Annotated in this window: 106 protein-coding genes and 1 pseudogene (2 of these 107 cut by a window edge); 59 read left to right on the top strand and 48 right to left on the bottom strand. The window is 63.8% G+C overall.

Annotated elements, in window-relative coordinates:
• The 33 genes and pseudogenes from NKH52_RS17290 to derI form a co-directional block, all read left to right on the top strand.
• On the top strand, nucleotides 1-263 hold the 3' end of the coding sequence (locus tag NKH52_RS17290; RefSeq protein ID WP_023808935.1) for a VOC family protein. It extends 697 nt beyond the left edge of the window; 263 of the gene's 960 nt are visible here — the last part of the coding sequence; its start codon lies off the left edge, out of view; its stop codon occupies nucleotides 261-263.
• The gene (locus NKH52_RS17285) at nucleotides 260-919 is read left to right on the top strand and encodes an alpha/beta hydrolase (RefSeq protein WP_352731607.1); all 660 of its coding nucleotides are present in this window, start codon (nucleotides 260-262) and stop codon (nucleotides 917-919) included. The genes NKH52_RS17290 and NKH52_RS17285 overlap by 4 nt, the downstream gene beginning before the upstream one ends.
• On the top strand, nucleotides 916-1,980 hold the full coding sequence (locus tag NKH52_RS17280) for a maleylacetate reductase (protein WP_502908047.1): 1,065 nt from the start codon (nucleotides 916-918) through the stop codon (nucleotides 1,978-1,980). The genes NKH52_RS17285 and NKH52_RS17280 overlap by 4 nt, the downstream gene beginning before the upstream one ends.
• 27 nt (nucleotides 1,981-2,007) lie before the next feature.
• Nucleotides 2,008-3,282: an ABC transporter substrate-binding protein gene (locus tag NKH52_RS17275; protein ID WP_352731604.1), complete on the top strand. Its 1,275-nt coding sequence runs from the start codon at nucleotides 2,008-2,010 to the stop codon at nucleotides 3,280-3,282.
• Nucleotides 3,283-3,341: 59 nt separating this feature from the next.
• Entirely contained in the window at nucleotides 3,342-4,058 is a 717-nt protein-coding gene (locus NKH52_RS17270) for an ABC transporter ATP-binding protein (RefSeq protein ID WP_352731602.1), read from the top strand.
• Nucleotides 4,058-4,759 (top strand): ABC transporter ATP-binding protein, encoded by a 702-nt coding sequence (locus NKH52_RS17265; protein ID WP_352967452.1) that lies wholly within the window; start codon nucleotides 4,058-4,060, stop codon nucleotides 4,757-4,759. The genes NKH52_RS17270 and NKH52_RS17265 overlap by 1 nt, the downstream gene beginning before the upstream one ends.
• 67 nt (nucleotides 4,760-4,826) lie before the next feature.
• Nucleotides 4,827-5,690, top strand: coding sequence for a branched-chain amino acid ABC transporter permease (locus NKH52_RS17260; RefSeq protein WP_352556025.1), 864 nt, complete (start codon nucleotides 4,827-4,829; stop codon nucleotides 5,688-5,690).
• Between the two features lie 7 nt (nucleotides 5,691-5,697).
• Entirely contained in the window at nucleotides 5,698-6,747 is a 1,050-nt protein-coding gene (locus tag NKH52_RS17255) for a branched-chain amino acid ABC transporter permease (RefSeq protein WP_023808928.1), read from the top strand.
• Nucleotides 6,747-8,501 carry an FAD-dependent oxidoreductase gene (locus tag NKH52_RS17250; RefSeq protein WP_352731597.1) on the top strand — a complete coding sequence of 585 codons (1,755 nt, stop codon included), beginning with the start codon at nucleotides 6,747-6,749 and terminating at the stop codon, nucleotides 8,499-8,501. Before NKH52_RS17255 ends, NKH52_RS17250 begins: the two co-directional genes overlap by 1 nt.
• Before the next feature lie 10 nt (nucleotides 8,502-8,511).
• Nucleotides 8,512-9,402 (top strand): intradiol ring-cleavage dioxygenase, encoded by an 891-nt coding sequence (locus NKH52_RS17245; RefSeq protein ID WP_352731595.1) that lies wholly within the window; start codon nucleotides 8,512-8,514, stop codon nucleotides 9,400-9,402.
• Nucleotides 9,402-10,220, top strand: a complete 819-nt coding sequence (locus tag NKH52_RS17240) for an SDR family NAD(P)-dependent oxidoreductase (RefSeq protein WP_352731592.1) — start codon at nucleotides 9,402-9,404, stop codon at nucleotides 10,218-10,220. The genes NKH52_RS17245 and NKH52_RS17240 overlap by 1 nt, the downstream gene beginning before the upstream one ends.
• A gap of 67 nt (nucleotides 10,221-10,287) precedes the next feature.
• A complete protein-coding gene (locus tag NKH52_RS17235; protein WP_352731589.1) occupies nucleotides 10,288-11,592 on the top strand; it encodes an ABC transporter substrate-binding protein in 1,305 nt (434 codons plus the stop codon).
• A 25-nt stretch (nucleotides 11,593-11,617) separates the two neighbouring features.
• Nucleotides 11,618-12,346: pseudogene (locus NKH52_RS17230) on the top strand (ABC transporter ATP-binding protein).
• Complete coding sequence (locus tag NKH52_RS17225) at nucleotides 12,343-13,071, top strand: ABC transporter ATP-binding protein (RefSeq protein WP_352731583.1); 729 nt, start codon at nucleotides 12,343-12,345, stop codon at nucleotides 13,069-13,071. The pseudogene NKH52_RS17230 and the gene NKH52_RS17225 overlap by 4 nt, the downstream one beginning before the upstream one ends.
• A complete protein-coding gene (locus NKH52_RS17220; protein WP_127266427.1) occupies nucleotides 13,058-13,921 on the top strand; it encodes a branched-chain amino acid ABC transporter permease in 864 nt (287 codons plus the stop codon). The genes NKH52_RS17225 and NKH52_RS17220 overlap by 14 nt, the downstream gene beginning before the upstream one ends.
• A complete protein-coding gene (locus NKH52_RS17215; RefSeq protein WP_352731579.1) occupies nucleotides 13,918-14,943 on the top strand; it encodes a branched-chain amino acid ABC transporter permease in 1,026 nt (341 codons plus the stop codon). The genes NKH52_RS17220 and NKH52_RS17215 overlap by 4 nt, the downstream gene beginning before the upstream one ends.
• Nucleotides 14,944-14,955: 12 nt before the next feature.
• A complete protein-coding gene (locus NKH52_RS17210) occupies nucleotides 14,956-15,972 on the top strand; it encodes a zinc-dependent alcohol dehydrogenase (protein ID WP_352731576.1) in 1,017 nt (338 codons plus the stop codon).
• Nucleotides 15,973-15,983: 11 nt separating this feature from the next.
• A complete protein-coding gene (locus tag NKH52_RS17205; RefSeq protein ID WP_352731573.1) occupies nucleotides 15,984-16,772 on the top strand; it encodes an alpha/beta fold hydrolase in 789 nt (262 codons plus the stop codon).
• Between the two features lie 26 nt (nucleotides 16,773-16,798).
• Nucleotides 16,799-18,019, top strand: a complete 1,221-nt coding sequence (locus NKH52_RS17200; protein ID WP_352731570.1) for an acyl-CoA dehydrogenase family protein — start codon at nucleotides 16,799-16,801, stop codon at nucleotides 18,017-18,019.
• A gap of 63 nt (nucleotides 18,020-18,082) precedes the next feature.
• The gene (locus tag NKH52_RS17195) at nucleotides 18,083-18,631 is read left to right on the top strand and encodes a flavin reductase family protein (protein ID WP_352731567.1); all 549 of its coding nucleotides are present in this window, start codon (nucleotides 18,083-18,085) and stop codon (nucleotides 18,629-18,631) included.
• 383 nt (nucleotides 18,632-19,014) lie between these two features.
• The gene (locus NKH52_RS17190) at nucleotides 19,015-20,550 is read left to right on the top strand and encodes an FGGY-family carbohydrate kinase (protein WP_352731564.1); all 1,536 of its coding nucleotides are present in this window, start codon (nucleotides 19,015-19,017) and stop codon (nucleotides 20,548-20,550) included.
• A complete protein-coding gene (locus tag NKH52_RS17185) occupies nucleotides 20,547-21,323 on the top strand; it encodes a DeoR/GlpR family DNA-binding transcription regulator (RefSeq protein ID WP_352731561.1) in 777 nt (258 codons plus the stop codon). Before NKH52_RS17190 ends, NKH52_RS17185 begins: the two co-directional genes overlap by 4 nt.
• A gap of 50 nt (nucleotides 21,324-21,373) precedes the next feature.
• Nucleotides 21,374-23,032: a glycerol-3-phosphate dehydrogenase/oxidase gene (locus NKH52_RS17180; RefSeq protein WP_352731558.1), complete on the top strand. Its 1,659-nt coding sequence runs from the start codon at nucleotides 21,374-21,376 to the stop codon at nucleotides 23,030-23,032.
• 419 nt (nucleotides 23,033-23,451) lie between these two features.
• Nucleotides 23,452-24,462 (top strand): sugar-binding transcriptional regulator, encoded by a 1,011-nt coding sequence (locus tag NKH52_RS17175; RefSeq protein WP_352731556.1) that lies wholly within the window; start codon nucleotides 23,452-23,454, stop codon nucleotides 24,460-24,462.
• 18 nt (nucleotides 24,463-24,480) lie between these two features.
• Complete coding sequence (locus tag NKH52_RS17170) at nucleotides 24,481-25,137, top strand: DUF2291 family protein (protein WP_352731554.1); 657 nt, start codon at nucleotides 24,481-24,483, stop codon at nucleotides 25,135-25,137.
• Entirely contained in the window at nucleotides 25,134-26,675 is a 1,542-nt protein-coding gene (locus tag NKH52_RS17165) for a sugar ABC transporter ATP-binding protein (RefSeq protein ID WP_352731552.1), read from the top strand. The genes NKH52_RS17170 and NKH52_RS17165 overlap by 4 nt, the downstream gene beginning before the upstream one ends.
• A gap of 26 nt (nucleotides 26,676-26,701) precedes the next feature.
• Nucleotides 26,702-27,835, top strand: coding sequence for an ABC transporter permease (locus NKH52_RS17160; RefSeq protein ID WP_352731550.1), 1,134 nt, complete (start codon nucleotides 26,702-26,704; stop codon nucleotides 27,833-27,835).
• A gap of 38 nt (nucleotides 27,836-27,873) precedes the next feature.
• On the top strand, nucleotides 27,874-28,815 hold the full coding sequence (locus NKH52_RS17155; protein WP_013533072.1) for a D-ribose ABC transporter substrate-binding protein: 942 nt from the start codon (nucleotides 27,874-27,876) through the stop codon (nucleotides 28,813-28,815).
• A 95-nt stretch (nucleotides 28,816-28,910) separates the two neighbouring features.
• Nucleotides 28,911-30,470: an FGGY-family carbohydrate kinase gene (locus tag NKH52_RS17150; protein WP_352731548.1), complete on the top strand. Its 1,560-nt coding sequence runs from the start codon at nucleotides 28,911-28,913 to the stop codon at nucleotides 30,468-30,470.
• A complete protein-coding gene (locus NKH52_RS17145) occupies nucleotides 30,467-31,984 on the top strand; it encodes a glycerol-3-phosphate dehydrogenase (RefSeq protein WP_352731546.1) in 1,518 nt (505 codons plus the stop codon). The genes NKH52_RS17150 and NKH52_RS17145 overlap by 4 nt, the downstream gene beginning before the upstream one ends.
• Nucleotides 31,984-32,922, top strand: a complete 939-nt coding sequence (locus tag NKH52_RS17140) for a sugar phosphate isomerase/epimerase family protein (protein ID WP_352731544.1) — start codon at nucleotides 31,984-31,986, stop codon at nucleotides 32,920-32,922. Before NKH52_RS17145 ends, NKH52_RS17140 begins: the two co-directional genes overlap by 1 nt.
• A gap of 66 nt (nucleotides 32,923-32,988) precedes the next feature.
• On the top strand, nucleotides 32,989-33,756 hold the full coding sequence (locus tag NKH52_RS17135; protein WP_352731542.1) for a triose-phosphate isomerase: 768 nt from the start codon (nucleotides 32,989-32,991) through the stop codon (nucleotides 33,754-33,756).
• A 33-nt stretch (nucleotides 33,757-33,789) separates the two neighbouring features.
• Entirely contained in the window at nucleotides 33,790-34,227 is a 438-nt protein-coding gene (gene derI, locus NKH52_RS17130; protein WP_013533067.1) for a D-erythrulose-4-phosphate isomerase, read from the top strand.
• Nucleotides 34,228-34,247: 20 nt separating this feature from the next.
• Here derI and dhaL read toward each other — a convergent pair whose 3' ends face one another.
• From dhaL to oiaX, 4 genes are all read right to left on the bottom strand, one after another.
• On the bottom strand, nucleotides 34,248-34,889 hold the full coding sequence (gene dhaL / locus NKH52_RS17125) for a dihydroxyacetone kinase subunit DhaL (protein WP_352731541.1): 642 nt from the start codon (nucleotides 34,887-34,889) through the stop codon (nucleotides 34,248-34,250).
• Nucleotides 34,890-34,916: 27 nt separating this feature from the next.
• Nucleotides 34,917-35,924: a dihydroxyacetone kinase subunit DhaK gene (locus NKH52_RS17120; RefSeq protein WP_023808902.1), complete on the bottom strand. Its 1,008-nt coding sequence runs from the start codon at nucleotides 35,922-35,924 to the stop codon at nucleotides 34,917-34,919.
• 131 nt (nucleotides 35,925-36,055) lie between these two features.
• A complete protein-coding gene (locus NKH52_RS17115; RefSeq protein WP_352731539.1) occupies nucleotides 36,056-37,390 on the bottom strand; it encodes a four-carbon acid sugar kinase family protein in 1,335 nt (444 codons plus the stop codon).
• A 4-nt stretch (nucleotides 37,391-37,394) separates the two neighbouring features.
• Nucleotides 37,395-38,645: a 3-oxo-isoapionate-4-phosphate decarboxylase OiaX gene (oiaX, locus tag NKH52_RS17110; RefSeq protein WP_352731537.1), complete on the bottom strand. Its 1,251-nt coding sequence runs from the start codon at nucleotides 38,643-38,645 to the stop codon at nucleotides 37,395-37,397.
• A 178-nt stretch (nucleotides 38,646-38,823) separates the two neighbouring features.
• Here oiaX and NKH52_RS17105 point away from each other — a divergent pair, with 178 nt between their 5' ends.
• Nucleotides 38,824-39,537, top strand: coding sequence for a transcriptional regulator NanR (locus NKH52_RS17105; protein WP_352731535.1), 714 nt, complete (start codon nucleotides 38,824-38,826; stop codon nucleotides 39,535-39,537).
• 2 nt (nucleotides 39,538-39,539) lie between these two features.
• On the opposite strand, the gene apnL is transcribed toward NKH52_RS17105, so the two are convergent.
• The 8 genes from apnL to NKH52_RS17065 form a co-directional block, all read right to left on the bottom strand.
• Nucleotides 39,540-41,378 (bottom strand): D-apionate lactonase, encoded by a 1,839-nt coding sequence (apnL, locus tag NKH52_RS17100; RefSeq protein WP_352731533.1) that lies wholly within the window; start codon nucleotides 41,376-41,378, stop codon nucleotides 39,540-39,542.
• Complete coding sequence (locus NKH52_RS17095; RefSeq protein WP_352731530.1) at nucleotides 41,375-42,409, bottom strand: Gfo/Idh/MocA family protein; 1,035 nt, start codon at nucleotides 42,407-42,409, stop codon at nucleotides 41,375-41,377. The genes apnL and NKH52_RS17095 overlap by 4 nt, the downstream gene beginning before the upstream one ends.
• Nucleotides 42,410-42,411: 2 nt before the next feature.
• Entirely contained in the window at nucleotides 42,412-43,476 is a 1,065-nt protein-coding gene (locus NKH52_RS17090) for an ABC transporter permease (protein ID WP_127412150.1), read from the bottom strand.
• Nucleotides 43,469-45,025: a sugar ABC transporter ATP-binding protein gene (locus tag NKH52_RS17085; protein WP_352731528.1), complete on the bottom strand. Its 1,557-nt coding sequence runs from the start codon at nucleotides 45,023-45,025 to the stop codon at nucleotides 43,469-43,471. The genes NKH52_RS17090 and NKH52_RS17085 overlap by 8 nt, the downstream gene beginning before the upstream one ends.
• Nucleotides 45,022-45,666, bottom strand: a complete 645-nt coding sequence (locus tag NKH52_RS17080; protein WP_352731526.1) for a DUF2291 family protein — start codon at nucleotides 45,664-45,666, stop codon at nucleotides 45,022-45,024. The genes NKH52_RS17085 and NKH52_RS17080 overlap by 4 nt, the downstream gene beginning before the upstream one ends.
• Before the next feature lie 93 nt (nucleotides 45,667-45,759).
• Nucleotides 45,760-46,701 (bottom strand): D-ribose ABC transporter substrate-binding protein, encoded by a 942-nt coding sequence (locus NKH52_RS17075; protein ID WP_024502459.1) that lies wholly within the window; start codon nucleotides 46,699-46,701, stop codon nucleotides 45,760-45,762.
• Nucleotides 46,702-47,030: 329 nt separating this feature from the next.
• Nucleotides 47,031-47,858 carry a phosphogluconate dehydrogenase C-terminal domain-containing protein gene (locus tag NKH52_RS17070; RefSeq protein WP_352440093.1) on the bottom strand — a complete coding sequence of 276 codons (828 nt, stop codon included), beginning with the start codon at nucleotides 47,856-47,858 and terminating at the stop codon, nucleotides 47,031-47,033.
• A 291-nt stretch (nucleotides 47,859-48,149) separates the two neighbouring features.
• A complete protein-coding gene (locus tag NKH52_RS17065; RefSeq protein WP_352731524.1) occupies nucleotides 48,150-48,824 on the bottom strand; it encodes a GntR family transcriptional regulator in 675 nt (224 codons plus the stop codon).
• 217 nt (nucleotides 48,825-49,041) lie between these two features.
• On the opposite strand from NKH52_RS17065, the gene NKH52_RS17060 reads away from it, so the two are divergent.
• From NKH52_RS17060 to NKH52_RS17030, 7 genes are all read left to right on the top strand, one after another.
• The gene (locus NKH52_RS17060; protein WP_352731522.1) at nucleotides 49,042-50,169 is read left to right on the top strand and encodes a sugar ABC transporter substrate-binding protein; all 1,128 of its coding nucleotides are present in this window, start codon (nucleotides 49,042-49,044) and stop codon (nucleotides 50,167-50,169) included.
• 80 nt (nucleotides 50,170-50,249) lie between these two features.
• Complete coding sequence (locus NKH52_RS17055; protein WP_352731520.1) at nucleotides 50,250-51,782, top strand: sugar ABC transporter ATP-binding protein; 1,533 nt, start codon at nucleotides 50,250-50,252, stop codon at nucleotides 51,780-51,782.
• Nucleotides 51,779-53,863, top strand: coding sequence for an ABC transporter permease subunit (locus tag NKH52_RS17050; protein ID WP_352731517.1), 2,085 nt, complete (start codon nucleotides 51,779-51,781; stop codon nucleotides 53,861-53,863). Before NKH52_RS17055 ends, NKH52_RS17050 begins: the two co-directional genes overlap by 4 nt.
• A 13-nt stretch (nucleotides 53,864-53,876) precedes the next feature.
• A complete protein-coding gene (locus NKH52_RS17045) occupies nucleotides 53,877-54,683 on the top strand; it encodes an SDR family oxidoreductase (protein ID WP_352731515.1) in 807 nt (268 codons plus the stop codon).
• 12 nt (nucleotides 54,684-54,695) lie between these two features.
• Nucleotides 54,696-55,643: a 3-hydroxyacyl-CoA dehydrogenase gene (locus NKH52_RS17040; RefSeq protein WP_352731512.1), complete on the top strand. Its 948-nt coding sequence runs from the start codon at nucleotides 54,696-54,698 to the stop codon at nucleotides 55,641-55,643.
• Nucleotides 55,640-56,602 carry a 3,5-dioxohexanoate:acetyl-CoA acetone transferase gene (gene kce, locus NKH52_RS17035; protein WP_352731510.1) on the top strand — a complete coding sequence of 321 codons (963 nt, stop codon included), beginning with the start codon at nucleotides 55,640-55,642 and terminating at the stop codon, nucleotides 56,600-56,602. The genes NKH52_RS17040 and kce overlap by 4 nt, the downstream gene beginning before the upstream one ends.
• Nucleotides 56,603-56,648: 46 nt before the next feature.
• Nucleotides 56,649-57,527: an SMP-30/gluconolactonase/LRE family protein gene (locus NKH52_RS17030; RefSeq protein ID WP_352731508.1), complete on the top strand. Its 879-nt coding sequence runs from the start codon at nucleotides 56,649-56,651 to the stop codon at nucleotides 57,525-57,527.
• A 75-nt stretch (nucleotides 57,528-57,602) separates the two neighbouring features.
• Here NKH52_RS17030 and NKH52_RS17025 read toward each other — a convergent pair whose 3' ends face one another.
• Nucleotides 57,603-58,364 carry a GntR family transcriptional regulator gene (locus NKH52_RS17025; protein ID WP_128302340.1) on the bottom strand — a complete coding sequence of 254 codons (762 nt, stop codon included), beginning with the start codon at nucleotides 58,362-58,364 and terminating at the stop codon, nucleotides 57,603-57,605.
• A 150-nt stretch (nucleotides 58,365-58,514) separates the two neighbouring features.
• Here NKH52_RS17025 and NKH52_RS17020 point away from each other — a divergent pair, with 150 nt between their 5' ends.
• The 6 genes from NKH52_RS17020 (at nucleotide 58,515) to NKH52_RS16995 (ending at nucleotide 65,032) form a co-directional block, all read left to right on the top strand.
• The gene (locus NKH52_RS17020) at nucleotides 58,515-59,762 is read left to right on the top strand and encodes an enolase C-terminal domain-like protein (RefSeq protein WP_352731506.1); all 1,248 of its coding nucleotides are present in this window, start codon (nucleotides 58,515-58,517) and stop codon (nucleotides 59,760-59,762) included.
• Between the two features lie 62 nt (nucleotides 59,763-59,824).
• On the top strand, nucleotides 59,825-60,901 hold the full coding sequence (locus NKH52_RS17015; RefSeq protein ID WP_352731503.1) for an ABC transporter substrate-binding protein: 1,077 nt from the start codon (nucleotides 59,825-59,827) through the stop codon (nucleotides 60,899-60,901).
• A gap of 13 nt (nucleotides 60,902-60,914) precedes the next feature.
• Complete coding sequence (locus NKH52_RS17010; protein ID WP_352731500.1) at nucleotides 60,915-62,405, top strand: sugar ABC transporter ATP-binding protein; 1,491 nt, start codon at nucleotides 60,915-60,917, stop codon at nucleotides 62,403-62,405.
• A 61-nt stretch (nucleotides 62,406-62,466) separates the two neighbouring features.
• Nucleotides 62,467-63,372 (top strand): ABC transporter permease, encoded by a 906-nt coding sequence (locus tag NKH52_RS17005; RefSeq protein ID WP_352731621.1) that lies wholly within the window; start codon nucleotides 62,467-62,469, stop codon nucleotides 63,370-63,372.
• Nucleotides 63,369-64,307, top strand: coding sequence for an ABC transporter permease (locus NKH52_RS17000; protein ID WP_352731497.1), 939 nt, complete (start codon nucleotides 63,369-63,371; stop codon nucleotides 64,305-64,307). Before NKH52_RS17005 ends, NKH52_RS17000 begins: the two co-directional genes overlap by 4 nt.
• Nucleotides 64,304-65,032: a cyclase family protein gene (locus NKH52_RS16995; RefSeq protein ID WP_352731495.1), complete on the top strand. Its 729-nt coding sequence runs from the start codon at nucleotides 64,304-64,306 to the stop codon at nucleotides 65,030-65,032. The genes NKH52_RS17000 and NKH52_RS16995 overlap by 4 nt, the downstream gene beginning before the upstream one ends.
• On the opposite strand, the gene NKH52_RS16990 is transcribed toward NKH52_RS16995, so the two are convergent.
• Entirely contained in the window at nucleotides 65,014-66,030 is a 1,017-nt protein-coding gene (locus tag NKH52_RS16990; RefSeq protein ID WP_352731493.1) for a Zn-dependent oxidoreductase, read from the bottom strand. The two genes, NKH52_RS16995 and NKH52_RS16990, sit on opposite strands and share 19 nt — an antisense overlap.
• Before the next feature lie 391 nt (nucleotides 66,031-66,421).
• On the opposite strand from NKH52_RS16990, the gene NKH52_RS16985 reads away from it, so the two are divergent.
• The 5 genes from NKH52_RS16985 (at nucleotide 66,422) to NKH52_RS16965 (ending at nucleotide 71,521) form a co-directional block, all read left to right on the top strand.
• On the top strand, nucleotides 66,422-67,852 hold the full coding sequence (locus tag NKH52_RS16985; protein WP_352731491.1) for a DHA2 family efflux MFS transporter permease subunit: 1,431 nt from the start codon (nucleotides 66,422-66,424) through the stop codon (nucleotides 67,850-67,852).
• A 119-nt stretch (nucleotides 67,853-67,971) separates the two neighbouring features.
• Nucleotides 67,972-68,376: a DUF3024 domain-containing protein gene (locus NKH52_RS16980; RefSeq protein WP_245490483.1), complete on the top strand. Its 405-nt coding sequence runs from the start codon at nucleotides 67,972-67,974 to the stop codon at nucleotides 68,374-68,376.
• On the top strand, nucleotides 68,373-70,055 hold the full coding sequence (locus NKH52_RS16975; RefSeq protein WP_352731489.1) for an SWIM zinc finger family protein: 1,683 nt from the start codon (nucleotides 68,373-68,375) through the stop codon (nucleotides 70,053-70,055). The genes NKH52_RS16980 and NKH52_RS16975 overlap by 4 nt, the downstream gene beginning before the upstream one ends.
• Before the next feature lies 1 nt (nucleotide 70,056).
• On the top strand, nucleotides 70,057-70,638 hold the full coding sequence (locus NKH52_RS16970; protein ID WP_352731486.1) for a hypothetical protein: 582 nt from the start codon (nucleotides 70,057-70,059) through the stop codon (nucleotides 70,636-70,638).
• 244 nt (nucleotides 70,639-70,882) lie between these two features.
• Nucleotides 70,883-71,521, top strand: a complete 639-nt coding sequence (locus NKH52_RS16965) for a GntR family transcriptional regulator (RefSeq protein ID WP_502908046.1) — start codon at nucleotides 70,883-70,885, stop codon at nucleotides 71,519-71,521.
• 29 nt (nucleotides 71,522-71,550) lie between these two features.
• Here the strand turns inward: NKH52_RS16965 and NKH52_RS16960 are convergent, their stop codons facing one another.
• The 8 genes from NKH52_RS16960 to NKH52_RS16925 all read right to left on the bottom strand — a co-directional run bounded on the left by NKH52_RS16960 (nucleotide 71,551) and on the right by NKH52_RS16925 (nucleotide 78,849).
• Nucleotides 71,551-72,006, bottom strand: coding sequence for a MaoC/PaaZ C-terminal domain-containing protein (locus tag NKH52_RS16960; protein ID WP_352731615.1), 456 nt, complete (start codon nucleotides 72,004-72,006; stop codon nucleotides 71,551-71,553).
• Entirely contained in the window at nucleotides 72,003-73,079 is a 1,077-nt protein-coding gene (locus NKH52_RS16955) for a Gfo/Idh/MocA family protein (protein ID WP_352731484.1), read from the bottom strand. The genes NKH52_RS16960 and NKH52_RS16955 overlap by 4 nt, the downstream gene beginning before the upstream one ends.
• Nucleotides 73,072-73,401: an L-rhamnose mutarotase gene (locus tag NKH52_RS16950; RefSeq protein ID WP_352731482.1), complete on the bottom strand. Its 330-nt coding sequence runs from the start codon at nucleotides 73,399-73,401 to the stop codon at nucleotides 73,072-73,074. Before NKH52_RS16950 ends, NKH52_RS16955 begins: the two co-directional genes overlap by 8 nt.
• Before the next feature lie 9 nt (nucleotides 73,402-73,410).
• The gene (locus NKH52_RS16945; protein WP_352731480.1) at nucleotides 73,411-74,523 is read right to left on the bottom strand and encodes a mandelate racemase/muconate lactonizing enzyme family protein; all 1,113 of its coding nucleotides are present in this window, start codon (nucleotides 74,521-74,523) and stop codon (nucleotides 73,411-73,413) included.
• Between the two features lie 5 nt (nucleotides 74,524-74,528).
• On the bottom strand, nucleotides 74,529-75,626 hold the full coding sequence (locus NKH52_RS16940) for an ABC transporter ATP-binding protein (RefSeq protein ID WP_352731478.1): 1,098 nt from the start codon (nucleotides 75,624-75,626) through the stop codon (nucleotides 74,529-74,531).
• Between the two features lie 4 nt (nucleotides 75,627-75,630).
• Nucleotides 75,631-76,497: a carbohydrate ABC transporter permease gene (locus NKH52_RS16935; RefSeq protein WP_352554903.1), complete on the bottom strand. Its 867-nt coding sequence runs from the start codon at nucleotides 76,495-76,497 to the stop codon at nucleotides 75,631-75,633.
• A gap of 2 nt (nucleotides 76,498-76,499) precedes the next feature.
• A complete protein-coding gene (locus NKH52_RS16930; protein ID WP_352554902.1) occupies nucleotides 76,500-77,396 on the bottom strand; it encodes a carbohydrate ABC transporter permease in 897 nt (298 codons plus the stop codon).
• 133 nt (nucleotides 77,397-77,529) lie between these two features.
• Complete coding sequence (locus NKH52_RS16925) at nucleotides 77,530-78,849, bottom strand: ABC transporter substrate-binding protein (RefSeq protein ID WP_352731476.1); 1,320 nt, start codon at nucleotides 78,847-78,849, stop codon at nucleotides 77,530-77,532.
• A gap of 169 nt (nucleotides 78,850-79,018) precedes the next feature.
• On the opposite strand from NKH52_RS16925, the gene NKH52_RS16920 reads away from it, so the two are divergent.
• The gene (locus tag NKH52_RS16920; protein WP_352731474.1) at nucleotides 79,019-79,804 is read left to right on the top strand and encodes an IclR family transcriptional regulator; all 786 of its coding nucleotides are present in this window, start codon (nucleotides 79,019-79,021) and stop codon (nucleotides 79,802-79,804) included.
• Between the two features lie 65 nt (nucleotides 79,805-79,869).
• Nucleotides 79,870-80,709, top strand: coding sequence for an amidohydrolase family protein (locus tag NKH52_RS16915; RefSeq protein ID WP_352731472.1), 840 nt, complete (start codon nucleotides 79,870-79,872; stop codon nucleotides 80,707-80,709).
• A gap of 9 nt (nucleotides 80,710-80,718) precedes the next feature.
• Here NKH52_RS16915 and NKH52_RS16910 read toward each other — a convergent pair whose 3' ends face one another.
• From NKH52_RS16910 to NKH52_RS16875, 8 genes are all read right to left on the bottom strand, one after another.
• The gene (locus NKH52_RS16910) at nucleotides 80,719-81,690 is read right to left on the bottom strand and encodes an ABC transporter permease (protein ID WP_352731470.1); all 972 of its coding nucleotides are present in this window, start codon (nucleotides 81,688-81,690) and stop codon (nucleotides 80,719-80,721) included.
• Nucleotide 81,691: 1 nt separating this feature from the next.
• Complete coding sequence (locus NKH52_RS16905) at nucleotides 81,692-82,642, bottom strand: ABC transporter permease (RefSeq protein ID WP_352731468.1); 951 nt, start codon at nucleotides 82,640-82,642, stop codon at nucleotides 81,692-81,694.
• Nucleotides 82,639-83,397: an ATP-binding cassette domain-containing protein gene (locus tag NKH52_RS16900; protein ID WP_352731467.1), complete on the bottom strand. Its 759-nt coding sequence runs from the start codon at nucleotides 83,395-83,397 to the stop codon at nucleotides 82,639-82,641. Before NKH52_RS16900 ends, NKH52_RS16905 begins: the two co-directional genes overlap by 4 nt.
• Nucleotides 83,390-84,127: an ATP-binding cassette domain-containing protein gene (locus tag NKH52_RS16895; RefSeq protein ID WP_127291252.1), complete on the bottom strand. Its 738-nt coding sequence runs from the start codon at nucleotides 84,125-84,127 to the stop codon at nucleotides 83,390-83,392. Before NKH52_RS16895 ends, NKH52_RS16900 begins: the two co-directional genes overlap by 8 nt.
• Nucleotides 84,128-84,208: 81 nt before the next feature.
• Nucleotides 84,209-85,396 (bottom strand): ABC transporter substrate-binding protein, encoded by a 1,188-nt coding sequence (locus NKH52_RS16890; protein ID WP_352731464.1) that lies wholly within the window; start codon nucleotides 85,394-85,396, stop codon nucleotides 84,209-84,211.
• 25 nt (nucleotides 85,397-85,421) lie between these two features.
• Entirely contained in the window at nucleotides 85,422-86,567 is a 1,146-nt protein-coding gene (locus NKH52_RS16885) for an extracellular solute-binding protein (RefSeq protein WP_502908048.1), read from the bottom strand.
• A gap of 20 nt (nucleotides 86,568-86,587) precedes the next feature.
• Complete coding sequence (locus NKH52_RS16880) at nucleotides 86,588-87,748, bottom strand: CaiB/BaiF CoA transferase family protein (protein ID WP_352731459.1); 1,161 nt, start codon at nucleotides 87,746-87,748, stop codon at nucleotides 86,588-86,590.
• Nucleotide 87,749: 1 nt separating this feature from the next.
• Nucleotides 87,750-88,301: a MaoC family dehydratase gene (locus NKH52_RS16875; RefSeq protein WP_352731456.1), complete on the bottom strand. Its 552-nt coding sequence runs from the start codon at nucleotides 88,299-88,301 to the stop codon at nucleotides 87,750-87,752.
• A 196-nt stretch (nucleotides 88,302-88,497) separates the two neighbouring features.
• Here NKH52_RS16875 and NKH52_RS16870 point away from each other — a divergent pair, with 196 nt between their 5' ends.
• Complete coding sequence (locus NKH52_RS16870) at nucleotides 88,498-89,595, top strand: lactonase family protein (protein ID WP_352731454.1); 1,098 nt, start codon at nucleotides 88,498-88,500, stop codon at nucleotides 89,593-89,595.
• A gap of 44 nt (nucleotides 89,596-89,639) precedes the next feature.
• Here NKH52_RS16870 and NKH52_RS16865 read toward each other — a convergent pair whose 3' ends face one another.
• From NKH52_RS16865 to NKH52_RS16855, 3 genes are all read right to left on the bottom strand, one after another.
• Complete coding sequence (locus NKH52_RS16865; protein ID WP_352731451.1) at nucleotides 89,640-90,623, bottom strand: Tim44 domain-containing protein; 984 nt, start codon at nucleotides 90,621-90,623, stop codon at nucleotides 89,640-89,642.
• Between the two features lie 67 nt (nucleotides 90,624-90,690).
• On the bottom strand, nucleotides 90,691-90,993 hold the full coding sequence (locus NKH52_RS16860; RefSeq protein WP_352731449.1) for a TFIIB-type zinc ribbon-containing protein: 303 nt from the start codon (nucleotides 90,991-90,993) through the stop codon (nucleotides 90,691-90,693).
• Nucleotides 90,994-91,226: 233 nt separating this feature from the next.
• Nucleotides 91,227-92,216, bottom strand: a complete 990-nt coding sequence (locus tag NKH52_RS16855; protein WP_352731447.1) for a zinc-dependent alcohol dehydrogenase family protein — start codon at nucleotides 92,214-92,216, stop codon at nucleotides 91,227-91,229.
• 102 nt (nucleotides 92,217-92,318) lie between these two features.
• Between NKH52_RS16855 and NKH52_RS16850 the strand changes: the two genes are divergently transcribed.
• The gene (locus tag NKH52_RS16850) at nucleotides 92,319-93,221 is read left to right on the top strand and encodes a LysR family transcriptional regulator (protein ID WP_352731444.1); all 903 of its coding nucleotides are present in this window, start codon (nucleotides 92,319-92,321) and stop codon (nucleotides 93,219-93,221) included.
• A 19-nt stretch (nucleotides 93,222-93,240) separates the two neighbouring features.
• Here the strand turns inward: NKH52_RS16850 and NKH52_RS16845 are convergent, their stop codons facing one another.
• The 7 genes from NKH52_RS16845 to NKH52_RS16815 form a co-directional block, all read right to left on the bottom strand.
• Nucleotides 93,241-95,268, bottom strand: coding sequence for a CocE/NonD family hydrolase (locus tag NKH52_RS16845; protein WP_352731442.1), 2,028 nt, complete (start codon nucleotides 95,266-95,268; stop codon nucleotides 93,241-93,243).
• Between the two features lie 48 nt (nucleotides 95,269-95,316).
• Entirely contained in the window at nucleotides 95,317-96,294 is a 978-nt protein-coding gene (locus NKH52_RS16840; RefSeq protein ID WP_352731439.1) for an ABC transporter ATP-binding protein, read from the bottom strand.
• On the bottom strand, nucleotides 96,291-97,274 hold the full coding sequence (locus tag NKH52_RS16835) for an ABC transporter ATP-binding protein (RefSeq protein WP_352731437.1): 984 nt from the start codon (nucleotides 97,272-97,274) through the stop codon (nucleotides 96,291-96,293). The genes NKH52_RS16840 and NKH52_RS16835 overlap by 4 nt, the downstream gene beginning before the upstream one ends.
• Nucleotides 97,271-98,110, bottom strand: a complete 840-nt coding sequence (locus tag NKH52_RS16830) for an ABC transporter permease (RefSeq protein WP_352731435.1) — start codon at nucleotides 98,108-98,110, stop codon at nucleotides 97,271-97,273. The genes NKH52_RS16835 and NKH52_RS16830 overlap by 4 nt, the downstream gene beginning before the upstream one ends.
• 28 nt (nucleotides 98,111-98,138) lie before the next feature.
• Nucleotides 98,139-99,086, bottom strand: coding sequence for an ABC transporter permease (locus tag NKH52_RS16825; RefSeq protein WP_023808846.1), 948 nt, complete (start codon nucleotides 99,084-99,086; stop codon nucleotides 98,139-98,141).
• Nucleotides 99,087-99,138: 52 nt separating this feature from the next.
• The gene (locus tag NKH52_RS16820) at nucleotides 99,139-100,698 is read right to left on the bottom strand and encodes an ABC transporter substrate-binding protein (protein ID WP_352731433.1); all 1,560 of its coding nucleotides are present in this window, start codon (nucleotides 100,696-100,698) and stop codon (nucleotides 99,139-99,141) included.
• 310 nt (nucleotides 100,699-101,008) lie between these two features.
• Complete coding sequence (locus NKH52_RS16815; protein WP_352731430.1) at nucleotides 101,009-102,001, bottom strand: dipeptidase; 993 nt, start codon at nucleotides 101,999-102,001, stop codon at nucleotides 101,009-101,011.
• A 195-nt stretch (nucleotides 102,002-102,196) separates the two neighbouring features.
• Between NKH52_RS16815 and NKH52_RS16810 the strand changes: the two genes are divergently transcribed.
• On the top strand, nucleotides 102,197-103,468 hold the full coding sequence (locus tag NKH52_RS16810) for an NAD(P)/FAD-dependent oxidoreductase (RefSeq protein ID WP_352731428.1): 1,272 nt from the start codon (nucleotides 102,197-102,199) through the stop codon (nucleotides 103,466-103,468).
• Between the two features lie 3 nt (nucleotides 103,469-103,471).
• Here NKH52_RS16810 and NKH52_RS16805 read toward each other — a convergent pair whose 3' ends face one another.
• Nucleotides 103,472-104,413, bottom strand: a complete 942-nt coding sequence (locus NKH52_RS16805) for a LysR family transcriptional regulator (RefSeq protein WP_352731425.1) — start codon at nucleotides 104,411-104,413, stop codon at nucleotides 103,472-103,474.
• Between the two features lie 128 nt (nucleotides 104,414-104,541).
• Between NKH52_RS16805 and NKH52_RS16800 the strand changes: the two genes are divergently transcribed.
• Both NKH52_RS16800 and NKH52_RS16795 read left to right on the top strand, forming a co-directional pair.
• Nucleotides 104,542-105,879 carry an aromatic ring-hydroxylating oxygenase subunit alpha gene (locus NKH52_RS16800; RefSeq protein ID WP_352731422.1) on the top strand — a complete coding sequence of 446 codons (1,338 nt, stop codon included), beginning with the start codon at nucleotides 104,542-104,544 and terminating at the stop codon, nucleotides 105,877-105,879.
• A gap of 83 nt (nucleotides 105,880-105,962) precedes the next feature.
• Nucleotides 105,963-107,609 (top strand): acetolactate synthase large subunit, encoded by a 1,647-nt coding sequence (locus NKH52_RS16795; protein WP_352731419.1) that lies wholly within the window; start codon nucleotides 105,963-105,965, stop codon nucleotides 107,607-107,609.
• A 44-nt stretch (nucleotides 107,610-107,653) separates the two neighbouring features.
• Here NKH52_RS16795 and NKH52_RS16790 read toward each other — a convergent pair whose 3' ends face one another.
• The 7 genes from NKH52_RS16790 to NKH52_RS16760 form a co-directional block, all read right to left on the bottom strand.
• A complete protein-coding gene (locus tag NKH52_RS16790) occupies nucleotides 107,654-108,823 on the bottom strand; it encodes a substrate-binding protein (protein WP_023808839.1) in 1,170 nt (389 codons plus the stop codon).
• 42 nt (nucleotides 108,824-108,865) lie between these two features.
• On the bottom strand, nucleotides 108,866-109,567 hold the full coding sequence (locus NKH52_RS16785; RefSeq protein ID WP_352731416.1) for an ABC transporter ATP-binding protein: 702 nt from the start codon (nucleotides 109,565-109,567) through the stop codon (nucleotides 108,866-108,868).
• 2 nt (nucleotides 109,568-109,569) lie between these two features.
• Nucleotides 109,570-110,274 (bottom strand): ATP-binding cassette domain-containing protein, encoded by a 705-nt coding sequence (locus NKH52_RS16780; RefSeq protein WP_352731413.1) that lies wholly within the window; start codon nucleotides 110,272-110,274, stop codon nucleotides 109,570-109,572.
• Nucleotides 110,271-111,257 (bottom strand): branched-chain amino acid ABC transporter permease, encoded by a 987-nt coding sequence (locus NKH52_RS16775; RefSeq protein ID WP_352731410.1) that lies wholly within the window; start codon nucleotides 111,255-111,257, stop codon nucleotides 110,271-110,273. The genes NKH52_RS16780 and NKH52_RS16775 overlap by 4 nt, the downstream gene beginning before the upstream one ends.
• Complete coding sequence (urtB, locus tag NKH52_RS16770; RefSeq protein ID WP_352731408.1) at nucleotides 111,254-112,171, bottom strand: urea ABC transporter permease subunit UrtB; 918 nt, start codon at nucleotides 112,169-112,171, stop codon at nucleotides 111,254-111,256. Before urtB ends, NKH52_RS16775 begins: the two co-directional genes overlap by 4 nt.
• Complete coding sequence (locus NKH52_RS16765) at nucleotides 112,116-113,237, bottom strand: histone deacetylase-like amidohydrolase (RefSeq protein ID WP_352731405.1); 1,122 nt, start codon at nucleotides 113,235-113,237, stop codon at nucleotides 112,116-112,118. The genes urtB and NKH52_RS16765 overlap by 56 nt, the downstream gene beginning before the upstream one ends.
• An 83-nt stretch (nucleotides 113,238-113,320) precedes the next feature.
• Nucleotides 113,321-113,797, bottom strand: partial view of a winged helix-turn-helix domain-containing protein gene (locus NKH52_RS16760; RefSeq protein ID WP_352731403.1) — the final stretch only. The gene runs 2,250 nt beyond the window's last position; the window shows 477 of its 2,727 coding nt (coding positions 2,251-2,727); the start codon falls outside the window, past its right edge — the gene reads right to left on this strand; the stop codon is at nucleotides 113,321-113,323.

Raw genomic sequence — 113,797 nt, 5'->3', positions numbered from 1 at the left:
AAGAGAACCAGCTGAAACTGCGCGCTCATATCGAGGGTCTCGGCTTCACGGATATATCGGAGCAGAAGGACCGCAACTACTTCAAGTCCTGCTATGTCCGCTCGCCCGGCGGCGCGCTGTTCGAAATTGCCTGGACTACGCCCGAAGGCTGGGCCAAGGACGAGCCCCCGGGCCAGATCGGCAAGACGCTGGTCTTCCCGCCATGGTTCAAGGACCGTGAGAGCGAATTGCAGGTCGGCCTGGAAGAGGCGGATTTCACGTGAGTTCAGGCAGCGGTCCGCTCCGGCTTGGGCCAAGTGGCCCGGAAGCGAAGGCGATCTGCGTCTTCGTCCACGGCCGTGGCCAATCGCCCGAAGAGATGCAGTCCCATGTGCTGTCGCGGCTTTCCGCGACCGCCGTGGCCTTTATCCTGCCGCGTGCACCACACGGCATCTGGTGGGAGGCGCGTGCCGTCGACCCGTTGACGCCGGTCGCCCGGGCGCAGCTTTCCGACGCGCTCGACCACCTTGCGGCCGCAATGGTCGCGGCGCGGGCCGAACTGCCCGGACTGCCGCTTCTTCTCGCGGGCTTCTCGCAAGGGGCGTGTCTGTCGATCGAATACCTCTGCGCGGGGCTGCCGCCGCCGGATGCTTTGGCGGCCTTCACGGGCTGCCGTGTCGGCGTTCCGGCGGACGAAAGATCCGAGGCGGCGCCGGCCGGAATGCCGATCTATCTTTCCGGCGGCGATGCCGATCCCTGGATACCAGTCTCGGCGTTTGCCGATGCCGCGCAGTCGCTGGGCCGCGTTGGCGCGAGCCTGCGGGCCGATCTGTTCCCGGGCCGCGGTCATGAGGTCTCGGACGCCGAGATTGCCATGCTGGGCACGATGCTCGACGACCTCGCCGCCGGGCGTGGCCCGCGCATGGAGGCGGCGCGATGATGGACAGCTTCACCTTTCCGGGCCTGACGACACGGGTGGTCTTCGGTGCCGGCACCATGGCTCGCGTCGAGGAGGAAGTCCGGCGGCTCGGCCATGACAAGGTGATGGTGCTGTCCACGCCGCATCAGAAGGACGATGCCGAAAGACTGGCCGCAAGCCTTGGCGGCCTCGCCGCCGGGATCTTTGCCGGCGCGGTCATGCATACCCCCGTCGAGGTCACGGAAAAGGCCGTCGATGCCTTCCGCGGCAGCGGTGCTTCGGCGGTCGTCAGCCTCGGCGGCGGCTCGACCATCGGGCTCGGCAAGGCCATTGCCGTGCGCACCGGCGCCGACCAGGTGGTCATTCCCACGACCTATGCCGGCTCGGAAATGACCGACATCCTCGGCGAGACGGCGGCCGGTGAGAAGACCACCCGCCGCTCGCCGGACATTCGCCCGGAGACGGTGATCTACGACGTCGATCTGACGCTGAGCCTGCCGGTAAGTCTCACCGTCACCTCGGCGATGAACGCGATCGCTCATGCGATGGAGGCCTTGTATGCCCCCGATCGCAACCCGGTGATCGTGCTGATGTGCAGGGATGCCATGGTTGCCTTCCGGGACGGCATCCCGAGGCTGATCGGCGATCCGCAGGATCGCGCGTCGCGGACGCAGGCGCTCTATGCGGCGTGGTGCTGCTCGACTGCGCTCGGCTATGTCTCGATGGCGCTGCACCACAAGCTGGCGCATGTCTTCGGCGGCTCGTTCGACACGCCGCATGCCGAGACCCACGCCATCCTGCTGCCGTACACGACCGCCTTCAACGAAACGGCGGTGCCCGATCTGCTGCGCCCGATCACTGAGGCATTCGGTGGTGGCTCGGCGGGCGGCGGGCTCTGGGATTTCGCACAGTCGGTCGGCTCCCCGCTGAGCCTGAAGGCGATCGGCATCGAGGAGGCCGATCTCGACCGCGCGGCGGCGATCGCGGTCAAGAATGCCTATGCGAATCCGAGGCCAATCGATCCAGGATCGATAAGGGAACTCCTTCAGGCGGCGTGGGAGGGACGCCGTCCGGGGGCTTGAGAATAAAACAAGAGGGAGGAACTACACATGATCACAAGACGCAGCCTACTGAAAGCCTCGGCGGCGACCGGCCTGGCGCTGGCCGGTTCGCGCCTGGCGACGCCGGCCATCGCGCAAGGCGCCAAGATCCGCCTGGGCTATGTTTCGCCGCAGACCGGGCCGCTTGCCGGCTTCGCGGAGAGCGATGCCTACAACATCAAGGCCTTCCTCGCTTCCGAGGCAGGCAAGAACTTCGATGTCATCGTCAAGGACAGCCAGTCGAACCCCAATCGCGCGGCCGAGGTGGCGAAGAGCCTGATCGTCGATGACGAGATCAACCTGATGCTCGTCGGCTCGACGCCCGAGAACACCAACCCTGTGGCCACCACCTGCGAGGCGGAGGGCGTGCCGGTCATCTCGACGATGGCGCCGTGGCAGCCCTGGTTCATCGGCCAGCAGGGCAATCCGGCCGATCCGGCCTCGTGGAAGCCTTTCAACTTCGCCTATCATTATTTCTGGGGTCTCGAAGACATCATCGCCGTCTACACCGGCATGTGGAAACAGCTTTCCACCAACGGCAAGGTGGGCGGGCTGTTCCCCAACGATGCCGACGGCAATGCCTGGGGCGACCCGAAGAATGGGTTGAAGCCCGGCCTCGACGTTGCCGGCTTCAGCCTTGCCGATCCTGGCCGCTATCAGAACCTTTCGGACGATTTCACCGCGCAGGTCAACGCCTTCAAGGCGGCCAATGCCGAGATCGTCACCGGTGTGGTCATTCCGCCCGACTTCACCACCTTCTGGAACCAGGCCCGCCAGCAGGGCTTCAAGCCCAAGGCGGTGACGGTGGCCAAGGCGATCCTTTTCCCGCAATCGGTCGAGACGCTCGGCGATGCCGGCCACAACCTCTCGTCCGAGGTCTGGTGGTCGGCCTCGCATCCGTTCAAATCGTCGCTGACGGGCGAGAGTTCGGCCGAACTCGCTGCGGATTTCACCGCCAAGACCGGCCGTCCCTGGACCCAGCCGATCGGTTTTGTCCATTCGCTGTTCGAGGTGGCGGCCAATGTCATGGGCCGCGTGTCGGATCCAACCAATGCCGAGGCGATAGCGGCGGCGATAGCGGCCACCGACATGACGACGGTGGTGGGCAAGGTGGCCTGGAGCGGTGCGGGATTGCCACCTTTCGCCGCGAAGAACGTCTGCAAGACGCCGCTCGTCGGCGGGCAGTGGCGCAAGAAGGCCGGTGGCGGCTTCGATCTGGTGATCGTCGAAAACGCCGGCGCCTCCGAGATACCCACCGCCGGCAAGATGGAAGCCCTGGCCTGACGCTGCCGAGGGCGGCTGATACCGCCGCCCTCGTTCGGCGCGACCCAAGGATGACAGTGATGATACTCAGGCTGGAAAGCGTTTCGAAGTCCTTCGGCGCCTTGAAGGTTGCGGATTCCGTGACCGTCAGCGTGCCGCGCGGCGAAGCGCTGGGCATTATCGGCCCGAACGGCGCCGGAAAATCGACGCTCTTCAACCTGATCACCGGCAATCTGTTTGCAAATGAGGGTCGCATCGAATTGCTCGGCCGCGACGTGACCCGTGCTCCGGCGATGGAGCGGGTGCGCATGGGTGTTGGCCGCAGCTTCCAGATTCCGCAGCCTTTCGAGGGGCTGACCGTGTTCGAAAATCTCTTGACCGCTGCCGCCTTCGGCCGCGGCGGACGCGAGGCCGAGATGGTCGACGATTGCGCTGGTATCCTCGAGGAGACGGGGCTTCTCAGGAAGGCCAATTTCGTGGCCGGCTCGCTGAGCCTTCTCGACCGCAAGCGCCTCGAACTCGCCCGCGCCCTGGCGACAGGCCCTGAGCTTCTGCTCCTGGACGAGATCGCCGGCGGTCTGACGGAGGGCGAATGCAAGGCCCTGGTCGCGACGATCAAGGCGATCCACGCCAGGGGCACGACAATCATCTGGATCGAGCATGTGCTGCACGCCTTGAATTCGGTGGTCGAGCGGCTTCTCGTGCTGGATTTTGGGCGTGTGATCGGGATCGGTGCGCCCGATGAGATCATGGCCTCGAAGGCGGTTCGCGAAATCTATCTGGGGCTCGAGGTCTGATGCTGGAAACGCGCGGCCTCACCGCGAATTACGGCCAGTTCCGTGCGCTGTTCGGCGTCGATATCACTGTCGCGGTGGGAGAATGCGTAGCGATCATCGGCGCCAATGGCGCCGGCAAATCCACGCTGATGCGCTCGATCACGGGCGTGATCGGCAACGCGCCCGGCATGGTGCTGCACCGGGGCGAGCCGATCGGCGCGCTGTCTTCGGCCGAGATCATGAAGCGCGGCATCGCCATGGTGCCGGAAGGACGCCGGCTGTTCCCCTCGCTGACCGTCGAGGAAAATCTGCTGGTCGGCGGGCAGGCGCGCAAGGTGCCGGGGCCGTGGAGCCTCGACGCCGTCTATGACCTTTTTCCGATCCTGCGCGAGCGGCGCAAGAGCCCCGGCACAGCGCTCTCGGGCGGCCAGCAGCAGATGGTGGCGATCGGCCGGGCGCTGATGTCGAACCCCGAATTACTGCTCTGCGACGAGATCAGCCTCGGCGTTGGGGCTGTCGTCATCCGCGATATCTACGCAGCCCTTCCCAAGATCCGCGAAGGCGGCGCCGCGATCGTGCTGGTGGAGCAGGATATCGGCAAGGCGCTGGCGGTCGCCGATCGCGTCTACTGCATGATGGAGGGCCGCGTCACGCTGGCCGCCAGGGCGGCCGAGGTCACGCGCGAAAACATCCATTCCGCCTATTTCGGAGTGGCGGCATGACGCGGCAACCGAGGCTCCGTCATCTGCTCGCGCAGTGCTCTTGTGGCGTGATCGAGGTGGCGCGGCGATGATCTGGCTGGACACCCTCGTGCAGGGGATTCTGCTGGGCGGGCTCTATGCCTTGTTCGCAGCGGGGTTGAGCCTCGTCTTCGGCATCATGCGGCTGGTGAACCTCGCCCATGGCGACCTCATCATTCTTGCCGCCTATCTGGTGTTGATGGGCGTCACGCTGCTCGGCCTGTCGCCATGGATCGCTGCCCTGATCGCCATGCCGGTGATGTTCGCGCTCGGCTGGCTGCTACAGACAGTCATACTGAACCGCGTGCTGGGCAAGGACATCCTGCCGCCGCTTCTCGTCACGTTCGGCCTCTCGGTTGCCCTGCAGAACGGGCTGCTCGAGCTCTTTTCCGCCGACAGCCGCCGCATCCCGGTGGGCGCGTTGGAGGGGGCATCGCTCGATCTCGGGCTGGTCACGGTGGGGATCATGCCATTGATGACCTTTGCGTCGGCGATCGTGATGATCATTGCCCTGAACGGGCTCTTCTACCACACCGCCCTCGGCCGTGCCTTCCGCGCCACCTCGGACGACGCCGTGACGGCGGGGCTGATGGGGATAGAGCCGAAGCGGATTTTCGCGATCGCCACCGGGATCGCAATGGTCGTGGTGACGCTGGCGGCGCTCTATCTCGGCATGCGCGCGAACTTCGACCCCTCGATCGGGCCGGCGCGGCTGATCTATGCCTTCGAGGCGGTGATCATCGGCGGCCTCGGCAGCCTGTGGGGAACGCTTGCCGGCGGGATCATCATCGGCGTGGCGCAGACGTTTGGCGCCGCGCTGAATCCGGAATGGCAGATCCTGGCCGGCCACATCGCCTTCCTGGCCGTGATGCTGCTCAAGCCGCGCGGGCTTTTTCCGCGCGCAGTGGATTGAGGGCGGCATGTATCGACTGACAACCCGCACCCGCGCCGGAACCGTGACCGCGATCATCGTGCCGATCTTCATCGTCGCCGCGCTCGCGCTGCCTGCCGTGGCCTCGCGTGGCGTCATACAGGATCTCTTCTTCATCCTCACCATGCTGACGCTGGCGCAGATATGGAACCTGCTGGCGGGCTATGGCGGCCTGGTGTCGGTGGGCCAGCAGGCTTTCGTTGGCATCGGCGCCTATGCGATGTTCGCCGGCGTGATCCTGCTCGGCTGGAATCCGGTCCTGGCGATCCCGCTGGGCGGCCTTGCCGCTCTGGTGCTGGCGGTTCCGACGGCCTTCTTCGCGTTCCGTTTGCAGGGCGCCTATTTCGCCATCGGCACCTGGGTGATCGCCGAAGTGACGCGACTGCTGGTCGCGCAGTGGAAGGCGCTCGGTGGCGGCACCGGCACCTCGCTGCCGCGCGAGGCGACGAGCAGTATCCTGGGCACCGATGCGGTCCGGGCGCTGTTCGGGGTCCGCGAGGCCGCGGCACGCGATGTTATGGCCTACTGGCTGGCTTTGGCGCTGCTCGTGGCCGTGACGGGAGGCATTTATTGGCTGCTGCGCAGTCGCCTCGGGCTGGCGCTGGCGGCCGTGCGCGACAATGTCGACGCGGCGCAATCGGTGGGCGTCGATACCGGCCGGCTCAGATGGGCGGTCTTTCTGATCGCCGCGGCCGCCACCGGGCTGACCGGCGCGCTGATCTTCCTGCAGACGGCCCGCATCTCGCCGAGCGCGGCCTTTGCCGTCACCGACTGGACCGCCAACGTCATCTTCATTGTCGTCATCGGCGGCATCGGCACCATCGAGGGGCCGATCCTCGGTGTGCTGGTCTTCTTCGCGCTGCGCTCGGCGCTGGCCGATTACGGCAGCTGGTACTTGATGACGCTCGGCCTCATCGCCGTCGTCGTGATGCTTTTTGCGCCAAAGGGGCTGTGGGGGCTGATTGCGTCCCGCAAGGGCCTGCACCTGTTTCCGGTCCGCCGCAGGCTGACCGGTCCGAAGATCAAGGGAGGAATTTGATGGCGGATATCGAAACCGACGTGCTGATCGTCGGCACTGGCCCAGCCGGCTCGGCCACCGCCGCGCTGCTGTCCAGCTACGGCGTCGCCAACATGATCGTCAATCGCTATCGCTGGTTGTCGAACACGCCGCGTGCCCACATCACCAACCAGCGCACGATGGAAGTGCTGCGCGACCTTGGGCCGGAGGTAGAGGCCGAGGCCATGATGCACGCCTCCCCGCAGGAGCTGATGGGCGAGAACGTGTTCTGCGAAAGCCTGGCCGGCGAGGAGATCGGCCGCATGAAGAGCTGGGGCATCCACCCGCTCTCGAAGGCCGAACATCTCCTGTCGTCTCCCTGCTTCATGAACGATCTGCCGCAGACCTTCATGGAGCCGATCCTGTTCAAGTCGGCCTGCGCCCGCGGGACGCAGGCACGCATGAGCACGGAATATGTCAGCCATGTCCAGGATGCGGACGGCGTGACCACCACCTGCCGCGATCGGCTGTCGAGCAAGGATTTCACCGTGCGGTCGAAGTTCCTCGTCGGCGCCGACGGCGGCAACTCGCTGGTGGCCGAGCATCTGGGCCTGCCGCTCGAGGGCAAGATGGGCGTCGGCGGGTCGATGAACATCCTGTTCCGGGCCGATCTCTCGAAGTATGTCGCCCACCGGCCGAGCGTCCTCTACTGGGTCATGCAGCCCGGCGCCGACGTCGGCGGCATCGGCATGGGCCTGGTTCGCATGGTGCGGCCGTGGACCGAGTGGCTGATCGTCTGGGGCTACGACATCAACCAGCCGCCGCCGGAGGTGACGCCGGAACTGGCCACCGAGGTCGCGCGTCAGCTGGTCGGCGATCCCGGGCTCGAGATCGAGCTTCTGGGCGCCAACACCTGGACCGTGAACAATTGCTTCGCCACGCAAATGCAGAAGGGGCGGGTGTTCATCATGGGCGACGCCGCGCACCGGCATCCGCCCTCGAACGGGCTCGGCTCGAACACCTCGATCCAGGACGGGTTCAATCTCGCCTGGAAGCTTGCCAAGGTCATCAAGGGGCAGGCGGGGTTCGGGCTTCTGGACAGCTTCTCGGCCGAGCGCGCGCCGATCGCGCGCCAGATAGTGACACGCGCGAACCAGTCCATCGCCGAATTCGGACCGATCTTCGAGGCGCTCGGCATGGATGGCGGCGTCGATCACGACAAGATCCAGAGGAACATGGAGGCTCGCGCCGACGCCACCCCTGCGGCCGAGGCGCAGCGCGAGGCGCTCCGCAAGGCCATCGCCTTCAAGAAATACGAGTTCGACGCCCATGGCGTCGAGATGAACCAGCGCTACGCGTCGGGCGCGGTGGTGACCGACGGCCAGCGCGAGCCGGCGTTCGAGAAGGATCGCGAGCTGCACTATGCGCCAACGACCTGGCCGGGCGCGCGCTTGCCGCATGTTTGGGTCTTCGAGCGCTCGGGCAGGAAGGTCTCGACGCTCGACCTTTGCGGGCATGGCGAGTTCACGCTGTTGACCGGCATTGGCGGCGAGGCGTGGGTCGCCGCGGCGGAGACTGTGGGCGCGGAGCTCGGTCTGCCGATCCGCAGCCATGTGATCGGCCCGCGCCGCGCGATCGAGGATCATACCGGCGACTGGGCCTGCGCGCGGGAGATCCGCGACACCGGCTGCCTGATCGTCCGTCCCGACCACCACGTTGCCTGGCGCAGCGAAACGCTGGCGGCCGACCCCGCGGCCGAACTGCGCCGGGTCTTCAAATCCGTTCTGGCGCGCTGAGGAGGATCGCATGATCGACGAACACGAATCCGGCTATTTCACCGAAGCGAACTCGGCCGAAATCGTCGTGGCGCGGAACAGGAACGCTGGGGATGAGCGGCTCAAAGAGGTGATGGAGGTCATCACCCGCAAGCTGCACGAGGCGGTGAAGGAGATCGAGCCGACACAGGAGGAATGGTTCGGCGCGATCATGTTCCTGACGCAGACGGGCCAGATCTGCAACGAGTGGCGGCAGGAGTACATCCTGTTGTCGGATGTTCTCGGCGTCTCGATGCTGGTCGATGCGATCAACAACCGCAAGCCGTCGGGCGCCTCGGAATCCACGGTGCTGGGACCCTTTCACGTCGCCGATGCGCCCGAACTGCCGATGGGCTCGAACATCTGCCTCGACCAGAAGGGCGAGCCGATGTTCGTGCATGGCCGCATCCTCGACACCTCAGGCAACCCGATCGCAGGCGCCAAGATCGACGTCTGGCAGGCCAATGACGAGGGCTTCTACGACGTGCAGCAGAAGGGCATCCAGCCCGACTTCAACCTGCGCGGCGTGTTCCGCACTGGCGCCGACGGACGCTACTGGTTCCGTGGCGTGAAGCCCAAATACTACCCGATTCCGGATGACGGCCCGGTCGGCAAGCTGCTGGGCGCGCTAGGCCGCCACCCCAATCGTCCGGCGCATCTCCACTACATCGTCGAGGCCGAAGGCTTCGATGCGCTGACCACGCACATCTTCGATCCGGACGATCCATACATCGATTCAGATGCCGTCTTCGGCGTGAAGAAGAGCCTGCTCGCCGAGTTCCGCAAGGTCGAGGACGCTGAAGCCGCCGCCAGGGTCGAGGTCGCGGCCCCGTTCTACGACGTGGAGTTCGATTTCGTGCTGTCGCGCAAGGGAGGAAACTGATGGCCGCACTTGAGAAGATGTTCGATGTCAGAGGCAAGTCGGTGATCGTCACCGGCGGCGCCAGCGGCATCGGGCAGGCCTATGCCGAGATCATGGCCGAGCACGGGGCGAAGGTCTGCATCTTCGATCTGAACCCTGCCGGGCTGGAGCAGACCGTGACGGCGATCAGGGCGGCGGGTGGCGATGTCTGGGGTCAAATCGTCGACGTCGGCGACCGTGCGGCCATGGCCGCAGCCTTCGACAAGGTGGCCGAGAAGGCGGGCTCGATCGATGTCGTGTTCGCCAATGCCGGGATCGATGCCGGGCCGGGCTTCAACACCCCGACGGGCGAAAGGAACCCCGAGGGCGCCATCGAGAACCTGCCCGATGCGCACTGGGACAAGGTGATCGAGATCAACCTGACCTCGGTCTACACCACGATCAAGCATGCCGTGCGGCACATGAAGCCGAATGGCGGCGGCCAGATCATCGTCACGTCGTCCATCGCCTCGCTGATCAACGAGAGCATCGTGGGTACGCCCTACATGCCCGCCAAAGCTGCGGTGAACCATCTCGTTCGCCACATGGCGATGGAACTCGGCGCCTACAACATCCGCATCAACGCCATCCTGCCCGGACCCTTCATCACCAATATCGCCGACGGCCGGTTGCGCAATCCGGCGGACCGCAAGGCCTTCGAGGCCCAGTCGCTCATCGGCCGGATCGGCGACCCGGAAGAGATCAAGGGCCTGGCGCTTTATCTGGCGTCGCCGGCCGCGTCCTACGTCACGGGCTCGCTGATCGTCATCGATGGCGGCTCGCTGCTGAGGATGACCTGAACAAGCTTTGAACTGACACCGGTCCCGTCGAGGGGACGGGCCGGCTTAACCAAGGGAGGAAATGACCATGACCTACTACAACAGACTCGTGAAATCGGGCTTGCCCAGCCGCCGAAGCGTGCTGAAGGGGATTGGAGCCGGCCTTGCCGCCAGCACGCTGGGCATGCCGGCCTATCTGCGCGCAGCGACGGCGGGGAAGATCAAGATCGGCTATCTCAGCCCCACGACCGGGCCGCTCGCCCTCTTTGGCGAAACGGATGGCTATACCTTGCAGAAGATCCGCGCCCTGCTCGGCGGCCAGCTGCAATGCGCCAACGGCAATACCTACGAGATCGAGATCCTCGATCGCGACAGCCAGTCCAATCCGAACAAGGCATCGGAAATCGCCGGCAACCTCATCCTGAATGACGAGGTGCATCTGCTCGTTCCGGCCTCGACCACCGACACGATCCTGCCCGCGGCCGAGCAGTCCGAACTCTACGAGACGCCCTGCATTTCCTCCGGTGCACCCTGGCAGGCGGTGATCATGCCGCGCGGCGGCGGCAAGCAGACCTTCGACTGGACCTATCATTTCTTCTGGGGCCTCGACGAGGCGTTGAACACCTTCGTCGGGCTCTGGAACCATCTTGAGACCAACAAGAAAGTCGGCATGCTGTTTCCGCAGAACATCGATGGCGAGACCTGGGGCAACGACGAATACGGCCTTCCGGCGCCGACCCGCAAGGCCGGCTACGAGGTCGTGGTGCCCGGCTATTTCCAGCCGCGAACCAACGATTTCTCCGCACAGATCGCCGAGTTCAAGAAGCAGGGCTGCGAGATCATCGGCGGCATCACCTATCCGGACGATCTGAAGACCTTCGTCACCCAGTGCAACCAGCAGGGCTTCAAGCCGAAGGCGGTCACGGTGGCGGCAGCGCTGCTGTTTCCAGGCGGTGTCGAAGCGATGGGGCCGCTTGGCAATGGCATGTCCTCGGAGGTCTGGTGGACGCCGGCCTTCCCGTTCAAGTCGTCGCTGACCGGGCAGGTCAGCAGCGACATCGCCAGCCAATGGGAGGCCGATTCGAAGCGCCAGTGGACGCAGCCGCTGGGCTATTCGCATGCCTTGCTCGAGGTCGCGCTCGACATCCTGAAGCGCTCTTCCAATCCGCTCGACCGTACGGCCAACCGTGACGCTTTGGTCGCTACCGATCTGCAGACGCTGGTTGGTCATATCAAGTTCGACGGCTCGCCCCACAAGAACATCTGCAAGACGCCGATCTTCGGCGGCCAGTGGGTGAAGGGCGAGAAATGGCCCTATGACCTGAAGATCGTCGACAACACGGTCAATCAGCTCTTCGCGCCGCAGCAGGCTATTCAGCCGATCGCCTGGTGACATGAGCGGGGACGCGGGCAGAGTTATGGGTAGGGAAATCCTGCTGAAGGCGCACGGCGTGTCGAAGTCCTTCGGCGCTGTCCGCGTCCTGCATGAGGTGAGTTTCGACGTGCATCGGGGCGAGGTGTTGGGCATCCTCGGCCCGAACGGGGCGGGCAAGACGACGCTGTTCAACATGATCAGCGGCGATTTGAAGGCGTCAGGCGGCGAGATACAGCTCGGCGACACCGCGCTTCGCGGCGAGCCGCCCTTCCGGCGCTGCCAGATGGGGATCGGGCGGACCTATCAGATCCCGCGTCCATATTCCGCCATGACCACCTTCTAAACCCTGCTGGTCGCGGCCGCTTTCGCGGGCGGCCGGTCCGAGAAGAAAAGCTATGCTTTCTGCGCCCAGGTCCTGCGCGACTGCGAGCTCTCCGACAAAGCCAATGTCTCGGCCGGCGCTCTGACGCTGCTCGACCGCAAACGGCTGGAGCTGGCGCGCGCGCTGGCGTCGGATCCGAAGCTGCTGCTTCTGGACGAGATCGCGGGCGGGCTGACCGATGATGAATCGAGGGCGCTGGTCGCGCTGGTGCGCCGCATCCGCGACCGCGGCATCACCATCGTGTGGATCGAGCATGTGCTGCACGCGCTGCTGGCGGTGGCCGACCGGCTGTTGGTGCTGAACTTCGGCGAAAAGATTGCCGAAGGCGTGCCCGCCGAAGTGATCGCGCTGCCCGAGGTCCAACGCGTCTACATGGGGATCGAGGCATGACGGCCGTTCTTTCCACCCACGGGCTGTTGGCCCGCTATGGCGATTTCCAGGCGCTCTACGGCGTCGACATCGAGCTGCACCAGGGTGAGGCCGTGGCCTTGATCGGCGCCAACGGGGCAGGAAAATCCACACTCCTGCGTTCGATCATGGGCCTGCTCCCGGTCCGGCGCGAGATGGTGCTGCTGCACGGCGAGGCCGTTGGCGGCACCACCACCGACCGCATGGTGCAGAAGGGTGTCGCCATCGTGCCGGAGGGCCGCCGGCTCTTCACCGGCATGTCGGTCGAGGACAATCTGCGCGTCGCCATCGACCAGGCCGCGCGCATGGGCGCCAAGGGCGGATGGACGCTGCCGCGGTTGCATCAGCTGTTCCCGATCCTAAAGGAGAAGGCCCGCACGCAGGTCCAGAGCCTCTCGGGCGGGCAGCAACAGATGGTGGCCATCGGCCGCGCGCTGCTCTGCCAGCCGCGCGTGCTGCTCTGCGACGAGATAAGCCTTGGTCTTGCGCCGAAGGTGATCCGCGAGATCTATGCCGCCTTGCCCGAAATCCGCGCCACCGGAACGGCGATGATCGTGGTCGAACAGGATGTCGGCCTCGCCCGAACCGCCACGGACCGCCTCTACTGCATGCTGGAGGGGCGCGTGACCCTGACCGGCAGGTCCGCCGAGATCACGCGCGAGCAGATCGGCAAAGCCTATTTTGGAGCAGGCCATGGAGTGGTTTGACGCCTTGGTGCAGGGGGTCCTGCTGGGCGGCATGTATGCCCAGTATGCGCTCGGCATGGCGCTGATGTTCGGCGTCATGCGGATCGTCAACATCAGCCATGGCGATCTGGTGATCCTTTTGTCGCTGATAGGCATTTCCATAGCCACGGCCTGGGGTCTGGGACCGCTACCTGTGCTGATCTTACTGGTGCCGCTCGCGGTGCTGATGGGCTGGGTGCTGCAGAAGGCCGTGCTGAACCGCGTGGTGGGCAGCGATCCGCTGCCCTCGCTGATCGCCACCTTCGGACTGTCGATCGCACTGCAAAACCTGATGCTCCAGATATGGTCCGCGAACAGCCGGTCGCTGCCCGGCCATGGAATAGAGAGTCAATCCATCGAGATCGGCGGTATCTATGTCGGCCTCCTGCCGCTGATCGTGCTGGCCGTCGCCACGGGGTTGACAGGAGGCCTCGACCTGACGCTGAAGCGCACGCGCTTCGGCCGGGCGCTCCGCGCTGCGTCGGCGGATGTCGAGGCAGCGGCAATGACCGGCATCAATCCGCGCGCTGTCTATGCGATGGCGACGGCTGCGGCGGTCGGCATCCTCGGTTTTGCAGCCGTCTTCCAGGCGTTGCGGTCGACCGTCGCGCCGGCCGACGGACCTGCCCAGCTGATCTACGCCTTCGAAGCGGTGATCATCGGCGGCATGGGAACGGTATGGGGCGCCTTCGCCGGCTCGATGGTCCTCGGCATCTCGCAGGCCATCGGCTTCCGCATCGATCCGGGCTTTGGCGTGCTCGCCGGACACATCGTCTTCCTGATCGTGCTGGCGACCCGCCCGCAGGGCCTGTTCGGAAAGGCATTGTCATGAGTGCGATCCCCTATGTGGCAACCGAGGTGCCTGAGGTCCTGGTCCAGCGCCAGACCCGGTCCGGTCGCATCGCGATGACGCTGGCTGTGCTGGCGCTGATCGGTGTCGCCGCCATGCCGTGGTGGGCCTCGACCGGCACGATCCGGTCGATTCTGGTGCTGTGCTGCTACATCGCCGTCGCGCAGATGTGGAACCTGCTAGCCGGCTATGCCGGCCTCGTCTCGGTGGGCCAGCACGCCTTCATGGGTGCTGCCGGCTATGCGCTTTTCGTGCTGGCGCAGACTTACGGCATCAATCCGTTTGTGGCGGTCTTCCTTTCGCTGCTGGTGCCGGCCGCGCTGGCCATGCCGATCTACCTGCTGCTGCATCGCCTGGATGGCCCCTATTTTTCGATCGGCACATGGGTGGTGGCCGAGGTCTTCCAGCTGACCGCCTCGAACCTGCCGCTCGTCAATTCCGGCGCGGGCATGTCGCTTCGCGTGATGAAGGACTATTCGGCCTTCGAGCGGAATGTCGCCATGTCGCTGCTCTGCGCGGGGATGCTGCTCGTCACGCTGGGCGGCAGCTATTGGCTGCTTCGCTCGCGCTTCGGCCTTGCGCTGATCGCCATGCGCGACAATCCGGTCGCGGCCGCGAGCCAGGGCGTGAATGTCGTCAAGCTGCGCTTCCTGATCTACGTCGCGTCGGCGGTCGGCTGCGGTCTTGCCGGGGCGATCTATTTCATGGCGCAGCTGCGCATCACCCCGGGTTCGGCCTTTGATCCGATGTGGGCGAACGTCGCGATCTTCATCGTCATGGTGGGCGGAATCGGCTCCATCGAGGGCGTTCTGATCGGATCGCTGATCTTCTTTATCGCGGACCGCTGGTTCGGCGAATACGGCGCGACCTATTTCGTCGTCCTCGGCCTGATGACGCTTCTGGTTGCGCTCTACGCCCGGACGGGCATCTGGGGCCTGATCTCGAAACGGTGGGATGCACCATGGTTCCCGATCCGACGCAAGCTTGTCGACCCGAACCGCTGACGAGGAGGATTCATGAAAGCCGCCATCTTCGATAGGGTCGGCGTCCCGCTGCGGATCGGCATGGTGCCGGACCCTACGCCGGCACCGGACGAGGTCGTCTTGCGTGTCGCCGCCTGCGGCATCTGCGGCAGCGATCTGCATATCACCGAGGATCCCGTGCCTTTCGGCATCGAGGCAGGCTTCGTGCTCGGCCATGAATTCTCTGGGGACATCGTCGCGGTCGGATCGGAGGCAACAGGCGTTCGGATCGGTGACCGTGTCGCCGTCGCGCCGATGCGCGGTTGTGGACTCTGCGAGGCCTGTGAACGAGGCGATCCGGCGCGCTGCCGCGAGATGGAGCTGATCGGCGGCGGCTATGCGCAATACGCGACTGTGGCCGCACGCCAGTGTCATATCCTGCCCGGCGATGTGGCGCTCGAGGATGGTGCGTTGGCAGAGCCACTGTCCGTCGCTCTGCATTGCATCGTCCGCTCGGGCATGAAGCCGGGGGATCGGGTTGCCATCCTGGGCGCTGGGCCGATCGGGCTGCTCGTCGCCTTCTGGGCGCGGCGGATGGGCGCGTCGCGTGTCGTGGTGGCCGACATCCACGGCCATCAGCGCGAGCGTGCGCTTGCTCTCGGCGCGACCGGCTTCGCGCTTTCCGGCGAAAAGCTGACCGAGAACCTCGCCGATCTCTGCGGCGGAGCGCCAGACATCGTCTTCGAATGCGTCGGCAAGCGCGGCCTCATCGGCGCGGCGGTCGAAGCGGTACGGCCGCAGGGCACGGTGGTCGGCGTCGGCCTCTGCATTGGCGGAGACCAGTGGGACCCGTTCATTGCGCTGACCAAGGAGGTGAACCTGCTGTTCTCGGTCTTCTTCCATAAGCGAAACGAATTCGGCGTCGCCCTCGATGCGCTGCGCGGCGGACCTTTCGCACCGCAGGCACTGGTCACCGACCGGATCGATCTCTCGCCGGTTCCGCAGATATTCGAGAGCCTTCGCCGTCGCACCACGCAATGCAAAGTGCTGATCCAGCCGGACCTTGTTTGAGGAGGAATAAAATGGCCGTTCAATTCGAAACGCTCAAATGCGATGTCGCTGGCACCAAAACGGTGGTGAAGGCCATCGGTAGAGGCAAGCCCGTGCTGTTCCTGCACGGTGCCTCGACGCTTGAAGGTTTCGGCTTCGCGGAGGGCCTCGCCGACCGCTTCCGCGTGCTCTGCCCGAGCCATCCGGGCTTCGGCTTTTCTGGCCCGGCGCCGCATGTCGCTGCGATGTCCGACATGGTTCTGCACTACCTGAACCTGCTCGATGTTCTGAACCTGCCGGAGAAGCCTCATCTCATCGGCTTTTCCATGGGCGGCTGGATGGCGACGGAGCTCGCCGGCCTTGCGCGCGAGCGTTTCGACAAGGTGGTGCTGATCGCGCCGGCAGGGCTCAACGACCCCGCGCATCCGGCCACCGATCTCGGCGCGGTCGCGCCGCAGGAGCTGCCGGCCTATCTGGCACACGATGTCTCGGTGGCGCTGCGCTATTTCCCGGACGGCTCGGACCCCGCCTTTGCCGAGGCCTTCGGCGCCGATCGCGTCCGCGAAGGCGAGACGCTCGGCCGGCTGCTGGCGCCGTTCGGCATGGGCCATCCGAACCTGCGGCGCTTTCTGGCGCGCATCGCCAATCCGACGCTGGTCGTCTGGGGCACCAGGGACCGTCTGCTGCCGGCTGGCCAGGCGCCGCTCTTCGTCGACGCGCTGCCCGATGCACGCCTGATCCTGGTCGAGGATGCCGGCCATTTCGTCATGCAGGAGAAACCCGAAACACTCAGGAAGATCGGCGATTTCCTCGCCGGCTGACCGCATTTGAAAAGGAGGAGAAGACAATGAACAAACCCATCAAGCACGGCTCGTGGGGGACGACCACCGACTATCGCGACTTGCTCAGCAAGATCGCGGAGATCGGGCCGGCCCTGGAAGCCAACGCCACCACCGATGAGGAGAATGGCGAACTGACTGCGGCCACGTTCGAGCTGCTGAAGCCGCTGCGCATGTCGCATATCTTCGCCGCGGAGAGCCTCGGCGGTGCGCAGCTGCGACCCACCCAGGGTCTCGAACTGCTGGCGGCGATCACCTGGCACTCTGGGGCGGCTGGTTGGGTTTCCATGGTGCATTGCTGCATCGGTGCGATGTCGGCTGCCTTTCTGCCGGACAGCGCAGTCGAGCGGCTTTTCGCGCCGGGCACCGAAAACCGGTTCTCAGGGCAGGGCGCGCCGCTCGGTATGCTGAAGAAAGTCGATGGCGGCTACCGGCTGAATGGCAAGTGGAGCTATGGCAGCGGCTTCAGCCACGCCACCTACAGCCACAGTGCCGCCTTTGTCGATGACGGCACCGGCAAGCCCGCCAAGGACGAGAAGGGCAACTTGATCATCATGTGCGCCCATGCCCCGATCTCTCAGCACAAGCAGCTCGGCAATTGGGACGTTCTGGGCCTCGGTGGCACCGGCAGCATCGACTATGCGGCCGAGGACGTCTTCATCGCCGACGATCTCGTTTTCCCGATCCTGACCGCACCGCCGCTGCGCCAGAAGGAGTTCTTCAGTCTCGGTGTCGTCGGCCTCGCCGCCATCGGGCATACCGGTTGGGCTCTCGGCACCGGGCGGCGGATGCTGGACGAGATCGCCAAATTCGCCCGCAGCAAATCGGGTCGCGCCGGCCTGATCGGCGAGAGCGAGAAGTTCTGGCACGACTATGGCCGCGCCGAAGCCCGCTATCGCGCTGCCCGCGCCTTTGTCTTCGAAGTCTGGCGCGACATCGAGGCGACGGTCGAAGCTGGCAACAGCGTATCGACGCGACAGATCAGCCTTGTCCATCTGGCTAAATCCGAGATTCACGAGGTTGGCGTGGATATCTGCAATTTCGCCTACCGCGCCGGCGGCGGCGCGTCGCTGCGCGCCGGCGTGATCCAGCGCACCTTCCGCGAGATGATGGTTGCGGCCAACCATTTCACGATCGCGCCGTCGATCGTCACCTCGGCCGGTCGCGACATCGGCGGCCTGTGGAGCGATCGCACCTGGCAGTTCTACGACCTGATCGAGAAGAAGTAGTCCGCAAGGGCCGGACGACGGACGCCGTCCGGCCCTTATTCACGCTGCAGAAGAGAGACGTCGATGAGCTTCCCGCATCCGATGACCAACGCCTTCCGCGAGGCCTTTCGCCACCATCCGGCCGGTGTTGCCGTGATCACGGCCGATCCCGGCGACAGGCCGGTGGCGATGACCGTATCCTCGCTGATCTCGGTAAGTGCCGCGCCGCCGGTCGTCGCTTTCTCGCTGTCCATGAAATCGACTTCGTCCGAGCCCATGCTGCGGGCCGAGACCATGGTGATCCACCTGCTGCGCTTCACTGATATCGACCTGGCGCAGCTCTGCGCCTCGAGCGGCGCGGAACGCTTCCCGCCGGGAGGCGCCTGGGCGCGGCTGCCCACGGGCGAACCGCGCTATACCGGCGTTTCGACCTGGTTCCGCGCCCGTCGGCTCGGCGTTCTGCCGATCGAGGGCGCGACGCTGGTCGCGGCCGAACTCCTTGACGGCGAGGTGCAGCCGGACGAGGTCCCCCCGGAGGCGCATTCGCTGGTCTATCTCGACCGTCGCTGGCATCGCCTGCACAAGGAACTGGACGGGGTGGCTGAGCTTCTTGAGTCGTCGCGTTTTCTCTGAACGGCGCCGAAGCGCGGGTTGTCCGGTCGTTGCGCACGGAACTCTCAAAGCCAGTCGAAGCGCGTTCGGCGTCAGTCGTCCGTGCTATCTGGCTCCCAGCGCGGGGTTGAGGGCTATCCGGAGTTGGGCACTAGCCGGAACTTCGTCCGCATCGGATACGGTACGAGGGGGCAATCTTTGTCGCAGATGACGTCAGATATTTCCGCAAAATATCTCACGTATTGACGTTAACTTAACATGCTATTATGGTCTTTTTACCGCGTCGGATGCGTCGCTTTTGTATCACCGTTGCTCGTTGATTGTCGTCATGTCTGTCATCCCTATCCCAACCTGCAGGTTTGCCTTGCAGCGCCCTTCACCAGTTGCTGAAAGCGGCGGCGCCCATGCCCAGTTTGCTCGGAATCGATAACGGTCTCACGGTCACCAAGGCGGTGATCTTTGATGCCGATGGCACGCAGTTGTCGGTGGCGCGTCGGCGGGTTCCGCAATCGATGCCCCATGCGCGCTGGGTGGAGCGCGACATGACCGGCCTCTGGCAAGCCACCGCCGATGCAATCAAGGAGGCGATCGCGCTGTGTGGCCGGCCCGCCAACGATATCAAGGCGGTGGCGGCGACCGCACACGGCGATGGTCTCTATTTGCTCGACAAGGATCGCCGGCCGCTAGGCCCCGGTATCCTGTCGCTTGACAGCCGCGCCGGCGAGATTGTCGAACAATGGTCGGCGGACGGGGTCTTCCAAAATGCGTTGGCGCGCACCGGACAGGCGCCGCACGTTTCGGCTCCGTCGGCGCTGCTGGCCTGGATCAAGAAGAACCAACCCGACCGCTATGGGCGCATCCGGCATATACTGGCCTGCAAGGACTGGCTGCGCTTTTGCCTGTCGGGCACGATCGGCACCGACCGTACCGAGGCCAGCACCTCATTCACGGATTTCCGCACGCAAACCTTCGCGCCGGAAGCGATGCGCATCTTCGGACTGGACGATCTGTTTGACGCGCTGCCGCCGGTGGCGCATTCGGCTGAAATCGTCGGTCACGTTACCGCCGAGGCGGCGGAAATGACCGGCCTGGCCAAGGGAACTCCAGTCGCGTGCGGACTGCATGACGTGACCGCCTCCGCACTTGGCATGGGCGGCCATGAGGAGGGCGTGCTTGCCATTGTCGCCGGGACCTATTCCATCAACGAAGTGGTCTCTTCGCAACCGCGCGTCGATCCGCGTTGGCTCTGTCGCAACGCCATCGACGCCGGCCGCTGGAACAACATGGCGATCTCGCCGGCCTCGACCGCGAACTACGATTGGTTTCTCGACACATTCTGCCGCTCGGAACAGGAGAGGGCATCGGTCGGTGGTGGCTCGATCCACGAGTTTCTGGCAGGCGAGATCGACGCGGCGCTGAAGAACAGGTCGACCATCCTGTTTCATCCCTATCTGTTCGGCTCCCCCTTTGGCGATGTCGCCAGCGGCAGCTTTGTCGGCCTTCATGGCTGGCACAATCGCGGCGATATGCTCAAGGCGGTTCTGGAGGGCATTGCTTTCAATCATCGTACCCATGTCGAAGCCTTGCGCGACGGCTTTGCCATAAGCGAAATCCGCCTGACGGGCGGCGGCTCGCGCAATCCGGCCTTCGTCCAGATGTTTGCCGATGTGCTGAACGCCCCGGTCATCGTTACCTCGACCGACGAGGCTGCGGCGTTTGGCGCTGCGCTTTGCGCGGGTGCCGCGGTTGGCATCTTCGCGGCGCCGCAAGAAGGCGCCAGGCAAGTCGGCATGACCGCGCGCCAATACGAGCCGGTGCCGGCCTCGAGTGCTGTGTTCAACGAGCGCTTTTCCCTCTATGGCCGCATAGCCGCTGCGCTCGAACCGCATTGGCCTGACATCGAGAAGCTGGCGCGGCCAGACACTGGGGGAAGCGCATGATCAAGGCCGACGAACGACGCGAAGAGATCGCCGATTATGTGATCAAGCTCGGCCAGGTGCGCATCGACGATCTCGTCGAGCATTTCGGCGTGTCGCGCATGACCATCCACCGGCACATCGACCGGCTGGCGCAGCAGGGCGTGTTGCGCAAGCTGCACGGTGCGGTGACGGTTCAGCCTTCCGGCCTCTACGAAAGCGCCTTCCGCTACCGGGTGACGGTCAACCGGGCCGAAAAGGATGCGCTGGCGCGGGCAGCCCTCGACTATGTCGAAGCCGGCCAGGTGGTGATGCTGGACGATTCCTCGACGGCAAACGCCGTCGCTACACTGCTGCTCGACGTCAAGCCGCTGACCGTCATCACAAATTCCGTGGCGACGGCTTCCATGCTGACCCATGTCGACGAACTCGACTTCATCTGTCTCGGCGGCCGGTACCACAACACCTACAACGCCTATATCGGCATCGTCTGCGAGAACGCCGTGGCGCAGCTGCGCGCCAATGTGCTGATCTGTTCGGCTTCGGCCATCACCGGAACCACGGCCTTCATCCAGGATCCCAATGTCGTGCGGGTCAAGCAGGCGATGATGGCGGCATCGGTGAAACGCATCCTCCTCGTCGATCACGCCAAGTTCGATCGGATCGCGTTGCACCTCTTCGACGATCTGACCAGCTTCGACGTCGTACTGGCGACCGAAGGCCTGGGCGATGCGCGAGCGCAGGCCCTCGAACGGGCCGGCGTGAATCTGCGCATCGTCAAGACGAAAGCGTCATGAACTCAAACGAACGATCACCTACGGCAATCCCTATCGGGCGCTTAGCCGCCATGTCCCGGACAGGCGAGGTCGACGTCGTCATTCTCGGCGCGGGGATCAATGGGGCAGGGCTGTTTCGCGAGCTGTGCGCGCAAGGCGTCAGCTGCCTGATCGTTGACAAGAGCGATTTCGGCTCCGGCACGAGTGCTGCGCCATCGCGGCTCATTCATGGCGGTCTGAAATATCTCGAAACCGGCGAGTTCAGGCTGGTGGCGCAGTCGACGCTCGAACGCAATTTGCTTTTGAAAAACGCGCCGCACTATGTCAGCCCGCTGCCGACGGTCATCCCGATCTTCTCCTGGAGCAAGGGCATGCTGGCGGCGCTGCGGACGCTGTTCGGCTCGACCAGCGCGCCGCGCAGCCGTGGCGCCGTCCTGATCAAGATCGGCCTGATGATCTATGATTTCTATGGCTCGCGAAACCAGGTCATGCCGCGTCACCGCATGGTCGGGCGGCGCCAGGCGCTCAGTGAGATGCCGGCGCTCACCCCCTCGATCGTCGCTACCGGCACCTACTACGACGCCAAGATAAGCCACCCCGAAAGGCTGGTGCTCGAATTGATCCTCGATGGGCTGCAGGCAAATACGGCCTCGGCCAGCGCGAACTACACGGCGCTGGCGAAGTCCGCCGATGGCGTGCTGACCTTCCAGCCGAAAAACGGCGCGGCCTTTTCGGTGCGGCCGAAGCTGGTGGTCAATGCCGCCGGTCCATGGATCGACGATGTCAACGATTTGCTAGGCGCGCCGTCGAAGATGATCGGCGGTACCAAGGGCTCGCACATCCTGCTGAAGCATGACGAGCTGGTCAAAAGCCTTGCCGGGCGCATGCTCTATTTCGAGGCCGATGACGGCCGCATCTGCCTTGTCTACGACTATCTCGGCCTGGCGCTGGTCGGCTCTACCGACATCAAGGCCGACAATCCCGACGCGGTACGCTGCGAGCCTGACGAAGTGGAGTACCTGCTCGACAGCGTACGCACGCTGCTGCCGGGGATGGCGTTCGAACGCGACCAGATCGTCTATGCCTATAGCGGCATCCGGCCGCTGCCGGCCTCGGATGCATCGGTGCCCGGCTTGATCAGCCGTGACCACTCGGCGCCAGTCGCCGAGCCGGATGGGAACAGACCTTTCGCAGTCATCTCGCTGATCGGCGGCAAGTGGACGACCTTTCGCGGCTTCGCCGAGGAAGTCGCCGACACCGTGCTCGGCCGCCTGCAGCGCAGCCGCAAGGTGACAACGCAGGCCATGCCGATCGGCGGCGGCAGGGATTTCCCGGTCGATGCCGCAGCGCGAGCCAGTTGGCTGGCTCTGGCTCACTCGGAAACGGGCGCTGGAGAGCGGCGTCTCGAGGCGCTGCTGTCGCGATATGGCACCAGAGCCACGCAGATCGCCACGCATAGGTCGGGTGATGAGGGTCGGCTGCCGGATTCAGAAAGCTACAGTCGATCGGAAATCGACTACATCGTCCGCAACGAGTTCGTCGAACATCTGGCCGATATCGTCATGCGCCGCAGCACCCTGGCGATATCAGGGTCGCTGACGGGCCGGGATCTGCAGGAGATTGCGAGGATTGCCGGACGGGCGCTGGGCTGGAGCGCCGGGCGCCTCGCAGAGGAAGTTGAGGCCGCCGCCCTGGAACTCGAGGACCGGAACCTGATGCGGCTGGACTGATCACTCCGTCGCCGGTGTTCCCAAGGCAATCCGATCGGTTTGCCATGGATGCGCCGCATTCCGAAAATGGTCCAACTCACAGGCTGATTGGGATTTTCTCATGGGCGAATATTATTCGTTTAAACAAATAGTTGATTGCTAAATGGATGGCGACGAGCTGCGCAGTTCTGCTGGGGTCGGCAGGATATAACACAGATTGACGTTAAATTAACATCGCAGTATGATCGGGTGACATGCGGACCTCCTAATAGGGCCGACGTTGCCTGCCGAAACGTTGGCAGACCGGCGTTCGGGAAGGGCGAGACCTGTGAATTCCCCGTATGTGCACGCGCCAAATCCGGCGAGGGATTGACAGCGATGCAGGGATGTGAAAATTTTTGCACACAAAGATAATAATATCATCTCAGGGAGGAGATGGCTTGAAATCCGGCGGAGCCGCTAACCGCGATCATGAGTCCAGCCTCGCCACCCGCGCGGCCTGGCTTCACTATGCCGGGGGTCTGACGCAGGCCCAGGTGGCCAAGCGGCTCGGCCTGACCAGCCTCAAGGCGCATCGGCTCATCACCCGGGCCACCCAGGATGGCCTTGTCAGGGTCATCATCGACGGCGATGTCGGCGAATGCATCGACCTCGAGCAGCAGCTGATCAATGCTTACGGGCTGGATTACTGCGAGGTCGTTCCTGATCTCGATCAGGACGAGCTGCCGCTGAAGGCCCTTGGCATCGCCGGCGCTCAGTTTCTGAAGCGGGAGATCGATCGCGGCGAGGACATGCTGATCGGCGTCGGCCATGGCCGTACCCTTGCCGCAAGCGTCGAGTATCTGACGCGCACCGCCGCTGCCCATATCCGTTTCGTCTCGCTGCTTGGCGGCGTGACGCGCAAATTCGCGGCCAACCCGCACGATGTCATGCATCGGCTGGCCGAGCGGACCGGCGCGCAGGCCTATGTGATGCCGGTGCCTTTCGTCGCCAACACCGCCGAGGACCGTGACGTGCTGCTTGGCCAACGCGGCATCAGCGATGTCTTCGACCTCGCAAGCCGGTCCGACCTGATGTTCGTCGGCATAGGGACTGCCGAGCGGGAAGCTTCGCTAGTCGCTACCGGCATGATCGAACATTCCGAAATCGATGAGGTCAAACGCGATGGCGGCGTCGGCGAGCTGCTCGCCCACTTCTTCGACGACAAGGGACGCCCGGTGGAAACGGCGCTGTCGGACAGAATCCTGGCGCTTCCGCGGGACCAGTTGAAGGGCCGTCGGATCGTCGCCGTCGCCGGAGGCAAGGTAAAGGTGCGGGCGATCAGGGCTGCACTCGAAAGCCGTTATCTGAGCGGCCTGATCACCGACGAAAGCACCGCCCGTGCGCTTGTCGGACAGAACCAATCCAATGGTCCGAAGCGCCATGTGAACGGAGGATCCTCAAATGCGTGACAACGGAGCGGTTGCGTCATGAGCGCGAAGGCTGCCACCGCATCGACCAGGCCGGTTTCGACCAACCTGCGCCGGGCACTTGCCGGCGCCGCGATTGTCGTCCTGCTCGGCGCCATGGCGCTTGACACCAAGGTGGTCAGGATTGGATCCGCCGGCGATGTCCGCAGCGCCGTCTTCTCCGCCGCCGACTACGGCAAATCGGAATTCCCCAAGGTGCAAGCCGATGTCGAGGCGCGTGCCGCCGACGCGGTGACGGTGGCGACGGCGATCGCCAAGGACAGGGCGACGGCCGAAAAGGAATACGGCGTGCCCGCGGGTGTCGGGCCGGTCATCTCGGTCAAGTTCACCGGCGTCGTCGGCGAGGGAAAATCGGGCATCTACAAGGTCGCCGTCGAAGGTTTGCCCGACACGCTGATGATCCGCGTCCAGACCGGGCCGGCGATCAACGGCACGGAGCTGCGCGACGCCACCGGCAAGATCACATTCGGCCAGTTCACCAACCAGATCGAATACCAGGACGCCGGCTCGGCGCTGAACAACGAGATGAAGAAGGAAGTCCTGGCCAAGGTCGATGCGAGCACCTTGACCGGCAAGACCATATCGGTGGTCGGCGCATTCAAGCTGGTCAACCCGAAGAGCTGGCTGGTCACTCCCGTGAGGCTCGACGTCAAATGAACCCGGCTGCCGACATCGGACCCGCGAATGGCGACGCCGTGCTTTCGGCGCGCAACATCGTCATGTCGTATGGCGGGGTTCATGCGCTCAAGGGCGTCAATTTCGACATCCATCGTGGCAAGGTCACGACGCTGTTCGGCGAGAACGGCGCCGGCAAGTCGACGCTGATGAAGATCCTCTCCGGCGTGGTCACGCCGACATCCGGCGACATCGTGCTCGACGGCAATCTCGTCAGTTTTTCCTCATCCTCGGACGCACGCGATCGCGGCATCTCGATCATCCACCAGGAACTCAGCCTGGCGCCGAACCTCAGCGTTCGCGACAACATCTTCATGGGGCGCGAACTGCGCACCAGGACCGGCCTCGACTTCGCCGAGGAGTCGCGCCAGGCGCGCGCTCTGATGGCTGATCTCGAAGAGGACATCGATCCGATGATCCTGGTCGAGGATTTGCGCCTTGGGCAACAGCAGATCGTCGAGATCGCGCGGGCGCTGTCGGTCGATTCCCGGATACTGATCATGGACGAACCGACCTCGGCGCTCAGCGCGACAGAGGTGGAGGTGCTGTTCAAGGTGATCCGCGACCTGACCAGCCGCGGTGTCTCCATCGTCTACATTTCACATCACCTCGAAGAGGCGCTGCAGATCACCGACTACGCGGTTGTCCTGCGCGACGGGGCGATAACGGCGACGGCTGAAGCCAGAAACATCGACCTCGAGTGGATCGTCCGCAACATGGTCGGCGAGAACTTCGATCTCGGCTCGCCGCCGACCGGCCATGCGTTCGGTGAGGTCGCCCTGTCGATCGAGGATGTCGGCGTCGTCGACACTTCGGGCTCGGGCTATTCCGTCGTCGACCACCTGTCGCTGGATGTCCGGGCAGGCGAGATCGTCTGCATCTATGGGCTGATGGGCGCCGGGCGCACGGAATTGCTGGAAGCCGTCGCCGGACGGGCGCCGATGGCGGGCGGCCGCGCGCTTCTGGAAGGCGAGGACGTTTCGGGACTGAGCATTGCCCAGCGCATCTCCAGAGGTCTTGTGCTGGTCCCCGAGGACCGCCAGCGCGACGGGCTGGTGCAGACGATGACCGTCGGCCGCAATCTCTCGCTGGCCAGCATCGAGGCGTTCGCCAAGGGGCTGTTTCTGTCCCGTTCCAAGGAGCGTGGGCTGGTCGAGGATTCGATCCGCAAGGTGACCATAAAGACCGCAGGCGGCAATGCCATGATCGGATCGCTGTCGGGCGGCAATCAGCAAAAGGTCGTCATCGGCAAGATGCTGACGACCAACCCAAAAGTCATCCTTCTCGACGAACCGAGCCGTGGCATCGATGTCGGCGCCAAGGCCGAGGTCTTCCGCTTGCTGAGCGAACGCGCCGCGCAAGGGCTTGCGGTCGTCTTCTCGACCTCTGAGGTCAACGAATGCCTCAGCATTGCCCACCGCATCGTCGTCATGCGGCGTGGCAGGATTTCAGCTGAATTCGGCGCCAACGCCACCAAAGAGCAGATCATGGCCGCCTCTGGCGAAGCCGTGGTCGCCTGATCACCAGAATTTCGGAGCCCAGACCAATGACCGACGTCAGCCAGGCCAGAAAACAGTCCAGTCCAAGCGCGGGCGGCGAAGGCTTCGATCTCGCCAAGCTGCTGCTCGAGGGTCGCGCTTTCTTTGCCCTGATCGTCATCATCGTCGTGTTCTCGATCCTGTCGCCCTACTACCTCTCGGTGGCGAACTTCCTGACCATGGCTTCGCATGTCGCCATCTTCGGAATCCTCGCGATCGGCATGCTGCTCGTCATCCTCAATGGCGGCATCGATCTGTCTGTTGGGTCGACGCTGGGTTTGGCCGGCGTCGTTGCCGGTTTCCTGATGCAAGGGGTGACGCTGACCTGGCTTGGTGTCGTTCTCTATCCGCCGGTCTGGGTGGTCGCGGTGCTGGCTTGCATGCTCGGCGCCGTCGTCGGGCTGATCAACGGCGTGCTCATCGCGCGCTTCAAGGTTCCAGCCTTCGTGGCGACGCTCGGCGTCATGTACATGGCGCGCGGCCTTGCGCTGCTGATGACCAGCGGCCTGACCTACAACAATCTCGGCGGCAAGCCGGAGCTGGGAAACACCGGCTTCGATGCGCTTGGCTTCAACCGCCTGTTCGGCGTGCCGACCGGCGTGGTGGTTCTCGTGGTCATCGCGCTCATCGGCAGCATCGTCTTGAACCGCACCGCCTTCGGGCGCTGGCTTTACGCATCGGGCGGCAATGAGCGCGCGGCGGAACTGTCCGGCGTTCCGGTCAAGACCGTGCAGATTTCCGTCTATGTGCTGTCGGGCATCTGCGCCGCCATTGCCGGCCTTATCCTGTCCTCGCAGCTGACGTCGGCGGGACCGACCGCCGGCACCACCTACGAACTGACGGCCATCGCGGCCGTCGTCATCGGCGGCGCGGCGCTGACCGGCGGGCGCGGCAATATCCGCGGAACCCTGCTCGGGGCCTTCGTCATCGGCTTCCTGTCCGATGGTCTGGTGATCATCGGCATCTCATCCTACTGGCAGACAGTATTCACGGGCGCCGTCATCGTGCTCGCCGTGCTGCTCAATGCCGTTCAGTATCGCCGCCGCAGCAAGCTCCCAAGCGCGACAGGTGGCCAACCGACTTCTCAGAAACGGGGGAAGGCCGAAGCGGCCAATCCTGCCCAAGGGAAGACTGCCAGATGAACTGGCAGCAACACCGCGTAGTCATTGGAGGAATGTACATGAAAACCATGCTTAAGAGCTTGCTCGCCGCCGCGATGGTCGTCGGGTTTACGGCGGCCGCGTCGGCCGCGGGCCTGATCTCGATCATCGTCAATGATCCGGCCAACCCCTACTGGCTGACCGAGGGCAACGTCGCCAAGGCCGAAGCCGAGAAGCTCGGCTATACGGCCAATGTCGGCGCCCACAAGGGCGATACCAATACCGAAAGCAACTTGATCGACACCGCCATCACCAACAAGTCGGTGGCGATCATCCTCGATCCGGCCAACGCTGACGGCTCTGTCGGTGCGGTGAAGAAGGCGATTGCAGCCAACATCCCGGTGTTCCTCGTCAATGCCGAGATCAACCAAGAAGGCCTCGCCAAGGGTCAGCTCGTTTCCAACAACGCGCAGGGTGCTGCTCTCGGTGCCCAGCAGTGGGTGCAGGCCGTCGGCGAAAAGGGCAAATATGTCGAACTGCTCGGCGCCCCGTCTGACAACAACGCCGCTACGCGCTCGAACGGATACGCGACTGTGCTGAGCCAGTACCCGGATCTCGAAAAGGCTGCTTCGCAGGTCGCCAATTGGGATCGTACCCAGGGCCACGACAAGATGCAGAGCATGCTGCAGGCCAATCCCGACATCATCGCCGTGATCAGCGGCAATGACGAGATGGCTCTCGGCGCGGTTGCCGCGCTGAAGGAAGCCGGCAAGCTCGCCGGCATCAAGGTCGGCGGCTTCGACGGTTCCCCGGACGCGGTTGCGGCGATCAAGTCCGGCGAATTGCAGTACACCGTGCTGCAGCCGGTCGCCATCTTCTCGGCCAAAGCCGTGCAGCAGGCGGACTCGTTCATCAAGACGGGCGCCACCGGTGCGGCGACCGAGAAGCAGCTGTTCGATTGCCTTCTCATCACCAAGGACAATGTCGACAAGTACACCGCACCCTTCGTGCTGTCTGAGTAATACCTGTACAGGGGGTGTTTCGCGGACACCCCCTGCCTCTTCTACGAAATGACTGCCCTCGTGAACTGCCTTCGCAACCAACCGGAATTTGCGGCATGAAAGACCTGCTGATCGGCATCGACGCGGGAACGTCGGTAATCAAATCGATCGCTTTCGACCTGTCCGGGCGGCAGCTCGCCATGACGTCGGTGCCCAACAGCTTCGTCACGCTGGAAGGCGGCGGCGCCGAGCAGGACCTCGACCAGACCTGGCGCGACATGGCGCGGACCGTTCGGGATCTCGCGGCCAGGGTTCCCGACCTCGTGCAACGAACCGCAGCGGTGGCCATCACCGGGCAGGGCGACGGAACCTGGCTGATCGATGGCGACGGCTTGCCTGTCTCGCGCGCCTGGCTGTGGCTTGATGCCCGAGCTGGACATCTGGTGGACGAGATGCGCGCCGATCCCCGGGATCGCAGGCGGTTCGAGCTGACCGGCACGGGGCTGAATTCCTGCCAGCAAGGCGCCCAGCTTGCCTTCATGAAAAAGAACCATCCCGACATGCTGGAGCGGGCGGCGGCCGCACTGCATTGCAAGGATTGGCTCTACTTCAAGATGACGGGCGAACGCGCCACGGATCCCTCCGAGGGAACCTTCACCTTCGGCGATTTTCGGTCGCGCAGCTATTCCGACGAAGCCCTCGACATCCTGGATCTGACGACGCATCGCCACCTGTTGCCTCCCATGCTCGAAGGTACCACCGACCATCATCCGCTGTCGCGATCGGCGGCGGCAGAGACTGGCCTGCTCGAAGGCACGCCGGTGGTGCTGGGTTACGTCGATATGGTCATGACGGCGCTCGGAGCCGGCCTCTATGATCCCTCGGGCAATGTCGGCTGCACGGTCATCGGCTCGACCGGCATACACACACGCTTTGCCGCCACTCCCGACGATGTCGTGCTGAACGACGATGGCTCCGGCTACACGATCGCCATGCCTATTCCAGGCGCCTTTGCACAATTGCAATCCAACATGGCGGCGACGCTCAACATAGACTGGGTGCTTGGCCTTGCGCGCGACGTGCTCGCGACGGCTGGCGGCAAGCCTTCTCATGACGAGTTGCTGAAGGCCCTCGACGCTTGGGTGGAAGCATCGGAGCCTGGTTCGCTGATCTACCAGCCCTACATATCGCTGGCCGGTGAAAGAGGACCGTTCGTCGATCCTGACGCACGCGCGGGTTTTATCGGCCTTTCGGTCAAGCACGGCTTTGGCAATCTGGCACGTGCCGTCCTCGAAGGGTTGGCCTTCGCGGCGCGTGATTGCTACCAGGCGATGGGCGCCGTGCCGAGCGAGATCCGCCTGTCGGGCGGCGCCGCGCGCAGTCCGTCCCTACGCCGCATCATCGCGGCGGCGACCCGGGCGCAGGTGCGCACCAGCAGCCGCCAGGAGGCAGGTGCTGCGGGTGCCGCGATGATGGCCGCGGTCGGGCTCGGCGTCTATGGCTCGATGGAAGACTGCGCCGCCGAGTGGGTGACACCGCTTCTCGGCGACTGCGATGCCTATGACGAGGCGCTTTCGCAAACCTACGATGCGCTCTTCCCTTCCTTCGTTGCGGCGCGCCAGGCGCTTCGACCGGTGTGGAAGGGCATGGCGCACCGCACAGGAGCAAGATCTTGAGCAACACAACAGATGTCGTCGATCTCTTCGTGATCGGCGGCGGCGTCAATGGAGCCGGCATAGCACGTGATGCTGCAGGTCGCGGGCTGTCCGTCATCCTGTGCGAAAAGGACGATCTCGCGCAAGGCACGAGCTCGCGCTCCGGCAAGCTGGTGCATGGCGGCCTGCGCTACCTCGAATATTATGAATTCCGGCTGGTTCGCGAAGCACTGATCGAACGCGAGGTGCTGCTCGAGGCGGCGCCGCACATCATCTGGCCGATGCGCTTCGTTCTTCCGCACAGCCCGCAAGACAGGCCGGCATGGCTGGTCCGGCTCGGGCTGTTTCTCTACGACCACCTTGGCGGCCGTAAACGCCTGCCGGGGACACGAACACTGAACCTCAGGACTGCGCCGGAAGGCGCGCCGATCAAGGACGAATTCAAGCGCGGTTTCGAATATTCCGACTGCTGGGTCGACGATGCGCGCCTGGTGCTGCTCAACGCCCTGGATGCCAGGCAGCGCGGTGCCAGAGTGCTCACGCGCACCGCCTGTGTCGCGGCCCGCCGCGAAAACGGACTGTGGTCGATCGACATGCAGGATGGTCGCACGGGTGCTCTGACGAAAGTCCGCGCGCGGGCGCTGGTCAACGCGGCCGGGCCCTGGGTCAACGACATTGTCAGCCGCGTCGCCGGGCAGAACTCCACGCGCAATGTTCGGCTTGTAAAAGGCAGCCATATCGTCGTGCCCAAATTCTGGGAGGGGCGGCAGGCCTATCTCATCCAGAACAACGACAAGCGAGTGATCTTCGTCAACCCCTACGAGAACGATCTGGCGCTGATCGGCACGACCGACATTCCCTACGAAGGCAGGCCCGAGGAAGTGGTCGCCGAGGCAAGCGAAGTCGATTACCTGATCAAGGTGGTCAATCGCTATTTCAAGCGGCAGCTGACGTCACAGGACGTGGTCCATAGTTTCTCAGGCGTGCGTCCGCTCTATGATGACAATGCCGACAATCCAAGCGCGGTGACGCGCGACTATATTTTCGAACTCGACGCCTCCAATGGCAACGCGCCGCTGCTGTCGGTGTTCGGCGGCAAGATCACCACATTCCGCAAGCTGTCGGAACACGCGCTGGAAAAGATCCAGCCGTTTTTTTCGACGATGAAGAAAGCCTGGACGGCCAAAATTCCCTTGCCGGGAGGCGACCTGCCCAATGCGGACTTCGAGCAGTTCCTGAGCGATCTGCATTCCGAGTTTTCATGGCTCAGCCCGTCGCTGGTGAAGCACTACGCTCGAAGCTACGGCACCCGTGCCAGGCAATTGCTCGCCGGCGCACAGCGCGAGGCGGATCTCGGCCGCCGCTTCGGTCCCGATTTGTATGAGCGGGAGGCAAGGTTCCTGGCCGAGACCGAATGGGCCGGCACATCAGCCGATATTCTGGAACGCCGCACCAAACATGGCCTGCATCTCGATGCGGCCGAGCGGAAAGCATTCGAAGACTGGTTCGATAACATCATGGCGACGGCAGACTGATGGCCTTCACGCTTTCCCTCAACACCAATCCGCTGGTCAATCGCTTCGCCGATCCAGACGATCTGATCGACGCGATTGCCTATGGCATCGGAATCCGCGACGTGCAGCTGACGCATGAATTCGTCAATCCGGGCTGGCCGGCGGCAACGATCGCCAAATTCCTGCGCCTGTTCAACAGCGCGCTTTCGCGGACCGGCGTCAGGATCACCTCCGGCATGACAGGACCCTATGGCCGGCTCAACCATTTCGGCCACCCGGATGCGGATGTCCGGCGCTATTATGTCGACTGGTTCAAGACCTTCGCCGACATTTCCGCCGAACTCGGCGCATCGGGAATGGGCACGCAGTTCGCCATCTTCACCTACAAGGATTTTGACGATCCGCAACGGCGGGCGGCACTGCTGGACATCGCGCTCGAATGCTGGCGCGAGGTGGCCGAGCACGCCAAGGCGGCGGGTCTGACATACCTGTTCTGGGAACCGATGTCGGTCGGCCGCGAGTTCGGCCACACGATCGAAAGCTGCGTCACGCTTCAAAGCGCTATCGATGCGGCGAAGCTGCCCATACCGATGCATATGATGGTCGACATCGACCATGGCGACGTCACTTCGCCCAACCCTGCCGACAGCGATCCCTATGCCTGGGCGAAAGCGTTTCCCTTGCAATCGCCGATCATCCACATCAAGCAGTCGTCGATGAATAAGGGCGGGCACTGGCCGTTCACGGCCGCCTACAACAAGGATGGCCGCATAGTGCCGCAGAAGTTGCTGGACGCGGTTAGGCAGGGCGGTGGAACCGACAATGAAATTTGCCTTGAACTTTCCTTCAGGGAGAGGGAACCAGTCGACCATCAGGTTATCGAGATGATCCGCGAGTCGGTGGATTTCTGGGCGCCTTACATCGACAGTGGCCGCGACAGTCTCAAGCCTCGGGCTTGAGTGGAATGCCGGCTAGACGCCGGCACTGATGGTGGCCAGGAAAAACACGCGTTGAAGGAGAAAAGAATGACCCCATATTGGGTCGGCACGAGCTGGAAGATGAACAAGACGCTTGCCGAGGCGCTGCAGTTCGCCGATGCGTTGGCGGCCTTCGTGCCTGACTTCGATCAGGCGATACAGCCTTTCGTCATTCCGCCGTTCACCGCCGCGCGCCAGGTCAAAGCGGCGCTGGCCAACACCCGCGTAAAAGTCGGCGCGCAGAACATGCATTGGGCCGACGCCGGCGCCTGGACTGGGGAGGTTTCGCCAGTGATGTTGAAAGATTGTGGGTTGGATCTGATCGAACTCGGCCATAGCGAGCGTCGCGAGCATTTCGGCGAGACGGATGCGACTGTGGGACTGAAAACGGCGGCCGCTGTCAGGCACGGTTTCGTGCCGCTGATTTGCGTCGGCGAGACGCTGGCTGAGCGTGAATCAGGCCGCGCCGAGGCGGTGTTGACGGCACAGGTTCTCGGCGCGCTGCAAGAGCTGAGCGGCGATCAATTGAAGGCTGAAATCCTCTTTGCCTACGAGCCCGTCTGGGCGATCGGCGAGAAGGGTATTCCCGCCAGCGCCGACTATGCCGACAGGCAGCAGGCGCTGATCAAGCAGGTTGCCGCCGACCGGCTGCCGGCTGCCCCGCCTGTGCTTTACGGCGGCAGCGTCAATCCCGGCAACGCGGCCGAACTCATCGGCCAGCCGCATATCGATGGCCTGTTCATCGGCCGCTCGGCGTGGCAAGCGGAAGGCTATATCGACATTCTGAAAAAGGCGTCGGCCGCCATCGCGCGCTGACCGCTAAAAGACCAAGCAAAGGAGCTCATCATCATGAAGATCGCACTCGGAGCCGACAGCGCCGGCAAGCCGTTGCTCGACGTCATCGCCAAGCATCTCGCCACCAAGCCGGAACTGCAGGTCGTCGACCTAAGCCAGGCCGGATTCTACGCCGATATCGCCGCCTCGGTCGGCCACGAAATTCTCGACGGCAATTACGACCGGGCCATCCTGTTTTGCGGCACCGGCATCGGCGTCAGCATCTCCGCCAACAAGGTCCCGGGCATTCGCGCCGCATTGACCCACGACACCTATTCCGCTGAGCGCGCCGCCAAGTCCAATAACGCCCAGATCATCACCATGGGCGCCCGCGTCATCGGTCCCGAACTGGCGAAATCGATCGCCGACGCATGGTTGGCCTCGGAGTTCGATCCGAATGGCCCCTCCGCCACAAACGTGCAGGCCATCGACAAGCTCGACGCCAAGCGCTGACGCGAGGGCCTGCTGCTGAGTTAACTGGTCAAGGCGACCCGCATCGCCTCGATCACGGTCACGGCGGAGGCGGCGCCCGGGTCCATGTGGCCAAGCGAGCGTTCGCCGAGGCGCGATGCCCGGCCCTTCGTGGCGACCATCGACTTGGTCGCCTCCGCGCCGGCGTTTGCCGCTTGTGCAGCAGCTTCGAGACTGCGCGCCAGATCCTTGCCGGAGGTCAGCGCTTCGCCCGCCGCCTGTGCAGCCGGCGCCCATGCATCGATCATCGTCTTTTCGCCTGGCTCGGCCTTGCCGCGATCCTGAATGCCTTTGGCCATCGCCTGGAACAGAGTGACCACGTCCGCGTCGTCGAGCGTCGTCTTGCCCTTGACGGCTGCCGCGGCGCGCATGAACGCGGTCGCATAGAGCGGACCGGAGGAGGCGCCAACCGCATTCAGGAACGACTTTGCCGCCGTGTTCAGCAAGGTGGTCGGATCAGTGGCCTCGGTGTCCAGTGCGGCGACTGCATCGCGTGCCGCGGAAGATCCAAGCTCCATCGCGATGCCGTGGTCGGCGTCGCCGATAACTCCGTCAAGCGCGCATAGTCGGTCCCTGTCGGCCGACATGGCGGTTGCGATCGCCGCGAACATCGCGACAAGGCGGGCGGTGTCGATTGTCGTCATGTCTTAGTCCTTGCCACAGAAGTGGGTTTAGCCGGCGCGAAACATGGCGCAGTCGCAGGGGTGGTCCAGCATCGTCTGCAACTCGCCGTCCAGCCGATGCAGAGTGATCGAGGCCCCGGCCATTTCGAGCGAGGTGCAGTAATTGCCGACCCAGCTTGCGTGTATGGACACACCGATCTCATCGAGCCTCTGCTTCACGCGCCGGTTCATGATGTAGAGTTCCATCAGCGGCGTCGAGCCCAGCGAATTGACGAGCACCGCGACCTTGTCGCCGCGCGCCGGCGCCATCTCGTCGAGAATCCTGTCCAGCATCTCGTCGGTGATCTCGTCGGCTGTTTTCAACTTTTCGCGCGCGATGCCGGGCTCGCCGTGGATGCCCATGCCGATCTCCATCTCGTCCGGGCCGATCTCGAAATTCGGCCGGCGGGTCTGCGGCAGCGAACAGGGCGACAGCGCCACGCCCATGGTGAAGGTATGGTCGTTGGCCTTGCCGGCGACGCGCTCGCATTCGTCGAAGGACAACATCCGGTCGCAGGCGGCGCCGGCCGCCTTGAAGATGAAGAAATTGCCGGCGACGCCGCGCCTCTTGTGCCGCTGGTCGCGCGGTGCCGAGGCGACGTCGTCGGTGCTCAGCACCGTGCGCACCTCGATGTCGTCCATGGCGGCCATCTCGGCCGCCATGTCGAAATTCATCACGTCGCCGGCATAATTGCCGTACATGAAGAGCACGCCGGCGCCGCCGCTGACTGCCTTGGCGCATTCGAGGATCGGGTCCGGCGGCGGCGAGGCAAAGACATTGCCGATGGCCGCAGCGTCAGCCAATCCCTTGCCGACAAAGCCGAGAAAGCTCGGCTCGTGGCCCGAACCGCCGCCAATCACGAGGCCCACCTTGCCCTGGCGCGGTCCGTCGCGGGCGATGATGGAGCGTGGACTGCCGTCCACGCTTTTGAGATGGCGGGGATGCGCTGCCAGGATGCCTTCCAGCATCTCGTCGACGGCGCGGTTGCCATCGTTGATGATCTTCTTGGTCTGCACCCGGCATCCTCCCGATTTCGGCATTTTCGCAGATAATACCGGGTGTTACCGGGATTTCCACCCGGCAAGGCGCATTTCGCGTGTTGAAGTGCTCTCGCACAGCGGCTCCTGAAATCCAGGTGTCGGCTGGTTCAAGTGCCGAGGCCGTCGCGGATGGCTGAGAAATAGCGATCGGTTCCGACCTGGCCGCCCTTGAGCGCGACTTCCAAGCCGTCGATCGCCTTGACGCGCGAGTGGGCAACGCAGAGCGGCGAGCCAGGCGAAGCGGGCAGCGGCATGCGGATTGTCAGGGCAACGACACCCATTTCGCCGAGTGCATGGCTCGACGTGTCGCCGCCGGCAATGACCACGCGCCGCAAATTCTGTTCGATCGTCAGGCTGCGAAGGATTTCTCCAAGGCCGCGGCCAAGCCTGTGGCGGGCGCCTTCCTGCCGGTCGATTTCGGCGCCCCTGTCGGCATCGGGGCCAAGCGCGGTGTAGAGGATGACGCTGCGCCCGGCTTGCAGACTGGCACGGCCGCTTGCCGTTGCGCGCGCGATCGCCTGCTGCGAAGCCTCCGAAACCAGCTCGACCGGATCGACCTCGATGCCGTCGAAACCGTCGGTCAGGGCATGCCGGATCTGCCGCTCGGTGGTCGGCGAACAACTGCCCGACACGACGGCTATCCGCTCGGCAGCGCCCGGCGGCGTGAAACCTTGTCCAGCGCCGACAATGTCATTCGATGCCCATTCGGCCAGCAATGCATATTCAACCCCGGACGAGCCGACGACAAAAGAACCGCCGGGCTTGCGAACGCGCCACAGCTCCTTGCCGGCCAGAGCCTGCGTTTCCAGATTGTCGACATCGAGAAGCACGATGGCGGTGCCGTTTCCGGTCAGCCGATCGAACGCCGCCGACCGCGACGCGGACTGCAGCGTCGTAAGGTCGACCAGTCCGGAGTTCAGCGCCGTCTGCCGCGACAGATGGATCAGCAGGTCCGACTCATCCATCGGCGTCGTCGGGTGGCGGCTCATCACCGGGTGGCGGTCGATGCGGAAATATTGGTCGCGATAGGCGGCGAACAGGTGCCCAAAGGCGGTGTAGCGCTTGAGCTGCGGCGCGCCGACCAGCAGCGGCACGCTGGCTTGCTCGAACACCGAGCGGCCGATCTCGATGGCCCGGCCGATGCTGCCGATCGTCGGGCTGGAATCGAATGTCGAGCAGACCTTGTAGTGGCAGATCTCGGCGTTGAGCGTCTTCAGCCAGCCGAAGGCTTCGCGCAGATGCGTGTCCATCCATTGCGGCGTCTCGCTGCGGCTGGTGCCGGCCAGGCCGATCGCCCGGCACTGCGCAAATCGCGCAAGCAAGGCGTCGTCCGGCTGGCGCATGAACAGCACGGTCGACACACCGCCGAGCTCAAGCGCCTCCATGACATCGGTCGAGCCGGTCAGGTCGTCGCCATAATAGCTGAGAAGCAGGTCCTGCATGGCTTCAGGCCGCTTTGCCGTCGCCGAATTTTTCGATCGACCGCGCCAGTTCAGGGTGGTTCAGGGCGAAGTCGGCAAGCGGAATGCCGTCGACCGCCGCCTGCCAGGCTTGCTGCACGGCACGCACGCCGGCGCCCGGCCCGTCCGGATGGCTGACGATGCCGCCGCCGCAGAGATAGAGAAGATCGACCGTCCGCCCTGTCCGCGCGTATGTCTCAGGTGCCTGGCCGCCCCACTGGCCGGAGCCCGCCACCGGCAAGGCGCAGTCCTCGGGTGAAAAGATCGGTGTTGTCACCGCCTTGAACGACTCGACGAAAGAGTCATCCGGTTCCCAGTATTTCGAGGCGATGCCGTTGATCTGGAACTGGTCGACGCCGAGCAGTCGCCAGAACTGCTGCCAGACCTTGAAGTCCATGCCGAGACCAGGGTGACGGGTGAGGATGTCCCAACCGTTGCGATGGGCGTGCAGCACCAGGCTGGAACGTTTTCTCAGGGACGCCATGCCACTGAGTCCGATCGAATTGATGTTGACAACAGCGCAGTTGCCGCCGGCCTTCGCCACCAGATCGTGGTTGCGCATCAACTCGTCCGGGTCGGCATGCGAAATGCCGAAGGCATACATGACCTTCTTGCCGGTCTTCTGCTCGTGGTCGAGGATCAGCGGCATGATTGCCTTCACCCGTTCCGACAGAGGCGAATAGGCGGGGCTCATCAGCTTTTCATCATCCTTGATGAAATCGACGCCGGCGGCGATCAGTTCCGCCACCATTGCCGCCGTCTCGTGCGGCCGTAGGCCGAGCGCCGGCTTGACGATCGTGCCGATGATCGGGCGGTCCGTCACACTGGTCAGCCGGCGGCTGCCGGCAACACCGAACTGTGGGCCGGGATGCGCACCGCGAAAGTCCTCTGGCAGCTTCATGTCGACGACGCGGATGCCTGTGAGGCCCTTGATCGAATAGGTGCCACCGATGGCAATTGTCATCAGCGCCGAAAGGTCGGTGCCGATGGCGTCGAACGGAAAGGCGATGTCGACGTCGGCACGCTTGAACGGCCCGTTGCCGGCGTCGGGCAGCGACGGCCGCTCGGCGTCGGGCAGAGGCCGGATCGCAAGGACGCGCGCCGCCACCCGGGCCTTCAGCTCCTCGGTCTCGCCAGGCAGAGCAACGAAAGTGCCGGTCGACTGGTCGCTGGCTATCTTGGCCGCCAGCGCTTCGATGCTTCCAGGCGTTTCGATGCGATAGGTAAGGGTGATCATGGTCTGGCCGAGGCGTTCGAAAAAGGTTCACCGGTGCTCTAAATCTGGTATAATGAGTACATAAGTATTGCAAGGGCATATCCGGCTGGAAGTTTTAAGGCAGGTCGACAGACGGCAATTTCCGGGAAATGTGGCGGCAGTGTTAGATAGGGCCGGGTCAAGGGAGTGATTCGCGACGATGAACCGTTCGGAACCGATTGTCCGGCGCAAGCTTTCCGACGAGGTCTTCGTGCGGCTGAAGCGCCTGATCACCAGCGGCGAATTGATGCCGGGCGACGACATGCCGTCGGAGCGCGAACTGATGGAGCGCTTCGAGGTCGGCAGACCCGCGATCCGCGAGGCGATGCAGGCGTTGAGCAATATGGGCCTCGTCGCGATCTCGCATGGCGAACGCGCCAAGGTGCTGCAGCTGACCGCCAAGTCGATCATCAAACAGGTCGATGGCGCCGCCAAGATCATCCTGTCGTCATCGAAAGACACGCTGGAGCACCTGAAGACCGCGCGCATCTTTTTCGAGCGCGGCATGGTCAGGGAAGCCGCCGAAAAGGCCACCGCCGAGGATGTGCAGCGGCTGCGGGCCACCATTGCCGAACAGCGCGGCCTCCGTGGCGACTCCGAGGCCTTCATTTCCGCCGATATGAAATTCCATACCCAGATCGCCGCGATCTCCGGCAACCCGATCTATGTCGCCGTCAGTGAGGCGATGCTGGGCTGGCTGAAAGAATACCACACCGAAATGCTGATCTGGACCGGCAAGGAAAGCTTCACGCTGACCGAGCATGAAGAGATCATCGGCCGCATCGAGAAGAAGGATGCCGACGGCGCCGAGAAGGCGATGATCAAGCATCTCGAGCGCTCGCGCGCGCTCTACGTGATGAATTCCGAAAAGTAACTTCAGCCAAGCCGGATGATCGCGTAAGGCGTCATCACGAGGTGGCCTCGGCCAAAAGCTGAAATGTCGACCGGCACGTCGTCCGCCGTCAGATTCGCCAGCCACACGATTGTCTTGCCTGAAGTGGAGCGTCCAGCCAGAGCCAGCACCCTGGTCTCATCGCTCGTCCTTGCCGCCACATGCGCAAGGCCAGCCATCTCGCAAAGCCCCTTGATAGCCCTGAAGATGGGCCGGGGTGATCCTTCCGCGACGGGTTCCCCGGATGACGCCAACACGCCGAACGGGCCGGTGAAGCTGGAAAGCGTCAGCATCTCCAGTCCGGCGGGCGCGACGCGTGCGGCATAGCCGATCGTCCACGCGGCTCCGAACAGGCCGGCATGGCGAGGATCGCTGTCGGCCATGGCGATGCGCTGTCCCCCGGGATTGGGCTTGGTCGCGCCGCCATAGGGGTTCTGGCGCATGGCAATCGTCGACGGTCCGATCCGGTATGGCTTCGCCCCGAAGATCGACCGCACCGATTGGGTGATGAAAGGCAGCGCCTCCAGCGATTGCATGATGCTGAGATCGTCGGCGGCATGCACGATCGGGCAGGTGCAATGGGTGATGAAATCGAGCTGGTCCGCCGGCACGCGCTTGCGGTTGAACTCGGTGAAATAGCTGAACATGCCGCCGCCGAGGCGGATATCGGGAAAGGCGCGCCGCGCCGCGGCATAGACCTCTTCGAGCGGCGGACAATCCGGCCACGCGCTGCCCGGCGGCGTCGACTGCCGGTCGACCGAAGGCGACACGGCAATGGCCGAGAGGTTTAGCCCGGCCCGGCGCACCAGGGCGGCGACGCCTGCCAGCTCGGCGTCGAGGTCGCCGGCGCAGGCAGCGACGCATTCGAGCGTCGCCTCAGCTGGATAGGCAGTTGCGAGCCGGGCGAACGCCCGCAAAGCGTCGAGCCCGTGGCCGCGCGTCGGATCGTAGTGAAACAGCAGCTGTTGGGGGCCGAGTGTCGACAGCGTGGCGAGGTTCGCCAGCGCCGTCTCGACATCCTCGGGATAGATGACCACGCCGATATCGGGCAGCCTTGATCCGGCTTCGCCGAGTTCGACGCGGACCGGTTCGCTGGCCACGGCGGCCGCCGGCGCTGTGCCTTCACCGGTGATGCGCAGGCTGATCGTCTGGCGCAGGGGTTGGCCGGCAGGCAGCACATAGGGCCAAGGCAGCGCCAGCGGCCGCATATAGGTCTTGTAGGATGCGTCCGACCAGTTGCGCTGGTCTTCCATCTCGAATGTATCGCCTTCCATCCGGCATTCGGCGCTGACACCAGGCCGAACCTGATGGGTGATGGCGCGGATATTCTTGAAAGGCTGCCAGGGGTCGATCAGTTCGGGAAGCTTTGTCGCCACCACGTGGCCGTCCGTGTGCTCGACCGTGACCTGGCTGCCGGCCAGCCCGGCGATCGGATGCAGGATGCAGAAGCCGCAGCGATTGGTCTCGAAATTGCTCTCGGGTAGGGCGCTCACATCGAACGTCAGGCGACCCTCGGCGGAACCTTCGATCGTGGCGCGGAAGCGGAGCCGGCTTCCGTCCGGCCCGGTGCAACTTGCCGAATAGCTGACCGAGAAATTGTCTGCGTTCTGGTCGATGACAAGGTCCGTCAGCGCCGGCTCATAAGTGCCCCAGTCGCGATCCCTGACGATGTAGGCGATGGCGCGTAGCACTTCAGTGCCGCCATGGCGGATGGTGCGCAGATTGCCGTTGACGAAGTCCGCGCTGAGCGCGCCGGCGCTGAGCCTGACCGGCTCGGCTTCGACCTCGCGCGTGCCGTAGAGAAGGAAGGCGTCGGTGGTCATTTCAGCAAGGCGTCGAGCTGCACCGGTTGCCGGCTCGCGGCACCGACATAGGCGGCCTCGACCAGCGCAAACGTTTTGAGATTGTCGGCGCCCGAGGTCGCCGGTTCGGTTCCCTTTGCCAGGCAGTCTACCCAGTGCTGCTGGATGGCACCGACGCTTTCCTGGATGTTGTGCCAGGGCCGCGATGCCCAAGGCAGCAGCGGCGGCGAAACGTCGGTGACGGCCGTGCCGCTCTTGCCGGCGACGGTGAGCCGGTAACCCTGCGCCAACCGGATCGTGCCGTCGCTGCCGTCGATCTCGATCAGCGTTTCGGGAAACGGCTCGGTGGCGAGCTTCGTCGCGTAGCTGCAATCGACCACTGACGTGGCGCCACCGGTATGATCCATCAGCATGGTCGCCACATCCTCACCAGCGATCGCTTGGTTGATGCGAGCCGTTCGTGTCGTGATCGTCGAGACGTCGCCGAGCAGGAAGCGGGCGATGTCGAGGATATGGATGCCGAGGTCCTCAATGATGAAGCGCTTTCCCGTCGCCAGATAGGGTTGACCGGAAAACACATCATAGGACGAGCGGAAGGAAATGCGCCCGAAGAAAGGCGTACCGATCTCGCCGCTGTCGAGCACGGCGCGTACCGCCTGGATCGGCGACTGCCAGCGAAAATTCTCATGCACCATCAAAGGCACGCCGGCTTCCTCGCAAGCCCTAACCATCGCCTTGGCGTCGGCAAACGTCGGCGCGAACGGCTTTTGGCAGATCACGGGAACGCGATGGGCGGCCGCCATTTCGACAAGCGGACGATGGCTGGGCGCGGTGGTGGCGATATCGACGAAGTCGAGGCTTTCGCCGGCAAAAAGCTCCGCCGCATCGGTATAGCGCTTCGCAATACCGAACTGGTCGCCGACGATCTTGAGCCGTTCCAGGTCGCGGTCGCAGATGGCAACGATCGAGGCGCCTGCTATGTCGCGCCAGGCATGCATCTGGTTGACGGCAAAGAAGCCGCAGCCGATCAGCGCTCCCCGCAACTCCGCCATGCTCAGCCTGCCTTTGCCATCTGCATCAGCGTTACCCGGCTCTGCAGCCTGCGCTGCGCCTGGTCGACGACGACGGCGACGATGATGACAAGACCCTTGATGACCATTTGCCAGAACGAACTCACACCCATCATCACCAACCCGTCCGAAAGAATGCCGATGACGAAGGCGCCGACGATAGTGCCGCCGATCGTGCCGCGGCCGCCCGACATCGAGGTGCCGCCGAGCACCGCCGCCGCAATGGCGTTGAGCTCGAAACTTTCGCCTGTCGCCGGATGCGAGGCCATCAGCTCGGACGAGATGATCAGGCCGACGATCGCGGCGCAGAAGCCGGAGAACATATAGACGAACATCTTCACCATGTTGACCCGGACGCCCGAAATCCGCGACGCCCGTTCATTGCCGCCGACGGCGAAGATGTGGCGGCCGAGCGGCGTGTACTTGGCGAGATAGGCGGCCCCCAGGGCAACGACGATCAGGATCCAGATCGCCACCGGCAGGCCGAGCAGCCGGCCTGCACCGAGGAAACCGAAGCCGGTGGTGCCCAGTTCCGGCTTGCCGACGAGGTTGGGGAAGGTGCGGCCATCCGACGATAGCAGCGCCAGGCCACGCGCGACATAGAGCACGCCGAGCGTGGCGATGAACGGCGCGACGTTCAGCCTGGTGATCAGCAACCCGTTGACGGCGCCGATCAGGATGCCGACGGCAAGTGTGATCAGCGCGATCTCGAAGACGTTGAAATAGATGGTGTAGCCGATCTGCAGGTCGATGCCGTTGAGCACGAGATAGCCGGCCACCATGCCGCACAGGCCGACGATCGAGCCGACCGAAAGGTCGATGCCGCCGGTGATGATGACGAAGGTCATGCCCATCGCCAGGAACGCGTTCAGCGCCACGTGCTTCGACATCAGGATCAGATTGGCGGTCGACAGGAAATTCGGCGCCGCGATCGAGAAGAAGATCAGGACGGCGATGAGCGCGATGAAGGTCCTGAGCTTCATCAGCGTCAACAGCACCGAGCCGCTGGAAGCGGAGGGAGCGGCCGCCTTGGCTGGGATGTCAGTCATGGGCGGTGCTCTCCGTATGTGGGGCCGGTCCGTGGCCAAGCGCAGAGGCGGCGACGAGTGCCGCCTCTGTCGCTTCAGTGCGATCGAACATACCGGTCAGTTTTCCGTTGCTCATCACCGCGATGCGGTCGGACAGCGCCATCACTTCGTCGAGATCCGAGGTGGCGAACAATATCCCCAAACCGTCACGGGACAGTTTGCGCATGGTGCGGAAGACATCGGCCTTGGCGCCGACATCGATGCCTCGGCTGGGCTCGTCCATCAAGAGCACCTTGGGTTCGGTGAGCAGCGCCTTGCCGATCACCACCTTCTGCTGGTTGCCGCCCGACAGCGAGGAGACCTCCTGCGCCGGGTCGGCGACCTTGATCGCCAGTTCCCGCACCATCTGCGTCACCGCCTGCCTTTCGTCGGCGCCACGGATATGGAACAGGCGGGCAAATCGCGACAGGCTGGCCAGCGTCAAATTGCTTGCGACCGAGAGGATCGACACCAGCCCTTCGCGCTGGCGGTCTTCGGGGATCAGTGCCAGGCCACGCCGGATACGCCTCGTCGTGTCGCGCTCCTTGACCTTTATGCCGCCAATGAAGATCGCGCCTGTCGAATGGCCGTGGCGGCCCATGATGCAGTCGAACAATTCGCTGCGACCGGCGCCCATCAGGCCGTAGATGCCGAGGATCTCGCCGGCGCGCAGCGACAGCGAGACATGGTCGACGGCAAGCCCGCCGGTAGCGCGCGGCAGGCAGATGTCCTCGGCTCGAAAGATCTGCTCGCCCGGAAGATGGCCGTCAGCCTTGGCGAAATCCTTGGCGTCGGAACCGATCATCTGGCGAACGATCCATTGCGTGTCGACGTTCTTCATCTCCTCCTGGCCGGTGATGCGGCCGTCGCGCAGCACGGTGATGTAGTCGCCGATGCGGATCAGCTCTTCCAGCCGGTGCGAGATGTAGACGATGGCCACGCCGCGCGCCTTGAGGTCGGCGATCACCTTGAACAGGATCTCGACCTCCGCAGCGCTCAGCGCCGAGGTCGGCTCGTCCATGATCAGGATGCGCGCATCGAGCGAAACCGCCTTGGCGATTTCGACCAACTGCTGCTGGCCGATGCGCAAATCCTCGACCAGCATGTCGGGCCGTATGCCGGCTTGCAGGCGTTCCAGAAATTCAGCCGCGCGGCGCTCCTGTTCCTTGCGGTCGATCTTGCCGAAGCGGTTGGTGATCTCCCGGGTGGCGAAAATGTTCTCGGCGACGCTCATATTGCCGAACAGGTTCAGCTCCTGGAACACCATGCCGATGCCGCGGTTCACCGCATCGCCGGATGACGAGAAGGAAACCTCTTCGCCCTCCAGCAGGATGCGGCCGGCTGTCGGCCGTTCGACACCGGCGATGATCTTCATCAGCGTCGACTTGCCGGCGCCGTTTTCGCCGACCAGCACGTTGACCGCGCCCTTGCGTACCTCGAAATTGGCGCGCTTGACCGCAACGGTGCCGGAATAGACCTTGGAGACATCCTCCAGCTTCAGGATGATTTCGCGCTCTGCGTTCGCGCTCATGGCTTAGGCCCGATCTCTGCCTCCGCCGGCGTCACCAGCGGCAGGTCCTGGCCGCTGCCCAGCGTATAGGCGCCCAGCACCTTGGCGCTGCGGCCTTCCAGCGCCTCGCGCGGCAGCTTGGACAGCATTGTCTTGTCGGCGTAGCTGTTGAACGCCTTGCCGAATTGGGCGAAGTCGATCTGGTTGGTGAAGTCGTTGAACTGGATGAAGTCCAGGCTGTCGCGCAGCGCGGTGCCGCGCACCGCCGGTCCGATCTGCACGCGCGCATCGGCCTTGCCGTCGCCGTTTACATCGACATCGATCGTCGCCGCGCGGGACTGCGTGTTCGCCGCGACGATCTTGCCTTCCAGGCGAACCGCGAAAGTCCACGGCGAGTTTGCCTGCTTGTTTGGATTGCCATATTTGGCGCCGGCAGCCGCCGGGTCGGTTGTCGCCAGGGTGTGAACCTCCGCAAACGGTCCGGCTTTCTGCTGGAGATAGGGCACGACCTTTGCTGCCCAGATCTCTTCGACCTTGTTGTCCGGATTGAAGGCGGGAGCATTGCCCCCGTCTTCCGATTTCGTTGGCAGGATCTTGCAGGCGGTCAGGCTGATGCCAACCATCACGGCAAGGATCGGCCAGTTCGGCTTGGTGTTCAGCATGGCGGCCTGTTGTTCAGCATCGTGGTTGGCCCACGGAAAATGGCGGCGAGGGGCGAACCGAAATTCGCCCCTCGCTGTTCAAATCACGCTAGCTCAGTTCGTCAGTGCAAAGGTCTCCAGCTTGGCGGCATTGTCGCCATTGACCAGGACGCAGTCCATCAGCTGCTTCTCCTTGGCCGGCGACTTCTTGTTCTTGATGAAGTCGTTGGCCTGCTCGACCGCCATCTGCGCCTGCGCGAAGGCGGGCTGCAGCACGGTTGCCTTGATGCCGCCCGAGGTGATGGAGTCGCGCACGTCGTTCGATCCGTCGAAACCGACGACGATGACATCCTTGCGGTTCGCCGCGGCAAGCGCTGCATAAGCGCCCATCGCCATCGTGTCGTTGCCGGAGATGACGCCCTTGATGTCGGGGTTGGCCTGCAGGATCGATTCCATCTTGGAATAGGCTTCCGTCTGGCTCCAGTTGGCCGACTGCTGGGCGACCATCTTCAGGTCCGGATAGTCGTCGATGACGTCGTGATAACCCTTGGAGCGAATGCCGGCATTGGTGTCGGATTCCTTTCCGACCAGCTCGACGAAATTGCCCTTCTCGCCCATCAATTTGACGAATTCCTGCGCGCCGAGCTGGGCGCCCTGGTAGTTGTTGGAGACGATCTGCGCCACGGCGACGCCGGTGGCGTTGATCTCGCGGTCGATCAGGAAGGACGGAATGCCTGCGTCCTTGGCCTTCTGCACGGCGGCGACGGTGGCGTCGGCGCCTGCATTGTCGAGGATGATCGCCTTGGCGCCACGGCCGATCGCGGTGTCGATCAGCTCGGACTGCTTGTTGGCGTCGTCGTCATGGACCAGCACCAGCGCTTCGTAGCCGAGTTCCTTGGCTTTGGCTTCGGCGCCGACGGCTTCCGCCTTGAAGAACGGATTGTCGTGCGAGGGCGTGATAATGGCGATGAGATCCGCCGCGTAGGCGGGCACTGCCGTGCCAAGCGCCAGCATGCCGGCGAAAGCCGCAAGCGTCATTCTGCGTGTGAGTTTCATGAAGTCCTCCCGTTTGAAAAAATTGCCTTGATCGGCCAATGGCTTTGTCTGCATCCGAATTCGTCAGGCAGCGCGGGCCGCGGATCGCTTGGGTTGAAAACCGTTGCCGGCATACCCAAGACGGATCGTTGCTCCCCAGCCCTCCTCCACTCGCCCAGGCATCCTGCTCCCTGCGAAACCTTGTCGATCCGAGCCATGAACAGCTAAGCCAACTGGTATGATGAGTCAACCACAAATTCAGGTGACATGTACCTGATGAGCTACCAAAACCGAGGGTCGGCAATGACATGCCGGGCCCTCGAGGTGCTGCGTCAAGCACCTGTCTTCTCTCAGGTGATCCGCTGAATGCTGGCGGCGATCTCTTCCGGTTCGAACACCCGCTTCCAGTCGTCACGCATCAGCACCGGCTTGCCGAACTCGATCGCCTTGTTGCAGGCGTCCGAGAAAACGCCCTTGGTCTCGCCGAAAATGACGGCGCCGAGCACGTTCATATGGCCGAGCAGGAAGTCGAGTGCCGCCTGCTGGTCGACGCCGCGCGCCACGACCTCGTCGACGGCTTCTTTCATGACCACCAGCAACGAGGCGCACACCGTCTCCGAAAGGCCAGGCTCGAGCAGCGCCATCTGTTCGACGCTGACGCGGTGCGAACGCATCACCGGCGCCCATATGATCTTCGCGATCGCCTCGCCCTTGGCGTAGTCCTCTTCCGGCCCCTGCATCAGGGCGCTGACCATATGCTGCTTGGCCTTCACGCCGCCGAAATAATCCTTCTTCGCGGCCATGTCCGTCTCGTCATTGAAGATCGGCGGATGGCAGGGGTGGGTGACGAAATAGGTGAGGTCCGGCCGCTTCGGCAGATGGCCGGCAAAGGGTGCTGCCGCGTCGAGCACCACCACCATCGTGCCTGATACCAGCTTGCTCTCGATGCTGGCCGCTACCTTGCCGATATGCGTGTCTGGGACGGCCAGGATCACCACATCGGCGTCCTTGAGCGCCTCGTCGGCACTGACCGTATCGAAACCCAGTCCGGTCTTCAGCCGTTCGCGGCCGGCATCGCTGACCTCCACATGGCGTATCGTATAGGGCGACCCGCGAAAATTGGCCGACAGGCGGTAGCCCATTTTTCCGCCAGCCCCGAACAGCGCAATCGTTGTCATCTGGTCACCACTCCTGTTCTTCGCCGACGGCATCGCCCGTCGTCAACTGATCAACTGGTATAATCACGCTACCAGATTTTGGCAATCTGATAATGACCATGCGATGCGTGCACCGCGTCATCGGCTGCCGACGGCAAGCTCCAGCACGAGAACCATGGATGCCGCGCTCGGGATACGAATCTCTGGATCACCAGAAGAAGCCCGCGCTTGCCGGCTGAGTGCGCATCGGCGCTGCTCTGCCATCCCCAGAAATAGGAGGCATCTGATGGGGGTCGGAGGTCGGGCCGGGCGCTACTTCAAAAGATCGACCAGCATGTCGAAAGCCGCATCGATATCGCCGCGAACCGCCGCCTGAACTGCCTGCTCGTCCCGGTCGCGCAGGGCCGCAAACATCTGTTGATGGTATGTGTTCGCGGTCGAATAGGACCCATGCAGCATATTGAAATAGGGGCTGATCTGCAGCCATAGATCCTTGATGATCTTGAGCAGGGTTTCGGATCCTGCTGCTCGGTAGATTGCGAAGTGGAAGGTGTAATTCGCCCTCAGATAGGCCTTTACGTCGTCCGCGCCATTCGCGCGTTCCAGCGAGTCCAGATCGCGCGCGAAAATCGCAAGATCCGCATCACTCCGGTTCTGTGAGGCCCAGGCGGCGGCGATGGCCTCTATCTCAAAACGTACATTGCGCAAATCGGTGAGCCGCTCGCGGCTGAGCGCCGGAATACCAATGGAGCGCCCGGATACCACGGTCAGCGCGTTGGCTGCCGTCAGGCGCCGCAGCGCTTCCCTGACCGGCATCGGGCTCACGCCAAAGGCGTCGGCGAGGCTCTGAACCGTGACCATCTCGCCCGGTACGATGCTGCCGTCGAGGATCAGTTCGGTGACCTGATTATAGACCCGGTCCTGCAGAGTTTCCTTGGACAGTGGAATGATCTCGACACCAGGCTTCCTGAACGCCGATCCAGCCATCTCCGGCCAACCTTCCCGCCCAAGGGCGACACTATTGCTTGTGTCGGAATGCAAGGTTCGTGGTGCCACGTCAAGCGGCTGACATAGCCGTTTTGATATAAACGATTTCATCATTGATATTTGATCAAATCATGTTACGGTCGCTGGCATCGAATGGCAAGGGTTACGTTTTGTGCTCTTGGGAGGCATTCGATCGTTCTGTCTGGGAGGAGTTCACATGGGTATCGGATCGAAAGTCCGGCGGCTCGCGCTGCTGGCCGGCATGGCTGCATGCGCCTTCGGCCTGTCCGCCGCGCAGGCAGCCGAGAAGCACAAGATCTTTCTCAGCATGAGCTACATAGGCAATGATTGGCAAGCGGAGGCGGCCAATATGGTCAAGGCCATGGCCGCCCACAAGAGCCTGGCCGACAAGGTCGACCTGCAGGTCCAGGTCGCTGGCCCCAACGCGCAACGCCAGATTCAGCAGATCAACGCGATGGTGCAAAGCGGCGCCGAGGCCATCGTCGTATATCCGATCTCGCCGACCGCGCTCAACCAGGTCGTCAAGAATGCCTGCGACAAGGGCGTGAAGGTCTTTGCCTACGACGCCGAGATCACCGAGCCTTGTGCCTACAACGTCCACATCGACCAGCTGGAAGCCGGCAGGGTGACCGCCGAATGGCTGGTCAAGAAGCTCAACGGCAAGGGCAACATCATCGCCATCACGGGTGTCCCGGGAACATCCGTCGACGATCAGCGGACAAAAGCCGCCAAGGAAGTCTTCGCCAAATATCCTGATATCAAGATCGTCGGCGAGGCTGTCGGCATGTGGAGCCAGGCGGTCGCCCGCACCGAACTTTCGAAAATCCTGGCCACCCGCAATTGGGACGACATCAACGGGCTGTGGATGCAGGTCGGCTGCTTCACCGCCAACTCGATGCAGCTCGAGGCCGGCAAGAAGACAAGCGAACTCCTGCCTTGCGCCGGCGAAGGTTCCAATGGCGGCCGCATCCAGATGCTGCCGGAGGGCACCGAAGTCGAAGGTGCGGCCGCGCCCTACGCGCCGGCTGGCGCACAACGCATTTCCTACGCCTCGCCGCCTTATTCGGGTGCGCTGGCGCTGAAGCTTGCCATCGAGGCGATCGAAGGCAAGGACGTGCCTAAGACCACCATCCTGCCGCTGCCGGTCGTCACCAACGAGACGATCAAGCTGTGCGACGAAGGCACATGGGCGGAGATGAAGGCCGGCTGCAACGCCTTCAAGCCGTCGCTGGTCTCCAATCCAGGCTGGTTTGCCTCTATCTTCTCGGACCAGACACCCGAGGTCGGCCTTAATGCTGCCCTCGTCGGACAACCGGAGAACTAAGCCTCCCAAGGCGCGTTTGACGATGCACGGAGTGTTGTCCGTGCATCGTCAATCCATGCCAATCCCGGCGATCGAGGACAATGACAGAACATTCCGAGCTCCCCGCCATCGAGATCGACGGCATCAGCAAGGCGTTCGGCCCGACCGTCGCGCTGGACGGCGTGTCGTTTCGGATCGCGCCCGGCAGCGTCCATGCCCTGCTCGGTGAAAACGGAGCCGGCAAGTCGACACTTGTGAAGCTGCTGTCCGGGCTGGTCCGGCCGAGCCAAGGCCATGTCCGCGTCTTTGGCAAGGAGATCGCTTACGGCGCCCCGCGCGCAGCCCATGCGCTCGGTATGCAGACTGCGTTCCAGGAGATGACACTGGTGCGCGACCTCTCCGTCCTCGACAACATGATGCTGCCTTACGCCCCGGTCGGCATCTCCGGCCTGATCCGCCGCAGTGCTGCCCGCAAGGCCGTTCGCCGCCATATCGAAGATCTTGGTTTCTCCGTCGATCTCGACGCCGAGGTGAGCGAACTCGAGCTTTCGGTGCGCCAGAAGATCGAGATTGCGCGCGCCGTCTACCGCAAGCCGCGCATCCTGCTGCTCGACGAACCGACCTCGACGCTCGCCGGCCGCGACGTCGACTGGCTGGGCGACATCATCGCCAGGCTGAAGGCGGCGGGCACCACCATCGTCTTCATCACCCATCGGATGCGCGAGGTCCGCGCCTTTTGCGAGACGCTGACGATCCTCAGAAACGGCCGTCACATCGTCACCGCGCCGGTCGCCGATGTCTCGGATGCCGACGTCATCGAAAAGATCATCGGCCGCAGCATCGAACAGACCTTCCCGCCTAAGCCGGACAGCGCCCAGGCTTTCGGGCCGCCGGTTCTGGGCGTGCGCGATCTCAAGGTCGGGCGCAAGCTCGACGGCGCCGGCTTCGATCTGCGCAAGGGCGAAATCCTCGGCGTCGCGGGGTTGCAGGGCATGGGCCAGCAGGACCTGTTCCTGGCCTGCTTTGGCATGGCCGAGATCGAGCGCGGCCACATCCTCGTCGACGGCCGCAAGGTCTGGCTCGGTTCGCCGGCCGATGCGTTGCGCCCCAACTTGGCCATCGGCCTGGTGCCGGAAGACCGCAAATCCGATGGCCTGTTCCTGAAACTGTCGGGCAGCCAGAACGCCACCCTGCCGGTGATATCGCGCTTCACACGGCTAGGCCTTGTCGACGGGCAAGCCGAGAACCGCTCCGTCGAGGCGGCATTCGCCACTGTCGAGGTCGACCGCCGCGCGCTTTGGACGCGGGCCGGTGCGTTTTCCGGGGGCAACCAGCAAAAAATCGCCATCGCCAAATGGCTGGTGGCGCAGAGCCGCATCCTTCTGTTGTTCGATCCCACCCGAGGCATCGACGTCGGCACCAAGCACGAGCTTTATGTGATGATGCGAAATTACGTGGCTTCGGGCGGTTCGATCCTTCTGCACTCGACCGAGATTCCCGAACTCGTCCACCAATGCGACCGGGTCCTGGTTCTCTACGACGGGCGCATCGCGGCCGAACTCGAAGGCGACGCCATCACCGAACCGGCCATCATGCGCCCGGCGCTCGGGCATGCCGTGGAAGCCGCCGCATGAGCAGCGCAGCATCCTCATCCCCTGTTCCCGGCGGCTTCGGACTGCGCCGTGCGCTGATGCGCAATCGCGGCGCGCTGATCGCCGCGGCCGTCCTGGCCATCCTGCTCTTCGTCGTCGACTGGATCAGCGCCGGGCCGCTGACCTATTTCGATGTGTCGTTCCTGTCGAGCGGCGGCGCCACCTCGGCGCTCGCCGCGATCGGCCAGACCATCGTCATCCTGTCGGGCGGCTTCGACCTGTCCGCCGGCGCGGTGATATCGCTGGTCAATGCCGTGCTGGCATCGAGCATGGACCCGATGGCGCCGGGCGCCAGCATCATCCTGTGGACCGCCGTCGGCATCGGCGTCGGCATGGCGGTGGGCGCCTTCAACGGCTTCTTCATTGCGGTGCTGCGCATGCAGCCGATCGTGGTGACGCTGTCGACCATGTTCATCCTGCAAGGCGTGACGCTGCTGGTGATGGACAAGCCCGGTGGCTTCGTGTCGCCTGATCTTGGCACGTTTTATCTCGGCGACGCGATCGCCGGCTGGCTGCCGATGCCGCTGGTGGTGATCGGCGTCGTCCTGCTCGCCTGGTTGTGGCTGAAGGGAACCCGCTTCGGCACAGCACTTTATGCGGTCGGCAGCGATCCGGACTCGGCCGCTTACGTCGGCATCAATGTCGTGCTGGTGCGCTTTGCCGTCTATGTCATCGCTGGCGGCTGCTATGGCCTTGCCGGCGTCTTCATCAGCGCCCAGACCGGCAGCGGCGATCCGCTGGTTGGCAATCCGCTGCTGTTGTCGATGTTCGCGGCGGTCGTCGTCGGCGGCACGCGTCTCGGTGGCGGGCAGGGCGGCCCGGTGGGCTCTGTCTTCGGCGCCTTTATCCTGATGATCGTGGTGAACATCCTGCTGGTGCTCAACGTATCGGCCTATTATTCGACCATTGCCGAAGGCACCATTCTGGTGCTGGCAGCACTTGCCGGCTCGATCTCGCATGGATCGGTGCTTGCCGTGCAATTGCGCGCTGCGCGTGCCCGGCTTGCCGCCTGGCGCGCCGGCATATTGCCCTCGCAACTCGAGCGCGTGGACCGGCGTCTCAAGATCGCCGAGCCAGCCCATGCCCAGCGCAGTCCGGCATCGCCGCGCCCTGCCTTCCATCTACGCAACGCGGAAACGTTGCGCTATGCGCTGCCCGCCTATGTCTGCCTGCTGCTCATCGTGGTCGTCACGCAGGTCTGGCTCGGCCGCGCCATCCTCAATCCGGGTTATTGGAATTCGCTGCTGGTGCTGTCGTCCTTCCTCGCTGTCCTGGCACTCGGGCAAGGAACGGTCATCCTGACTGGCGGCCTCGACCTCTCCGTGCCGTGGACGATCGGCATTTCCGGCATCATCCTGGCCGGCATGGTCAACGGCTCCGACGCGGCCCTTGTCTACGCATTGCCGGTGGTGCTGGTGATGGCTTGCGCCATCGGTTTCGCCAACGGTTTCGGTATCGTTTATCTCGGCATCTCGCCGATCGTCATGACGCTCGCCACCAACGGCATCCTGCAAGGCTGTGCGCTGCTCTATTCGCAGGGAACGCCGGCTGGTTTTTCCTCACCGATGCTGCGCTGGGTCATGACGGCCAAGCTCGGTGGCCTGCTGACGCCGGTAATCCTGCTGGTGGTCATCTTTGTCGTGGCGGCGGTGCTGCTGCTAGCGCGTACGCCGTTCGGGCGCAGGGTCTACGGCATCGGCAATGGCCTGCGCGCGGCGCGCTTGTCGGGCATCGGCGTCGAGCGCACGCTGATCCTGGTCTACATGCTGTCGGCCGTCTGCGCGGCCGTTGTCGGCATCATGCTGACCGGCTTTTCGGGCCAGGCAAGCCTCGGCATGGGCGATGACTATCTCTTGCCGTCGATCGCCGTGGTGGTGGTCGGCGGCGCGCTGATCACCGGCGGCCGCGGCCACTATCTCGGCATGCTTGGCGGCGTGTTGTTGCTGACGGCATTGCAGATGCTGCTGGCCGGCACCACGCTTCCCTATGCCACAAGGGCAATTCTTTACGGGCTGGTCGTTCTGGGCGCCGTCATGGCGCTGCGCGAACGGCGGCTGCAATGAGAAGGACAGGACGATGAGCACAAGGGCGCCGGTTTCGGCGGACGAATTCCTGACCGGGCTGAAAGGCCAGCGCGTGTTGGTGACGGCAGGCGCCGGCGGCATCGGTTTTGCCATAGCCGACACGCTGTCGCGGCTCGGCGCGCGCATCGTCGTCTGCGACGTTTCCGACGAAGCGCTGGCCGCTGCTCCGGGCAAGATCGACCTGGTCGCCGCGATCAAGGCCGATGTCTCGCGCGAGGATGACGTCGACCTTCTGTTCGAGGCGGTCGAGAAAAAACTCGGCGGGCTCGACGCGCTGATCAACAATGCCGGCATTGCCGGGCCGACCGGCGGTGTCGACGAGATCGATCCGGCCGACTGGCGGCGCTGCATCGACATCTGCCTGACCGGCCAGTTCCTGTGTGCCCGTCGCGCCGTGCCGCTGATCAAGGCGGCGGGCGGCGGCTCGATCGTCTCGATGTCGTCGGCCGCCGGCCGCCACGGCTACGCCTTCCGCACACCCTATTCGGCGGCCAAGTTCGGTGTCATCGGTTTCACGCAGAGCCTCGCCAAGGAGCTCGGGCCGCACGCCATCAGGGTCAACGCCATCCTGCCCGGCATCATCGAGGGACCACGCATCGAAGGTGTCATCTCGGCACGCGCCAAGCAGGTCGGCATCAGCCACGAAGAGATGACGGATCGCTATCTCCAGAACATCTCGCTGCGCCGCATGACCAGCCCCTATGATGTCGCCGCGATGGTCGCCTTCCTGCTCTCCGACGCGGGGATCAACATTTCCGGCCAGTCGCTCGGCGTCGACGGCAACGTCGAGACACTTTGAGGAACCAAATCCATGACAAATGTCGCGATTGTCGGAAGCGGGTTCATCGGGCGGGCCTGGGCGATCAGCTTCGCCCGCGCCGGCCATGACGTGCGGATGTGGGACCAGTCGCCCACTGCGACAGGCGGTGCCCGCGACTACATTGCCGGCGTGCTTGGCGATCTCGCCGCAAACGACCTGCTGCGTGGACAGGCGGTCGACGCCGTGCTTGGCCGGATCTCTGTTGTCGCCGAGCTGGCAGAGGCGCTGGCCGGTGCAGTCCATGTCCAGGAGAACACGCCCGAAAACCTTGAGGTGAAGCGGGAAGTATTTTCCCTGATCGACAGGCTTGCCGATCCGCAAACGATCATCGCCAGTTCCACCTCGGCACTGTTGCCGTCGAAATTCACCGACCACCTGCAAGGACGTCACCGCTGCCTGGTCGTGCATCCGATCAACCCGCCCTATCTCATTCCGGCGGCCGAGGTCGTGCCGGCGCCGTGGACGTCTGCTGACACGCTGGAAAGGACTCGCGCCTTCCTCATCGACGCAGGCCACGCGCCGCTGGTGATGAAACGCGAGCTCGACGGATTCATCATGAACCGCCTGCAAGGCGCGTTGCTGGAGGAAGCTTTCCGGCTTGTCGCCGACGGCTACGCCAGCGTCGAGGATGTCGATATCGGCATCCGCGACGGGCTGGCGCTGCGCTGGTCGTTCATGGGCCCGTTCGAGACCATCGATCTCAATGCACCCGGCGGAGTGCGCGACTACGTCGAGCGCTATCAGTCGATCTATTCGAACATTTTTCCGCAGATGCTGCGCCGCGTCGACTGGGCGGGCGAGGTGATGAAAACCGTCGAAGCCGACCGCCGCGAACGCCTGCCGCGCGAGAACCTCGGCGAGCGGCAGGTGTGGCGTGATCGTCGGCTGATGGCGCTGGCGGCACACAAGAAGAAATCGGACCAGGAGTACGGACAATGATCGAGACCACCCGCAAGCCCGGCACCCGGCAGACCAAGGGCAAGGTCATCATCACCTGCGCGGTGACGGGCGCCATCCACACGCCGACCATGTCGCCCTATCTGCCGATCACGCCTGACCAGATCGCTTCTGAGGCGATCGCGGCTGCCGAAGCCGGTGCCGCAATCCTGCATCTGCATGCGCGCGATCCGGAAACCGGCAAGCCCGACCAGACGCCGGAGGCCTTCGCTCGCTTCCTGCCGCGCGTCAAGCAAGGCACCAACGCCGCCATCAACATCACCACCGGTGGCAGCCCGTACATGAAGGTCGAGGAGCGCGTGCGCCCGGCCGCCCAGTTCAAACCGGAAGTCGCCTCGCTCAACATGGGCTCGATCAATTTCGGGCTCTATCACCTCGCCGACAAATACGAGACCTTCAAGTTCGACTGGGAAAAGCCGCATCTGGAAGCGACCCGCGACCTCGTCTTTCGCAACTCGTTCAAGGACATCGAGTACATCCTGGCGACCTGCTACGACAACGGCACGCGCTTCGAGTTCGAGTGCTACGACATCGCTCATCTTTACAACCTCTCGCACTTCGCCGACCGCGGGTTGGTGAAGCCGCCTTTCTTCGTGCAGTCGGTGTTCGGACTGCTCGGCGGTATCGGCACCCATCCCGAAGACGTCGCCCACATGAAGCGCACTGCCGACCGGCTGTTCGGCGACCAGTTCCGCTGGTCGGTTCTCGGCGCTGGCGCCAGCCAGCTCCGCATCGCCGCGCAATCGGCAGCGCTTGGCGGCAACATCCGCGTCGGGCTGGAGGACAGTCTGTGGGCGGGCAAAGGCAAGCTTGCCAAATCGAACGCTGAGCAGGTCTTGCTGGCCCGCAAGATCATCGAAGGGCTCGGCATGGAGGTGGCGACGCCCGATGAGGCACGCGAAATCCTGTCATTGAAAGGCGGGGACAAGGTCGCTTTCTGAGCGGCCCGAGCAATCGCCGCGAGACGCAAAAACGGAGGAGGACGGCATGAAGATCGAAGTCGTGGTGGACGTGAAGACCACACTGGGCGAAGGACCGCTGTGGGACGTCGAACAGGAACGACTCTACTGGATCGACAGCTTCGACGGGCGCGTGTTTCGGGCGACCGCCGACGGACGCGAGATCCGGTCATGGGACGTGCCGATGAAGATCGGCTCGATGGCGCTGCGCAAGGACGGTAGCGGCGCCGTGGTGTCGCTGCAGCGCGGTTTCCATCTGCTCGATTTCGCCTCCGGCGATGTGACGCTGATCCACGACCCGGAGCCGGACCGGCCGATGAACCGGCTCAACGACGGCAAGGTCGACCGGCGCGGCCGCTTCTTCGCCGGCTCCATGGATACGATGGAAGAGGGGCCGTCCGGCGGTCTCTACAGGCTGGATCCGGATTTCTCCGTCACCCGGATCGATTCCGGCATCATCTGCTCCAACGGCCCATGCTGGAGCCCCGACGACCGCACCTTCTATTTCGCCGACACCTGGACCGGCGAGATCTGGGCCTATGATTACGACATCGCCACCGGAGTCGCCACCAATAGGCGCACCTTCGTGCGCGTCGACACCAGCCGGGGCGGTGCGGCGGACGGCTCGACTGTCGATGCCGAGGGCTATCTGTGGAATGCGCTGGTCTATGACGGCCGACTGGTGCGCTATGCGCCCGATGGCAGCATCGATCGCATCATCGACATGCCGGTCAAGAAGATCACCAGCGTCATGTTCGGCGGACCGAAGCTAGATATCCTCTACGTCACCTCAATGGCCAAGCCGCCGCTGCCGCGTTTTCCCGGCGACGGCGTTTTGCGCGGCAGCCTGTTCGCCATATCAGGCCTTGGCGTCAAGGGCGTTGCGGAGCCCCGCTTCGGCAGCTGACGCCAGACAAGCGAAGCGCCCGTAGCATACGCGGATCAGGCCTTCGCGCAGGCATCCCAATGAGCGGTCAACGGATCATTGGCCAAACAGGTCCGGGCGAGCCACGTTGAGCCGTTGCACCGTGCGCAGCACTTCGCGCAGATGCGCCGCCATACGCGCGCCTGCCTGCTTTGCCTCGCCGGTCTCCACGGCCTCGAAGATCGCCACATGCTGAGCGAGCAGCGTTTCGAGGTGACCCGGCTCGGGCAGGCTCAGATAGCGCACACGGTCCATCTGCAGCTTGACCACTTGGATCACCCGCCAGCTCTTGGGCAGGCCGGCCTCTTCGCAAAGGCTGCGATGGAAGCCCTCGTCAAGCTCAAGAAACAGCTCGCGGTCGCCCTCGGCCACTGCCTTGGCCTGTTGGGCAAGGTTCACCCTGCCTGCCGCGATGAAGGCGCTCGAACCGTGTCCGGCCAGCTTCTGCACGACGGAGACCTCGAGCGCCTCGCGAATGAACTGCGCTTCCTCGACGTCACTCAGCCGGATCGGCGCGACGAAGCTGCCGCGTTGCGGCAGGATGTCGATCAGCCCTTCATCGGCAAGCCGGATCAGCGCCTCGCGCACGGGTGTACGGCTGACACCGAGCTGCTGGGCAAGGTCCTGTTCGCTGAGCGCTTCCGACGGCAACATCGCCAGCGTCGTGATGGCGCGGCGCAGGCGCTCGTAGATCTGCGGTGAGATCGGCATGCGATTGTTGACCGGCTCCAGCACCCGCGAGGGTTCGCGCTGACCGGCGGTTTTCAGCCTGGCAGCACTGCCTGAAAATCTGGTCGCCCCCGAAAGCTTGGTCCCCATGACGAATCCGTTGCTGTGAATGGCGCTGCACTACTCCGGTCATGACACCGCGCACGTCGCAACTCAAGCGGCAAGCAGGATTGAAGCTGTATTGACATACTACCATGGTAGTGTGTATGACGCCAGCAGGCTAGGGGGAGAGGAGCCGGCATGAAGATCACGGATATCAAGGCGACCACCATCACCGTTCCGCTGGAAGCAGCATTGCGGCACAGCAACGGTACGCATTGGGGACGCTTTGTCCGCACCGTGGTCGAGGTCGAGACCGACGAAGGCATTGTTGGGCTCGGCGAGATGGGTGGTGGCGGCGCCGGCGCCGAACTCGCTTTCGCCGGCCTGAAATCCTACCTCGTCGGCCATGACCCTTTCGATCTCAACCGGATGCGCTACGCCATCTGCAATCCGACGGCGTCGCTCTACAACAACCGCACGCAGCTCCACGCAGCGCTGGAATTCGCCTGTCTCGACATCATCGGCAAGAAGCTCGGCGTGCCGGTCTACCAATTGCTTGGCGGGCGCGTGCGCGACCGGATCGGCTTCGCCTCCTATCTGTTCTTCCGTTATGCCGACCGCCGCAGCGGCAAGGGCGAAGTCCGCACCATCGATCAATTGCTCGAGCATGCCCGCGCGCTTAAGGACGAACATGGTTTTCACGCCCACAAGCTCAAGGCCGGCGTGTTTCACCCCGACTATGAGTTGGAATGTTTCAGGGCGCTCGCCGCCGAATTTCCTGCCGATACGCTGCGCTACGATCCGAACGCAGCCCTGTCGGTCGAAGAGGCGCTGCGTTTCGGCCAAGCCATCTCCGATCTCAGGAACGACTATTTCGAGGACCCGACCTGGGGCCTGGCCGGCATGCGCCGCTTGCGCGAGAAGCTCTCCATCCCGCTGGCCACCAACACCATCGTCATCGATTTCGAACAGCTCGCCACCAATGTGCGCGACCCTGCGGTTGACGTGATCCTGCTCGACACCACCTTCTGGGGCGGCATCCGCGCCTGCGTGCGCGCGGCGCAGATCTGCGACACGTTCGGTCTCGGTATTGCGGTGCATTCCTCTGGCGAACTCGGCATCCAGCTCGCCACCATGCTGCATCTTGGCGCTGTGCTGCCCAACCTCGTCTTCACCGCCGACGCGCATTATCACCACCTTGCCGACGACATCATCGTCGGCGGCAAGATGCTCTACGAGAATGGTGCGATCGCGGTGCCGGAGGCACCGGGCCTCGGCGTCGAACTCGATCGCGACAAACTCGCCACCTATGCCGAACTCTACCGCTCGCTGGGCGGCTATGCCTACGACCGCGATCCCGGCCGTCCGGGCTGGTATCCGTTGCTGCCCAACACGAATTTCGCCGACCATTTGAACGATGCCGTGCCTGATCTCGGGCTGGGCTGACATTTTTCGTTCGAAAGGATCGTCGGGAGGACGCTATGACTTTCAACCGGAGGAGAACAACAATGAGCAAGACTACAGCCTTATTCATTGCAGCCATGCTCGGCTGCACCAGCTTTGCAGCGCTGGACGCGCGCGCCGATGAAGGCGTCGCCAAGGGCGACACTTCGGCCAAGAAGATCGCCTTCAGCAATTCCTACGCCGGCAATTCCTTCCGCCAGGTGATGATCAAGAGCTTCGAGGAAATGGGCGCCAAGGCCGTGGCCGACAAGCAGATCGCCGCAACAGCCGTCGTCAGCTCGAACAATTCGGTGACCGAACAGGCGAGCCAGATCGAGAACCTGATCCTGCAGGGCTACGATGCGATCATCGTCCTTGCCGGCTCCGACACCGCACTCAATGGCGCCATCAAGGATGCCTGCAATGCCGGTATCACGGTCGTCGCCTTCGCCAGCGGCGTCACCGAGCCTTGCGCCTATGTCGTCGACTACAACCTCGATTCCTATGCCAAGGCCGAACTGGATTTCATCTCCAGCAAGCTCGGCGACAAGCCGGCCAACATCCTCGAGATCCGCGGTATGGCCGGCGACGGTTTCGACAAGCGCCTGCATGAGGGCGTCGAGAAGGCGATGAAGGCGCACGCCAGCTACAAGGCTGTCGGCGAGGTCTATGGTCAGTGGACGGCCACCGTGGCACAAAAGGAAGTGTCGGGCATCCTGCCGTCGTTGCCTCAGGTCGATGCGGTGCTGACGCAGGGTGGCGACGGCTATGGCGCGGCGCAGGCATTCAAGGCCGCCAACCGGCCGCTGCCGATCATCATCATGGGCAACCGCCAGGACGAATTGGCGCTGTGGAAGCAGGAGCATGATGCTGGCGGCTACGAAACCTTCTCGCTGGGCGCCACGCCCAGCGTCTCGCAGGTCGCGTTCTGGGTCGCGCAGCAGATCCTGGCCGGCAAGCAGGTGCCGAAATTCGTCGAGGTGCCGCTCCTGCAGATTAATCAGCCTGACCTCGACGCCTGGCTGAAGACGGTTCCCGCAGGCGGCGTGGTCAATGCCGAATACCTGCAGGAGCTGGTGGCCAAGATCATCGACGCCAACGTAAAGAAGGAGCCTCTGCCGGGCGTTCCCGCGCCGAAATGAGCAGCATGGCCGAATGATGAACGATCCCACGTCGCCCAAAAGGGACGCAGCAGAGACGGTCAATGCCGACGGCCTCCTCATCGAGGTGCGCGATGTCCGCAAGCACTATGATGCCGTGCATGCCCTGGGCGGCGTGGATTTCCATCTGAAACCCGGCGAGGTCGTCGGCCTCGTCGGTCACAATGGCGCCGGCAAGTCGACGCTGATGAACGTGCTTGCCGGCACGGTCGAGCGCAGCAGTGGCAGCTTTCGCCTCGGCGAGCGTGAGATCGGTGCCTGGAGCGCGGCCAGCGCCCAGCAGGCCGGTCTGCGCTGTATCTTCCAGGAACTGTCGCTCTGCGCCAATTTGACGTCGGCGGAAAACACCCGCATCGTGCACAGGTCCTTGCGTGGGTTGGGCTGGCGGCGGCGCGCGCGCCAGGTGATCGGTCCGGTGCTGGACGAGATATTCCCTGGCCGCGGCATCGATCTCGACAGGAAGGTCGCCGACCTGCCGATCGGCGAGCGACAGATGGTCGAGATCGCCCGCGCCTTCACGCAGACCAGCATCAAATTGCGCGCGGTCATTCTCGATGAGCCGACCTCGGCGCTCGGCCATGAGGCGACGGAACAACTGCTCGCCCACATTCGTCGTGCCGCAGGGCGTGGCATCGCCTGCGTCCTGATCACCCATCGCCTCAACGAGATCCTCGCCGTCTGCGACCGCACCGTCGTCATGGTCGACGGCAAGGTCGTCGTCGAGCGGCCGACCGCCGGCCTGTCACGCGCCGCGCTGGTCGAGTTGATGGGAAGCATCGAACGGCCGCGTGAGCGCACGGCCGGCAAGGTGGCCTCGGTGCAAGCTCCGGTTATCCGGCATGCGGGTCGCGACACCACAGATCTGACCATCGACGTCGGCAAGGGTGAGGTCATCGGCTTCGCCGGGCTCGACGGCCACGGCCAGCGCGAGCGGCTGCGCGCGATGTTTTATGCCGCGCGCCGGCAACGCGAAGCCTTGCCGGGTGCCTATGTCGCCGGCGACCGCGGCTCGGAAGGCGTGTTTTCGCTGTGGTCTATCGCCGACAATCTGACCATCCGCAGCCTGAATGCGCTGACGCGGGGCGGCATGATTTCAGGCGCCGCCGCCCGCAAGCTGGCCGAGACCTGGTCGGACAGGCTCAACGTCAAGGCGCCTTCGATCGACACGCCGATCCTGTCGCTGTCCGGCGGCAACCAGCAGAAGGTGCTGTTCGCCCGCGCGCTGGCGTCGGATGCCGAGGTGATCTTCCTCGACGACCCGATGCGCGGCGTCGATGTCGGCACCAAGCAGGAGGTCTACCGGCTGATCCGCGCCGAAGCCGAGAACGGACGCGCCTTCGTCTGGTACACAACCGAACTCGAAGAGCTGACCAATTGCGAGCGCATCTATGTCTTCCGCGAGGGCCGCGCCGTGACCAGGCTGGAAGGCGAGGCCATCGAGACCGGCCGTATCCTGCAGGCGTCGTTCGGAGGCGACCATGTCTGACGCGCCTGCCCGAGTTCCGGCCCGTTCTCCTTCCAATCCGCGCTCGGCCTTGCTCAATGCTATGCAGGTCGGCCTGCCGGCTATCGCGCTGCTGGTCATGCTGGCCATCATCTTCAGCATCCGCCCGGCGGCGATGAGCTATTTCGGCTTCCATCTGCTGTTCAAGCTCTCGGTGCCGCTGGTCTTTGCCGCGCTGGCGCAGATGATGGTGATCATGCTGGGCGACATCGACCTGTCGAACGGCGCCTTTGTCGGGCTGATCACCTGCATCACGGCGCTCTATCTCGGGGATGCGCCGGCAATTGCGGCGCTGTGCTACCTGGTCCTGATCGCCGCCTATGCCGGCTTCGGCCTGCTTATTCATGCACGGCAATTGCCCTCGATCATCGTGACGCTGGGCATGTCCTTCATCTGGCTCGGCATCGCCGTCATCCTGCTGCCGGCACCGGGTGGCTCGGCACCCGCATGGCTCGCCGCCTTCATGAGCTGGCAGCCGCCTTTGATGCCGCTGTCGATCTGGCTGGCGGCACTGGCGGCGCTTGCCGGCCATCTCGTCATCTCACGCTCCTCCTATGGCGTGGTGTTGCGCGGCGCAGGCGGCAATCCGCGCGCCGTCGAGCGCGCCGGCTGGTCCGTTATCGGCATCCGCGTCGCTGTCTATGCCGCCGCCGGCCTGCTCGCCTGTCTGGCCGGGCTGACGCTGACCGGCCTCACCACATCGGGCGACGCCAATGTCGCGCCGGCCTATACGCTGCTCGGCGTCGGCGCGGTGATCCTCGGCGGCGGCGCCTTCACCGGCGGCGTCGTATCGCCGGTCGGCACCGTGATCGGCGCGCTGACGCTGTCGCTCGCGGGCTCGCTTCTGTCCTTCCTGCAGGTGCCGCCGACATGGCAGATCGGTGCCCAGGGCGTCATCCTGTTTCTCGTGCTGGCCGGGCGCTTGCTTTTGTCGGAGCGGGCGCGATGACCCGAAGATTGAGCCTCGCGCCGTGGACCTACGGCTTCATCGTGGCGCTCGCAATGTGGGTGGTGACATCAGCCTATTCCGGTATCGGCAGCGCCGGCGCCACGCTCTCGGGGGCGCTCGCCTTCGGTGCCTTCAGCGTTGTGGTGGGAACCGGGCAGATGTTCGTCGTCGCCTCCGGGCCGGGCAATATCGACCTGTCCGTGCCATCCGTGCTGACGCTGGCCGCCTATGTGTCGATGACGGTCATGCAAGGGTCCGACGGCATGCTGCTGCCTGGCCTGCTTGCAGCACTTGCCGTCGGCGCTGTCGCTGGTGCCGCGAACTTCCTTGCCATCATCGCGCTCAGGCTGCCGCCGATCATCGCGACGCTCGCCTGGAGCTTCGTCTTCCAGTCGCTTGCCTTCAATCTCGGCGGCCAGGCGACACTGAAGCCGCCGGCCGGCCTTTCCCGGTTTACCTCGATGAACCTTGACGGCGTGCAATTCATGCCGATCGCGGTGATGCTGCTGACGCTGGTCGCCATGATCGCTCTCAAACGCACCGTCTGGGGCCGGCAAGTGCTGGCCACCGGCCAGAGCGAACTGGCGGCGCGGCTCGCCGGCATCAACGTCGCCCGGGTGCGGTTGATTGCCTATATGCTGTGCGGCACGGCGGCGGCGCTCGCCGGCTTCCTGCTTGCCGGCTTCAGTGGCGGGGCAGCACTCAACATGGGTGACGCCTATCTGATGGAATCGATCGCCGTCGTTGTGCTGGGCGGCACCAGCGTCGCCGGCGGACAGGCCAACGCGGTCGGCATATGGGGGGCTGCGTTGTTCTTCAACCTGATGTCCACCATGCTCAACACCTTTGGCATCCAGGCAGGCGTGCGCTTCCTTTTGACCGGCGTGCTGATCATCCTGATCGTCGCTCTCGTGCCGAGGCCTCGCGTCAGATGAAACCCGCCACCGATACGCTCGCCGGGCTGTTCGAAACAAAGGCAGTTTCTTTCGTCGACCTGACGCATCCGATGAAGCTGGGCATGCCGGTGTGGCCGACGCACCCGCATTATTGCCAGGAGATGGTGGAATCCTATGACCGCGGCGACGTCGCCTGCAACCATGCGTTGGCCATGAGCGAGCACACCGGCACGCATTTCGACGCGCCGGTCCATTTCGTCCGCGGCGGCGTTGCAATCTCGGACATTCCGGTCGAGCGCTTCTTCGGCCGCATGGTGACGATCGACGCGCGGGACTGCGCATCCCGGCAGGCGGTCGAGCCGAATGCTATCTTCGCTTTCGAGGCCGAACAGGGCCGCGTACGGCAGGGCGACGCAGTGTTCTTCCATTTCGGCTGGGACCGGCTCTGGGACGATCCGGCCTTGTTTCTCGCCGACTGGCCCGGCCTGTCGCGGCAAGCAAGCGAATTGCTGGTCGAGCGCGGTGCGCGCATCGTCGGCTCGGACTGCCTGTCGATCGATTGTTTCGGCAGCGAGGATTTCCCGGCGCACAATACGTTGCTTTCAGCCGGCATCCTGATCGGCGAGAATTTCGCACGGCTTGGTGACTTGCCGCCTCGGTGCTTCCTGATCAGCTTGCCGCTGGCGATCGAAGGCGGCACCGGATCGCCGCTGCGCGCCATCGCGCTGGTCCGGGCTAACCCGGCTTACGAGAAGTCCAGCTGAATCTTGAGCGTTCGCTCCGGTTCCTTCTCGATCAAGTCGAAGGCTGCGCGTGCATCCGCCGCCGCGAACACCTGCGTGATCATGCCTTGCGGATCGAGCCGCTTGTCGGCCAGCCATTCGACGACGCGCGGCAACAGCCGGCGGTTCAGGCGCGAGCCGACGATGGTCAGTTCCTTGCGCACCACTTCCTGCTGGCTGAGATTGGATGGGGCATCGGAAAAACCGAGCAGGCCGATGCGGCCCGCCGGGCTGGCCAACCGGCAAGCCTCGTCAAGAAGTGCGGGAATGCCGGCGCCGTCGATGACCAGAGTGGGGCCAAGACCGTCATTTTCGCCGCGCACCGCGGCCGGCACGGGATCGCGGGCGGAGTGGATCACCCTGTCGGCACCGAAGCGAAGCGCTCGCTCGAGGCGGGCTTCGTCGATATCGGCCACGATGCAGCGTGCCCCCTTGAGCTTGGCGACCTGCAGGACAGTGACGCCGACCGTGCCGGCGCCATAGATCAGCACCGTATCGTCGGATCCGCAACCGGTACGATCAAGCACATTGGCGGCGATGGAAAACGGCTCGGCCAGTGCCGCCAGCCCAAACGGCATATCTCCTGGAACCGGTATGGCATTTGCCGCAGGCACCGCCACGAAGGCGCGAAAACCGCCGTCGCGGTGAACGCCCATCACTTCGAGGTTGGCGCAGACATTGGAGCGGCTGACCCGGCAGGGATAGCAGTGGCCGCACGACACCACGGGATCGACCACCACGCGGTCTCCCACCGCTATGCCGGTCACATTGCGTCCGAGCGCCGTTACGGTGCCGGCGAATTCATGGCCGATGATGCGCGGATAGACGGCGAACGGATTGGAGCCATGCAGGATGTGAATGTCGGAGCCGCAGATACCGGCACGGCTGACATGAACGACGACTTCGCCAGTGCCGGGCTCTGGCATGGCGCCCTGCCGGACTTCCAGCGACTGCGGTGCGCGAACGAGAACTTCAAGCATGGCCTCACCACTTGTATACTAGTCGACAAGTGGCTCAATCTCGCTGTGCCGTCAAGACGCAAGCGCTCATGGCGGCGGTAAGACGGCCTCTTACCGACACGTTCCTTCACGAAATCGGGACGGGCGTCCGTTGAAACGCATGTACCTGGCGACGGCAGTTCGAACTCTCAATGCGCTGTCCTTGCCGATCTCCTCTCGAAGGGGTCGGCAGTCAAAATTTGTTGACTTCCATCAAAGAGGAAATGACTACCGCTTGCCTGCTCGTCGGACCATAAGACAGGCCGTGTGATCGGGCCTCGGCTGGCTTGCCGCACGGAAGGCGACCTTGCTTTGAACGCGGACGCGCCACCTGGAAAGGGCAGCCGCTTGCATGACGGAATCGGCAATAGAATTGGAACAGCCTCAATTTGCCACCGAGCGCGACCCGAGGCTGAGACTGATTATCCCAATCATCGTCGCCATCGCCTTTCTGATGGAGCAACTCGATTCCACCATCATCACCACCGCGATCCCCGCCATCGCGCGCAGCCTCGACACGACGCCCGTCAGGCTGAACCTGGCGATCACCACCTACATCCTGACGCTGGCCGTATTCATTCCCGTCAGCGGCTGGTTCGCCGACAGGTTCGGTGCGCGAAAAGTGTTCGCGCTGGCGCTTTTCACCTTCACCCTCGGCTCGGCGCTGTGCGGCATGGCCAACAGTTTCGGCATGCTGCTGGCGATGCGCGCCCTGCAGGGGCTGGGCGGCGCCATGATGACGCCGGTCGGGCGGCTGATCCTGCTGCGCAGCTTCCCACGCAGCGGGCTGATCACCGCCATGACCTACACGACCTTGCCCGCCATCATGGGGCCTGTGATCGGGCCGCTGCTCGGCGGCCTGTTGACCACTTACGCGTCATGGCGCTGGATATTCTATGTCAACGTGCCATTCGGTTGCCTCGGCATTCTGGCGGCGCTGCGCTTCGTCGACGATTTCCGCGAGGAAGCGGTGCAACGCTTCGACTTTGCCGGGTTCCTGATGGTCGGATGCGGAGTCGCGCTGCTGCAGTTCGGACTGGAAAGCATCGGTAGGCCGATCATCTCCGTTTCGGCGACAGCGTTGGTGTTGGCCGCGGCGATCCTGCTGCTGCTCGCCTTCGGGCGCTATGCGCGCCGCGTCGTTGCACCGGCAGTCGATCTGACACTGTTTCGATTTCGCTCGTTCTGGGTCGGTACGCTCGCAGGCGGCCTGTGCCGCGTTGGCCTAAATGGCGTGCCTTTCCTGTTGCCGCTGATGCTGCAGGTCGGCTTTGGCATGAGCCCGGTCACCTCGGGCTCGCTGACATTCGTCGGCAGCTTCGGCGCCTTGCTCATCCGGCCGCTGCTGTCGCCGCTGTTGCGGCGCTTCGGTTTCAATGTCGTGCTGATCGGCAGCGCGGTGGTTGGTTCCGCCGCTGTCGGGGGCTTCGCCTTGATCGAAGCCGATACGCCGCACTGGATGATCGGCCTTTACGTCTTTGTCTTCGGGGTCATCCGGTCGGCGCAGTTCATGACCTCCAACACGCTTTCCTACGCCGACCTGCCGGCCGACAAGCTCAGCCGCGCCACCAGTCTCGGCGGCGTCCTGCAGCAACTCAGCGTTTCCCTGGGCGTTTCGATCGCCGCCATGGTGCTGGGCCTTGTCGCAGGAGAAACCCACATCGTGACAGCGGAACGCTTCCACCAGGTGTTCCTGCTGACCGCGGTCATCCCGCTGCTGTCCGTCCCCGGCTTCCTGTACCTGCGGGCCGAGGACGGCGTGCAGGTCAGCGGCCATGTTCGATCGGGTAATTCTCGCAAATGATGCCAGATGCATTCTGCGTTCAAAAAGGATTGCCTCGCCGGATCGGTCGATTATCATGAACGGCGATACCGTATGGCTGAGGGCAGCCCCACAGCGCTCTTGGCGGCGGATAGTGGGAAATGATCGCGCTGGCGAAACGGGAAAACGCGATGGTGTGGGTTAAGAAGCCTTCGGCTGACGAGAAGCTGGCCATGGCTGCCACTTGCGAGCGTTTCATCGCCGAGGTTCTGAAGCCTCGGTTCATCCACGGCCAGCCGAATCGGCTCGACCATCCGCTAGACATTTTCGGCAAGTGGCGAGGAAGCAAATACGGTTTCTCAGCGCGCTATCGTTCGGATGACGGTGAAGAATTCAACGCTCCCTTCGCCCGGCTCGATCATGTGGAGGAGCATCTCGCCGAGACCCGGTTCGACCTCATGTGGCACAGGCACACCGGAGCATGGGGGCGGCTGCATGCGACCGTTACGTTGGACGAGGCCCTGCGTCTCATCTCGGCTGACTCGAGGCTCCAGCCGCCACTATGAACCGCAAGAACAGCCGACCCCGTTTCGATGTCGATGCCCTGCGCGATCTTGTCGGCACCAAGGTGTACTCGCGCGGCGAGGCCTACTGGCGTGACGGGCTGGTGCAACTGCTGACCGTTGGGCCCAAGCGCGTGCTGGCGCAGGTTGCCGGCACGGAGGACTACCGTGTTGAACTGACGGGGCGTGGCGAGTCGGTCGACGGTTCGTGTTCCTGCCGCGCCTTCGGCGACTGGGGCTATTGCAAGCATTTGGTGGCGACGGCGCTGGCGGCAAACGCGATGGGCAGCGACACGGAAGCGCAAAGCATCGATGTGTTCACGCGTATACGCGAACATCTGGAAGGCAAGAACAAGGCGGCGCTTGTCGATATGATCATGGATGTCGTCGAGCGCGATCCTATCCTGTTGCGTAGGCTGGAAATGGCCACGCTGACCACGCAAGACGGCGACGAGGCGACCATCGAGGCGCGTCTCGGCAAGATGATCGATGGCGCAACCGCCACGAATGGCTTCATAGATTACCGCGAGGCGCCCGACTGGGCCCAAGGCGTGGACGAGGCGCTCGATGTGATCGCCTCGGTCTCGAGCAAGCATGCGGGCATCGTTATACGGCTCGCTATGCGAGCCATCGATCGGATCGAGGCTGCCATCGAGGACGTGGACGATTCCGATGGCCATTGCGCCCCACTTCTCGACCGGGCATGCGAAATTCACTGCAACGCTGTCTCGGAGGCGCCTTGCGAACCCTTGTCCCTGGCGCGTGACCTGTTCGCGCGCGAGATGAATGGTGGCTACGACACCTTCGGTGGCGCGGCTGAGCGCTATGGCGATATCCTCGGCGAGGAAGGATTGGCCGAATACCGTCGCCTGGCCAACGAAGCCTGGAATGAACTGCCCGCAACCGCCGGCAAGAATCGGATAGGTCACGGACTGTCCGGCGACCATTTCAGGCTGCAGGAAATCCTCGACTTCTTTGCTGAACGCGATGGCGACGTCGAGGCGCGCATCGCCCTTCGCGCCAAGCATCTGTCCTCACAGCAAGCCTATCTGCAAGTCGCCAAATTCTGCCTCTCGCACGGTCGCGCCGAAGAGGCTTTGCGCAGGGCCGAGGAGGGCCTGTGGGTGTTCGAGGACGACCGACCCGACGAGCGGCTCATTTTCTTTGCAGTCGACCTGCTGACCACGGCCGGTCGCGATGCGGACGCCGAAGCGCATCTGTGGCGCGCATTCGAGAAGGCACCGAGCTTCGGACTGTATCAACGGCTGTGCAAGACGGGCACGGCGGCGCGCGATGGAGTAATCGAGCGCCTCCAGTCCAGGCTGGCGCGCGAGAAGCCGTCCGCCTGGCATTATCCGGCCGATCTGCTCATCAGCATCTTGATTGAGGAGAAGCAGTTTGATCTGGCGTGGGCGAAGACGCGCGCACATGGCGCTTCCGAGGGGCTGAAGGAAAAGCTCGCGCAGGTCAGTGAAGCCACGCATCCGCGCGAGGCACTGAAGATCTATGCGGAACGCGTAAACCAACTGGCCCAGTTTGGCGGTAACGGCGCCTATGCAGAAGCGGCAACCCTGATCGGCCGTATGGCCGGTCTGCGCGGCGCGTCCGAACATGCCGCGTATCTGGCGGATGTGAAAGACCGCTTCGGCCGCAAGCGCAATTTCATGAAACTGTTGGCCTGACATGCGGCGCGCGGCGATTGATGAGCAAAATCGCTATATGCTGGAACGCCAGCGGCAGTTCCGCGCGGCGGCGGATGTCGTCACCGATGCTTGGACGCGTTTTCGAGAGGTGGGGGCGGTGGCCGTTATCGGCTCTGTCGCGAAGCCGCTTTGGAAAGAGGTACCGCGCTTCAGCGAATTCCGGCGCGCTCGGATCGAGGTCTGGCATGAATGTAGCGATCTCGACCTGGCGCTTTGGCTTGATTCGCAGGCTCGTCTAGGCGAACTGCGTCGCGCCGCCGCTCTTGCCCTGCGTGAGGCGTTTGTGAAGGGAACAGGGATCAGCGTTGCCGATCACCAGCTAGACGTTTTTCTGATCGAACCCGGCAGCGACAGATATCTGGGCCGGCTCTGCAAGTTTAGTCAGTGTCCGAAGGGAAAGCTCGACTGCCTGGTTCCCGGGTGTGGCGAGATCGCCTTCAACAAGTGCGTTGCCGACTTCACGCCGCATGCTGATCTGCTCGCCCCAGCTCAAGGCGCGATGCTCTACAAGCGTGGTGTCGGGCGGATGCGCTCCGCGCTTGACCTGCCGCAGACTGGCTGAAAGCCCGCAGGGCTGGGCGAGCCGCGCCTTCAGTGCTTCAGACGATCGTCTCATATGCGCGAATCGGGACGTTGCCTTGCGGAGGCGGGTGGCGTCTTGCGGAGGAAGTCTGCTTGGCGCGGGCAGTGTGTATACGGGCATACCTATATCCGCATGGGTTTTTCAATTAGGCTCGATGCTGTGTGAAAACGGGGAGCATCGATTGCAAGGATTTGCGGAAAGCGTGATGCAGGGGCCGCGGACCGTGGCCGAACAGGTCGCCAATGTCCTGCGCGAAGCGATTGCCAGTGGAACCATCAAGGCGGGCACTCCGCTGCGCCAGGACGAATTGGCCGAGCAATTTGGCTTCAGCCGCATGCCAATTCGTGACGCCCTTCGGCAATTGGAAGCCGAAGGTATTGTTTCCATTCACCCCACAAAAGGCGCGCAGGTCGCCCGGATGGACGGCGCCGAGATCAGTGAAATCTATGCGCTGCGCGAACTGCTCGAAAGCGAGGCGCTCCGGCTTTCGGTACCCAGCCTCTCCGGCGCGAAGTTCGACGAGGCCGAACAGGTGCTCGATCAGATCGACGCGGAGCGCAATGTCGGCCGTTGGGGGGCATTGAACCGCGCCTTTCATCTGGCCCTCTACGATGCCTGTGGCAACCATCGATTGCTCGGCCTGATCGAGGCGCACCACAATGCCGCCGATCGCTACGTCCGCATCCTGCTGTCGAACCTGGACTATCGCAGCCGCTCGCAGACGGAGCATCGTGAGCTGCTGGCCGCCTGCCGGCGGCGCGACGGCGACAGGGCCATAAGTATTCTGCGGAAGCATCTTCGCGAGGGAAGCGAGACGCTGGTCAGCGCGATCAGGGAAGATGGCCTGTCGCGAAAATCCTGACGGCGTGGCTCATGGGCATGCGATGGGCTTCAGCCCTGCGCCGGCCTGCGTTCGACGATGTAGATGTGGTCGGCCGCCAGCACCACTTCGCCGCGCTGGTTGATCACCTCGCAGCGCTCGATCACCCGTCCCGACCCCGGCCTCTTCGGGTCGTCTTCCCTGGCCACAATTGTGGTTCGCGTGCGGATCGTGTCGCCGATGAACACCGGCTTGATGAAGCGCAACCGGTCGTAGCCATAGGAAAAGGCGACAGGGTTGATGACGGTTGCCGTCAGCCCGATGCCGACCGAGAACACCAGAGTGCCATGCGCAATGCGCTGGCCGAATGGCGTCGTCTTCATGAACTCGGCGTCCATGTGATGCGGGAAGAAATCGCCGGTGTGGCCGGCATGGACGATGAAGTCGGTCTCGGTGATGGTGCGGCCGCTGGTGAGGCGCGAAGAGCCGATCTCGTAGTCCTCGAAATACTGGACCTGTTCCATCAGGGCCTTTCCGCGATCGGCGTTGCCGGCGCCGCACTCGATTGATACGCCGCCTCGACCAGCGCCATCGTGCTCCACGCGTCTTCGACCGGGCTGATCAGCGCAGCATCTTCTCCGGTAGCAAAACGCTGGACATTGGCCATGCGGCCGACGATGGCGTCGGGAAACCACTCACCGGCCAAGGGCACTGCGATCCAGTCCGTCCCGCCCTTCGGATAGATCTCCAGAATATCCGGTTCGCCTGTGGGATAGTCGAGATTGAGGCCGAGCTTGAGATAGGCGGCGCCCTCGGTGCCGCAGATGCGGAACTCGCAGGCCTGGTGCCGGCGGCCGAATTTGTGGTCGTGATTGATCGACAGCGCGCAGCGCACGGTGTCGCCATAGTCGAGAATGGCGCTGGTGCGCGTCTGCGCCACCGCATGGTTGGGGTGGCCGAGCGTCTTGGCGTGCACACCCTTGGGATCGCCGAGCAATTGCCGGATCAGGTCGAGGTAATGAATCGAATGCATGGCGATCTCGACACGCGGCGCCTTGAGCAGGAACTCCCAAAGCTCCCACGGTGTCGCCAGCGCCAGCCAGGCGTCGAAGTCGACGATCTCGCCGAGCCAGCCCTTGGCGATGGCATCCTTGAGCGCCAGCATCATCGGCGCGAAGCGCAATTGGAAGTTCACCGCCGCATGGAGCTTCCTGGCGCGGCAGATCTCGAGGATCGCGGTCGCCTCGGCAAGGTTGCTGCCCATCGGCTTCTGGATCAGCGCCACGGCGCCGTCAGGCAAGGATTTCAGCACATCGGCATGACGCGAGGGCGGCGTCGCGAGGTCGAAGATCGCACCATCGACGGCGGCAGCTTCCTCGACCGAGCGAAAGGCTGTCACACCCCATTGGCTGGCCAGCTTTTCAGCCCTGGTATGGTCAGGATCATAGAGCCCAGCGACGGGAAAGCCGGCCTTCCGGTAGGCGGGGAAATGTGCGTCACCGACAATCGAGCCGGCGCCGAAGGTGACGATCGGCCGGGGCGTCGAAGGTTTGGGCCATGACTGGACGAGCAAGGCAGGGTCGAAGCCGCCTTCAGTCATGATGGAAGACCTCGTCCATCGCTGCCCACCATTCGCCCTCCTTGCGCGTCGCCAGGGGCTCCTGGCACGGCATGCAGACCGCCCACCATTCCTGCGTCTTCGGGTCTGCGGCCATCTTGGCCATGTCGGCTTCGTAGTCGGTGCCGTGGTACTCGAACGTGCTGAACAGCAAGTTCTCCGGTCGCTTCAGGTAGATCGAATAGTTCTTGATGTTGCAGGCCGAGATCATGGTCAACACGTCGGGCCAGACGGCGGCGTGGAGGCGGACATACTCCTCGACCTTTTCCGGCTTCACGCCGAGAATCATCCCCATCCGCTGCATGCCTGTCTCCTATTTCGTGATCGCCGTGGTGAATTCGGCGATGCTCATGGCCTTGACCGCGTCCCAGTCCCAATCGATGCCGATGCCCGGGTCGTCGGGCGCCAGCGCCTGGCCATCCTCGATGCGCATACGCTTGCCGGTCAATTGGTCGAGCTGCGGAATATACTCGATATATCGGCCGTTCTGAACAGCGCAGGTCAGGCTGACATGCAGTTCCATCAGGAAATGCGGGCAGACCGGAATGTCGAAGGCCTCCGCCGTGTGGGCGATCTTGAGCCAGGGCGTGATGCCGCCGATGCGGCCGACATCGACCTGCACAATCGAGCAGGCACCTTTCTGCATGTATTCGCGGAAATGGCGGATGGAGTAGAGCGACTCGCCGATCGCGATCGGCGTCGGCGTCGAGTTCGACAGCCGCACATGCCCGTCGATGTCGTCGGCCGGCAGCGGCTCCTCGATCCAGGCGAGGTCGAGCTCGCGCAGCCTTGCCGCGCGCCTTATCGCCTCGTCGATCGAAAAACCTTGATTGGCGTCGGTCATGATCTCATAGCCGTCGCCGACCGCCTTGCGCACCGCCGACAGGCGCGCAAGATCCTCCGAACCGTGTGGCCTGCCGATCTTCACCTTCGAGCCGCGAAAGCCCTTGGCCTTTGCGGCGAGCGCATCGTCGACCAGAGCCTGCGTCTCGATGTGCAGCCAGCCGCCTTCGGTCGTGTAGAGCGGGCAGCGGTCCTTGGCACCGCCGGCGAGCTTCCACAGCGGCAGGTTCTGTTTCTTGGCCCGCAGATCCCACAGCGCGGTATCGATCGCCGCAATCGCGATGGCGGTGATCGCGCCGATGGTCGTGGCATGCGTGGCGAATTCGAGATCGTGCCAGATTGCCTCGATCATGTCGGGGTCGCGGCCGATCAGGCGCGGCACCAGATGGTCGGACAACAGCCGCATCACCGACGAGCCGCCGGTGCCGATCGTATAGCTGTAGCCGGTGCCGACCGCACCGTCGGAATCGGTGATGGTGACGATAGGCGTTTCCTGGCTGACGAAGCTCTGGATGGCGTCGGTGCGCTTGACCTTGGGCACAAGGTCCACCATCCGAAGGTCGACTTTCTCAATTTTGGCCATGCCGATCAGCTCCGCAATGTCTTTCCGGTCTCGGTGGCAAACAGGTGCGCCTGCGACATGTCGAGGCTCATGGCGACCCGCTCGCCCGGCCGCAGTGGCCTCGGGTTCAGCATGCGCGACACCCAGTCCGTACCGTTGAATTCGACGAATACCAGCGTCTCGTTGCCGAGCGGTTCGGTCACCGTGATCGGCAGTTCGATCTGGTGTACGTCTGCCGCGCCACCGGAACTGATGCCATGGCCGGTTGGATAGATGTCGTCGGGCCGCAGCCCGAACACGATCTTGTCGCCGGTGGCGACATTGGTTTTGAACTGGCCGGGCAGCGGCAGCTTTTCGCCGCTGGCGAAAACCATCTGGCCGTCATCGATCGTCGCCTCATGCAGGTTCATCGGCGGCGAGCCGATGAAGCCGGCAACGAAGCGGGTTGCCGGCCGCCGGAAAACCTCGTCGGGCGTGTCGACCTGTTCGATATGGCCGTCGCGCATGATGACGATGCGATCGGCCAGCGTCATCGCTTCGACCTGGTCGTGGGTGACGTAGATCACCGTCGACTGCACCTTGGCATGCAGCTTCTTGATCTCGGTGCGCATCTGCGTGCGCAATTTGGCGTCGAGATTGGAAAGCGGCTCGTCGAACAGGAAGACGTCTGGATCGCGCACGATGGCGCGGCCCATGGCGACGCGCTGGCGCTGACCGCCGGACAGTTGTGAGGGGCGGCGATCGAGCAACGTGTCGAGGCCGAGGATGGCCGAGGCTTCGGCGACACGGCGGTCCATGTCTTCCTTGGCGGCACCGGCGATCTTCAGCGAGAAGCCGAGATTCTCGCGCACCGTCATGTGCGGATAGAGCGCATAGGACTGGAACACCATCGAGATGTTGCGCGAGCGCGGCGGCAGGTCGTTGACGACGCGCCCGCCGATCTCGATCGAGCCGGCACTGATCTCTTCCAGCCCGGCGATCATGCGCAGCGTCGTCGACTTGCCGCAGCCGGACGGGCCGACCAGCGCGATGAATTCGCGGTCGGCGATGTCGAGATCGATGCCGTGCACGATCCCGATGTTGCCGTAGCGCTTGGTCAGCTTGGTGAGGGTAACGGTTGCCATGGTATCAGCCTTTCACCGCGCCGGAGGTCAGGCCGCCGACAAGGTGTTTCTGGACGACGTAGGTGAGGGTGAGCGCCGGAATGATCATCACCACGGCCAGCGCGCACATGCCACGCCAATCGATGGTGAACTCGGCCGTGTAATCGAGCAGGCCGACCGGCAGCGTCTTGGCGCTCACCGAGCGGGTCAGCTGCGAGGCCAGCGCGAACTCGTTCCAGCAGGTCAGGAAGGCGAAGATGGCGGCCGAAGCGATGCCCGGTCCGGCAAGCGGGAACTCGACCTGCCAGAACGCCTGCCAGCGCGTGCAGCCATCGATCTGCGCCGCCTCCGCGAGGTCCTTGGGCACCTGGCGGAAGAAGCCGTCGATCAGCCAGATCGTGAACGGCACGTTGAGCGCGACATAGGCAAGGATCAGCCCGAAATGCGTGTCGATGATGCCAAGCCGCACATAGAGGAAGAACAGCGGTAGCGAGAGCGCAATGCCCGGCACGGTGCGCGTCAGCATCAGGCTGAGGAAGACGCTGGATTTGCCGCGGAAGCGGTAGCGCGCGAAGGCATAGCCGCCGGCCATGCCGATGGCCACCGCAATGACTGTCGAGGTCACCGAGATGATCAGCGAGTTGCGGAAATATTCGATGACAGGGATGCCGCCCTTGCCGATGCCTGAGAACATGGCGACATAAGCGTCGAACGAGATCTCCTGAGGGATCCACACCGGTGGCTTGGCCATGATCTCGACCGCCGGCCGCAGCGACGAGATGACGATCCACAGGCCCGGCAGGCAGATCGTCAGCATCGCCAGGAACAGGCCGATGCGATAGACGATGCCCAGCAGCCGGCGCTTCAGGCGGGCGGAAGAATTCTCGTCCATCTTCACCACTCCGCACCGATCTGCGTGCGCGCCGCGGCGAGCTTGTTGAAGAAGTAGACGGTGAAGGCAATCGACAGCAGGATCGAGAAATAGGCCATGGCGTTGGCCATGCCCATGCGCCCGTCGCTGTAGGCGGTGCGGACCACCAGGGTCCAAAGCAGTTCCGTGCGGCCCGCCGGTCCGCCATCGGTCATGATCTTGACGATGTCATAGGCGCGCGCCACGTCGAGCGAACGGATGGTCATGGCGATGTAGGCGAAGGGCATGACGAACGGCCACGTCACATAGCGGAATGTCTGCCACGGCGTGCAGCCGTCGACCCGCGCCGCCTCGATCGGCTCCTTGGGCATGGCGAGCAGGCCGGCGAGGATCAGGATGGCGAAGATCGCCGTCGACGACCAGATCTCGGCGATCGAGATGGCGATGAAGGCGAGATGGCCCTCGATCAGCCACGGTATGGCGTCCCTGGTGATGCCGAGCGACTGCAAGGCATTGTTCACCAGGCCGATATTGTCGTTAAACATAAACTTGAACTGGAAGCCGACGAGGATCGGCGAAAACATCATCGGAAACATCATCAGCGTGCGCAGGATGCGCTGGCCGCGTGTCGCTTTCTCGACCAGCATGGCAAGCCCAAGGCCAAGCAGCATTTCGAGATTGAGCGCGATGGTCAGCAGCAGCACCGTGCGACCGAACGCCCACCAGAAATCAGTGTTGGACAGGATCGAAAGATAGTTCCGAATGCCGATGAAGACGTAGAACGTTTCGGGCCGCGTCAGGCGGAACGGCGTGAAGCTGGAGTAAAGGGACAACAGCAACGGCACAACGACCACCGCCGCCAGCACGATCATGGCCGGAAGCAGCAGCAGGAATGGCGCGGATGGCTTGAAGCCCTTCATCAGAATCCTTGAGGTGTTTGCATTTGGACGGCCGTGAGTGGGCCGGGGGCGATGGGTTAGCGTAAATCGCTGGCCGCGAAACACGATCGCCTCCCCCATTTCCGATGGGGGAGGCAGCCCTGGGAGCCCGTTTCTAGAGCTTGCCGGCGTCCTGGAGGATTTGCGTCGCCTTGGCGGCCGCATCGTCCAGTGCCTGCTTGGAGGTCTTGTCACCGAGGATCGCCGCCTGCAATTCGGGATAGACGGCGTTCGAGATCTCGATCCATTCAGGCGTCTGCGGCACGGCGAAGGCGTGCTTGGCCTCTTCCTGGAAGGCGGTAAGAACCTCCTTCTTGTAAGGATCGTTTTCGGCCTGCTTCAGGTCCCAGTCCCACACGGCCGTGCGGGTCGGCAGCGGGCCTGCGGCGGCCTCGAGCTTCTGGCTGTCCTCGTTGGTCAGCCACCACACCAGGGAAGCGGCGGCCTCCTTGTTGGGGCAGTTCTCGGTCACCGAGAAGCCGTGGAAACCGGACCAGCCGGTGCGCTTGCCGGACGAACCCTTCGGCGCGACTTTCACGCCGACATTGCCGGCGACCTTTGACGACTTCGGATCGTTGAAGAAGCCAGCCCAACCCGGCCAGTCAAGGTTGATTGCGACGGTGCCGGACGCAAAGCCCTGGCCGAGATCGTCCCAGAGATAGTTGGTGGTTCCGGCCGGCACGGCCTTGGCCTTATAGAGGTTGACGAACCAGTCGAGCGCCCTGATGCCGGCCTCGGAGTTGAAGACCGGCTTGCCGTCCCTGTCGAGATACTCGCCACCCTCGGCGACGACCATCTCATAGAAGCGGCCGTTGATCGCCTCTTCCTTGCCGGCGAACTGCGTGCCGTAGAAATTGGGTGGGTTGGCGAAGAATTCGGCCTGGTCAGTGACTTCCTTCCAGGTATCCGGCGGCACCAGATCATAGCCGTATTTCGCCTTGAACTTGGTCTTGTTGTCGGCGTTCTCGTACAGGCTCTTCTGGTAGTAGAGCGCCGAGACGTCGAACTGCGCGCGCGGCAGCATCTCCAGCTTGCCGTTAATGGTTGCCGACTTGATGGTCGACGGCACGAAGGCGTCGATCTCTTCCTTGGGCAGCAATTTGCTGAGGTCGGTGTAGAGGCCCGTATATTGCGGCGCGAACGACGAATGGTTCCAGCCGACGCACCAGTTGGTGCTGCCCGAGGCGATGTCGGACTTGAGCTCCTTGTCGATGTCGAAGCCGTTCTTCTTGGTCAGGATGTTGACCTTGGCGCCGGTCGCCTTCTCCCATTCGGGAATGCGCTCGTAGAGCTTTTCATATTGCTGGCCGCCGATCAGCTTCACGTCGACGGTCACGCCTTCGAACTTGCCGGGCAGGTCGCCGGCAAGGGCAGCGCCCGCACCTGACGCGAGCAACAATGCACCGGCGCACACGCCGGACAGCAGTCTGTTCATTGGTATCCTCCCTTGGTGCCGCCTCCGCGGCGACCGCAACTCGTCTGATGACAAGAAGTGCTACATTCATATACAAACAAAACATTCATAAACACGTCAAGGCGAAATTTGTTTCCGCCGCGCACGTTCCTGCGTATATGAAGGGTAAAATTCACTGGAGGATGAGCCCATGGACGACGGCGAAGACGAGCGCTATCGCGCGCCGGCGCTCGACAAGGGGCTCGATATCCTTGAACTGCTGGCGGGCGTCGACGGCGGCCTGACCCAGGCAGAAATCGCCAAGAAACTCGACCGCAGCCCTAACGAATTCTATCGCATGCTCGACCGGCTGGTGCGGCGCGGCTACGTCACGCGCCTCGACGGCGACCGCTATTCGCTGACGCTCAAGCTGTTTGGTCTGGCACAGTTGCACGCGCCGGTACGGCGGCTGGTCTCCTATGCGACGCCGCTGATGCGTGAGCTTGCCGAGACATCGCAGCAGGCTAACCAACTGGTTGTTTTTGATCGCGGTTCTGCCGTCGTCATCGGCCAGCAGGAAGCACCGAACTACTGGGGCATATCGATCCGGGTCGGCTCCCATATCAGTCTGTTCGACACCGGCTCGGGACATGTGCTGCTCGCCTTCCGCTCACCGGAAGAGCGCCAGATGATGATTTCCGAACACGTCCGCAGCACCGACAAGACGGCGCAATCGACCGAGTTCTTTTCCCGTCTCGACCAGATACGTGACCGCGGCTACGAGATGATGGCCTCGATGCAGACTGCCGGCGTCTTCAATCTCTCCGCGCCGGTGCGCAGTTCCGACGGCAAGGCGATCGCCGCATTGTCGATACCCTACATCACCGTGGTCAATGCGCCTTCCGCGCCCGACATAACCAGGACGATCGAGCTGCTGCTGGTCACGTGCGAAAAGCTGTCGCACCTTGCCGGGTCGGCGGTCGGCTCATCGGCATGAATTCTTATTTGAATGAAGAATTCCTCCGTGAGATGATTTGAAAACGCTCGGAGGAGGAGCCCGCCATGATCGTCGACACCCATCTGCATCTCATCGATCGCTCGACCTTGCGCTATCCCTGGCTCACCGGCGTGCCGGCGCTCAACCGCGATTTCTCTTATGAAGACTACGCGACGGAGGCGCAGCGTGTCGGCGTAGGGCGTGTGCTGCATATGGAGGTCGATGTCGATGCGGCCGACATCGAAGCCGAGACCGCTCGTGTGGAAGGACTGTCACGCCAGTCCGGCAGCATGCTGGCCGGGGTGATCGCGTCCTGCCGTCCTGAGGAAGGGGACTTCGCGGCCTATCTCGAACGGCAGCGTGCAAACCCGTTCGTAAAAGGCTTTCGCCGCGTCCTCCACGTCGTGCCCGACGAGCTCTCGGAAGGTGCGGTGTTTCGCGCCAGCATAAAGCGGCTTGGCGGCACCGGCCTGACCTTCGATCTCGTCGTGCTGCCGCACCAGATCCCCAGGGCGATCGTGCTTGCCGACCTGGCACCCGATGTGACGTTCGTCCTCGACCATTGCGGCGTCCCCGACATCAAAGGCAAGAGCGAACATCCATGGCGCGAGCATATGAGCGACATCGCCCGGCGCCCGAATGTCATGGCCAAAATCTCCGGTGTAGTCGCCTATGCCGACGCCGGCAGCTGGACGGTTGAGACGTTGCGGCCGTACGTCGAGCACACCATCAATTCATTCGGCTGGGACCGTGTCGTCTGGGGCAGCGACTGGCCGGTCTGCACGCTAGGCGGCGGCCTGTCGACCTGGGTGGCGGCGACCCATGCATTGCTCTCGGGCTGCAGCATCTCCGAGCGCGACAGGCTGTTGTCCGGCAATGCCCGCAAGCTGTGGCGGCTCGACTGACTGGTCCTTTCAGATGGTTGTCGAGACGTGCCGTTCGCGGCCATAGAGCGAAACCAGCAGCACGATGACGAAACCGAGCGCGGCCTGCACCGCTGCAGGCTGGAAGCCGAGGCCGATCAGCAGCGTGTTGATCTCGGTCAGCACCAGCACGCCGGCGATCGTGCCGAGATAGCTTCCCCGGCCACCGACAAGTGCTGCGCCTCCTACGACGACCGCCGCGATGGTCTGGAACAGATAAGGCTGGCCGACATCGCCATAGGCCGAACCGGTGAAGCCGAGCAGCAGCACCCCTGCCACGGCGGCGAAGAAAGCGCTTGCCGCATAGGTGATGACCCACATGCGAACCGGGTCAATCAGCGCCAGTGGCGCCGCGCCCGGATTGCTGCCCAGCGCGTAAAGCCGGCGGCCATAGGGCGTTCGCTCCAGCACCAGCACGACGAGTGCTGCCAGCACGACCAGGCTCGGCACCAGCCACGGCACCGGCAGCGGTCCGGCCGATCCGCCGATCGACACGAAGCTGGAAACCGCTTGCGGCGCGGAGCCCGACGGGAAGCCGGCTGTCCACAGCAGCACCAGCCCTTGCACGACCATGCCGATGCCGAGCGTGACGATGAGCGGCTGGATGTCGAGGCTGCGCGAGATCAGCCCGTTCAGCCCGCCGATGATGAGCGCCAGCGCACCGACGAGGCCGCAGACCAGGGCAAAATTCCAGCCGTCGCCATAGAGCTGCGCCGCCACGACATTGGCAAAGCCGATGACGAAAGGGATCGACAGATCGATCCCGCCCATGATGACGACCAGCGTCTGCCCGATCGAGGCCACGGCGAGCAGCGAGGCGAGCACCAGCATGGCGCGTATGGCAAACGGCGCGGAGTAGCCAGGAATGAGGATCGTGCCGGCGAGATGCAGAAGGGCGGCGACGCAGAAGGCGCCGACGACGCGCGCTTTGGTTGTCGCGAACAGGTTTTCGTGGAAAGACATATCAGCGCCCCCTCATGGCAAGGCGTTCCTGCAAAGCCGTCAGCATCACCGCCAGCACCAGGATGGCGCCGTAGGCGATCTGCAGCACGAAGGTCGAGACGTTGAACGTCGTCAGCACGCTTTGCAGCAGGAAGATGTCGATGGCGCCAATGGCTGCACCGGCGACGCCGCCACGGCCGCCGGCAAGGCTGACGCCGCCGAGCGCGACGGCGGCGATGGCGATCAGCGTGTAGGTCGGCCCGATATTGGGATCGGCCGAGCCGATCAGCGCGGTCAGCATCAGCCCGGCGCATCCGCCCAGGATGCCGGTCATGACGTAAGCGATGAAGCGCACGCGCGTGACATCGACGCCGGCGGTGTAGGCGGCCCGGTCGTCGCTGCCCACCGCCATCAACTGGTCGTAGTAAGGGGTGCGCTGCACCAGCCACCAGACAATGAACATCAACGCCAGCGGCAGCATCGACAGCGGGCCGGACAGTGCCTTGAGCCAGGCCGGCGCGGGGCCGATCGGTGCGGGCAGGATCGTCAGCGTCACACCAGTGAGGATCAGATAGGTGCCGAGCGTCGCGACGATCGGCTGGATGCGCACGATTGTCGCCAGGAAGCCGTTCGCAGCACCCACCAGCGCGCCGACAAGCAGCGCCGACGGCACAAGCACCAGGGGCGATGAGATGCCGGCGCCGAGGAACAGCACCTGGATCGCAAAAGCATTGACGAAGCCCATCAGTGGCCCGACCGAGATGTCGATGCCGCCACGCCCGGCGAGGATGACAGGCGTGGACGCAATGGCCGCACCGATCAAGGGCGCCGCCAATCCGACCAGCGCGCCCCAGGATCCAGGCTGGAACCGTCCGGGGCTGAGAATAAGATTAATCGCAAGCAGCACGACCAGCAGCACGACCGCGAAGCCGAAATTTCGCCCAAGGGGCAGGAAGCGCGCAACAGGGTTCATGCCGCACGTCCGAACATGGCTGATATCACGCCGTCGGTGGTGAGCGCGTCGCCGGTGATCTCGGCCGCGACTTCATTCTCACGGAACACCAGCACGCGCTGGCACAGGAGAAGAATCTCCTCGATTTCGCTGGACAGGATGACGAGCCCCATCCCGTCGGCCGCCAGCCCGCGAAACACGTCGTAGAGCACATGCCGCGTCGCCACGTCGACGCCACGCGTCGGATCGTTGAGGAGCAGGATCGCGGGCTCCAGCGCCAAGGCACGCGCCAACAGCACCTTCTGCTGGTTGCCGCCCGAAAGAGTGGTGATCGGCGCATCGGGCCGGGGTGCGGCGATCGAGAGTTTTTCGCGATAGAGGTCGTAGCGCGCCTTGCGCGCCGCCGGGCTGATCAGGCCGAGCTGTGTGTCGCGCGACAAGGTCGAAACGGCGAAATTGTCGAGCACCGACTGCGTCGGGAAAATGCCGTTGGCGCGTCGGTCGCGCGGCAGATAGGCGATGCCGCTGGCGACGGCCTTGCGAAACCCGGTGATCTTGCGGGACGCACCCGATGCACCGAGTTCGATCGAGCCGCCATGCGACGGTTCCAGGCCGGCAAGCATCTTGAGAAACAGCTCCTGGCCATGACCATCGAGGCCGGCAAGTCCGACGATCTCACCTGGAGCGATTGCCTGCGTGATCGGGCTGGCGCCAGGCGCGATGACGAGTTCGCGAACGGCAAGACCACCAAAATCGAGAGCAGTGCGATCAGCCATGGGCCAATTCCGCAGCGGTACGTGGCGCCATCGCCTTGAGAAGTTCCGCCGGCGTGGAAGCGCCGCGCTCTTCGGTGCGCACCACGCTGCCGCCCCGCAGGATCGAGATGCGATCCGAAAGCGACATCACCTCGTCCATGCGATGGGTGATGAACAGGATCAGGCAGCCTTCGCCGGCAAGCGCACGCATCAACGAAAACACCGATTCGCGATCGGCGAAGTCGAGCGCGGCGGTGACCTCGTCGAGGATCAGGATCTTTGGGTTGCGCACGATCGCGCGAGCAAGGACGACCAATTGCTGCGCGGCGAGCGGCAGCAGGCCGGCTGGTTTGTCGAGGGGGACGTCGGTGACCGCGAAGCGCTTCAGCGCAGCTTCCGCCCGGTCACGGCGCTCATGACGGGGAACGGCACGCCGGACCAGTCCGTCGAGGCCGAGCAGGATGTTGTCGGTGACGCTGCGATCCGGCGCGATCAGCACCTCCTGGAACACCGTGGCGAAGCCTTGCGCCTGGAAGGCCGATGGATTGGCGCCAGAAAATGGCTTGCCGTGCAGCAGGATCACGCCGCTGTCCGGCTGGACGATGCCGGACAGCAGCTTGACCATCGTGCTCTTGCCCGAACCGTTCTCGCCCAGGATCGTGTGGATGGTTCCCGCCCGAAACGCGATCGATGCGTCCGCGAGCGCGATCGTCTCGCCATAGCGTTTGGATATGGTTTTGATTTCAAGCATGTCGCATTTCGATGCTGGCAGGCCGGCTTCCCGAAGGAGCCGGCCTGTTGAGAGATTAGCAGGCGTCACTTTGCGCAGGTGTCACTTTGCACAGGCATCGGGCACCTTCGAATAATCCCAGCCCTTGGTCGGCGCCGGGTTCGAGAAATAGGCGTCGAGCCATTCCTCCGGCATCGGATCCGTAGGCGGGATCGGGAAGATCGACACGGCATCCGTCGTCATGCAGTCCTTGTACCAGGCGCCGAGATCGGCGGTGTGGACCGGCGGGATCGGGATCAGCAGTGTGTTCAGCTTCGGCTTCTGTCCGTCGAGCATGCGCTCGCCGACGCGGAACAGCGTCTGCGCGGTCCAGTGCGGCAGCACCGCATGGCCTTCGAAGCGGTACTTGTCGGGGTTAGCCTTCCAGTAGCCCAAAGCATCGCCGGTGATCGAGCCGGTGATCAATGGCGCCGGCCGGCCGGCTTCTGCGAAGGCCTCGGCGACGACGCGGCTTTCGCTGCCGGTCGTCCACACCGCATCGATCGGCGCCGGGTTGGTGGCGATCGCCTGCAGCACCACGGTCTTGGTGACGTTGGCCGTCCAGTTGCCGTTGACGTTGCGCGAAATCTTCAGCTTCGGGTTTTCGGCCAGCGCCTTGTCCGCGCCCTGGCGCTCCTGCACCACGATCGGGTGTCCGGCAATGCCTTCGACCAGGAGGATGCTGGCGCCGTCCGGCTGCGCCTTGCCGATCGCCGTCATCATGTCATAGCCCCAGCGCGCATAGTTGGAATCGACATTGATCGCGTTGGGGCTGGTCACCGAGCCGGCCGCGGTGATGAACGGAATGCCGGCTTTGGCGGCAGCGTCGATGGCATCATCGAGTGCCGTCGCCGAGCCCGGGATCGAGGTGATGATCGAGCACTTCTTGTCGATGAAGGCGCGGATCTGGTTGATCTGCTGGCTGGCGTCGTTGTTGGAATCAGACACCTCGAAGCTGGAGACGGTGCCGTCGGCGATCAGCCCGTCGACAAGGCGCTTCAACTCCTTGGTCACCGTGACCCGCCACGGATTGCCCTGGTAGGATTCCGAGTGGCACCACTTCCACGGTTTCGGCGGCGCGGTGAAATTGTCCCAGGCCGAAGGCAGCACCTTCTGGGGCGCGCCGTCATACTGCGCCTTGAGTTCGGTCGGCAGCCCGCCGATGACGCCTTGCACATCCTGGGCAAAGGCGGTCGTTGCAAGCGAGGTAAGCGCGGTTGCGGCCAGCAGGCCGCGGATCATTGCTGTCATCTTGTTCTCCTCCGTTCGGTTTCGTTCAGGCTCCTCCACCGGCAGCGCCGGACACCTGCACCAGGGGACTTTCCCGAAACAGGCGGTTGAGATCGGCAACGACCTGGGCGGCCTTGTGCCGGGATGTCATGCCGGAAAGGATGCGTTCGGACGCGGCCTGCTGGAACGCCATGTAGCCGTCATGGCGTGGCCGCACCCATGCGCCCTCCAGCGTCGCGCGCGTATCCCGATAGAAGTCGCCGGTCGCTTCATTGACGGCCTGATCTTCCCAGGCCGCTGCATGGCCGGGCTGGCCGCCGGCGGCGGCATAGGGGCCGCGCTGGACATCGCCGCTCGCGACCCAATAGGCAAAGTCGATCGCGGCATCCCTGGCTTTGGAAAAGGCTGAAACCGCTATGCCGGTGCCGCCGAGCGCCGAACCGACCGGGCCGCCGGAACCGATGACCGGAACATCGGCAAAGGCCAGCGGGTTCGCCCGAAAGCCAGCCGTCGCATAGGACACATAGCCATAGATCAGTGGCGCGCAGACGAACCTGGAACCGGCCTCCGCCATGCGCTCCGAGACGGCAATCGGATCCATCTCCAAGCAAGCCGGATCAACGAGCGCCGCAATCTCGCGCATTGCTTCAAACACTTCGCTACCGGCGTCAACATCGATCAGATCGTGGGATGGATCGGTGGTGCAAGGACGGCCGAGATTGCCTGCGAATGTGTAAAACACCATCAACACGTGAGGCGGCCGCAGCGGCAGCAGCACACGGCCTTGCCGGGCGAGATCGAGCACCTCGCTCCAGCGCGCCGGTGGCGCACCGATCGCATCCGGCCGCCATGCCTGGACCTGGGTTGCCGCATCGATCGGGAAAGCCCATTGCCGTCCTTGCCAGTTGTAGCTCGGATAGGACTGGCCGACGCTGCCCGAGGCAAGGGCTGTGCGCTCCGCCTCGCGGCCGGTGACATCCAGCGGCTCGAGACAACGCTCCGCGGTGATCTGGCCGACATGCGGATGGTCGATGACGATGAGATCATAGGCGCGCGCCAGTTCTTCGACCGGGAAGGATTCGAAGTCCTGCAGCGAGCGCTTGTCCCATTCGATGGCAGTACCGGTCTTCTGCTGCCACAGCGCCGAGCAGGCGATCATCGGATCGTAGCCACGCGGATGGCTCCAGGTCATGCCTCTGAGCTTGGGCACGCTCACAGGCCGAACTCCGCGCGGATGGCGGCACTGTGCTCGCCGATGCGTGGTGCTGCCCGGTCGACCTTGGCCCTGATGCCGTCGACCCGGAGCGGCGAACTCGTGGTGAGGATCGAGACATCATCCTCGCGCGTCACCGTCTGCAGCATATCGAGCGACTGGAACCCCTCGCTTGCCAGCATCTCGGGCCAGGTCAGCACTTTGGCGCACCAGATGTCGGCCGGCTCGAGGATATCAAGCCATTCGTCGATGGTTTTGGTGACGATCCGCTGCGCGACGATCGCCTTGATGTCGTCGCGCGCGGTGAACCAGGATGCGGGCTTGTCGCGATAGGGTGCGAGTTCGCCAAGCGACAGCAGATCGGCCAGTTTGGGGATCGGCGTCATGGCGATGGCGAGGTAACCGTCTTTCGCCGGATAGACGCCGTAAGGCGCCGACAGGTAGGCATGCGCGCTGCGGAAGCTGGAGCGCCTGGGCAGGCGGCGGCCGTCGTTGAGATGCGTGGTCAGCACCTCGAACTGGAAATCGACAAGCGCTTCCAGCAGGCTGGTTTCGATGTGGCTGCCCTGACCGGTGATGCCGCGCCGCACCAGTGCGGCCAGAATGCCCTGCGCACAGGCGGCACCAGCCAGCATGTCGCCGATGGCGAGGCCGAACGGCACCGGTCCCTGATCCTCGTCGCCGTTCAGCCACATCACGCCGGAACGCGCCTGCGCCAGGAGATCCTGGCCGGGCCGTTTGACCCATGGCCCATCCTCGCCGTAGCCGCTGATCGAGGCATAGACCAGCCGCGGATTGATCTTGCGGACCGCTTCATAGTCCAGGCCGAGCCGCTCGATGACGCCCGGCCGGAAATTCTGGATCAGCACGTCAGCCCTGGCCAGGAGGCCGCGCAACGCCTCGAGATCGGCCTCGTTCTTGAGGTCGATGGCCAGACTTTCCTTGGCCCGGTTGATGGCGTGGAAGATGGTGGAATCGCCGCCGATCTCGGTGTCGCTGAGATAGAGCCGGCGCGACAGGTCGCCGCCATCCGGACGCTCGATCTTGATCACGCGGGCGCCGAGATCGAGCAGCCTGAGCGAGCAATAGGGCCCGGACAGGAACTGGCTCATGTCGACGACGACGAGACCGGCGAGCGGCAATTTGGCTGCTGCCGGCATGCTATTTCTCCGTCTTGCCGACGAAGTCGGCCGGGTTGCGATACTTCACCGTCTGCAGGTGTTCGCAGTAGAGAACGAGTTCGCCTTCGCCCTTGAACACCTCATAGCTGGCGCGGATCAGCCCCATCTCCTTGTAGCGGGGTGTCTTGTCGAGGTTGGAGCGGATCGAATAGATCGTGTCGCCAATGAAGACGGGCTTTATGAAGCGGAGCCTGTCGTAGCCATAGGAAAAGGCGTTGATGCAATTGGTGGCGACCAACCCGAGGCCAGCCGAGAAGACAAAGGCGCCGGCGATCAACCGCTTGCCGAAAATACCTTCGCTCTCGGCAAACATCTGGTCCTGCACATAAGGGTGGATGTCGAGCACCAGCGTGTTGAACAAATGGCTGTCGCCTTCCGCCATGGTGCGCCGCAACGAGCGGATTTTCTGGCCGACCGGCCAGTCCTCATAAAACCAGTTTTCGGCGTTCCACACCGGCAGCGCGGCATGCTCTTCGGGCATGTTCTTGGGATGCGTCGAGGCGACGCCGACCGTGGGCGTGAAATCGTTCATGGCCAGGACCGCCAACCCTGCATGGGGCACGTCATAGCTGTCGAAAAACGCATCAAGGCGTCGAAATGCAAGACGTTTCCTCCCGTCAATCTTCTTTTGTAAATAGTATTTTCACATATGGGGTTGCGTTGCAAGCGTGAACGGGCGAAATTTTGGCTGCCCCCGCGCGTCCAAGCGCGGGGCAGGGAGGAAAATCATGCGCGAGGATTATCTGGTCTTTGTCGGCAGCCTGAACCGGGAAGCGCCCTATTTTCAGGGCGCACGCGGTGTCGGTCTCGGCGTCTACAGCTTCGATGAGGAAACGCTGGAAACACGAAAACTGGCCGAGACCAATGACGTCGACAATCCTACCTTCCTCTCGGTGACGCCGGACGGCTCGCACATCTATGCCAATTCGGAAGTCTTCACCTGGCGCGAGGGAACCGTCTCCGCCTACAGCTACGATCGTGGCTCGCGTGCGCTCACCTACTTGAACAAGCAGCCTTCGCTTGGCAGCATCACCGCCCACAACACCATCACCCGCGACGGGACGAAACTGCTGGTCGCAAACTACGGTATGGGCGAGGGCGGCCCGGATCGTGCCGTGGCTGTCTATGGCTTCGAGGAGAACGGTGCCTTGTCGACGCCGCTCGCCAGCGTTTCGCATAAGGGCAGCGGCCCGAATGCGGCGCGGCAGGAACGCTCGCACGCCCACAGCGTCACCGAAACCATCGCCGGGGGAACAGTCATCGTCGCCGACCTCGGCATCGACCGGCTGGTGTCTTACCGGATCGAGCGCGGCGGCAATCTGGCCAAGCTAGCCGAAGCCGCTTTGCCATCCAGCGCCGGTCCGCGCCATCTTGCGCTGCATCCAAACGGACGTTTCGTCTTTGTCATGAACGAATTGGATTCGACCATCGTGTCGATGGCACTGGACGAAGCCACGGGCAGGCTCTCGTTCATCGATGCCAAGCCGGCGGTGCCGGCCGAGGCACGCGACAGCAACCACTGCGCCGACATACAGATTTCCCCGGATGGCCGTTTTGTCTACGGCTCCAACCGTGGCCACGACAGCGTCGTCATCATGGCGGTCGACCAGCAGACAGGATCGCTGAGCCTCGTCGGCTACGTCCCTTGCGGCGGTGCGACGCCACGCAACCTCGCGCTGACGCCGTCAGGCGGCCATCTGTTTTCCGCCAACCAGAATGGCGACCGCATCTCGATCTTCGCGCGCGACGCCGAGACCGGCATGCTCAGCGACACCGGGCGCGTCATCGAGATAGGCACGCCGATGTGCGTCAAAATCGTGCGCTGAACGCCCACAACTCACATCGAGCCTCGGGCAAATCCGCCCGGGGCTCAAGCCTGTTGTATTGCCGAGAGCTTCCAGTTCGAGCCATTCTCACGCACGAATGTCCACAGCTCGGTCGTCTCTGTCGGATGATCATCGTCGCCCGCGACGACCTTGCCGCTGGCCCGTTCGCGCGTGACGTCACGAGACTCGTAGCGCAATGCGGCCGTGGCGTAGTCGCGGTCATCCTCACGCCAGCTTTCAGCGACGTCGGCCTGCAGCAAGGTGATATCCGTTACCTCGTTCCTGAGACCTTTCTGGGCATTGTCGGCCAGCTCTTCCGACAGATAGGACACCATTTCGGGGGTAACAGCCCGGCGCAGAGCGGCATGGTCTTCGCGCCCGAATGCTTCCTGGACATCGGTCAACAGCTGCTGGAATGCGTCGAGGTCGGTCTGAGCCAGCGTGATCTTATCAGAACCGATGGCCGGAGAGCTTCCGCCCGAACCACCGCCAAAGCCGGGAATTGTGAAGGAGCCTGCAGTCTGCTGCCCTGCCGTTGCGCGGTTCTCAAATCTCGAAGCCTGGGCATTGCCACCGGCGAGCGCTGGCGCAGGACCACGCGCCGATTGCGAGCGGAAGAAGCGGATAGCCAGCATGATCGCGCCACCGATGAGCAGGGCCTGAAGCAGGAAACCGAACATGCCGGCCAGGCCGCCGAAGCCTTGGCCGACGAGCAGGCCGATCAGGCCGCCGAGCAGCAGGCCGCGCATCATCGTTCCACCGAAACCGCTCATGAAGCCGGGCCTCTGCGGGCCGGCCTGCGGCTGCCGGGCCGCGTTGTTCGCACCGGTGTTGGGCGTCATCGAACGCTCGACTGGAGCGGTCGGGGCCGGTGCGGTCCTGGTCGGCGGTGCCGATTGGAACGTGCGCATGCCACGACTGCCGAAACTGCCGCCGCGGCGCGCCTCGGCATGGTCTATCGCAACCATCGAAAACGCCAGGAACAGTCCTGCAAAGAGGGCTGCAAATCGGCTTGTACGGGAAGTCATCGGAGATGAACCTTTGTCTCTGCGGTTTCGGAAGTTTTCACCGCCGCCGGGTGCCGGCGTCATGCGGTCAATCGAACAACTCTTCGAAAAATGATTTCTTCCGCTTCGGATAGCGGTGGCCGTGGGAGCGGGAATAATCGTCGTCGCGGCCCTGGCCGTGTTGCGGCTGGGAGAATGCTGCCGGCTGTGGCTGCGGCGCGGGCGCCGCTTCCCTGCTGGAACGCTCGATGATCTTGTCGAGTTCTCCCCGATCAAGCCAGACGCCGCGGCACTGCGGACAGTAGTCGATTTCGATACCTTGGCGTTCGCTCATCACGAGCGCGACGCGGCAGGAGGGGCAAGTCATGCCAAGGAGGGAAGTAGATGTCATACGGGGCTCCAAACCGAAAAAGATTGAGCCCGCTTGACCGAAAACATGGAAACGAGCCCGTTAAAGCGGTCCGACATCACGATCGCCAAAAGCGATAGTCAGAGGGGCCCGGCCCGCACCGGACAGTTAGGAATGCAGAGCCGCGCCTTCAAGAGCGATATTGTCCTGCAAGAATGATTTGTTCGCCATCGTTGCTCAGACCGTCACCACGATCTCAGACCGTCACCACGATTTCAGATCGTCACCACGATTTTGCCGAACTGCTCGTTTGATTCCAGATACCGATGCGCTTCGACGATCTGGTCGAACGCAAAGGTCCGGTCGATGATCGGTCTTAGTGCCCCACTCTGCAGGCCTTCGACGATGAACGCCTTGGCGGCCTCCAGCTTTACCGGGTTACCGGTGATCTCGTGCACGAGGTAGCCGCGCAGTGTCAGCGTTTTGCTCAGCACCGCTGGCAGCGGGAATGGCGTCGGCGCGTGGCTCAGTCCGCCATATTCGATGAGGATGCCGCTATGCGACATCGCCGCCGTCAGCGGCTCGAAGATCGGGCCGCCGACCGCATCAAACACGACGCGCACGCCTCGCGGCCCGGCGATCTGGTTCAATCGCGCCGCCAGATCCTCCTCCGTCGAGGCCACGACTTCGGCCGCACCGGCCTCGAGCAGCGCCCGCATCTTCGCCGATGTCCGCGTCACCGCGATCGCGGTCGCGCCGACCTTGTTGGCGATCTGGATCGCCGCAAGCCCGACACTGCTCGATGCTGCTGTGATTACGACGGCGTCTCCGCTGTGCAGCCCGGCGATGTCGACCAGCGCGCCGTAGGCGGTGAGGTATTGCATCCAGACCGCCGCTGCCGTTTGCCAGTCAAGCGACGGCGGATGCCTGACGACAAGTCGGGCCGGGTAGATGGCAAGATCGCCATAGGCCGGCCAGCGGATCATCGATTGCGGCGGGATGACACTGACGCTGTCACCTGGCGCGAAATCCTTCACGCCGTCGCCAATAGTCTCGACGACACCCGCCGCTTCAAGACCAAGCCCCGAGGGGAGCGTCGGCGTCTCGATATAGGCGCCCGCGCGTAGCAGCGCCTCGGCGCGATTGAGGCCGAGTGCCTTGACCCGGATTTGAACTTCGCCCGGCCCCGGTGGGGGAAGCGCAACATCCTCGATGCGCAGAACCTCCGGGCCACCATGCTGGTGAAAGCGAACTACGCGTGTCATTCGGGATACTCCAAATCATCTGAACCGAATGAGCTATGCAGCTAGGTTCACCGGGGATAAATGGCTGTAAGGGAAGAACAGTAGAAACCAGGAGTTTTGAATATGGATCGGCTTGAGAGCATGGCCGTGTTCGTCAGGGCCGTCGATGTCGGCTCGTTCGCAGCCGCCGCAGTCGCACTCGATCTGTCCGGACCAATGGTTGGCAAGCATGTGCGGTTCCTCGAGGAGCGGCTGGGCGTGCGGCTGCTCAACCGGACCACGCGGCGGCAAAGCCTGACCGACTTCGGGCGCGCTTACTATGAACGCTGTCGGGTGGTGCTGGCCGAGGCCGAAGCCGCCGATGCGCTCGCCGCCGACCAGTTCTCCGAACCACGTGGAAAACTGCGGGTCACCATGCCGGCGCATTTCGGCCGCCATTGCGTTGCACCCGTGCTGCTGCGGCTGGCGCGGCAATATCCGATGCTGGAGCTCGACCTGTCGCTCACCGACCGCTTCGCCGATCTTGCCGAAGACGGATACGATCTCGCCATTCGGACCGGTGCTCTGGGCGACAAGGCGGGGTTGATCGCACGCCGCGTCGCGCGCCAGGACATGGTCGTCTGCGCCGCATCCTCCTATCTCAGAATTCATGACGAGCCGCGGCGTATCGAGGATCTCGCTGATCATCAGGCGATTGTCTACCGCCGGCTCGGCCAGGTCGTTCAGCCGTGGCTGTTTGCGCGCGAGGGGCAATCCGTACAGGAGATTACGCCAACCGGGCGGCTGCGGCTCGACGATCTCGATGCCATCGCCGATGCGGCTGTTGAGAGCATGGGGCTTGCCTGGCTGCCCTGGTGGCTGGTGCGTGAGCGCATTGAAGCCGGCGCGCTGGTCGCACTGTTGCCGGACCAGCCGCGATATCTCTACGACTGCCATGCCCTTTGGCTGCAGACGCCGCATCTGCCGCTGAAGGTGCGGCTGGCCGTCGATGCGCTGGCTGCCGCCTTGCCGAGATCGATGGCCTGATTGCCAATCGCAGCCGCTTTCAGTTGAGGTCGCGCCGATACTCCTTGACCTCGCTCCGGTCGACGACCACTTCATCTCCGTCATGGGCAGTGATGTGGGTCTCGATCCGCCAGACATCGCGCAGCGCGCGCACGGTCGCCTTCACCGAAAGGCGCGCCTGCCAGTCGCCGCGGCCATAGGACTTTTCCCAGGTGCAGGTGCCGACCGCCGAGTTCGGATCGTCGGGGTGGATGGTGAACCGGTCGACATGCCTCGCCGCAACGGTCATCTGCGTATGTGGGTGCCGCACCGTGCCGCCATCATTGACGACCTGATAGACGGTCTCGCCGGTGACCTGGTCCGTCGAAACCGAGCGCTGAAAGCCGTCGCCCTTGGCCAGAACCTCCTGCAACATCGGCGCAGCGCTTTCCGGAGCCAGGAAAGCCCCCAGCGTGTCGTCCAGAGGCTGCGGTGGGCGCACCGGCAGGATCAGCCGGCTGTCGCCGCAGTGGATCGACAGCGTCGCCTGCTCGGCGGTCGGAAAGACGATGGGCCAATGCGATGTCGCCAGTGCCAGCCGGATACGCTCGCCAACCTCGAAACGCTGCCCGCAGCAGCGCAGTTTGATGCGCACCGTTTCCGCCTGGCCCGGCACCATGGGTGCGATGTCCAGATCATCGTTGCGATGGCTCAGGTTGAGGATGCCGCAGCTGATGCGCGAGGCAGCACCTTCAGGGAACACTTGCGACAGCGCGGCGGACAGAAGGGCGACGGGCTTGTCAGAGGAGAGCCTGACCTCGAATTCGGGGAAACCAAGGATCTCGATGGCTTCGCTCAACGGCGCGGTCTCGAAGATCAGGGCATTGCCTTCTTCCATGCGCTGGTCGACAGGCAAGGTCGGCATGACGCCATAGCCGCACCAGGCGCCGGAAGACATGCCGGCCGTCTGCGGCGATGAAATCTCCAGGATCGTACCTTCCCCCTTGGCTTCGCTCAGCACATGCGGGGCAAGGTTCAGCACCTTTTCGCCGACACCCGGCCCCGGCCACGCCGGCTCGGCGACCCAGCGGCCAGGCCGCTCGTCATAGATCGCCGCCGGCCGTGCGGGATCCTGGATCCAGGCGCGCAGCATCGGCTCGTCGACAATGCCGGTGTCGATGCCCTTGAGATATTGATCCCACCAGCGCAGGCACTCCTGCAGGAAGCCGATACGCGGGCCGGGCATGGCGAAGTGCGGATATTTGTGGCCCCAGGGTCCGATCAGGCCCTTGCGAGGACCGCTCAGTTTTTCCAACATCCGGAAGATCGGATTGGGATAGCCGTCGGCCCAGCCGCCGACGGCATAGACCGGGATTTCGACATCGGAATAGTTCTCGCAGATCGAGCCGTGCTTGTAGAAATCGTTGCGGCGCTGGTGTTCGAACCAGTCCTGCATCCAGATCCCGTTGCCGTTCAGCCGTTGCTCCCAAAGATCGCGCCAGCGATCGCCGACAATGAACGGGTCGGGCGGGGTCATGGCGATGGCCCAGGCGGTGGTTCCCCACATCAGATTGTCGCACATCATGGCGCCGCCGAGATAATGCACGTCATCATTGTAGCGATCATCCGTGGAGCACAGCGAGACAACCGCTTTCAATGCTGGCGGTCGCCGCGCGGCGACCTGAAGCCCGTTGAAGCCGCCCCAGCTGATGCCGATCATGCCGACGCTTCCCAAACACCAGGGTTGCCGGGCCAGCCATTCGATGACCGCCAGGCAGTCATCCTGTTCCTGCTTCAGATACTCGCCCTTGCACAGCCCTTCGCTGTCGCCCGAGCCGCGCATGTCGACCCGCACGCCGGCATAGCCGTGACCGGCGAAATAGGGATGCGTCAGCGTATCGCGCTCCACCGTTCCGTCGCGCTTGCGGTAGGGCAAATATTCGAGGATCGCCGGCACCGGATCGGCCTCGGCGTCTTCCGGCAGCCAGATTCGAGCCGCCAGCTTGACGCCGTCCGGCATCGGAATCCACAGGTTCTCGATCTCGCGGATTTTGCGCGGGAAATCGGTCACGACGCGGATATCTTGCATGGCGGCTCCTCTCAACGCCCCGGCCGACACTTGCGCCGGTGGCGATCCTTATGTGTTCAGCGGGAAATGGCAGGTCAGGCGGCTGTTTCCGACCGTGACCGGGACGGGGACATCGACCGCGCAACGGCCCTGGGCCTGCGGACAGCGTGTGTGAAATTCGCAGCCTGAAGGGCGCGCCAGCAGGGAGGGAACGTCGGCCGGCAGCGTGATGCGCTGGTGCACCCGATCTGGGTCCGGCTCGGGATTGGCGGACAGAAGGGCCGCCGTATAGGGATGATGCGGCGCGCGGAAGATCGCTTCGGTTTCACCCTGCTCGACGAAGCGTCCGAGATACATCACCGCCATACGGTCGGCGATCTGGCGCACGACATGCAGATTGTGGGTGATGATCAGCATCGACAGGCCCATGCGGTCACGCAGGTCGTTGAGCAGGTTCAGCACCTCTCCCTGCACCGAGACGTCGAGGCCGGCGGTCGGCTCGTCGGCGACGACCAGAACCGGGTCCAGCGCGATCGCCCGCGCGACGCCGACGCGGCGCGCCTGGCCGCCGGAAAGCTGGTGCGGGTAGCGGTCAGCGAAATCGCGCGGCAGCCCGACCAGTGCTAGAAGCCGTGTGACTTCGGCGTTGAGATCACGATCCGACAGTCCGTGAATGATGAAAGGCTCCGACAGCAGCGACCGCACGCTGAGCCGCGGCGACAGCGATCCGACCGGATCCTGGAACATCATCGGCATGCGCCGCCGCACCGGCTTCAGGGCGGCGTTGGACAGGCCCTGCAGTTCCTGCCCTTCAAACAGGATCGTGCCCGCCCTCACGGGCTGAAGACCGTTGAGCGTGCGCGCCAGCGTCGTCTTGCCCGAGCCGGATTCGCCGACCAGCGCGAAGGTGCTGCCTCGTTGAAGCGTGAAGCTGACGCCGGAGACCGCTTCAATCTCGGTGGTTCGCCCGGCAAGTCTGGCGGACAGGCCGCCAACCCGGAACGAGACGCGCAGGTCGCTGACACGGAGCAGGTCGTCGGAGCTCATGCGTTCATCGCTCCCAAGGGAATGTCCGCATGCCAGCAGCGGGCGATGTGAGACCCGCCGATGGCTGCGCTGGGAGGCACGGTCAGGCATTGCGCGTCGGCACGATCGCAGCGCGGCTGGAAGACGCAGCCGCTCGGCCGGCGGCGCAAATCCGGCAAGGTCCCGGCAATGGTCGGCAGGCGAGCAACCCGCTGCGACAGCCGGGCCGGATCGCAGGCCAACAGCTTTTGCGTGTAGGGGTGACGCGCATCATGGAAGATCTCGCGGGTCGTGCCGCTCTCCACCACCTCGCCGGCATACATCACGATCATCTCGTCGCAGAGCTCGGCGATCACGCCCAGATGATGCGAGATGAACAGCACCGAGCAGCCGATGTCGCGCTGCAAATCCTTGAGCAGTTCGATGGTGGCCACCTCCAGCGTCGCATCGAGCGCCGTCGTCGGCTCGTCGGCGATCAGCAAAGCCGGTTCCATCATCAGCGCCATGGCGATGGCGATGCGCTGCTTCATGCCGCCGGAGAATTCGTGCGGAAACTGCGTCAGCCGGCTTTCCGGATCGGGAATGCGAACCTTGCGCAGCATGGCGACGGAGCGTGCATCCTTGTCCCGCTTCGACAGACCCGAGCGATACTGAATGTCGCGCATCTGCCGCCCCACCGACAGCACCGGGTTGAGCGCGCCCATCGGATCCTGGAACACAGTGGCGATGCTTTGGCCGCGCAGGCCGCGCATCGCCGAGGGGTCGAGCCGCGCCAGGTCCTTGTCGCCCTCGAAGATGATCTCGCCCGATGTGATTTCACCATTGTCGGCGAGCAGGCCGAGAATGGCGTTGATGAGCGTCGATTTCCCGCAGCCGGATTCGCCGACCACGCCGACGCTGCGGTTGGCCGGCACGCAAAAACTCACCTGCTTCAGCGCCTCCAGTCGCCCGGCCTCGGTGTGGAAGGCGACACTCAGATCCTTGACCTCGAGAACCGTCATGAGCGTCCCTTCAGCCTGGGATCGAAGAGGTCGCGCAGCGTCTCGCCGAAGAAGGTGAAGCCGAGCGTGGTCAGCACGATCGGCAGGCCGCCGGCAATCACGATCCAGTAGGAATCGCGGATGTTGGCAAAACCGTCATTGAGGATCGCGCCCCAGCTCGGCGTTGGCGGCCGCACGCCGAGCCCCAGGAAGCTCATTCCGGCCTCGATCGCCACCACCACGGGAATGTCCATCGATATCAGGATCAGGATCGGGCCGATGATGTTGGGCAGGATATGGACACGCAGGATGCGGCCCGCACTGGCGCCCATCGAGCGCGCCGCCATGACGTGTTCGGCTGACTTGAGCACCAGCGTCTGGGTTCTGATGATGCGGGCATAACCCGGCACATTGACCAGCATCACCACCAGCACCACCGCATAGAGCGAGGGGCCGAACAGGGTGACCAGCGTCAGCGCCAGCATGACGGTGGGAAAGCTCTTCACGGCGTCGAAGATCAGCAGCAGCACATTGTCGAGCCAGCGCGGCCCATAGCCTGCGATCAGCCCCAGCATGACGCCGACAACCAGCGACACCGCTGTCGCGCCCAGCGCGATCAAAAGCGCGACGCGTCCTCCATAGAGCACCCGGGTGAGAAGATCGCGGCCGAGATGGTCGGTGCCGAGCAGATGCAGGAGGCTCGGCGAAGCGAAGCGTTCGGCCGGCGATATCTTGCTCGGCACATAGCTGGTCAGGAGGCTGGCGAAGACCGCCGACAGCACCACGACCGTCACCAGCGTCAGGCCGATCGCGCCGAGCGGCTCGCGCATGATGCGGCGCAAGGTGCGCCATATCATGCCGAGACGGAAGCTGCGGGATGGCAGCTCAGTTGAAACTTGATCTGACACGGGGATCCAAGATACCGACGAGGATGTCGGCTGCTACGTTGACGAGAACGAAGAAGACCGTGGTGACCAGCACGGCTCCGGAGACGATGGGGTAGTTGCGCACCGAGATCGCCTCATAGACCAGCTTGCCGATGCCGGGACGGGCAAAGACGATTTCGGCGAAGACGGATGACGACAGCATGTGGCCGATGCCGACGCCGAGCAAGGTGATCGTCGGCAGCACGGCGATGCGCAGCGCGTAGGTGTAGACGATCCTGTGCTCGGTCAGGCCGAAGGCGCGCGCCGTGCGGATATGGCTGGCTTCCAGTGTCTCCAGCATCGAGGCGCGCACCATGCGCGAGATATAGCCGATCCAGCCAAGGCCGACCGCCAGCGACGGCAAGATGAGGTGCTGGAGCCGGCTGGCGAGGTCGCCCGGTTCGCCGGCGCCGATCGCCGGCAGCCATTGCAGGGCGACCGCAAACACCAGCAGCGAATAGATGGCGACGACGAAGGACGGCACGGCGATCATCGCCACCGACAGCACCCCGATCACCTGATCGACAAAGCCGCCGCGCCGCACCGCCGCGATGCAGCCAAGCGGAATGCCGAGCGCCACCGACCACGTGATGCCGCCGACCACCAGCGCCAGCGTGAACGGAAGCTGTTCCATCACCACGTCCAGAACTGGCCGATCTGACAGCACCTCGGTGCCGAGATCGCCGCGCAGGACCGATCCGTAGAAATGTAGGAACTGCCGCCACACCGGCTGGTCGAGGCCCATCCGCACGCGCAGCGCCTCCATCATCTCCGGCGTCGCGCGCGGCCCCAGCGCAACGGAGGCCGGGTCGCCGGGAATGAGGTAAACCATGGCGAACATCATCATCATGGCCACGCTGATGATGATGGCGCCAAGCCACAGACGCTTGAGGGCGTAGCGGATCATTTCCAGTACCTGTCGGACGGTCTTTGGCGGGGACGAGCCCCGCCCGCCGATATCATGCGGGTTTGAAGTCGGTGAACACGGGTTCGCCGTTCGGCTTCAGGCCGGCCACAAGCGTATCTCGATTCATGATGCCGGTGACCTCATGCGTCAGGAAAACGTAGTTGCCGTTCTCCTCCATCAGGTCCTGCAGCTTCTTGTAGATGACATCGCGTTTTGCCGGGTCGAGCTCGACCATGCCTTCGGCATTGAGCTTGTCGAATTCCTCGCTGGAAAACCGCTCCCAGTTCCAGACACCGATCTGGTCGCGGGTAAACCAGGCAGTGGCCCAGCTCGGATCCGGCTGCATGGAGAAGCGGCTGATGATCATCTGCAGCTTCTTGTAGTAGTCGCCTTCCTTGGCGCCCAGCGTCCAGAAGGTGCCGCTGTCGTTCTGCTTGATCTCCACAGTGAGGCCGACATCCTGCAGGTTCGACTGCACGACCTGCGCCGCGGTCAGGCGCTCGGTCTTGTTGAGAATGTCGAGCGTGATCGTCGCGCCGGCCAGTCCTTCCTTGGCGATCATGTCGCGGGCGCGGTCCGGATCGAAATCGAACAGGTTCTTCTCGCGATGGCCAGGCAGGCCGGGCGCGATGATGCCGGTAGCGGTTGCCGCGGCGCCGAAATAAGCGGCGTCGACCACCGCCTTGCGATCCACGGCGTACTGCACCGCACGGCGCATGTTGGGATTGTTGAAGGGAGCGACATCCTGGTTCATGCCAAGCCAGACAAAGGCCAGCGACGGCTTCTCGACCACGGTCGTCTTTGGCGGCGGCGTCTGCTTCAGGCGCGAGATCGAGGAGACCGCGGTCCAGGTGTAGTCGAGGTCGCCGGCCTCATAGCCAAGTTCGGCGGTCTTCTCGTCCTCGATCGGATGGATGTGGATTTCCGCGAAGGCGCCCTGCTCGTACTTCCAGTCGGGATTGCGCACCAGCACCGTGCGCTGCTTGGGCAGCCATTCCTTCAGGATGTAGGGGCCCGACTGCGCCACCGGCTTGACGCCCATCTTGCCACCGAGTTCGGTGATGGCGCGCTTCGACAGGATGGTTCCGGACGGCGTCGGCAAGGTCGACGTCCACAGCGGCGCGAAGGCCTGCTTCAGGTGGATCAGGCCGGACAGCTTGTCCTTGACCTCGACCTCCTTGAGCGTCGCCCAGTCGCCGGAATAGGGGCTCTTGTTGGCGGGATCGGCGATGCGTTCGATCGAAAATTTGACATCTTCCGCCGTCATCTGGCCGTAGCCGTCGGTGAAACCGATATTGTCGCGCAGCTGGAAGGCGACGGTCAGCGGGTCGAGCTGCTTGATCGTTTCCGCCGCCATCGGCCGCCAGCCCCAGCTATCGCCCGGCGTGGTGACGACGAGGCCTGCGAAGATGACGCTGGTGATGTCGCCTTCGGGGGCCGCCAGCCGGAAACAAGGGTCGAGCGTCTGGATGTCGGCGTAGGAGCGCACCTTCAGGATCGGGCCGTCGCTCGACCAGGAAATTTTTGGATTGACCATTGAGGCGAGCCCGAAAGCGCCGGCTCCGGCTAGCAGGCTGCGGCGCGAAACCCTGGTGTCGGCTAGAATGGACATGCTCTACCCCTCTGCTGTTTTCGTTGTCTTGTTTCCGGCCGTTGGCCATTCTCCAAGCCGGGCCGAATGTGTCTGTCAGCTAAAACTGCTAATAATAGACATCTATGTCTAGCGAAAATTTTGCCGGCATGTCCGAATCTTGGATACGGACGATCTTGCGGGAAATATCGACATCTGTTCCGACCGCGCCAGCGCGTCGACTTGGGCCCTACGCGGGCTAAATGTGATCGCCCACACGGCGAGGCTTGATCCTGCATTCGGTTGGGCCTGGATCAAGTGCTGGAGCGGAGACGCGCCTCTCCGCTTACCTTCACTTCCAGATTTCGGCCGCCAGGCGCACGAAATTGCCGCCCAGGACGTTGCGCACGGTCTGCTCGGACTGGCCGCGGCGCAGAAGCACATCGGTCAGTTCGCTCATCTGGCCGGGAGCCGCGTAGGTCGTCGCCCCTTCCGGATATTCGCTCCTGGGCCAGAATTGCGGATTGTCTGAAATGATACGGTCGATGCCTTTGACGTCGACGGGGAAGGCGTAGTCCAGCCCGATGCCGACATGATCTGGGCCAGCCAGATCGACAAGATATTCGATGTGGTCGGCCAACCTGTCCGAGTCGGTCCGCCCTTCTCCCAGGAAACGATTGAGCCCGACGATCGCGACGATGCCGCCGGTGCGCGCGCAGGCCTTTATCTGCTCGTCGGTGATGTTGCGGCCATGGCCGCACAAGGCCTTGGCGTTGGAGTGCGAGAAGATCACCGGCCGGTTGGAATATTCCATCACCTCCATCGAGGTGCGATAGCCGGTGTGGGTGACGTCGACGAACATGCCGAGACGGTTCATCTCGTCGATGACCTGGCGGCCGAACGCCGTCAGGCTGGTCTCGACATCGTGGCAACCGCCGCCGGCGAGGTTGTTCCTGTTGTAGGCAAACAAGATCTGGCGCACACCCAGATGGTGATAGAACTCCACCATTTCGATGCGGCCGTCGAGCGCGTTCATGCCCTCGATGTCGAATGTGATTGCCAGTTTGCCCTTAAGCTTTGCCTTGCGGATTTCCTCTACCGAGGAGACCAGCGTGTAGTGCTCGGGATTGGCAAGGATCCAGTGGCGGAAATTTGCGAGCGTCCGCACTGTCTGCTCCCAGGGCAACAGGTCGAAGCCAACATCGATCGACAGATAATTGATGCCGGCGTCGCGCCAGATCCGCAGATTGGTCAGGTCCGCCGCCGGATCCGGCATGAAGCCGGAATGCGCATCCCATATGATTTCACTGTCGAAAATGGCCTGGGCGGCAGTCGAAACGCTCACTTTTTCCTCACTCTCTCGCAACGCCAACACGACGGAAGGCCGAATCAAGCCGCGTTCCGGACGTGTGATCCAGATGCAGTACGCATCAAGTATCAGGCCACAGACACATGTGTCTAGACAGCTCCGAACGGGCCTGTATGGTCGCCGCCGCTGCATGTCGCTCCGATCGGACCATCGGCAAAAGGGAGAACAAAGATGAGTTCAAACGGAAGCCATGGCGGGAGCGATAGCAGGCACATCGCGGTAATCGGCGGCGGCATCATCGGCTGCAGCGCGGCTTTCCATCTGCTGCGGTCCGGCGTGCGCCGGGTGACGGTCATCGATGCGGGTCAGCCGGGTGCCGCGACCACCAGCGCCGGCGCGGGATTTGTCTCGCATTGGTCCGCCGGCATGATTCCGCTTGGCGAAGAGGGTCTTCAGCTGCAGCAATATGGCCTCGATTTTTATCGCCGGCTGCACGAGGTCGGCGTCGAGATCGGCTATCGGCCGAACGGCACCTTGATCATGGCGCTGACCGAGGACGGGCGCGAGCGTTTTGTCCGCCCGGTGCTGGACTCTTCCTATGCCCCGACGGAAATGCAGGATCTGAACGCCGCGCAGATCGGCCAGAAGATGCAAGGTCTCATCGATCCGGCGCGGGTCCATTCGGCGGCCTACAATCCGCATGGCATCCAGCTCGACACCAAGCTGGCCATGGGCGTGCTGACCGGCCAGATTAGCAAACTTGGCGGCATCTTCCGCAGCAACACACGCGTGACGGCCGTCCATGATGCCGGCGATCGGGTGACCATCGAGACCGATCAGGGCAGCCTTGAGGCTGACGGCGTGATCGTTGCCGCTGGCGCATGGAACAACCAGGTCATATCGGGCCTCGGCTGGAAGTTGCCGCTGCTGCGCGTCGTCGCGACACGCATCATCACCGATGATCGCGGGCTGCCGTCGACCATCCCCACGGTCCAGTGCCGCGAATTGCGGCTGTGGCTGCGCGAAACATTCGGCGCGGTCATGTGGGGGACCGGCCGGCATTACAAACCTCTCTACAAGACCGACGACAACGAGATCGAACCTGGCCAGCCGCACAATATCGAGCTGATGCGGGAGACTTCCGAGCAGGAGCTTGCCGAGCTGCAGACTGTGTTCCCGCCGCTGCGCGGTTCGACGATCGCGAGCTGGGCGCAAGGCGTGCCGTGCTACACGCCCGACAACGGCCTTATCGTCGGCAAGGTGCCCGGCAGCGACAATGTCGTGGTCGTCGGCGGCGACAATGAGAGCGGCGTCACCCATGGACCGGGTCTTGGCCGGCTATCCTGCGAACTGGTCCTCGGGCAGACCCCGTTCGTTTCCGCCGAGCGGTTCCGTGTCGATCGCTACGCCTCCGATGCCTTCAAGTCGGAGGCTGAGATCGAGGCCGCCATGCCGGCCTGTGGCGCGCGTCATGAAGCGTCGCGGTTTGGCCGCGAGGCTTGATCGTCAGCTGTCGCCGACGCTGGCCTGCCAGCTGTCGCCGACGCTGGTCTGCCAGCTGTCCCCGACGCTATCCAGCAGCGCCTGCGCCACTCCCCTGACCATTGGACCGGCATTCTTCCTCATGACGATGTGGAAGGAGCCGGCGTGACGACGTGAGGTCTTCGTCAGCCGAACGAGCTGGCCGCGGCGCAGATGCTCGTCGGCAAACCCCGCCCAGGCGAGCGCAGCTCCGCGCCCGGCAATGGTTTCATGGATCATCGACATGTAGCTGGTGAACCGAGGCCCATCGAGTTTCCGCTCGGTTCCGATCCATGACTGCCAACTGTCGATCGCGCCGGGCGGCGTCACCTGGTGCAGCAGCGGCACCACCAGGAAAGCCTCGGGGTTCTCCGAGGCGAGCGCCGGGTGACGCGCCAGGAACGCCGGTGCACAGACCGGGAACCATTCGCCGTCGAGCAGTTTGTCGGCCACGAATTCGGGCCATTGCCCGGCTTCGCCGAAACGGATCGACAGCGCCACTTCGGGCTGGTCGAAATCCCTGTAATCGGTGGATGTCTGCAAAAGCACCCGGTCGCCGGCCACCCGCGATGTGATGAGGTCGAAGCGCGGCATCAGCCATGCCTGCGCGAAATCGTGGCTGCAGCCGACCACGAATGTATCGCTGTCGTGCGCGGTCAAATCATCGACCGCTTGCCTGATGGTGCCAAGACCCTCGCGGATCGCCTCGGCCAGCGTGTTGCCGGCCCCGGTGACGGCGACGCGGTTGCCCTTGCGCGTGAACAGCTCGACCGACAGCTGACGCTCGAGATTGGCGACATGCCGGCTGACCGCCGATTGGGCGATGTTGAGCTCCTGCGCGGCCAGCGTCAGCCCGCCATGCCTGGCGGCAGCCTCGAAGACGACCATGGCGTTCAGCAGGGGAAGCGATGTCTTGAGGGTTTTCACGATCCGAACCTGTCGTCATGCCTTTTCGATATGAAGGTCTATCATTTCTGTATTTGCCGCAAGCCTTTCCGCATCGCACACTTTATCGAAACGTCATCCTAGCGCCAGCGAGCAGAAAGGTGTTTGCCGTGCAGGCCTACACACCGAACAGCCAGCCTATCGACAGAAGCGAGACCGTCAGGCTGATCGACCGGCAACGTCCGGACTGGTCGCTGGAACAGGCCTTCTATGCCGACCCGGCGATCTTCGCGCTGGAACGGGACTTGTGGTTTCCGCGCCAATGGATGCTTGTCGCCCATGCCAGCGAGGTGCCTGAAAAGGGCCGCTACATCGTGCGCCAGCTGTTCGACGAAGAGATTGTCGTCGTGCGCTTCGGCGACGCCGAGGACGACATCGCGGCCTACTACAATGTCTGCACCCATCGCGGCTCGCGGCTCTGCGCCAAGGATGGTCGCGGCAAGCTTCTGGTCTGCCCATATCATGCCTGGTCGTTCAGGCTGACCGGCGAATTGCAGTCGCGGCAGGACCTTCCTGCAAGCGTCGATCCGGAAACGCTCGGCCTGCACCGGGTGCCCTGCAAAAGTTTCGGCGGCCTGGTATTCTGCGGCCTCGATGGCAATTCGTTGCCCGACATCCAGCCCGTCGCGGACGGGCTAACCGGTGGCTTGCGCGAAAACGGCCTTGACCGCGCACGCATCGTCGCGCGCAAGAATTATCTGACCAAGGCGAACTGGAAGCTGGTGCTCGAGAACTTTCTCGAATGTTATCACTGCCGGCCGGCTCATCCCGAATATTACCGCGTCAACGGCCATGTCAAAGTGACAGCGACCCGCGACGCCGACAAGGCGGTCGAGTGGCAGAACGAAATCGAGGCTTGGCACAGCGTCATCGGCGATGCTGAGTTCCACAAGGGTGCGTGGCAGGCGGGCGACCTCGACACGATGCCGTTTGCCATGCACCGCAAGCCGATCGGCTCCGGCCGCAACACGCTCTCCAATACGGGTGAGGGGGTCTCGTGCCTGATGGGCGGCCGTCACGCTTATGATGGCGGCGAAAGCGGTTTCCGCCTCGGACGCCTGTCGTTTGCAAGTGCTGCCAATGACTATGTCACGCTGTTCCAGATGATACCGCGCAGCGCCGCGGAAACCGACGTCATCCTGACCTGGCTCGTCGACAAGGATGCCGATGGCGGCGTCGATTCCGATGCGATCAGCTGGATGTGGGACGTCACCACGGTGCAGGACAAGAAGATCACCGAGGACAATGCCGACGGCATCATGTCGCGCGCCTACCGGCCAGGCCCCTATACGCCGCTGGAAAGCCAGACCTCGTTCTTCGTGCAGACCTATCTGTCGGAACTGCGTTCGCTGATCACCGGCACGCGCGGCGTGTCGGTCAGCCAATGGTCCGCGCCGAAGGAACTGTTCGCATCGCCGAAAGCGGCGAGCTGCAACACGCGCCTCTGACCCGCAGCCGAAGATGCCTCTTTGAGGCGTCGCATTCCGATGCCATATGAAGGTGGCCGATGGAATGTTGCGGGAGACGGTTTATGACCAAAGGTTCGGATCTGTTCGTCGCGGCCCTTGAGAACGAAGGGGTCGAACGGATTTTCGGCATTCCGGGCGAAGAAAATCTCGATATCGTCGAATCCATCCGCCGCTCCTCGATCCAGTTGATCCTGACCCGTCACGAGCAGGCAGCCGCTTTCATGGCCGCCACCTATGGCAGGCTTACCGGAAAGCCGGGTGTGTGTATCACTACGCTTGGCCCAGGCGCGCTCAACCTTTCGACCGGTTCGGCCTATGCGCTGCTCGGCGCGATGCCGATGATCATGATCACCGGCCAGAAGGGCATCCTGTCATCCCGGCAGGCGCGCTTCCAGATCGTCGACATCGTCGCGGCGATGAAGCCGCTGACCAAGCTGTCGCGCCAGATCGTCTCGCCGAAGATGATCCCCTCGCTGGTGCGCGAAGCTTTCCGTGTCGCCCAGGAGGAGCGTCCCGGCCCGGTACATCTGGAACTGCCGGAAGACATTGCAGCGGCCGAGTGTGAACCGATCGCGTTGGTGCCGACGCACCCGGTCGAACTGCCGCTGGCCAGTCCAGGCGCGCTTGATCGCGCCGCCAGTATGATCATGGAAGCCAGGCGCCCGCTGCTGATGTTCGGCGCGGCGGCGTCGCGACCGCGCGTGACCCCCGATGTCGCGCAGTTCGTGCTGCGCACGCAAATTCCCTACTTCACCACGCAGATGGGCAAGGGCACCGTGCCTGGCGGCACGGAGCTCTATATGGGAACGGCAGCCCTTTCGGAGCGCGACTACGTGCACGAGGCCATCGAGCAGGCCGATCTGATCATCACCATCGGTCACGACACCGTAGAGAAGCCGCCCTTCATCATGGGGGCGAAGGGGCCGAAGGTCATTCATGTCGGCTACCAATCAGCCGATGTCGAGCAGGTCTATTTCCCGCAAGCCGAAATCGTCGGCGACCTCGGTCCTTCGCTGGCGCTGCTGGCCGACCGCATCGAGGGCAAGATCCCCAACGCACAGGCGCTGCTGCCGCTGCGGGAAGGCATTCTGAGCCGGATCGCGGCGCGCGCCACCGAAGATCGCTTCACGCCGCAGCGCATCGTGCATGACGTGCGCGCCGTGATGCCGCCGGATGGGATCCTCGCCCTCGACAACGGCATGTACAAGATCTGGTTCGCTCGCAACTACCGGACGCGCATGGCAAACACGATCCTGCTCGACAATGCGCTGGCCACCATGGGCGCGGGCTTGCCGTCGGCGATGATGGCGGCACTGCTCTATCCGCAGCGCCGTGTCATGGCCATCTGCGGCGATGGCGGCTTCATGATGAACAGCCAGGAATTGGAGACCGCCGTCAGGCTCAAGCTCAACCTCGTCGTCCTGCTGCTCGAGGACCATGCCTATGGCATGATCCGCTGGAAGCAGGCGGTTGACGAATTTCCGGATTTCGGCATGACCTTCGGCAATCCCGATTTCGTCAAGTATGCCGAGGCTTATGGCGCCAAGGGCACCAGGGTTGCAGAGATTGCCGACTTGCGGCCGGCGCTGGAACAGGCCTTCACCGGCGGCGGCGTGCATCTCGTCGTCGTGCCTATCGACTATTCCGAAAACACCAGGGTGCTCGTCGACGAATTGCGCGAGCGGCTGCCTGCGCCGCAGACGCCCTGACGGCAGCGACAAAGCCGCCGTCAGGATTGCTTGGGCGGAAGACCCTACACCTTGCAGTAAGGCGTTACCGGCGCGATGGTGCCGAAATCCTTAGCGATCTCGTAGCCGATGCCGTCGGCCGCCGCCTTGCCTACATAGGAATGGCAGAGTGTGTGGTTGTTGGTGGCGTCGACGCGGATCTTGCCTTGCGGTGCGTCGAACTCGATCGACGGCAGCGCGGCCAATACATCGTCGTCCTTCAGCGATCCGGCCTTCTCGGCGGCCAGCGCGTAGAGATGCAGGCCGTTGTAGCCGGCCTCGCCGATGCCGTTGACCATCTTCTCCTGGCCGAATTTCTCACGGAAGCTGGAGATGAACTTTTTGTTGACCGGATTGTCCAGCGCCATCCAGTAGGGTTGCGGCGCATAGGTGCCGGCCGCAACGCCGGGCGGCAGCGCGTCCTTGTTGAAGACCTCGTCGAGCGGGGCGATCAGCGGCTGCTTGATGTCGAAGCTGCGATACTGCTTGAGCTGGGTGACGGCGTCGTTGCCGACCACCATCGACCAGACGACATCGGGCTTCAGCGACTTGATCTTCTGGAAGGCCGGGCCGAAATCCGTGGTCCCGAACGGATAGTAATCGGCGCCGATGATCTTGCCGCCGGCCTTCTCATAGGCCGCCGTGATCGCCTCGGTCATCTTCTGCGGCCAGGCATAGTCCGAAGCCATGACATAGATCGTCTTGCCGAGGTTCTCTGCCACCCATGGCATCATCGGGTCGACCTGCTGCATCGGGATCGGGCCGGTGGCGACGAAGTAGCGGTTGCATTCGCCGCCTTCGAAATTGGTCGGGTAGAAGAACAGCTTCTTGGCCTTCGAGGTGACCGACAGCGTGGCGCTGCGCTCGGGCGAAATGATCGTGCCCATGATCACGTCGACCTTGTCTTCGTTGATGAGCTTGCGCGCCTTGTCGATGGAGCCCTTGGTCGTGGTCTGGTTGTCCTCGATGATGAGTTCGACCTGGCGCCCGCCAATGCCGTTGGCGGCGTTGAGTTCGGCGGCGGCGAGCTTGTAGCAATTGAGCAACGTCTCGCCGAGAATCGCCTGCAGTCCGGTGATCGGGATCGACAGGCCGACCTTGACGGTGTCGGCGGCGCGCAGGATCGACGGCGCGCCGACTATGGCGAAGGCGGCGGCAGCGCCGCCCGATTTCAAGACAGTTCTTCTGCTTATCATTGTTGTGTTCCCTTCCAGTCCCAGGCGCGCCCCATGCACGCCTTACAAAGCCAACAGGTCCTTCAGCAGGGTCTCGTCGGCGAAGGTCTCAGGCGCACCTTCGTGGACGATCCTGCCCTTCTCCATCACCAGGCAGCGGTCCGATGCCTTAAGAACGAGATCGAGATTCTGCTCGACAAGAATGATCGCGATGCCGCGCTCGCGGGCGATGCGCGGCACCAGTTCGGCGATCGACTGCACGATGTTCGGCTGGATGCCTTCCGAGGGCTCGTCGAGCAGCAGCACCGAGGGCAGGCCGCATAGCGCGCGGCCGATCGCCAGCATTTGCTGCTGGCCGCCCGAAAGTGTGCCGGCAACCTGCGCTTCGCGCTCCCGCAGGATTGGAAAATAGCCGAAGATGTCGTCCGGGATGCCACCGTCGCCACGGTCCTTGGCGGCGCGGGTGCCGACTTCCAGGTTTTGCCGCACCGTCAGCTGGTTAAAGATCCCGCGCCCCTGCGGCACATGCGCGATGCCTGCGCGCGCGCGGCGGAAAGCCGGAGCGTTGGTGAGATCCTTGTCTCTAAGAACCACCGCCCCGCCGCTTGCCCGCAAGCCGCCGGAGATGACGCGCAGCAGCGTTGTCTTGCCTGCGCCGTTACGGCCGAGCAAGCCCACGACTTCGCCCGGCGCGACGCTGAGGTTGATGCCGTTCAGCACGGGGAGCAGACCGTAGCCGGCCGACACCGCCATTGTTCGCAGCATGATCAGCGCCTCCCCAGATAGACATCGCGGACCATCTCGTCGGTCTCGATGTCATGGAAAGGACCGCTGCGCAGCCGGCGTCCCTGATGCAGCACCAACGTCTCGCAGTTCAGCGCCCGCACGAAGCGGATGTCGTGCTCGACGGCAACGATCGAGAACTCGCCCTTAAGCCGCAGCAGCATCTGCGCCGTCGCCAGCGTCTCTTGCGGCGTCATGCCGGCGGTCGGCTCGTCTAGCAACAGAAGCCTCGGCTCGATTGCCAGCGCCATGCCGATCTCGAGCCATTGCTTCTGGCCATGCGCCAGTTCGCCGGCGAGCGCTGCCGCACGATTGCTCAGCGCGACCAGTTCCAACAGTTCGCCAACCGGGCGTACAGGCGAGGGCGCCCCCCAGCGGGCGACCTTGAGATTATCCTCCACCGAGAGGCTCGGGAAGACAGAGGGGATCTGGAACTTGCGGGCAATGCCGAGTCGGGCGATGCGGTGCAGCGGCAAGCCGGCTATGTCGTGGCCGAGGAAGCGCACGCTGCCGCTGGTCGGACGCAGCGTGCCGGTCAGCACGTTGAGGAAGGTGCTTTTGCCGGCGCCGTTCGGCCCGATGATGCAGCAGAGTTCCTTGTCTCGTACCGTGAGGTTCAGAGCCTCCAGCGCCTGCAGTCCGCCAAAGCGGATACCGACATTTTCAGCCTGCAGCAGGATGTCGCTCATTGCGCGCGCCTCCCGCCCTTGAACAGGCCTTTCAGCCGCGCGTAGATCGACAGGATGCCATCCGGCAGGACGAAGACGATGATGACGAAGACACAGCCGAGCAGAAGGGGCCACAGGCTCGGGTTGAAGCTGCTGATCGTCTGCTGCGCGCGCTGAATGAAGATGGCGCCCAGTACTGGCCCAAGCAGCGTGCCGCGTCCGCCGACCGCCACCCAGACGATAACTTCCGTCGACAGAAGCAGCCCGGACAGATCGGGTGCCACCAGCCCGGCCATGCAGACATAGAGGGCGCCGGCAAGGCCGGCGATCGCCGCCGACAGGACGAAGGTGACAAGCAGCCGCAACGGTGCATTGTGGCCGAGCGCGGCCGCCCGGATTTCATTGTCCTGGATGGCGGTCAGCACCATGCCCCAGCGGCCACGGCTGATCGACCACAGCGCCAGCACAACCACCGCGACGATGGCCGTGACGAAGATATAACTGGGCAGATCCTGGCTGAGATCGACATGCAGCCCGCCAAGGTCGAACTCGATCGGCGGGATGCCGATCAAGCCGCTGTCGCCGCCGGTGACCGAGCTCCAGGAGACCGCCGCCTGCTGGCAGATGACGCCCATGGCCAGCGTGACGATGGTGAAATAGCTGCCACGGATACCGCCGAAGAACAGGAAGTAGCCGATGATGGCGGCGACGAAGGCCGCACCCGCCACCGCACCCATGATGCCGAGTAAGCTTCCAAAGGGGATGGCATCATTGAGCGTGACCAGCGCCATGATGTAGCCGCCGATGCCGAAAAAGGCGGCGTGGCCGAAACACAGGATTCCGGTGCGGCCCCAGAAGAAGTCGAGGCTCGCCGCGAACAGGCCGAAGATCAGCGCATCGCGGATCACCGTCAGCTGATAGCCGCCGGCAAAGAACGGATAAAGAATCGCAAGCGCCACGCAGACGGCAAAGATCAGCAGCCAGTTGCGATCACGGGCGATCATCGCGACGCTCCGTTGAACAGGCCATTGGGCCGCAGACGGACAGCGACGATGGCAGCCAGCAGCACGATCGCCTGCGCCAGCGACGGCGAAATCTGATAATTGAGGATGCTGGTCAGCCCGCCGACGAAGACGCTGCCGGCGACAAGGCCGCCGATCGAGCCGACGCCACCGACGATGACGACGAAGAAGGCGTTGGCGAGATAGTTCACCCCCATCTGCGGCAGCACGATTGCCAGCGGTGCGACCAGTCCGCCGGCAAGGCCGGCGATTGCCGCGCCGAAGGTGAAGGCGATGGCGTAGGTGCGCCGGGTGTTGATGCCAACGCCCTCGGCCATTTCACGGTTCTGGATGACGGTGCGGATGTCGAGACCGAAGGACGTCCGGCTCATCAGCAGGATGACGCTGAGCAGAGTCAGCATGGCGATGCCGATCAGGATCAACCTATAGGCCGGATAGACGGTGAAGATGAGGTCGAGCGTGCCCTCGATCGGTGGCGTCACCGGCTTGGCGCCGAGGCCAAAGGTCAGTTCCAGCCCTTGCTGCAGGATCAGGCTGACGCCCCAGGTGGCGAGCACGGTCGAGACCGGCCTGGAATAGAGATGGCGGATGATGGCGAATTCGAGGATACAGCCGACCACGGCGCCGGCGATGGACGCCGCGGCGAGCCCAAACCAGAAGGAGCCCCCCATGCTCTGGACGAAATAAACCGCAAAGGCGCCGACGGTGACGAACTCGCCATGCGCCAAATTGGTCACGTTCATCAGCCCGAAACTGATCGCCAGCCCGAGCCCGACCAGCATCAGGATGCTGATCAGCGTCAATGCATTGAGCAGCGTGGTGATGAGAAAATCCATCGCGTCAGGCAGCACTGGCGAGGCGTTGGCGCAGGCCGGCGAGCAGGCCTTCGGCGGCATCGATCGCCGCGGCCTGATGCGGCTGCAGATCCTGCCCCGCCCATTCGTCGATATGCTCCGACAACGGGTCGACCACTTCGGTGCGATGATTGGCAAGCGTCTCGATGACAGCGTGGCCGCAGAACGGCACGTAGCCCTCGGAGTAGCCGCCTTCATGGGTCATCATCAGGCGCCCTTGCGAAGTTTCGGCGGCCAGCGCCACCATGCGCGCGGCGAGGCGCCTGAAGCATTCGCTGTTGAGCATCATGCGGCCGAGCGGATCGAAACCCGAGGCGTCGAACCCGGAGGCGACGATGACGAGGTCTGGCCTGTAGGCGCGCAGCGCTGGCGCGACGACGCGGTCGAAAGTCGCTTCATAGGCGCCGGTCCCGCTGCCGGCCGGCAGCGGGATGTTGATGTTGTAGCCTTCGCCGGCATCTTTGCCGTTGTCGGCCAGCGCACCCCGCCCGCTCGGGTAGAGATTGCCCTGATGCACGGAGATGGTGAGCACCGACGGGTCGGAATAGAACACGGTCTCGGTGCCGTTGCCGTGGTGCACGTCCCAGTCGACCACGGCGGCGCGGCCGAGCAGGCCTTCATGCTGCAGCCGGCGGACAGCGACACCGATGTTGGAGAACAGGCAGTTGCCCATCGCCTGGTCGGGCTCGGCATGGTGTCCCGGTGGCCGCGCCAGCGCATAGGCATTGTCGACGCGCCCTGTCAGCACGGCGCGCATCGCGGCATAGGTGGTGCCGGCCGACAGCAGCGCGATGTCGAAACTGTTGAGGCCGATTGGCGCCTGCGGCCCGGCGAAACCGGAGCCGCGCTCGCTGAGCATCCTGATGTCGTCAACGTGACGTTGCGTGTGGACGCGCAGCAGGTCCTCGACCGAGACCGGTTCGGGGATGATCGGCACCAGATGGCGCGACAGGCCGCTGACCTGGATCAAATTGTTCAGCCGCCGCTTCGAGCCAGGCGATTCCAGATGGCGGCCGGGTTCCACGAAACGGCCGGGCGGCATCATGTCGGCACTGGAGCCGGTGTCATGCCACATCAGCTGTTCGTGAAAAACGTAGCCTGTCGCCATCCGCAGCGTCCTCTGAAAACCAGGTGACGCTAGCAGGCTAACGATCATGCGGCCCGACCCGAAAGGGGGGTCGCGCCTTTTATCTAGACCCCTCCTTTCGGAGGGGTATGGACGCCTGCGGATCCTTGCGCGGCGCGCACGGCCTGGACCCGGTTGGTCACCGCGAGCTTGCCGAAAATGTTCTTCAGATGCCACTTCACCGTGGTTTCGCTCACCGACAGCGCAAGGGCGATATCGCGATTGGACATGCCCTCGGCGAGATAGCGCAGCAGTTCGGCCTCGCGCTGGGTAAGCTGTTCCTTTTCAGCGGCTGGTGCGGCCAGCTTGCGTGTCGCGACAGGCATTGTCTGCGCGGCATCGATGATGCGCGTGGCATAGGCTGACAGCGCGGGATCGGTCTTCGCCTGGGCCGCACGCAGCCGCATCAACCCTTCGCCGACGGACCTCCCCTCGTCGACGAAGGAACGGATGAAGCCGGAGGGTTGGGCGAGGCGCAATGCATCGAGGAGATTGCGGTCTGCCTCGCGTTGGTCGTGGGCAGCGCAGGCCGCCTTGGCGCG

This window comes from Mesorhizobium sp. M1066 (assembly GCF_040318635.1).
GTDB lineage: Bacteria > Pseudomonadota > Alphaproteobacteria > Rhizobiales > Rhizobiaceae > Mesorhizobium.
The sequence above is the reverse complement of the archived record's forward strand: the minus strand, read 5'-3'. Positions and strand labels throughout refer to the sequence as shown.

Bases quoted from the DNA above. Each gene is read 5' to 3' on its own strand.
- NKH52_RS17280 (WP_502908047.1), top strand. From the start codon at position 916: ATGATGGACAGCTTCACCTTTCCGGGCCTGACGACACGGGTGGTCTTC.
- NKH52_RS17275 (WP_352731604.1), top strand. From the start codon at position 2,008: ATGATCACAAGACGCAGCCTACTGAAAGCCTCGGCGGCGACCGGCCTG.
- NKH52_RS17270 (WP_352731602.1), top strand. From the start codon at position 3,342: ATGATACTCAGGCTGGAAAGCGTTTCGAAGTCCTTCGGCGCCTTGAAG.
- NKH52_RS17265 (WP_352967452.1), top strand. From the start codon at position 4,058: ATGCTGGAAACGCGCGGCCTCACCGCGAATTACGGCCAGTTCCGTGCG.
- NKH52_RS17260 (WP_352556025.1), top strand. From the start codon at position 4,827: ATGATCTGGCTGGACACCCTCGTGCAGGGGATTCTGCTGGGCGGGCTC.
- NKH52_RS17255 (WP_023808928.1), top strand. From the start codon at position 5,698: ATGTATCGACTGACAACCCGCACCCGCGCCGGAACCGTGACCGCGATC.
- NKH52_RS17250 (WP_352731597.1), top strand. From the start codon at position 6,747: ATGGCGGATATCGAAACCGACGTGCTGATCGTCGGCACTGGCCCAGCC.
- NKH52_RS17245 (WP_352731595.1), top strand. From the start codon at position 8,512: ATGATCGACGAACACGAATCCGGCTATTTCACCGAAGCGAACTCGGCC.
- NKH52_RS17240 (WP_352731592.1), top strand. From the start codon at position 9,402: ATGGCCGCACTTGAGAAGATGTTCGATGTCAGAGGCAAGTCGGTGATC.
- NKH52_RS17235 (WP_352731589.1), top strand. From the start codon at position 10,288: ATGACCTACTACAACAGACTCGTGAAATCGGGCTTGCCCAGCCGCCGA.
- NKH52_RS17225 (WP_352731583.1), top strand. From the start codon at position 12,343: ATGACGGCCGTTCTTTCCACCCACGGGCTGTTGGCCCGCTATGGCGAT.
- NKH52_RS17220 (WP_127266427.1), top strand. From the start codon at position 13,058: ATGGAGTGGTTTGACGCCTTGGTGCAGGGGGTCCTGCTGGGCGGCATG.
- NKH52_RS17215 (WP_352731579.1), top strand. From the start codon at position 13,918: ATGAGTGCGATCCCCTATGTGGCAACCGAGGTGCCTGAGGTCCTGGTC.
- NKH52_RS17210 (WP_352731576.1), top strand. From the start codon at position 14,956: ATGAAAGCCGCCATCTTCGATAGGGTCGGCGTCCCGCTGCGGATCGGC.
- NKH52_RS17205 (WP_352731573.1), top strand. From the start codon at position 15,984: ATGGCCGTTCAATTCGAAACGCTCAAATGCGATGTCGCTGGCACCAAA.
- NKH52_RS17200 (WP_352731570.1), top strand. From the start codon at position 16,799: ATGAACAAACCCATCAAGCACGGCTCGTGGGGGACGACCACCGACTAT.
- NKH52_RS17195 (WP_352731567.1), top strand. From the start codon at position 18,083: ATGAGCTTCCCGCATCCGATGACCAACGCCTTCCGCGAGGCCTTTCGC.
- NKH52_RS17190 (WP_352731564.1), top strand. From the start codon at position 19,015: ATGCCCAGTTTGCTCGGAATCGATAACGGTCTCACGGTCACCAAGGCG.
- NKH52_RS17185 (WP_352731561.1), top strand. From the start codon at position 20,547: ATGATCAAGGCCGACGAACGACGCGAAGAGATCGCCGATTATGTGATC.
- NKH52_RS17180 (WP_352731558.1), top strand. From the start codon at position 21,374: ATGTCCCGGACAGGCGAGGTCGACGTCGTCATTCTCGGCGCGGGGATC.
- NKH52_RS17170 (WP_352731554.1), top strand. From the start codon at position 24,481: ATGAGCGCGAAGGCTGCCACCGCATCGACCAGGCCGGTTTCGACCAAC.
- NKH52_RS17165 (WP_352731552.1), top strand. From the start codon at position 25,134: ATGAACCCGGCTGCCGACATCGGACCCGCGAATGGCGACGCCGTGCTT.
- NKH52_RS17160 (WP_352731550.1), top strand. From the start codon at position 26,702: ATGACCGACGTCAGCCAGGCCAGAAAACAGTCCAGTCCAAGCGCGGGC.
- NKH52_RS17155 (WP_013533072.1), top strand. From the start codon at position 27,874: ATGAAAACCATGCTTAAGAGCTTGCTCGCCGCCGCGATGGTCGTCGGG.
- NKH52_RS17150 (WP_352731548.1), top strand. From the start codon at position 28,911: ATGAAAGACCTGCTGATCGGCATCGACGCGGGAACGTCGGTAATCAAA.
- NKH52_RS17140 (WP_352731544.1), top strand. From the start codon at position 31,984: ATGGCCTTCACGCTTTCCCTCAACACCAATCCGCTGGTCAATCGCTTC.
- NKH52_RS17135 (WP_352731542.1), top strand. From the start codon at position 32,989: ATGACCCCATATTGGGTCGGCACGAGCTGGAAGATGAACAAGACGCTT.
- derI (WP_013533067.1), top strand. From the start codon at position 33,790: ATGAAGATCGCACTCGGAGCCGACAGCGCCGGCAAGCCGTTGCTCGAC.
- dhaL (WP_352731541.1), bottom strand. From the start codon at position 34,889: ATGACGACAATCGACACCGCCCGCCTTGTCGCGATGTTCGCGGCGATC.
- NKH52_RS17115 (WP_352731539.1), bottom strand. From the start codon at position 37,390: ATGCAGGACCTGCTTCTCAGCTATTATGGCGACGACCTGACCGGCTCG.
- oiaX (WP_352731537.1), bottom strand. From the start codon at position 38,645: ATGATCACCCTTACCTATCGCATCGAAACGCCTGGAAGCATCGAAGCG.
- NKH52_RS17105 (WP_352731535.1), top strand. From the start codon at position 38,824: ATGAACCGTTCGGAACCGATTGTCCGGCGCAAGCTTTCCGACGAGGTC.
- apnL (WP_352731533.1), bottom strand. From the start codon at position 41,378: ATGACCACCGACGCCTTCCTTCTCTACGGCACGCGCGAGGTCGAAGCC.
- NKH52_RS17095 (WP_352731530.1), bottom strand. From the start codon at position 42,409: ATGGCGGAGTTGCGGGGAGCGCTGATCGGCTGCGGCTTCTTTGCCGTC.
- NKH52_RS17090 (WP_127412150.1), bottom strand. From the start codon at position 43,476: ATGACTGACATCCCAGCCAAGGCGGCCGCTCCCTCCGCTTCCAGCGGC.
- NKH52_RS17085 (WP_352731528.1), bottom strand. From the start codon at position 45,025: ATGAGCGCGAACGCAGAGCGCGAAATCATCCTGAAGCTGGAGGATGTC.
- NKH52_RS17080 (WP_352731526.1), bottom strand. From the start codon at position 45,666: ATGCTGAACACCAAGCCGAACTGGCCGATCCTTGCCGTGATGGTTGGC.
- NKH52_RS17075 (WP_024502459.1), bottom strand. From the start codon at position 46,701: ATGAAACTCACACGCAGAATGACGCTTGCGGCTTTCGCCGGCATGCTG.
- NKH52_RS17070 (WP_352440093.1), bottom strand. From the start codon at position 47,858: ATGACAACGATTGCGCTGTTCGGGGCTGGCGGAAAAATGGGCTACCGC.
- NKH52_RS17065 (WP_352731524.1), bottom strand. From the start codon at position 48,824: ATGGCTGGATCGGCGTTCAGGAAGCCTGGTGTCGAGATCATTCCACTG.
- NKH52_RS17060 (WP_352731522.1), top strand. From the start codon at position 49,042: ATGGGTATCGGATCGAAAGTCCGGCGGCTCGCGCTGCTGGCCGGCATG.
- NKH52_RS17055 (WP_352731520.1), top strand. From the start codon at position 50,250: ATGACAGAACATTCCGAGCTCCCCGCCATCGAGATCGACGGCATCAGC.
- NKH52_RS17050 (WP_352731517.1), top strand. From the start codon at position 51,779: ATGAGCAGCGCAGCATCCTCATCCCCTGTTCCCGGCGGCTTCGGACTG.
- NKH52_RS17045 (WP_352731515.1), top strand. From the start codon at position 53,877: ATGAGCACAAGGGCGCCGGTTTCGGCGGACGAATTCCTGACCGGGCTG.
- NKH52_RS17040 (WP_352731512.1), top strand. From the start codon at position 54,696: ATGACAAATGTCGCGATTGTCGGAAGCGGGTTCATCGGGCGGGCCTGG.
- kce (WP_352731510.1), top strand. From the start codon at position 55,640: ATGATCGAGACCACCCGCAAGCCCGGCACCCGGCAGACCAAGGGCAAG.
- NKH52_RS17030 (WP_352731508.1), top strand. From the start codon at position 56,649: ATGAAGATCGAAGTCGTGGTGGACGTGAAGACCACACTGGGCGAAGGA.
- NKH52_RS17025 (WP_128302340.1), bottom strand. From the start codon at position 58,364: ATGGGGACCAAGCTTTCGGGGGCGACCAGATTTTCAGGCAGTGCTGCC.
- NKH52_RS17020 (WP_352731506.1), top strand. From the start codon at position 58,515: ATGAAGATCACGGATATCAAGGCGACCACCATCACCGTTCCGCTGGAA.
- NKH52_RS17015 (WP_352731503.1), top strand. From the start codon at position 59,825: ATGAGCAAGACTACAGCCTTATTCATTGCAGCCATGCTCGGCTGCACC.
- NKH52_RS17010 (WP_352731500.1), top strand. From the start codon at position 60,915: ATGATGAACGATCCCACGTCGCCCAAAAGGGACGCAGCAGAGACGGTC.
- NKH52_RS17005 (WP_352731621.1), top strand. From the start codon at position 62,467: ATGCAGGTCGGCCTGCCGGCTATCGCGCTGCTGGTCATGCTGGCCATC.
- NKH52_RS17000 (WP_352731497.1), top strand. From the start codon at position 63,369: ATGACCCGAAGATTGAGCCTCGCGCCGTGGACCTACGGCTTCATCGTG.
- NKH52_RS16995 (WP_352731495.1), top strand. From the start codon at position 64,304: ATGAAACCCGCCACCGATACGCTCGCCGGGCTGTTCGAAACAAAGGCA.
- NKH52_RS16990 (WP_352731493.1), bottom strand. From the start codon at position 66,030: ATGCTTGAAGTTCTCGTTCGCGCACCGCAGTCGCTGGAAGTCCGGCAG.
- NKH52_RS16980 (WP_245490483.1), top strand. From the start codon at position 67,972: ATGATCGCGCTGGCGAAACGGGAAAACGCGATGGTGTGGGTTAAGAAG.
- NKH52_RS16975 (WP_352731489.1), top strand. From the start codon at position 68,373: ATGAACCGCAAGAACAGCCGACCCCGTTTCGATGTCGATGCCCTGCGC.
- NKH52_RS16970 (WP_352731486.1), top strand. From the start codon at position 70,057: ATGCGGCGCGCGGCGATTGATGAGCAAAATCGCTATATGCTGGAACGC.
- NKH52_RS16955 (WP_352731484.1), bottom strand. From the start codon at position 73,079: ATGACTGAAGGCGGCTTCGACCCTGCCTTGCTCGTCCAGTCATGGCCC.
- NKH52_RS16950 (WP_352731482.1), bottom strand. From the start codon at position 73,401: ATGCAGCGGATGGGGATGATTCTCGGCGTGAAGCCGGAAAAGGTCGAG.
- NKH52_RS16945 (WP_352731480.1), bottom strand. From the start codon at position 74,523: ATGGCCAAAATTGAGAAAGTCGACCTTCGGATGGTGGACCTTGTGCCC.
- NKH52_RS16940 (WP_352731478.1), bottom strand. From the start codon at position 75,626: ATGGCAACCGTTACCCTCACCAAGCTGACCAAGCGCTACGGCAACATC.
- NKH52_RS16935 (WP_352554903.1), bottom strand. From the start codon at position 76,497: ATGGACGAGAATTCTTCCGCCCGCCTGAAGCGCCGGCTGCTGGGCATC.
- NKH52_RS16930 (WP_352554902.1), bottom strand. From the start codon at position 77,396: ATGAAGGGCTTCAAGCCATCCGCGCCATTCCTGCTGCTGCTTCCGGCC.
- NKH52_RS16925 (WP_352731476.1), bottom strand. From the start codon at position 78,849: ATGAACAGACTGCTGTCCGGCGTGTGCGCCGGTGCATTGTTGCTCGCG.
- NKH52_RS16920 (WP_352731474.1), top strand. From the start codon at position 79,019: ATGGACGACGGCGAAGACGAGCGCTATCGCGCGCCGGCGCTCGACAAG.
- NKH52_RS16915 (WP_352731472.1), top strand. From the start codon at position 79,870: ATGATCGTCGACACCCATCTGCATCTCATCGATCGCTCGACCTTGCGC.
- NKH52_RS16910 (WP_352731470.1), bottom strand. From the start codon at position 81,690: ATGTCTTTCCACGAAAACCTGTTCGCGACAACCAAAGCGCGCGTCGTC.
- NKH52_RS16905 (WP_352731468.1), bottom strand. From the start codon at position 82,642: ATGAACCCTGTTGCGCGCTTCCTGCCCCTTGGGCGAAATTTCGGCTTC.
- NKH52_RS16900 (WP_352731467.1), bottom strand. From the start codon at position 83,397: ATGGCTGATCGCACTGCTCTCGATTTTGGTGGTCTTGCCGTTCGCGAA.
- NKH52_RS16895 (WP_127291252.1), bottom strand. From the start codon at position 84,127: ATGCTTGAAATCAAAACCATATCCAAACGCTATGGCGAGACGATCGCG.
- NKH52_RS16890 (WP_352731464.1), bottom strand. From the start codon at position 85,396: ATGACAGCAATGATCCGCGGCCTGCTGGCCGCAACCGCGCTTACCTCG.
- NKH52_RS16885 (WP_502908048.1), bottom strand. From the start codon at position 86,567: ATGACCTGGAGCCATCCGCGTGGCTACGATCCGATGATCGCCTGCTCG.
- NKH52_RS16880 (WP_352731459.1), bottom strand. From the start codon at position 87,748: ATGCCGGCAGCAGCCAAATTGCCGCTCGCCGGTCTCGTCGTCGTCGAC.
- NKH52_RS16875 (WP_352731456.1), bottom strand. From the start codon at position 88,301: ATGAACGATTTCACGCCCACGGTCGGCGTCGCCTCGACGCATCCCAAG.
- NKH52_RS16870 (WP_352731454.1), top strand. From the start codon at position 88,498: ATGCGCGAGGATTATCTGGTCTTTGTCGGCAGCCTGAACCGGGAAGCG.
- NKH52_RS16865 (WP_352731451.1), bottom strand. From the start codon at position 90,623: ATGACTTCCCGTACAAGCCGATTTGCAGCCCTCTTTGCAGGACTGTTC.
- NKH52_RS16860 (WP_352731449.1), bottom strand. From the start codon at position 90,993: ATGACATCTACTTCCCTCCTTGGCATGACTTGCCCCTCCTGCCGCGTC.
- NKH52_RS16855 (WP_352731447.1), bottom strand. From the start codon at position 92,216: ATGACACGCGTAGTTCGCTTTCACCAGCATGGTGGCCCGGAGGTTCTG.
- NKH52_RS16850 (WP_352731444.1), top strand. From the start codon at position 92,319: ATGGATCGGCTTGAGAGCATGGCCGTGTTCGTCAGGGCCGTCGATGTC.
- NKH52_RS16845 (WP_352731442.1), bottom strand. From the start codon at position 95,268: ATGCAAGATATCCGCGTCGTGACCGATTTCCCGCGCAAAATCCGCGAG.
- NKH52_RS16840 (WP_352731439.1), bottom strand. From the start codon at position 96,294: ATGAGCTCCGACGACCTGCTCCGTGTCAGCGACCTGCGCGTCTCGTTC.
- NKH52_RS16835 (WP_352731437.1), bottom strand. From the start codon at position 97,274: ATGACGGTTCTCGAGGTCAAGGATCTGAGTGTCGCCTTCCACACCGAG.
- NKH52_RS16830 (WP_352731435.1), bottom strand. From the start codon at position 98,110: ATGATATGGCGCACCTTGCGCCGCATCATGCGCGAGCCGCTCGGCGCG.
- NKH52_RS16825 (WP_023808846.1), bottom strand. From the start codon at position 99,086: ATGATCCGCTACGCCCTCAAGCGTCTGTGGCTTGGCGCCATCATCATC.
- NKH52_RS16820 (WP_352731433.1), bottom strand. From the start codon at position 100,698: ATGTCCATTCTAGCCGACACCAGGGTTTCGCGCCGCAGCCTGCTAGCC.
- NKH52_RS16810 (WP_352731428.1), top strand. From the start codon at position 102,197: ATGAGTTCAAACGGAAGCCATGGCGGGAGCGATAGCAGGCACATCGCG.
- NKH52_RS16795 (WP_352731419.1), top strand. From the start codon at position 105,963: ATGACCAAAGGTTCGGATCTGTTCGTCGCGGCCCTTGAGAACGAAGGG.
- NKH52_RS16790 (WP_023808839.1), bottom strand. From the start codon at position 108,823: ATGATAAGCAGAAGAACTGTCTTGAAATCGGGCGGCGCTGCCGCCGCC.
- NKH52_RS16785 (WP_352731416.1), bottom strand. From the start codon at position 109,567: ATGCTGCGAACAATGGCGGTGTCGGCCGGCTACGGTCTGCTCCCCGTG.
- NKH52_RS16780 (WP_352731413.1), bottom strand. From the start codon at position 110,274: ATGAGCGACATCCTGCTGCAGGCTGAAAATGTCGGTATCCGCTTTGGC.
- NKH52_RS16775 (WP_352731410.1), bottom strand. From the start codon at position 111,257: ATGATCGCCCGTGATCGCAACTGGCTGCTGATCTTTGCCGTCTGCGTG.
- urtB (WP_352731408.1), bottom strand. From the start codon at position 112,171: ATGCCGCCGAAGGCCTGCTCGCCGGCCTGCGCCAACGCCTCGCCAGTG.
- NKH52_RS16765 (WP_352731405.1), bottom strand. From the start codon at position 113,237: ATGGCGACAGGCTACGTTTTTCACGAACAGCTGATGTGGCATGACACC.